The 88316-nt window shown below is 58.2% G+C and carries 71 protein-coding genes and 2 tRNA genes; 38 read left to right on the top strand and 35 right to left on the bottom strand.

Annotated elements, in window-relative coordinates:
• Together FGF66_RS12785 and FGF66_RS03640 are read left to right on the top strand one after the other, a co-directional pair.
• The coding region (locus FGF66_RS12785) for a hypothetical protein (protein ID WP_211341968.1) at positions 1–193 on the top strand (193 nt) is incomplete at its 5' end.
• A complete protein-coding gene (locus FGF66_RS03640; protein WP_139456337.1) occupies positions 178–2283 on the top strand; it encodes a GAF domain-containing protein in 2106 nt (701 codons plus the stop codon). The genes FGF66_RS12785 and FGF66_RS03640, both read left to right, overlap by 16 nt.
• 102 nt (positions 2284–2385) lie before the next feature.
• Here the strand turns inward: FGF66_RS03640 and groL are convergent, their stop codons facing one another.
• Complete coding sequence (groL, locus tag FGF66_RS03635) at positions 2386–4029, bottom strand: chaperonin GroEL (RefSeq protein WP_139456336.1); 1644 nt, start codon at positions 4027–4029, stop codon at positions 2386–2388.
• Positions 4030–4077: 48 nt separating this feature from the next.
• Complete coding sequence (groES, locus tag FGF66_RS03630; RefSeq protein WP_069810345.1) at positions 4078–4365, bottom strand: co-chaperone GroES; 288 nt, start codon at positions 4363–4365, stop codon at positions 4078–4080.
• 197 nt (positions 4366–4562) lie between these two features.
• Here groES and FGF66_RS03625 point away from each other — a divergent pair, with 197 nt between their 5' ends.
• Positions 4563–4871, top strand: a complete 309-nt coding sequence (locus FGF66_RS03625) for a hypothetical protein (RefSeq protein WP_139456335.1) — start codon at positions 4563–4565, stop codon at positions 4869–4871.
• Positions 4872–5271: 400 nt separating this feature from the next.
• Positions 5272–11730 carry a non-ribosomal peptide synthetase gene (locus FGF66_RS03620; RefSeq protein ID WP_139456334.1) on the top strand — a complete coding sequence of 2153 codons (6459 nt, stop codon included), beginning with the start codon at positions 5272–5274 and terminating at the stop codon, positions 11728–11730.
• A 127-nt stretch (positions 11731–11857) separates the two neighbouring features.
• On the opposite strand, the gene uvrA is transcribed toward FGF66_RS03620, so the two are convergent.
• Both uvrA and FGF66_RS03610 read right to left on the bottom strand, forming a co-directional pair.
• Positions 11858–14734 carry an excinuclease ABC subunit UvrA gene (gene uvrA, locus FGF66_RS03615; RefSeq protein ID WP_246046549.1) on the bottom strand — a complete coding sequence of 959 codons (2877 nt, stop codon included), beginning with the start codon at positions 14732–14734 and terminating at the stop codon, positions 11858–11860.
• Between the two features lie 164 nt (positions 14735–14898).
• Positions 14899–15309 (bottom strand): Rrf2 family transcriptional regulator, encoded by a 411-nt coding sequence (locus FGF66_RS03610; RefSeq protein WP_139456333.1) that lies wholly within the window; start codon positions 15307–15309, stop codon positions 14899–14901.
• 154 nt (positions 15310–15463) lie between these two features.
• Here FGF66_RS03610 and FGF66_RS03605 point away from each other — a divergent pair, with 154 nt between their 5' ends.
• The gene (locus tag FGF66_RS03605; RefSeq protein ID WP_139456332.1) at positions 15464–16333 is read left to right on the top strand and encodes an alpha/beta fold hydrolase; all 870 of its coding nucleotides are present in this window, start codon (positions 15464–15466) and stop codon (positions 16331–16333) included.
• Between the two features lie 27 nt (positions 16334–16360).
• Here the strand turns inward: FGF66_RS03605 and FGF66_RS03600 are convergent, their stop codons facing one another.
• A complete protein-coding gene (locus tag FGF66_RS03600; protein WP_246046547.1) occupies positions 16361–19114 on the bottom strand; it encodes a putative LPS assembly protein LptD in 2754 nt (917 codons plus the stop codon).
• 9 nt (positions 19115–19123) lie between these two features.
• Here FGF66_RS03600 and FGF66_RS12575 point away from each other — a divergent pair, with 9 nt between their 5' ends.
• The 4 genes from FGF66_RS12575 (at position 19124) to FGF66_RS03585 (ending at position 21134) form a co-directional block, all read left to right on the top strand.
• The gene (locus FGF66_RS12575; RefSeq protein WP_170181194.1) at positions 19124–19426 is read left to right on the top strand and encodes a hypothetical protein; all 303 of its coding nucleotides are present in this window, start codon (positions 19124–19126) and stop codon (positions 19424–19426) included.
• Entirely contained in the window at positions 19423–20625 is a 1203-nt protein-coding gene (trpB, locus tag FGF66_RS03595) for a tryptophan synthase subunit beta (protein WP_139456331.1), read from the top strand. Before FGF66_RS12575 ends, trpB begins: the two co-directional genes overlap by 4 nt.
• Positions 20626–20824: 199 nt before the next feature.
• A tRNA-Gly gene (locus FGF66_RS03590) sits at positions 20825–20897 on the top strand.
• Positions 20898–21061: 164 nt separating this feature from the next.
• Positions 21062–21134 (top strand) — tRNA-Gly (locus FGF66_RS03585).
• A gap of 221 nt (positions 21135–21355) precedes the next feature.
• Here the strand turns inward: FGF66_RS03585 and FGF66_RS03580 are convergent.
• From FGF66_RS03580 to FGF66_RS03565, 4 genes are read right to left on the bottom strand one after another with little or no spacing between them, the layout of a single operon-like run.
• A complete protein-coding gene (locus tag FGF66_RS03580) occupies positions 21356–22135 on the bottom strand; it encodes an energy transducer TonB (protein ID WP_246046545.1) in 780 nt (259 codons plus the stop codon).
• A 60-nt stretch (positions 22136–22195) separates the two neighbouring features.
• Complete coding sequence (locus tag FGF66_RS03575) at positions 22196–22726, bottom strand: ExbD/TolR family protein (RefSeq protein ID WP_139456329.1); 531 nt, start codon at positions 22724–22726, stop codon at positions 22196–22198.
• Position 22727: 1 nt separating this feature from the next.
• Positions 22728–23261: an ExbD/TolR family protein gene (locus tag FGF66_RS03570; RefSeq protein ID WP_139456328.1), complete on the bottom strand. Its 534-nt coding sequence runs from the start codon at positions 23259–23261 to the stop codon at positions 22728–22730.
• 3 nt (positions 23262–23264) lie between these two features.
• Entirely contained in the window at positions 23265–24014 is a 750-nt protein-coding gene (locus tag FGF66_RS03565; protein ID WP_139456327.1) for a MotA/TolQ/ExbB proton channel family protein, read from the bottom strand.
• Between the two features lie 400 nt (positions 24015–24414).
• Between FGF66_RS03565 and dnaG the strand changes: the two genes are divergently transcribed.
• Positions 24415–26307, top strand: a complete 1893-nt coding sequence (gene dnaG, locus FGF66_RS03560) for a DNA primase (RefSeq protein ID WP_139456346.1) — start codon at positions 24415–24417, stop codon at positions 26305–26307.
• Positions 26308–26503: 196 nt separating this feature from the next.
• On the opposite strand, the gene FGF66_RS12570 is transcribed toward dnaG, so the two are convergent.
• Positions 26504–26647 (bottom strand): hypothetical protein, encoded by a 144-nt coding sequence (locus FGF66_RS12570; protein ID WP_170181193.1) that lies wholly within the window; start codon positions 26645–26647, stop codon positions 26504–26506.
• A 200-nt stretch (positions 26648–26847) separates the two neighbouring features.
• Here FGF66_RS12570 and FGF66_RS03555 point away from each other — a divergent pair, with 200 nt between their 5' ends.
• Entirely contained in the window at positions 26848–27384 is a 537-nt protein-coding gene (locus tag FGF66_RS03555; RefSeq protein ID WP_139456326.1) for a four helix bundle protein, read from the top strand.
• A gap of 127 nt (positions 27385–27511) precedes the next feature.
• Here the strand turns inward: FGF66_RS03555 and glyA are convergent, their stop codons facing one another.
• Together glyA and FGF66_RS03545 are read right to left on the bottom strand one after the other, a co-directional pair.
• A complete protein-coding gene (gene glyA / locus FGF66_RS03550) occupies positions 27512–28834 on the bottom strand; it encodes a serine hydroxymethyltransferase (RefSeq protein WP_139456325.1) in 1323 nt (440 codons plus the stop codon).
• A 24-nt stretch (positions 28835–28858) separates the two neighbouring features.
• Positions 28859–30139: a bifunctional 3,4-dihydroxy-2-butanone-4-phosphate synthase/GTP cyclohydrolase II gene (locus FGF66_RS03545; protein WP_170181192.1), complete on the bottom strand. Its 1281-nt coding sequence runs from the start codon at positions 30137–30139 to the stop codon at positions 28859–28861.
• 223 nt (positions 30140–30362) lie between these two features.
• Here FGF66_RS03545 and carB point away from each other — a divergent pair, with 223 nt between their 5' ends.
• The 3 genes from carB to FGF66_RS03530 all read left to right on the top strand — a co-directional run bounded on the left by carB (position 30363) and on the right by FGF66_RS03530 (position 33530).
• On the top strand, positions 30363–32219 hold the full coding sequence (gene carB, locus FGF66_RS03540; RefSeq protein WP_139456323.1) for a carbamoyl-phosphate synthase large subunit: 1857 nt from the start codon (positions 30363–30365) through the stop codon (positions 32217–32219).
• Between the two features lie 232 nt (positions 32220–32451).
• Complete coding sequence (locus FGF66_RS03535) at positions 32452–32943, top strand: ferritin family protein (protein ID WP_170181191.1); 492 nt, start codon at positions 32452–32454, stop codon at positions 32941–32943.
• A 92-nt stretch (positions 32944–33035) separates the two neighbouring features.
• Positions 33036–33530: a ferritin gene (locus FGF66_RS03530; RefSeq protein WP_139456322.1), complete on the top strand. Its 495-nt coding sequence runs from the start codon at positions 33036–33038 to the stop codon at positions 33528–33530.
• A gap of 106 nt (positions 33531–33636) precedes the next feature.
• On the opposite strand, the gene FGF66_RS03525 is transcribed toward FGF66_RS03530, so the two are convergent.
• Positions 33637–34515 (bottom strand): metallophosphoesterase family protein, encoded by an 879-nt coding sequence (locus FGF66_RS03525; protein ID WP_139456321.1) that lies wholly within the window; start codon positions 34513–34515, stop codon positions 33637–33639.
• A gap of 196 nt (positions 34516–34711) precedes the next feature.
• Here FGF66_RS03525 and glgP point away from each other — a divergent pair, with 196 nt between their 5' ends.
• The 3 genes from glgP to ispF all read left to right on the top strand — a co-directional run bounded on the left by glgP (position 34712) and on the right by ispF (position 38342).
• Positions 34712–36835, top strand: a complete 2124-nt coding sequence (gene glgP, locus FGF66_RS03520) for an alpha-glucan family phosphorylase (protein ID WP_139456320.1) — start codon at positions 34712–34714, stop codon at positions 36833–36835.
• Positions 36836–36852: 17 nt separating this feature from the next.
• Entirely contained in the window at positions 36853–37794 is a 942-nt protein-coding gene (locus FGF66_RS03515) for a dihydroorotate dehydrogenase (RefSeq protein WP_170181190.1), read from the top strand.
• Between the two features lie 74 nt (positions 37795–37868).
• Positions 37869–38342, top strand: a complete 474-nt coding sequence (gene ispF / locus FGF66_RS03510) for a 2-C-methyl-D-erythritol 2,4-cyclodiphosphate synthase (RefSeq protein ID WP_139456319.1) — start codon at positions 37869–37871, stop codon at positions 38340–38342.
• Between the two features lie 170 nt (positions 38343–38512).
• On the opposite strand, the gene FGF66_RS03505 is transcribed toward ispF, so the two are convergent.
• The gene (locus FGF66_RS03505; protein ID WP_139456318.1) at positions 38513–39784 is read right to left on the bottom strand and encodes an ABC transporter permease; all 1272 of its coding nucleotides are present in this window, start codon (positions 39782–39784) and stop codon (positions 38513–38515) included.
• Between the two features lie 168 nt (positions 39785–39952).
• Here FGF66_RS03505 and FGF66_RS03500 point away from each other — a divergent pair, with 168 nt between their 5' ends.
• From FGF66_RS03500 to FGF66_RS03490, 3 genes are all read left to right on the top strand, one after another.
• Complete coding sequence (locus tag FGF66_RS03500; protein WP_139456317.1) at positions 39953–41158, top strand: 6-phosphofructokinase; 1206 nt, start codon at positions 39953–39955, stop codon at positions 41156–41158.
• 170 nt (positions 41159–41328) lie between these two features.
• Positions 41329–42240, top strand: coding sequence for a branched-chain amino acid transaminase (locus FGF66_RS03495; RefSeq protein ID WP_139456316.1), 912 nt, complete (start codon positions 41329–41331; stop codon positions 42238–42240).
• A 10-nt stretch (positions 42241–42250) separates the two neighbouring features.
• The gene (locus FGF66_RS03490) at positions 42251–43420 is read left to right on the top strand and encodes a DNA polymerase III subunit (protein ID WP_139456315.1); all 1170 of its coding nucleotides are present in this window, start codon (positions 42251–42253) and stop codon (positions 43418–43420) included.
• A 122-nt stretch (positions 43421–43542) separates the two neighbouring features.
• Here FGF66_RS03490 and cutA read toward each other — a convergent pair whose 3' ends face one another.
• The gene (cutA, locus tag FGF66_RS03485) at positions 43543–43869 is read right to left on the bottom strand and encodes a divalent-cation tolerance protein CutA (RefSeq protein WP_139456314.1); all 327 of its coding nucleotides are present in this window, start codon (positions 43867–43869) and stop codon (positions 43543–43545) included.
• Between the two features lie 122 nt (positions 43870–43991).
• Complete coding sequence (locus FGF66_RS03480) at positions 43992–45086, bottom strand: M24 family metallopeptidase (RefSeq protein ID WP_139456313.1); 1095 nt, start codon at positions 45084–45086, stop codon at positions 43992–43994.
• Positions 45087–45327: 241 nt separating this feature from the next.
• On the opposite strand from FGF66_RS03480, the gene trpD reads away from it, so the two are divergent.
• The 5 genes from trpD (at position 45328) to FGF66_RS03455 (ending at position 49384) form a co-directional block, all read left to right on the top strand.
• Positions 45328–46383, top strand: coding sequence for an anthranilate phosphoribosyltransferase (gene trpD, locus FGF66_RS03475; protein ID WP_139456312.1), 1056 nt, complete (start codon positions 45328–45330; stop codon positions 46381–46383).
• 75 nt (positions 46384–46458) lie between these two features.
• Positions 46459–47451 carry a chlorophyll synthase ChlG gene (gene chlG / locus FGF66_RS03470; RefSeq protein WP_139456311.1) on the top strand — a complete coding sequence of 331 codons (993 nt, stop codon included), beginning with the start codon at positions 46459–46461 and terminating at the stop codon, positions 47449–47451.
• Positions 47452–47598: 147 nt separating this feature from the next.
• Positions 47599–47817, top strand: coding sequence for a 50S ribosomal protein L28 (rpmB, locus tag FGF66_RS03465; protein WP_139456310.1), 219 nt, complete (start codon positions 47599–47601; stop codon positions 47815–47817).
• A gap of 72 nt (positions 47818–47889) precedes the next feature.
• A complete protein-coding gene (gene rnhA / locus FGF66_RS03460) occupies positions 47890–48330 on the top strand; it encodes a ribonuclease HI (RefSeq protein WP_139456309.1) in 441 nt (146 codons plus the stop codon).
• A 13-nt stretch (positions 48331–48343) separates the two neighbouring features.
• Positions 48344–49384 (top strand): hypothetical protein, encoded by a 1041-nt coding sequence (locus tag FGF66_RS03455; RefSeq protein WP_170181189.1) that lies wholly within the window; start codon positions 48344–48346, stop codon positions 49382–49384.
• Between the two features lie 5 nt (positions 49385–49389).
• On the opposite strand, the gene tilS is transcribed toward FGF66_RS03455, so the two are convergent.
• Positions 49390–50385 carry a tRNA lysidine(34) synthetase TilS gene (gene tilS, locus FGF66_RS03450; protein ID WP_139456307.1) on the bottom strand — a complete coding sequence of 332 codons (996 nt, stop codon included), beginning with the start codon at positions 50383–50385 and terminating at the stop codon, positions 49390–49392.
• Between the two features lie 194 nt (positions 50386–50579).
• Here tilS and FGF66_RS03445 point away from each other — a divergent pair, with 194 nt between their 5' ends.
• The 6 genes from FGF66_RS03445 (at position 50580) to FGF66_RS03420 (ending at position 56252) form a co-directional block, all read left to right on the top strand.
• On the top strand, positions 50580–51230 hold the full coding sequence (locus FGF66_RS03445) for a phosphatidylserine decarboxylase (protein ID WP_139456306.1): 651 nt from the start codon (positions 50580–50582) through the stop codon (positions 51228–51230).
• A gap of 148 nt (positions 51231–51378) precedes the next feature.
• Positions 51379–51573, top strand: coding sequence for a Sec-independent protein translocase subunit TatA/TatB (locus FGF66_RS03440; RefSeq protein WP_139456305.1), 195 nt, complete (start codon positions 51379–51381; stop codon positions 51571–51573).
• 421 nt (positions 51574–51994) lie between these two features.
• Positions 51995–53701, top strand: a complete 1707-nt coding sequence (recN, locus tag FGF66_RS03435) for a DNA repair protein RecN (RefSeq protein ID WP_139456304.1) — start codon at positions 51995–51997, stop codon at positions 53699–53701.
• A 517-nt stretch (positions 53702–54218) separates the two neighbouring features.
• A complete protein-coding gene (locus FGF66_RS03430; RefSeq protein ID WP_139456303.1) occupies positions 54219–54926 on the top strand; it encodes a hypothetical protein in 708 nt (235 codons plus the stop codon).
• Positions 54927–54973: 47 nt separating this feature from the next.
• The gene (locus FGF66_RS03425; protein WP_139456302.1) at positions 54974–55549 is read left to right on the top strand and encodes an AbiU2 domain-containing protein; all 576 of its coding nucleotides are present in this window, start codon (positions 54974–54976) and stop codon (positions 55547–55549) included.
• 136 nt (positions 55550–55685) lie between these two features.
• Positions 55686–56252, top strand: a complete 567-nt coding sequence (locus FGF66_RS03420; RefSeq protein WP_139456301.1) for a hypothetical protein — start codon at positions 55686–55688, stop codon at positions 56250–56252.
• 120 nt (positions 56253–56372) lie between these two features.
• Here FGF66_RS03420 and FGF66_RS03415 read toward each other — a convergent pair whose 3' ends face one another.
• From FGF66_RS03415 to FGF66_RS03400, 3 genes are all read right to left on the bottom strand, one after another.
• Positions 56373–56636 carry a nucleotidyltransferase family protein gene (locus FGF66_RS03415; protein ID WP_139456300.1) on the bottom strand — a complete coding sequence of 88 codons (264 nt, stop codon included), beginning with the start codon at positions 56634–56636 and terminating at the stop codon, positions 56373–56375.
• A 230-nt stretch (positions 56637–56866) separates the two neighbouring features.
• Complete coding sequence (locus tag FGF66_RS03410; RefSeq protein WP_170181188.1) at positions 56867–57613, bottom strand: hypothetical protein; 747 nt, start codon at positions 57611–57613, stop codon at positions 56867–56869.
• A 245-nt stretch (positions 57614–57858) separates the two neighbouring features.
• Complete coding sequence (locus FGF66_RS03400; protein ID WP_246046542.1) at positions 57859–62388, bottom strand: AAA domain-containing protein; 4530 nt, start codon at positions 62386–62388, stop codon at positions 57859–57861.
• A gap of 284 nt (positions 62389–62672) precedes the next feature.
• Here FGF66_RS03400 and dapA point away from each other — a divergent pair, with 284 nt between their 5' ends.
• Positions 62673–63563 carry a 4-hydroxy-tetrahydrodipicolinate synthase gene (gene dapA / locus FGF66_RS03395; protein ID WP_139456299.1) on the top strand — a complete coding sequence of 297 codons (891 nt, stop codon included), beginning with the start codon at positions 62673–62675 and terminating at the stop codon, positions 63561–63563.
• A gap of 148 nt (positions 63564–63711) precedes the next feature.
• On the opposite strand, the gene gcvPA is transcribed toward dapA, so the two are convergent.
• The 3 genes from gcvPA to rlmB form a co-directional block, all read right to left on the bottom strand.
• Complete coding sequence (gcvPA, locus tag FGF66_RS03390; protein WP_139456298.1) at positions 63712–65046, bottom strand: aminomethyl-transferring glycine dehydrogenase subunit GcvPA; 1335 nt, start codon at positions 65044–65046, stop codon at positions 63712–63714.
• Between the two features lie 29 nt (positions 65047–65075).
• A complete protein-coding gene (gene gcvH, locus FGF66_RS03385) occupies positions 65076–65459 on the bottom strand; it encodes a glycine cleavage system protein GcvH (RefSeq protein ID WP_139456297.1) in 384 nt (127 codons plus the stop codon).
• 116 nt (positions 65460–65575) lie between these two features.
• Entirely contained in the window at positions 65576–66349 is a 774-nt protein-coding gene (rlmB, locus tag FGF66_RS03380) for a 23S rRNA (guanosine(2251)-2'-O)-methyltransferase RlmB (RefSeq protein WP_139456296.1), read from the bottom strand.
• A gap of 257 nt (positions 66350–66606) precedes the next feature.
• Between rlmB and nifJ the strand changes: the two genes are divergently transcribed.
• Positions 66607–70161: a pyruvate:ferredoxin (flavodoxin) oxidoreductase gene (gene nifJ, locus FGF66_RS03375; RefSeq protein WP_139456295.1), complete on the top strand. Its 3555-nt coding sequence runs from the start codon at positions 66607–66609 to the stop codon at positions 70159–70161.
• A 34-nt stretch (positions 70162–70195) separates the two neighbouring features.
• On the opposite strand, the gene FGF66_RS03370 is transcribed toward nifJ, so the two are convergent.
• The 9 genes from FGF66_RS03370 to FGF66_RS03330 form a co-directional block, all read right to left on the bottom strand.
• The gene (locus FGF66_RS03370) at positions 70196–71938 is read right to left on the bottom strand and encodes a tetratricopeptide repeat protein (protein WP_139456294.1); all 1743 of its coding nucleotides are present in this window, start codon (positions 71936–71938) and stop codon (positions 70196–70198) included.
• Positions 71931–72971, bottom strand: coding sequence for a Holliday junction branch migration DNA helicase RuvB (ruvB, locus tag FGF66_RS03365; RefSeq protein ID WP_139456293.1), 1041 nt, complete (start codon positions 72969–72971; stop codon positions 71931–71933). Before ruvB ends, FGF66_RS03370 begins: the two co-directional genes overlap by 8 nt.
• A gap of 19 nt (positions 72972–72990) precedes the next feature.
• Positions 72991–73956: an ABC transporter permease gene (locus tag FGF66_RS03360; protein WP_139456292.1), complete on the bottom strand. Its 966-nt coding sequence runs from the start codon at positions 73954–73956 to the stop codon at positions 72991–72993.
• A gap of 4 nt (positions 73957–73960) precedes the next feature.
• Positions 73961–75730 (bottom strand): peptide-binding protein, encoded by a 1770-nt coding sequence (locus FGF66_RS03355; RefSeq protein WP_246046540.1) that lies wholly within the window; start codon positions 75728–75730, stop codon positions 73961–73963.
• Positions 75717–76745, bottom strand: coding sequence for an HPr(Ser) kinase/phosphatase (hprK, locus tag FGF66_RS03350; protein WP_139456291.1), 1029 nt, complete (start codon positions 76743–76745; stop codon positions 75717–75719). The genes FGF66_RS03355 and hprK overlap by 14 nt, the downstream gene beginning before the upstream one ends.
• A gap of 77 nt (positions 76746–76822) precedes the next feature.
• Complete coding sequence (locus FGF66_RS03345) at positions 76823–77149, bottom strand: HPF/RaiA family ribosome-associated protein (protein ID WP_139456341.1); 327 nt, start codon at positions 77147–77149, stop codon at positions 76823–76825.
• A gap of 95 nt (positions 77150–77244) precedes the next feature.
• The gene (locus FGF66_RS03340; RefSeq protein ID WP_139456290.1) at positions 77245–78255 is read right to left on the bottom strand and encodes a tyrosine-type recombinase/integrase; all 1011 of its coding nucleotides are present in this window, start codon (positions 78253–78255) and stop codon (positions 77245–77247) included.
• Positions 78252–79088, bottom strand: coding sequence for a DUF4905 domain-containing protein (locus tag FGF66_RS03335; protein ID WP_139456289.1), 837 nt, complete (start codon positions 79086–79088; stop codon positions 78252–78254). Before FGF66_RS03335 ends, FGF66_RS03340 begins: the two co-directional genes overlap by 4 nt.
• Positions 79085–79819 carry a class I SAM-dependent methyltransferase gene (locus FGF66_RS03330; protein WP_139456288.1) on the bottom strand — a complete coding sequence of 245 codons (735 nt, stop codon included), beginning with the start codon at positions 79817–79819 and terminating at the stop codon, positions 79085–79087. Before FGF66_RS03330 ends, FGF66_RS03335 begins: the two co-directional genes overlap by 4 nt.
• A 107-nt stretch (positions 79820–79926) precedes the next feature.
• On the opposite strand from FGF66_RS03330, the gene queF reads away from it, so the two are divergent.
• Positions 79927–80280: a preQ(1) synthase gene (gene queF / locus FGF66_RS03325; RefSeq protein ID WP_139456287.1), complete on the top strand. Its 354-nt coding sequence runs from the start codon at positions 79927–79929 to the stop codon at positions 80278–80280.
• Between the two features lie 76 nt (positions 80281–80356).
• Here the strand turns inward: queF and FGF66_RS03320 are convergent, their stop codons facing one another.
• Entirely contained in the window at positions 80357–80977 is a 621-nt protein-coding gene (locus FGF66_RS03320; protein WP_139456286.1) for a photosystem P840 reaction-center cytochrome c-551, read from the bottom strand.
• A gap of 209 nt (positions 80978–81186) precedes the next feature.
• Between FGF66_RS03320 and FGF66_RS03315 the strand changes: the two genes are divergently transcribed.
• The 4 genes from FGF66_RS03315 (at position 81187) to FGF66_RS03300 (ending at position 86117) form a co-directional block, all read left to right on the top strand.
• On the top strand, positions 81187–83952 hold the full coding sequence (locus FGF66_RS03315) for a phosphoenolpyruvate carboxylase (protein ID WP_139456285.1): 2766 nt from the start codon (positions 81187–81189) through the stop codon (positions 83950–83952).
• Between the two features lie 275 nt (positions 83953–84227).
• On the top strand, positions 84228–85097 hold the full coding sequence (locus FGF66_RS03310; protein WP_139456284.1) for a UbiA family prenyltransferase: 870 nt from the start codon (positions 84228–84230) through the stop codon (positions 85095–85097).
• A gap of 123 nt (positions 85098–85220) precedes the next feature.
• Entirely contained in the window at positions 85221–85445 is a 225-nt protein-coding gene (locus FGF66_RS03305) for a phosphoenolpyruvate carboxylase (protein WP_139456283.1), read from the top strand.
• 63 nt (positions 85446–85508) lie between these two features.
• Positions 85509–86117 carry a M15 family metallopeptidase gene (locus tag FGF66_RS03300; protein WP_139456282.1) on the top strand — a complete coding sequence of 203 codons (609 nt, stop codon included), beginning with the start codon at positions 85509–85511 and terminating at the stop codon, positions 86115–86117.
• 162 nt (positions 86118–86279) lie between these two features.
• Here FGF66_RS03300 and FGF66_RS03295 read toward each other — a convergent pair whose 3' ends face one another.
• Together FGF66_RS03295 and FGF66_RS03290 are read right to left on the bottom strand one after the other, a co-directional pair.
• The gene (locus FGF66_RS03295) at positions 86280–86936 is read right to left on the bottom strand and encodes a retron system putative HNH endonuclease (RefSeq protein WP_139456281.1); all 657 of its coding nucleotides are present in this window, start codon (positions 86934–86936) and stop codon (positions 86280–86282) included.
• Positions 86933–88180: an AAA family ATPase gene (locus FGF66_RS03290; protein ID WP_139456280.1), complete on the bottom strand. Its 1248-nt coding sequence runs from the start codon at positions 88178–88180 to the stop codon at positions 86933–86935. The genes FGF66_RS03295 and FGF66_RS03290 overlap by 4 nt, the downstream gene beginning before the upstream one ends.
• Positions 88181–88316 lie beyond the last annotated feature (136 nt).

The following is an 88316-nucleotide window of genomic DNA, read 5'->3' as shown; positions in this document are numbered from 1 at the left end:
GTTTGCAGGGCAATATCGCCTTGTTTCGATGTCGCTGGTCAGAAGAATATTTCAAATCGCTCTTTTTAGAGATGCCCTAAAGAAAATCCAGCTTCTCGCTATACGTTGTCAAAAAAATCGAGTATCATTGCATAGTTGCATTATTTATCCACCCCATTGTCAAAAGCGCCGCTTGCCATGCCTGACGACCTGATCGACAACATCGACAAACGGCGCTCGCCATCGCCCGAGAAGGATGGCGAGCGCCCGGACGAGACACCGCAAAACGATGCCTTTTTCATGACGGTGTTCGTGAGCCATCCGGCGGTGATGCTGCTGGTCGATGCCGAAACCGGCGGCGTCACCGATGCCAATCCGGCGGCGGCGGAGTTTTACGGCTGGCCGGTCGAGCAGCTCCGCGCAATGAATATGCGACAGATCGATGCGACATCATGGGCGCGGCGTGAGTCGTGGCTGAAAGAACTTGCGGCGCGGAAGCAGGGCCGCTTCGTAACCATGCACCGCAAAACCGACGGCTCGCTCCGGCACATGGAATTGACCTTCACCGCAATGCAACGGCAAGGCAAAAGCGTGCTTTTCTGCATCGCGCAAGACAACAGCGAGCGCCAGCACTTCGAGGCGCTGACGGCGTTCAGGCTCCGGCTGCTCGAACTGGCCGACACCGCTTCGACCGAAGAGCTGCTCACCTTCACGCTCGACGAGGCCGAACGCCTGACCGGCAGCACCCTCGGATTTTTCAACTTCGTGCCGAACGACCAGACGCTCTTGCGGCACGCCTGTTCAAACAACGCCAAAACCGATAACTGCGGCCGCGCCCCTCATCCAGCGGTGATCGACTTCGGCGTATCGGCGGATGTCATCCGCGAAAAGAGGGCCGTCATTCACAACGATCACGCCACGCTCAGGCACTGCAACTGCAAATACTCGCCGCATCACGAAGCGACACGCGAGCTGATCGTGCCGATCATCCGCAACGGCAAGGTGGCGGCAACGCTCGAAATCGGCAACAAACCGGTCAATTACGACGAGGACGACGTCCGGCTGGTGAGTATGCTGACCGGCGTGGCGTGGGACATCATCGCGAAAAAATATGCCGAGGAGTCGGAGCGAAAAACACAGGAGGCGCTTCAGCACACCCAGAAAATGGAGCTGATCGGGCGCCTCGCGGGCGGCATCGCGCACGACATCAACAATGTGCTCACCGCCATTCTCGGCCATGCAGAAATCGTCATCGACGACATGGGCAGCGACGACCCGAATATCGAGAGCCTGCTGAACATCCGCGACTCGACCATGCGGGCGGCCAATCTGATCCAGCATCTGCTGGCCTTCGCGCGAAAACAGACCATCCTTCCTGAGGTGATGAGTCTGGATGCGGCGCTTGGCGGCGAAATGCCGATGCTGCAAGAGCTGGTTGGCGAACAGGGGCATTTCAGGTGGCGTCCGGGCGCTCGGGAGGCTAAGATTTTTTTCGATCCCTCCCAGCTCGACCAGATCATGACGAACCTCTGCGCCAACTCTCGCGACGCAATGACCGGCGCGGGATCGGTAACCGTGGAAACCGCGACCGTCCGGGTAGAATCCTCCGAATGCTTCTCGGGTCACCCCTGCCAAACGCCGGGCCACTTCGCCGCGATTTCGGTGATCGACACGGGCTGCGGCATAGACAAGAGCGTTCGCCCGCACATCTTCGAACCCTTTTTCACCACCAAAGCAGTCGGCAAAGGCACCGGCCTGGGGCTTTCGACCGTCTATGGAATCGTCAAGCAGAACAAGGGATTTCTCGATTGCCAGAGTGTGCCGGGCAAGGGCACACGCTTTACGGTCTATCTACCACTGCTCGATACCGCTACTATCGACTCAGGCGTGAAACCCGCAAACTGCGAAACCGGCCATGAAAGCCGGAAAATGATACTCTTGGTCGATGACAATCCGGCTATCGTTCAGGTCATCAAGTCCCTGCTCGAAAAGAGCGGCTACGCGGTGCTTTCGGCTACGACACCGAACGAAGCCATCGGAATCGCGGCGGAGTCGGGCTGCGCGATCGACCTGCTGCTGACCGATGTAGTCATGCCGGAAATCAACGGAAAGGAGCTTTCGGAAAAGCTGCTCGCCTTCTGCCCCGATCTGAAAACGCTCTTCATGTCAGGCTACACCATCGACATGACCACGCTGGATGGAACGACTGATCACGAGACTCACTTCATCCGCAAGCCGTTCAGAATCAGCGAACTGACCCAAACCATCAGCGCCATTCTCGCCTGCGCCGAATTGGTCAGATAGGTCAGGTAAAGACCAGCTTTGCCGTTTCGGTAACAGGAATCCCCCAACGCAAAAAGCCCCGGAAATCCGGGGCTTTTGTGCTGAATTGGCGTACTCTCGATATTAGTACATGCCACCCATGCCGCCCATGCCGCCCGGAGGCATTGCAGGCATGTCGGCTTTGTCTTCCTTGATGTCGGTGATGGCAGCTTCCGTGGTGAGCAGGATGCTGGCGACCGAAGCGGCGTTCTCGAGCGCGCTGCGGGTCACTTTGGTCGGATCGACCACGCCGGCTTCCACCAGGTTCTCATACTGTTCGGTACGTGCGTTGAAGCCGAAATCGCCTTCAGCGTTCTTCACCTTTTCGAGCACGACGGCGCCATCAGTGGTGCCGGTGTTGGCCACGATCTGGCGGAGCGGCTCTTCGAGCGCGCGACGGATGATCTCGATGCCGGTCTTCTGGTCTTCGTTGTCGGCCACGGCATTGGCGAGACCCTTGATGGCGCGGATCAGGGCGACGCCGCCACCGACCACGATGCCTTCCTGAACGGCTGCGCGGGTTGCGTGCAGCGCATCCTCGACGCGGGCTTTCTTCTCTTTCATCTCGACTTCGGTCGATGCGCCGATGTTGAGCACGGCAACGCCGCCGGAGAGTTTGGCGAGGCGCTCCTGGAGCTTCTCGGTGTCATACTCGGAGGTCGATTTGTCGATCTGGCCCTTGATCTCGGCGATGCGGGCTTTGATCTCTTCCTGCTTTCCGCGGCCTTCGACGATGGTGGTGTTGTCCTTGTCGATGGTGATGCGGGACGCCTGACCAAGGTAGGCCATCGTGGCGTTCTCGAGCTTGTAGCCCTTCTCTTCGGAGATAACGGTGCCACCGGTGAGGATGGAGATGTCTTCGAGCATGGCCTTGCGGCGATCACCGAAGCCGGGAGCCTTGACGGCGGCGACTTTCAGCGTACCGCGCAGCTTGTTGACCACGAGGGTGGCCAGCGCTTCGCCTTCGATGTCCTCGGCGATAATGAGCAGCGGACGGCCCGACTGGGCGGCTTTTTCGAGAATCGGGAGCAGCTCTTTCATGTTGCTGATCTTCTTGTCGTAGATCAGGATGAGCGCCTCGTCGAGCTCGGCTTCCATGGTCTCGGGGTTGGTCACGAAGTAGGGAGAGAGGTAGCCGCGGTCGAACTGCATACCTTCGACAACCTTCAGCTCGGTCTCCATGCCCTTTGCCTCTTCGACGGTGATAACGCCGTCCTTGCCGACCTTGTCCATCGCTTCGGCGATCAGCTCACCGATTTCAGGATCGTTGTTGGCGGAGATGGTGCCGACCTGGGCGATCTCTTTCTTGCCGGAGATGGAGCGGCTGATGTTGCGCAGCTCGGCGACAACCTCTTTGACGGCGCGGTCGATGCCACGCTTCAGGTCGATCGGGCGAGCGCCTGCGGTGACGTTCTTCAGGCCTTCGCGGTAGATGGCCTGGGCGAGCACGGTTGCCGTGGTGGTGCCGTCACCGGCGACATCGCTGGTCTTGGAAGCCACTTCGCGAACCATCTGAGCGCCCATGTTCTCGACGGGATCGACAAGTTCGATCTCCTTGGCGACGGTCACGCCGTCCTTGGTGGAGGTCGGAGCGCCGAATTTTTTGTCGATGAGCACGTTGCGACCGGCTGGGCCGAGCGTGACTTTCACGGCGTTGGCGAGTTTATCGACGCCAACCTTGAGTTTGGCACGTGCCTCGACGTCAAAGAGAATATCTTTTGCAGTCATTGTAACGTTTTCCTCCTTAAGGATTTTTAAAAACAGATTGTGAATGGATCAGCCAAGAATCGCGAAGATGTCGGACTCACGCATGATGAGGTAGTCCTCACCCTCGACATGAACTTCGGTACCAGAGTATTTGCCGTACAGCACTTTGTCACCGGCTTTCACCTGCATCTGGACAAGCTGGCCGTTGTCGGCAACTTTGCCTTCGCCGACGGCGACAACTTCGCCATACTGCGGTTTTTCCTTGCCGGTATCGGGAATGTAGAGGCCGCCCTTGGTTTTCTCTTCGGCAGGCGCGGGCTTAACAATAACTCGATCAGCTAATGGTTTCAAGTTCATTGTCTTCTTTCTCGTTTGGGTTGGTTAATGAATCGTCTCTTGTAAGTCAGAAACTGCCTGAACGCGGGGTTCAGTTGCCGTTAGCACTCAACAAAGGAGAGTGCTAACACGGGGATAATTATAAAAAAAAGATTTCCGGGCAGCAAATATTTTTTTATTGTTGAGCGCCCCCAAACCCTGAAACCAGAGCTTGGACTATGAGTTCAACTGATTGTAACAAAAGAAGCCCCGAGGTGCTCACCGCTATTGGCAAGGTTACCCTCGAAAAACTGGAGAGCCTCGCCTCGAAAGTCAGGGACGACGTCGCCACGGAGGCCGACAGGCTCAACCACGAGATTCTGCGCGAGATCGTAGCCCTCGCCATGAACCGCGTGTCGGTGAAACAGAACGAGTCCGCCGTTGAAAAAGGCGACGCCGCCTGGACCGAGCGCACCGAATCGCACTACCCCCACATCCGCCTCCACGGCGGCGCACTCGAGGACGATCCGCTGAAGATGAATATTTGAGGAAGTTCCTCTTGCTTCAGGCTTTTCTCCTATAGAAAAAAAACAGCGATGCGAAGCGCTGAACTTTTCCAACCTTGCACATACCCCCGCAAGCCTGCCAGCGAGCGCTTATCTGGAAGCCACGCATTCCTTCGGCTACCGATAACGAAAGAGCTGCTGTTAATTTTCAGAATTGATCATCAAATGTTACGTTTCGTATATGTGTTAAAAAAATGGCAGAATAATGCAAACAGGATACAAGCGGCTCGAAACAATCGCCTGATGCTTCCGGTCGATTGATCGATACCGCTGAATCGGCCCATTTTTCCTGCCGCCACAGCAAGCACTTCGTCAGTAACCTCGCTTCGTTGCCCGCTGACCGATTTGTCGGGGAAAGGGTTAACCGTTGATACCGGGCACCATGAAACAGAGAATAACGGACATTGAAAACAGGTATGGCCTGGAAACGCCTCTTCGCTATTATGACATTTTCCAGTGTCTGCATGAGTTGTTCCGGAAACAGGTGGCTCTCTTGCCAGACAATCCGGCGGTTATCGACGACTCTGGTAAGCTGACCTATGGAGAACTGAATGAAGCGGCCAATCGCCTTGCCGAAGCTGTAGTACAGAACGGAATAGCTCCCGGATCGTTCATCGGGTTGTGCGCAGGCCGCTCTTGCCAAACTGTTGCCGGATTGCTTGGCATCCTGAAGGCAGGATGCGCCTGGGTGCCACTCGACCCCGCCTACCCTTCGGAACGGCTCGGATATATCATCGACGATGCCTCATTGCCGCTGATTCTGACGCAACAGCGCTTCAGGAAAGCCTTGTCGTTCCGCCCCTCGTCGTCATTGCTGTTTATGGACGACGTCGCGCCGGAATCGTCTGCCGCAGAACCGGTTTGTCAGGCGGCAACCACTTCCGGACAAACTGCGTACGTCATCTACACTTCCGGCACGACAGGCAACCCGAAAGGAGTTTGCTGTCATCACATGGGGGTCATCAATCTGCTCGACGACATTCAGCAACGCAGGACTCTTGGCCCGAAAGACCGGTGTAGCTGGTGGACAACCCCGAATTTTGACGTCTCCGTTTACGAAATATTCTCCGCCCTGCTTGAAGGCGCAACGCTCCTGATTGTCCCGGAGCCTGTTCGCGCAGACAGCTCCGCGTTCATGCAGTGGCTCCATGCCAATCAGATAACCAGCGCCTACGTTCCACCCATGATGGTAGCCGAACTGACCGCATGGGTCGAGCGTCATTCCGGCGAAAGCCGGATTCGACGACTGCTCACGGGGGTTGAACCCATCCCTTCAAAAGTTTTGCTGCGATTGCAGCGCTCTCTTCCCGAACTGACCATCATCAATGGTTACGGCCCGACCGAAACCACCATCTGCGCAACGCTGCACACCATCGATGCCGGCACGGCTGGCCACGAAACCGTGCCCATCGGCAAGGCAGTGCAGAACATGCATATCGCGCTGCTCGATGAAAACGGCAATCCCGCAGCCAGCGGACAGCCGGGAGAAATCTACATTGGCGGCGTCGGCGTTTCGCGAGGCTATCTGAACCGTCCGGAGTTCAACGAACAGCTTTTCGTGCCCGATCCGGACTTCAGGGAAAATGACTGTCGCATGTATCGCACCGGCGATCTGGCCGTGCTGCTTCCCGACGGCGAGCTGGCATTCGCGGGCAGAAAAGATTCGCAGTTCAAGTACATGGGTTACAGAGTCGAGGCCGGTGAAATCGAAGCTATCCTGAAACGTCATGAGGCGGTCAGCGATGCCGTGGTCATGCTACGCGAAGATGAGCCTGGCTCGAAAAAAATTGTGGCCTATTGCGTCGTCGAACCCCCGGGCAAGGTCACCCCGCAGCAACTTCGAGCGTTCGCAGAAAATTCGCTTCCGGCTTATATGATTCCGGGCGCGTTTGTGTTCTTGTCAAAAATCCCGATGACTCCCAATGGCAAAACAGACAGAAAGGCGTTGCCGCCTCCGGCAAGGGCGGATTATCTGCAAGAAGGATCGACAGGCTTTTCCGCTCCCGAAACCCTTCTGGAAGTGGAGCTCGCCGCTGTTTTTTCGGAAATTCTCGGCATAAGCGCAACCGGCGTCGATGACAATTTTTTCGCTTTTGGCGGTCATTCGCTCATGGCCACCAGGCTCTGCGCGCTCATACGAAACCGCTGGAGCGTCGATATTCCGCTTGCCTTCGTGTTTGAACATCCAACAGTAAGGCAACTCGCCAGTGAAATCACCCGAACGGAGAAACTGGTCGATGATACCTACGCCATCACGCCATCAGAGCCGCATCGCAGAGTGTTTCCAGCCTCCGTGATTCAGAAAGGCATCTGGCTCTTTTTGCAGTATCAGGAGGAGGGAACACTGTTCAACATTCCCGTCATCGTTCGCTTTTCGGGGCCGCTGCGAACCGAGCAGCTCAGGAAGACGTTTGCGTTTCTCTTCGATCGGCACGAGGCTCTGCGAACCGTCTTCGAGCTTCAGGACGAAGCGCTCGTCCAGCGAGTCCTGCCATCCATGACCCCCGATATGACGGTGCAGGATCTTTCGGATTACCCTCGGAAAAGTAAAGCCGCCGAACTTGAAAAAATCCGGAAAGCAGAGGGTCGGCACCGGTTCAGATTCGAGACGGGGCCGTTGGTGAAACTGCGCCTGGTCATTGTGGACAAGCATGAGTTCCAACTGTTTCTGACATTTCATCATCTGATCATCGATGGTTGGGGAGCCTCTGTTTTTTTCAGAGAGTTCGCCGCCGCGTATGAAGTCATTTGCGCTGGAAAAACTCCGGTTCTGCCCGACAAAAAAATCTCATACGGTGATTTTTCCCTCTGGCAGCACGACCGGTTAAACAGCGTAGCGCTCCATCAGCAGACGCAGTACTGGATTGAACGGTTACACGGAGCGTCATTCATGCAGAATATTCCGTACGACTATTCAAAACCGTCGGTTCACTCGTTTTCCGGGGCAAGGAGAGCCTTTTCCATTCCGCCCGACATCGCCAGCGCCATCAGCGACTACTGCCTGCAAAGCAGTTGCACACTGTTCATGTACCTCATGGCATCGTTTCAGATTCTGCTCCGGCGATACACGGGCAGAAACGATATCATCACCGGAACGACCATCGCCAACCGCAACCATCCGGATACCGCGGCTATCGTGGGTCTGATGGCAAACAGTCTGGCGATCAGAACCGGTTTCACTGGCGATCCGCATTTTTCAGACGTGCTCCTGCAAGTCAGAAAAGCCTCCCTCGAAGCATTCGACCATCAGGACGCGCCGTTCGAGATTGTCGTTGAAAACGCCATTCAGCATCGTGAACGTGGGCATCATCCGGTTTTTCAGAATCTTTTCATCCTGCAAAACCCCACTGAGCCGGTTTTTCGTGCCGGCGATCTTTCGTTCACGTACGAAGAGGTGGGCAACGAAACGGCCAAGATCGATCTGCTCCTGAATGCAGAGCTGAAAAATGGCTCGATCGAATGCTGGATCGAGTACAACACCGATCTGTTTCATGGCGATACCATCGAGCGGATCGCGAACGATTATCTCTGGATCGCGAGCCATGCCTTGCAGGATGCCGATACTCCGGTTTCGAGCTGGAACCTGCCTTCGGCGCCGGAAACATCGCGGTATGCCGGAGAAGAAAAACCGCTCGAAGTCACCTGCTGCCACCAACTTGTCGAGCGTCAGGCTGCACGAACGCCAGATCGTATCGCCGTCTGCTGTGAGGCGCACTCGCTGACCTTCCGGGAACTCGACGATGAGGCCAGCCATCTGGCTCGTCTGCTCCGGCAGCGCGGAGTCGGCCCCAATGTTCCCGTTGGCCTCTGCCTTCAGCGAAACGCCCGCATGGTGGTCGGAATGCTCGGCATTCTGAAAGCCGGTGGCTGCTACGTTCCTCTCGACAGTCACTACCCGGAAGAGCGCATTCAGTATATGGCGCGCGACTCCGGAATACGGCTCGCGGTCACCGATTCGCTCTCCGCGCAGGCGCTGGCATTCGACCATTCCATCGATCTGCTCTTGCTCGACCGGATCGATGCGGCCGAGCCAGGCCGCTCCCGTGGCAATCCGGATTCACTGGCCGGAGCCGATGACACCGCCTACATCATGTACACCTCGGGAACCTCGGGAACGCCGAAAGGCATCGTAGTTCAGCACCGGGGAGTTGTGAATCTGGCCGTTTCGGCAGCGGATGCCTACGGAGTTACGGGTAGCGACACGGTGCTTCAGTTTTTTTCCGTGAGCTTTGACGGATCGGTCGAAGAGATATTCATGACCCTTGCCGCCGGAGCGACGCTGCTCATCAGGACATTCGATCCGGCAATTTCGGTACCCGATTTTCTTGCATTTATCGAAAGCCATGACATCTCCGTCATCGATCTTCCGACGGCGTTCTGGAAAGAGCTCGTTCACGGAGTTTCGGTAAACGCCGCGAGGATACCGGCGTCTCTCCGAACGGTCATTATCGGCGGAGAACAGGCATCGGTAACGGACTTCCGCAAATGGCAACAGGGTTGCGGCGGCAGGGTCAGACTTGTCAACACCTACGGGCCTACCGAATGCACGGTCGTATCGGCGTATGGCGACCCGGCAGAAATTACCTGCGCCTATGATGCGAACCGCGGACTTCCCATCGGAAAAGCTGTCGCCAATACGCGGCTCTACGTCGTGGACGAGCAGTTGCGCCGGGTTCCGTTCGGCATGCCCGGCGAACTGCTGATCGGAGGCGCAGGCGTCGCGAAAGGGTATCTCAACCTGCCGGAGTTGACCGCCGAGCGATTTATCGATGACTGTTTTCACGAGAGCCAGCCGAAAGGCCGGCTGTACCGGACGGGAGATATGGTCCGCAGCCTCTCCGACGGCAATCTCCAGTTTCTCGGCAGACGCGACAATCAGGTGAAAATCCGGGGATTCAGGATCGAACCTGGCGAGATCGAATCGATACTCGACCAGCACGAGCTGATCAAACAATCCGCGGTCATCGAACTGAAAAACGACCAGGGAAAAAGCTCGCTGGCGGCCTACTTCGTCCCGGAGAACAAAAGCCTCGCCACCGCCGCGCTGAGGGCGTACCTGGCGCAAAAGATGCCTGAGTACATGGTGCCATCTCACTTCATTCCGATCGAAAAGATCCCGCTGCTGCCCAATGGCAAGATCGACCGAAGCTCGCTCCCCTTGCCCGACTCGAGCGCCGTTATCGAAAGAACGAAACCCTGCGCCCCTCCGGGAAACGAACTCGAAAGCGCCCTTGTCGAAATCTGGGAAGAGGTTCTCGGTACCCATCCGATAGGCATCAGGGATGACTTTTTCGAGCTTGGCGGCCACTCTCTTCTGGCAGTGAGATTGTGCTCGCAAATTCAGAAAAAGGTCAACAAAAAAGTCACCCTGTCCGGGCTTTTTCAGAGCCTGACAATCGAAAAACTTGCCCGAAGGATCGCCGACGAGGAGTGGGTACCCGAATCATCGCCCACGGTTTGCATCCACTCCGTCGATTCCGGAGCATCGTATCCGCCCTTGTTTTTCATTCATATTCTCGGCACAGGATTGAAGTTCTGCCGACCTTTGGTCAGACGCCTCCACCCTGAACTGCCGGTTTATGGACTTTCGATTCACCTGCTCGAAGAGTATCCCGCCGAAGGTTTCAGGGCAGAAGAGGTGGCGAAGCTTTATGTCCGGGAGATCAGAAGGATTCAGCCGCGCGGGCCTTATCTGCTGGCGGGCATCTCTTTCGGAGGCATCGTCGCTTTTGAAATGGCCAGAGAGTTTCGACGCGCCGGAGACGATGTCCGTCTGATTGCGCTCTTCGACACCAATCTGCCCGCAGCCTTTCCCGTGGTGTCGGGAGCAGAGAAGATGCGCCGGCATCGTGAAAAATTCAGAAGCGAGGGAATCTCCTATCTGATCGGCAAGGCAGCCGAAATATTGCGATACCAGTGGCTTGGCATTATCGAAAAAGGCAACCAGTGGTACTCCCGGATGCTTCTGCGCGTGTACACCCGCCGGTATGGTTTCAGGCGCTTGCCGGTGTTTCTGAAGGAATTTACCGCAAACAATCAGAACGATGATGCCTTGACTCACTATCAGCCGCAACCTTGCGACGAAAAGGTCGTGCTGTTCAAAAGCCGGGAACGGCTGGGTAGCGACGGTTTTTCCCTCGATCCTCAGTTCGGATGGGGCGCGATTGCCTCCTGCGGTGTCGAGGTCATTGATTGTCCGGGCGATCATTTCGGAATGCTTGCCGATCCACATGTCGGAACATTGGCCATGAAGCTGATGCAATCGATTGAAAAGAGCCTGAAAACGGCGACGCCCATCGCCGAACCGGCAACTCGCGGAACCGTCATCCGGGCGGCTGAAAAAAAAGACAGCCAACTGTTGCGCACTGTTTCTTTGCGTTCGATCAGAGAGTCCCCCGACGCTTTTGTCGCCACGCTCGATCAGGTTCAGAACGAACCGCTGAGCTATTGGGAACAGTTACTCGATTTCATCGTCGATTCACCAGACGAGGCGATGTTTCTGGCATTTCTCGACCAGCGATGCATCGGCTTTACCGCCGCACGAATCAGCGCCAATGAACCGGAGCTGTCCGAACTCCGCTGGATGTGGGTCGAGAGCGAGTCCAGAGGAAAAGGAGCGGCTTCACGCCTTCTCGATACCATCATCGAATGGGCCGTTTCGCGAGGCTCACGGAAAATGGAACTCCAGGTCTCCGAAATCCAGACGGCCGCAATCGGGCTGTACGAATCGAAGGGGTTTATCGATACAGGAGAGAAAGCGTTTCTCCGGCCCGGTTCGGCGTTACGCGCCAGAAAGATGGTGTACGAAGCGAATCGCGGTGGGTTGGAGAGTGAATGCTGAAAATGAGGGAGCAAGGTAGTTGAGGAAGCTCTTCTTTCTTCGCAAGTTCAGCATTATAGGACTTACACGACCTATAAGACCTATAGGAGAAAAAACAGCGATGCGAAGCGCTGAACTGTTCCCGCTTTTACACATACCCCCGCAAATGCCTCCCCGTGAGCGAGGCTTCGCAGTCGCGAATCTGTTCCGGCGTTCCCACCGCCACGATGTCGCCGCCGCGCACACCCGCGCCGGGGCCGAGGTCGATGATCCAGTCGGCCTGCTTGATGATGTCGGGGTTGTGCTCGATGATGACCAGCGTGTTGCCGCGGGCCAAGAGCTCCTCGAAACAGCGCAACAGCTTGGAGATGTCGTCGAAGTGCAGGCCGGTGGTGGGTTCGTCGAAGATGAAGAGCGTGTTGCTGACGTCGGAGCGCGAGATGAAGTGCGCGAGCTTGAGCCGCTGAGCCTCGCCGCCGGAGAGGGTGCTGGAAGACTGGCCGAGGCGGATGTATTCGAGACCCACATCCTGCAACACCCGGAGCTTCTTCTGGATCGATTTTTCCGGCCCGAAAAAGGTGATCGCCTCCTCGACGGTCAGATCGAGCACCTCGGCGATCGACCGACCGTTGTACTGCACCTCCAGCGTCGAGGGCTTGTAGCGCTTGCCCTCGCACTCCTCGCAGACCGCCTCGATGTCGGCCAGAAACTGCATCTCGATTTTGACCGTCCCCTCGCCCGCGCAGGTTTCACAACGCCCACCGGGAATGTTGAACGAGAAGTAGCCGGGCTTCCAGCCGCGTGACCTGCTTTCGCGGGTCGCGGCGAAGAGTTGGCGGATGTCGTCGAAAATCTTGAGGTAGGTCGCCGGGTTGCTGCGGCTCGATTTGCCGATGGGCGACTGATCGACATGCTCGACCTTCTCGATCAGCTCCGTGCCCGAAATGGCGCGGTGCGTACCCACCTTTTCCCGCAACCCCTCTTTTTCGCGGATGATGCCGAGCTTGAGAATGTCGTTCACGAGCGTCGATTTGCCCGAACCGCTCACGCCGGTGATGCAGGTCATGACGCCAAGCGGGAACTTGACGTCGATGTTGCGCAGGTTGTTCTGCATCGCGCCGGTGATTTCGATGCAGCGTGAGAAGTCCGGCTTGCGCCGTTCGGCGGGCACGGCGATCTGCTTGCGGCCCGCGAGGTAGTCGGCGGTCAGCGAACCTTCGGCTCCGGCCATCGCCGAGGGCGGGCCGTGGAAGACGATCTCGCCGCCGAGTCGCCCGGCGCGCGGGCCGAGGTCGATCACCTCGTCGGCGGCCTCGATGATCTCGCGGTCGTGCTCGACCACCACCACCGTGTTGCCGAGGTCGCGCAGCCGCTTGAGCAGCGCCACGAGCCGCGCCGAGTCGCTCTGGTGCAGGCCGATGCTCGGCTCGTCGAGAATGTAGATTGCGCCCACCAGGGGCGAGCCGAGCGAGGTCGAGAGGTTGATGCGCTGGAATTCGCCGCCGGAGAGGGTGTGCGTCAGCCGGTCGAGCGTGAGGTAGTCGAGGCCGACATCCATCAGGTAGCCAAGCCGCTTGTTGATCTCCCGAAGTATGGCGTCGGCCACGGAGCGATCGAAGGGTGAAATTTCGAGCGCGGCGAAAAAGGCCTGCGCATCGGCGATGGTCATGCGGACAACTTCGCCGATGTTCCTGCCCGAGACCCGCACCTGCAAGGCGTCGGGATTGAGCCGCGCCCCCTCGCACTCCGGGCAGGTGGCGTAGCCCCGGTAGCGGCTCAGGAATACCCGGTAGTGCACCTTGTAGCCTGCATCCTTTTCGATCTCCTCGAAAAAGGGCCACAGCCCCTTGAAGCTCCGCTCAGGAATACCCTTCCAGAGCATCTCGCGGTGCACGCGGCCAAGCTTCTCGTAGGGCACATCCACCGGAATGCCCACATCGGGCGCGATTTTCAGCAACTGCCTGCGGTACCACGAATACTTTTCGGAGTTCCAGCAGGTAATCGCCCCCTCCTTGAGCGAGAGCGACTTGTCCGGCACCACCGCATCCTCGTCGATGCCCGCGATGCGCCCGAACCCCTGGCAGGCGGTGCAGGCTCCAATGGGCGAGTTGAAGGCGAAGAGCTGCGGCGACGGCTCCTGATAGGTAACGCCGTTCAGCTCCAGCCGGTCGCTGAAGCGGTACTCCTTGCCGCCCGCCACGCGGATGATGGCGTTGCCGCCCGACTCGGCGAAGCAGCTCTCGGCGGCCTGCGCGACGCGGCTGTAAATCTTCTCGTCCTTTTTGGCGACGAACCGGTCCACCAGCACGAGCAGCTCCGAAAGCTCCTGGCGCTTCATCGCCTCCACCCCGGTGCGCTCCATCTCGCCGGAAATATCGATGACGGTTTCACCCTTCAGCAGACGGAAAAAACCTTTCTTGAGCAGGTTCTTCAGCTCGTCGGCCACCGTGCGGTCGCGGTTGCGGAGATCGTGGTGGCTCGGAAAAGGAAAGCCGACGTAAAAGCGCGTACCATCGTCGAAGAATCGCGCCTGCAAGCTCACATCCTCCGGCGTGTGCTTGAGCACCAGCTCGCCGGTGTCGCGCGAATAGATCTTGCCGATGCGGGCGTAGAGCAAGCGCAGGTAGTCGTAAATCTCCGACACCGTGCCGACCGTCGAGCGAGGATTTTTGGGCAGTGCCTTCTGCTCGATGGCGATGGCCGGCGCGATCCCCTCGACCGTCTCGATCTCGGGCTTGGGCATCCGTTCGAGGAACTGCCGCACGTAAGCCGAGAGCGACTCGACGTAGCGCCGGTGCCCTTCGGCGTAGAGCGTGTCGAAGGCGAGGCTCGACTTGCCGGAGCCGCTCAGCCCGGTCAGCACGACGAAGCGGTTGCGCGGAATGCGGACGGTGACATGCTTGAGGTTGTGCGTCGAAACGCCGCCAAGCACGATGTCGGGAAGACGGCTCTCAGCTCCGTCATCCGGAGTGGATGTTGCGTTCGTTTCCGGAAGTTGCGCGTTGGGGGTCTCGGTGGATGACATGAAATGCGGTGATAACTTGCTTGCTAGTAAACGGATAACCGGAAATCAGGCGCATGGCGGAGCGCCGACGCTCTCACCGGCCATCCACGCGGCTGTCAGATAATAAACGAAACAATCTCCGTTTGGCGGAACAGGATGCCGAAAAATTGCGCAATCACGGAAGTTTACCGGTATTTGTCGAGCAGCATGGCGACGGTCGTTTCGGCCAGGAGATCGTGGATTCTTTTCTGGAGGTTGAACATGTAGCCTTTGTGGGTGCAGCTCGTCTCGATTTCGCACTGGCAATCCTCGCCGGAACAGCGCATCAGATGCGGCTCACCCTCGATGGCCACGCCGATATCGCCGACGGTGATCTCTCCGGGAGCCTTGGCGAGCGTATAGCCGCCCTTGACCCCCTGCACCGACCGGGTGATGCCCGCCTTGTTCAGGCTCTGCATCGCCTTGGCGAGGAACACCTGGGAAAAGCCGATCTCGACGGCTAGCTCCTTGACCGTCACCACCCGCTCGGGGCCTTTCATGGCCAGGTAGGTCACGGCGTGCAGGCCGTATTCAAATTTTCTGGATACTTGCAGCATAAGCGAAAAGAGGAGTAATGGGAAAACAGGATAAACCCGCACCTGTTTCAGGAAATTCCCCGATCCACCTTTATTCTTTCGGACTTCGGATTATATTTTATCAGCATTGCAATCATATCAATCGCCTTTGACCGGCACAGTTCCTACCCGACGCATGAAAACACCATCGCAAGACCGCTGGTTCATCTGGCAGCTCTCCGAAGAGATCGAAGCAAAAATACGCTACCGCGAATACGGCCCGGAGGAGGCCCGGAATACGCCGCTGCTCTTCATCCACGGCTACGGTGGCATGATCGAGCACTGGAGCGACAACATCCCTTCGTTCAGCGACCGCTACCGGATCTACGCCATGGATCTGATCGGCTTCGGCCAGTCCGGCAAGCCAAACGTGCGCTACAGCCTGGCGCTCTTCGCGGCGCAGATCAAGGCGTTCATGCATCTGAAAAAGCTGGAAAAAGTCATTCTGGTGGGTCACTCGATGGGCGCGGCCAGCAGCATCATCTACGCGCATCACAATCCGGAAAGCGTCCGGGCGCTCGTGCTGGCCAATCCCTCCGGCCTGTACGGCGACAGCATGGATGGTGTAGCCAAGATATTTTTCGGCCTGGTCGGTTCTCCGCTCATCGGCGAGATGCTCTTCGCGGCCTTCGCCAATCCCGTCGGCGTCAGCCAGAGCCTCGGCCCGACCTATTACAACCAGAAAAAGGTCGATTTCAACCTGATCAACCAGTTCTCCCGCCCGTTGCAGGATCGCGGAGCGATGTTTTCCTACCTCTCGCCGTCGAAACGCCCGCACGACTTCCTGCTCGACGGCATCAAGCCCTGCAACTACAAGGGCGACGCCTGGCTCTTGTGGGGCGCCGAAGACACCGCCCTGCCGCCGCACAAAATCATTCCGGAGTTTCAGGAGCTGCTTCCGCAGGCCGGCGCGTTCATCATTCCGAAAGCGGGGCACTGCATCCATCACGACGCTCACGAATCTTTCAACGCACGGCTCGCGCAGCTTCTTCTCCAGTTGGAGTGACAACGCCGCGCAAGACCGGACGAGCTCCTAATCCACCGGCTGAACGATATTTCCGCTTCCCGCCTTCAGCTTCAGATACTTGAGGTTTGCCGGTTTCATGGCGATCTGGAACAGATAACCCTTGTGCTCGCCCGACGGCACCCACTGCGCGCTGAACTGGAAATCGTGCAAATCCCTGTAGAGCATGAGCGCGGGATAGACGAACTCGTTGTTCCTGAAATCGTAGCTGGTGCTGAAGCCAACCTGCCAGTTCCGCGAAAGCGCGAGCCGCCCGGCTGAGTTCAACAGCGCGGTGGAGTAAGGATCGAGCGGGTCGCTCTTGTCGCTGATCAGATAGAGCGACATGCGCAGCGACCAGGGCAACGACGCGCTGAAATCGGTCAGTTCATCGCTGTGGAACCGCTCCTTGTAGAGCGCCTGCTCGACCGGCAATGACGTGTTTTTGACGAGCGGCGTATCGCTGTCGTTTTTATCGACGGAGGCGAACGGCGAGCGCAGGTGGCCACTCTTGCTCACGCTCATGTTGAGAAAGCCGTTGACGAAGCGGAGCAGGCCCTTGCCGTCGTCCATGGCAAGCTTGTCCACCCGGTCGCCGGTCAACGGATCGTACGTATAGAAGTCATAGGTCGCTCCGGCGCTGAACATCAGCGCGGGCGCAAAAGCGTTGCTCGACGCCATCAGCACCAGCGGCGCGATGGGCATTTCGTCGGCTGCGAAATTGTATCCGGACGACGCCGTCAGGGAGAGCAACTGCGCCGTTTTGTAACCCGCGCCCGCGCTGTCGCCACTCTCGCTCGACACCTCGTCGCTCCGGAACTTGCCGTGAAAAAGGTTCTGGAGGCTGAGGCCGACAAAGGTGCGCTCCTCGGGCACGGCGGAGTAGAGCGACTCGCCAAAGCGGTTGTACCGCACATTTTGCAGCGCCACCGGATCGTAATAGGAGTCGTAAATATCGTAACCGCTTCCCCTGTAATCGGGATTGTAGATAAATGAAACGGTCGGGATGAAGGTGTGGCGAATGGCGCTGAGGCCGGTAAGCTTGTCGAGAAAGCCGGTGTTCATCACCCCGTAGAGCCGGGTCTGGGCGTCGAGCGAAAAAACCGTCGTGGCGTAGCTGGCAGGCTCGGCGATGGTGTTCGTCAACTCTTCGCCAGCGCTGGTGTCGTAATATTTGCTGACCGTGCTGTTGACCCGATACTGGGTGAAAGTCACCGCCGGAGTCAGATGCAGGTATTTGAACAGCGTGCTCTGGATTTTGAAGGGAAGCTGAATGCTGGTGGCGTCGAGATCATCCTGCTCGCTTATCGTTTTGCCAAGCGCCTGCACGTTGATGCCCTGCGTAAACAACGCCCGGTATCCGGGAGAAAAATCGTGCAGATAACCAAACTCCAGTCCCGCATTGCCCGAGTAGAAATCGGTTTTGATCCCCCAGGCCTCGTTGAAAAGAGCGCTGCCCGACAGGGTCGGCTGCACAAACAGACGCGAACTCCAGCCAGGTGACTCCGATGGCGATGAAGAGAGCCTTGGCCGGAAGGGATAGATGCGGTTCTGGTAAAGCGATGCCGTAGCTTTTTGTGTCAGTTCGCCGGTCGAGAGATCGTCCACCTTCTGGTAGCCGGCGATCAGCACCCGGTTGTTCTCATCCCACGATTTTGAAAACGAAGCGTACGAGGTTGCCTGTTCGGCAACGAGCGTTTCGAGATCGATCGAGGTATTGTCGTAATAGCGATCGCCGCCCAGATACTGAAGATTGACGTCGAGCCGGGCGGTCGGGTCGAACTGCTGGTGGTGAATGATCCTTAAATCGCGGTTGATATAACGTCTGTGATCGGGGTCATCCGAATCGTTCAGCATGATTTTTTCATACTCTCCCGTGATCGAGCCGCTGTAAAGATCACCGTTTTGATAGCGGAACCGCTGGCCAAGCCGCCAGCTCCCGTTGAACGAAACATCGCCTTCAACCCGGAGATCGGCGTAGTCGCTGATCGCCCAGAAATAGCCGAGATTCGACAGGTAGGTGCCCATGTCGCCGCCACTGCCGAGCCTCGGAAACAGAAAGCCCGAGGCGCGCTTGTTGGAGATCGGCGCCGACATGTAGGGCAGATACATGACCGGCAGCACCGGAAGGCGCTTGTTGAAAATTTCCGGATGAATGTACATGATGAACGGCCGGGAAATCAGGCGGTCGTCCGGAATGATGCGCATGTGCTCGCCTTCAAACCAGTAGTGCGGCTCTTCGAGATCGCAGGTGGTATAGACGCCATCCTCGATATAGAGTTCTCCGGAGGGCATGCGCTTGACATTCCTGCCCGAATAGATGCCCTGTTCGTCCTTCGATGAAATATCCGACGCGGTGCCAATTCTGGTCTTGTAGTTGTACGCCATCGTTTCGGCGGTGAACGAGCCGGCACTGTCGGTATAAACGGGAAGCTCGGAGGGGCGGCCAAGCGAGTCACGCGAAGCCTTGGCGCGCGCGGTGGAGGTTCCCTGTTCGACTGTGATTGTCGGCCCTTCGATCCGGCTGTCCCGGTAATTGACTTTCGCCTTGCCGAAAAGATCGGCGGTACGCTTGTTGACGTTGTAGATCAGCGAATCCCTCGCCGTATAGACGACGGTAGAGTCAAGATCGTCAGGCTTCCGCGCCAGGCTGTCGGGCGTCGCGGCCTCTTTTTCGCTCTGCGGTTTCGACGCACTTTCGCCCGCCCGCAATGGCGCAAATCCCTCGAAAGATTGAACGAGGAGCAAAAGAGACAGGAGTTTGATTGACTTGGTGAGTTTCACGGGCGGATCATGCTGGGTTACCGGACGCTGAAAATTTATTCAACCAGAACGAATCATGAATATATGAAACCTTTCTCCTTAATCGATAGCTCTTCGGAACATCTCGCGCCGCGAAAGTCAGCACAAAATGGCAACGGAAAATGGATAATTGACCGAAAGGTTTCTATATTTTATGACAAATTTCCTGCGTCGGCGTCTGGCAAACTGCGGCCGACAACGGACAAACGATTCACAACAGCTACAGGAGATCGCTGGCTGTCAGCTCGCAAGAAAACGGCGGCGCTCTCCATAACTCTTTGCAACGCTTTATGACGCAGAAGGTTACCTACTCCGCGCCCGACGAATTCGGCCACTTCGGCATCTTCGGAGGCAAATTCATTCCCGAAACCCTGGTCAAGAACGCCGCCGATCTCGAAGAGGAGTACCTCAAGGCCAAAGATGACCCGGAGTTCCGCCAGACCCTCGACAACCTGCTTCGCCACTACGTTGGCCGCCCGACGCCGCTCTACCACGCCTTGCGGCTCAGCGAAAAGCAGGGCGGCGCCGAGATATGGCTCAAGCGCGAAGACCTCTGCCACACCGGGGCGCACAAAATCAACAACGCCCTCGGCCAGGTGCTGCTCGCCAAGCGGATGGGCAAAAAGCGCATCATCGCCGAAACCGGCGCGGGCCAGCACGGCGTGGCGACGGCGACGGTTTGCGCGCTCTTCGGGCTCGACTGCATCGTTTATATGGGCGAGGAGGACATCCGCCGCCAGGCGCCCAACGTGGCGCGCATGAAGCTGCTCGGCGCACAGGTACGACCGGTCTCTGCGGGCAGCAGAACGCTCAAGGACGCCACCAGCGAGGCGATCCGCGACTGGATGAACAATCCCGAAGAGACCTTCTACATCGTCGGTTCGGTCATCGGAATGCACCCGTACCCGATGATGGTGCGCGACTTCCAGGCGGTCATCGGACGCGAAGCACGCCAGCAGGTGCTCGAACAGGCCGGGCGCTTGCCCGACGTGGTCGTAGCCTGCGTCGGCGGCGGCAGCAACGCCATCGGCATGTTCTACGAATTTTTGCCGGACGCCAAAGAGGTCGAGCTGATCGGCGTGGAAGCAGCGGGTGAAGGACTTGACGCCCGGCACGCCGCCTCGCTGACCAAGGGCGAAATCGGTGTGCTGCACGGCTCGATGATGAAGCTCTTGCAGGACGAGCACGGCCAGGTGCAGGAGGCGCACTCGATTTCAGCGGGACTCGACTACCCCGGCGTCGGCCCGGAGCACTGCTATTTGCAGAAGCTGGGCCTGGTCAGCTACACCTCGACGACAGACCGGGAGGCGCTCGCGGCACTCGACGCTCTCGCCAAAACCGAAGGCATCATCTGCGCCCTCGAATCGGCCCACGCCGTGCACTATGCGATGAAGCGAGCCGCCGAAATGCCGAAAGAGTCGATCATCGTGGTCAACCTCTCAGGCCGCGGCGACAAGGACATGGGCACCATCATGGAGGAGCTGAAGCTGTAAGAAAACCTTGTAGGGGCGGCTCTTGTGGCCGCCCGGCAACAGGCAACCACAAAATCCGCCCCATACATATCGTGTTCGCCTTTCCGTCCACCAAGTCCACAACGTCCACTTCGTCCACCGTCACGCCCGGCACATTTTTTTTCTTTCCCCTCTTGCATGAAAACAGCTTTTTCCCTATAATAAGCCCACTTGACCAGACGCGGGAATAGCTCAGCTGGTAGAGCACAACCTTGCCAAGGTTGGGGTCGCGAGTTCGAGTCTCGTTTCCCGCTCCGACGATAAAAAGCCTCCAGATACGGAGGCTTTTTTGTTTTGTGGGCGAAGCGGGCAGACACACAGGTTCGCCCCTACAAAACCCTCCGAAAAGTCGTAAAAAATTCACCGACCTGTTGCACGAAAAAGGATTTTTCCCTATACTAAGCCCACTTGACCAGACGCGGGAATAGCTCAGCTGGTAGAGCACAACCTTGCCAAGGTTGGGGTCGCGAGTTCGAGTCTCGTTTCCCGCTCCGACGATAAAAAAAGCCTCCAGATACGGAGGCTTTTTTGTTTTACGGCGAACCAGGCAAAGGCCATTGTTACAGCATTGTCGTAACAATGGCCTTTGCCGCTCATGCTCTGCGTCATCCGATACTTTTTCAGCCGTTTCCTGAACGCTTTGCTCCGTTCAGAATGACAGTCAAATACAGAAATCGTTCTTCAATTCATCATTCATAACTCAGCATTCGCTTCACCCTTCGTGCAGCGTAAACCGCACCGGGATGGTCATCCAGACTCGCACCCTCCTGCCGTTCTGCACACCTGCGGTGTACTTCGTCTCCATCGCGATGCGTGTCGCCTCCCTGTCGAACACCGTCTGGTCGGCGGGGATGCGCTTGACGATCTCGGCTTTCATCGGACGGCCCTCCTCGCTGATGAGCACCCGCACGAAAACACGCCCTTCCAATCCGGCGATCCTCGCCATTTCCGGGTACATGAGCCTCGGCGTGCTGACCACCGTCGGCGGATTCTGGCAGTTCATGAACTCCACGACCGTGTCGCACGACGCCGAACCGCCGCCATCCTGTGAGGCCGAGCCTTGCGTGATCGCCTGCTTGATCTCCTTCTGCGTGGCGAAGGTCTGATCTGCCGGCGCTTCGGCCACCTTTTTGATCTTGCCCACCTTCGGCGCATCCACCGGCGCGGCTGCCGCGCTCACCTTCGGCGGCTCCGGAGCCATAGGCGGAGGCGGCGGCAACTGCGTCACGTTGGTGACCACTTCGTAGCACTCAACCGCCGTCTGCTTGCTTGACTCGCCGCCGAACATCGCCATGGCGCGGCTCCAGTTGGCGCTGACAAGCCAGAAGAGCAGCAGGAAGAGCACGGCCACGACCACGCCGTGAGTCAGGAACAGATGAGCCTCCCGCCGGAGGACGAGATTGCCGTAGCTGATCCGCCTCAGCCGGTCGGTATCGAGGAACTGCTCGCGGAAAGACCACCGCTGCGCCTTCCGGGCCGCCTCATCATGCACTGTTTGTAACTTTGACGACACCTTTCCGTACTCCTGTTTTCTGGTTCACGAACCGCGCCATCAGCGCATGGCCACGGCCTTCTGGGTTGCAGCTTCGTCCTCTGGAGTGAACTCGTCGAGGCTGAAGCGGTCGATCTTCATCAGGTTGAACTCGTCGATGATGTCAACCAGCGATTTGTATTTGGCCTTGTCGCTGATCCTGACGACGATCACCATCTTCCGGTTTCTGCCGGTCTCCTGCCGCAGCACCTGGCGAAGCTCGCTGCCGAGCGATGCGTGGGCGTCGGCGCTCTCGTAGAGCGGTACGCGGCGTGGCGCCGCCTCGCCGAGTGACCAATAGGCGAAGCCGTCGCCGGGCACCCGAAGCGTCATGACGTTCAGCTCCGCGACTGACACCTCGCCCGTCTCCGGCGGTATGTTGATCTCCATCGTGTTCGACTTGGCGAACGTCGTCGTCAGCATGAAAAAGGTGAGCAGCAGGAACGCCACATCGACCATCGGCGTCATGTCGAGCTTGAAACCGAGCCGTTTGCGCTGGCGCGCGCTTCGCTTCGAGCCGCGCCGTTCTCCGGGTGAATCGACCATGCCCATATCAGCGCACCTCCTTTTCGAGAACGGTCACGAGGTTGAAGTTGAGCAGGTTCATCTTCTTGAACACTTTAATAACGTAGTTTACCGACTCGTAATCGGCCTTGTTGTCCGCCCGGATCACCGGCCTGAGCCGCTGGTCGGCGAAGCGCGACATCATGATGTAGCGGGCAAGCTCCTCCTTTTCGATTTTGAAGCTCTCGTCGAGCCTGAAGCGCTTGAGCGAATCGGCCACCGCCGCTTTTGAGACACCCGCATTTTCGAGCTTCGGCCTGACCACCGTGTCGAACAGCCGCTCCCTGGTGCGCTGCGACGAAACGCCCATGTAGATCGAATTGTCATTGGCGACGGTCACGGTCAGCACGTCGGACTCCGGCAGCTTCATGTTGGAGTGCGAGGAGGGCAGGTCGATCGTCACCGCTTCCGGCGGACGGAACTTGGTGGTCAGCATGAAAAAGGTCAGCAGCAGAAACGCCACATCGACCATCGGCGTCATGTCGAGCCGGAACCCTACCCTTTTTGCCTTGATTTTGGACATGGTTCACAATTGGGATTTGCCGGAGCCGAGGGTCTGGATGATGTAGAACGCCGCCTCGTCGATCTGGTAGCTGAAGCGGTCAACCTTGTTGGTGAAGACGTTGTAGGTCACGATGCCCATGATGCCGCCGAGAATGCCGAGCGCCGTGTTGAAGAGCGCCTCGGAGATGCCGAGCGAGAGCTGCACCGCGTCGGGCGCGCCGCTGGTGGCCATCGCCGCGAAGGCGCGGATCATGCCGAGCGTGGTGCCAAGCAGGCCGACCATCGTGGAGATGGAGGCGATGGTCGAGATGGCGACGAGGTTCTTTTCGAGCAGCGGCATCTCCATGAGGGTCGCCTCCTCGACCGCCTTCTGCATCTCGCTGATGCGCTTTTCGCGGTCGGTCACGTTGTGCACGGCAAGCATCTTGTAGCGGTCGAGCACGGCGCGCATCACGGCGGCAAGCGAACTCTGATGGTCGTCGCAGCGGGAGATCGCCTGATCGATGGAACCCGAATCGACATCCTGCTTGAGGCTCTGCACGAACTCCGTGATCGAGCCTTTGCCGGAAGCCTTGTTCAGGGCGACGATTCGCTCGACGATGTAGGCGATCACCATCAGGATCAGCGCCATCAGCACCGAAACGACAGGCCCGCCTTTCCAGACGGCGTGGAACATGGATTCCGGTGGCGTCGTGCCCATCCAGACATAAAAACCGAGGGATACCGCGTAGGTCACCACAATCAGTATCGCCGTAAAAAATCCCTGTTTCATATGGTTGGTATTGAGATGTTGGAAGTAACGGAATCCACGACAAAGCCCTCTTTCAAGTCAGAATAAAGCGCATCCGGAAGGTCACTTGCAAGCCCGCCGGCGGGGCAGGCGTTTCGGGAAAGGATACTCATGAGGCGGTATGAAGAAACTGCAAGGCCGATAATTCTAAATCCAATCAGAAAAAGAGGCTGTTACTGTGATAATGTAGTAATAAAGCACTGACTCGCCAACCACTCAGGCAACGAACGCTGAGGGAAATCGCCTCGAAAAGCGATTTTTTTTCAGAAAAAGAGAGCCGGACGGGCTCTGATGAACGAGAATCGCCAGGCATTGCGTTTTCATTTTTTTCGGTTTATCATAGCATCGAACAGAAAAAGAAAAGGACAAGCACATGGCAGGCATGATACCGGAACGCATGATCGACGAAGTCCGCCAAAGCACGGACATTGTTGACGTTGTGTCGGATTATGTCCGGCTGCAACCGTCGGGCCACCGCTTCAAGGCGCTCTCGCCCTTCACGCAGGAGAAAACCCCGTCGTTCATCGTCTCGCCCGACAAACAGATTTACAAGTGCTTTTCGAGCGGCAAGGGGGGCAACGTCTTCACCTTCATCATGGAGATGGAGAAGGTGACCTTTCCCGAAGCGGTCGAGATGCTGGCCAAGCGCGCGGGGATCGACACCGGCAAGTACCGGACGGAGCGGGCGCAGCGTGAGGAGAAGCGGGAGAGCGGCCAGTTCGACACGCTCCGCTGGGCCGCGCGGCTGTTCCACAGCACCCTGCAAAGCGAAGCCGGAAGCCCGGCGCTCGCCTACCTCATCGGCAACCGGGGACTCGAACCCGCCACCATCCGCCGCTTCGGCCTCGGCTTCGCGCCCGAATCGTGGGAGAGCCTGCTCCACGCGGCGGAGCGCGACGGCGCGCCGATCGAGCACCTGATCGCGCTCGGCCTCTTGACGCGCCACCCGAAGCGCAACTCGATGTACGACACCTTCCGCAACCGCGTCATCTTCCCGATTCTGACCGTCGGCGGCCAGGTCGCGGGCTTCGGCGGACGGACGCTGTCGACCGACGCCGAAACGCCGAAGTACATCAACTCGCCGGAGAGCGCCTCCTTCGAGAAGTCGAAGCTGCTCTACGGAATGCACGCCGCGAAGGACGAAATCCGGCGGCGGGAGACGGCCATTCTCGTCGAGGGGTACATGGATGTGATCGCCATGCACCAGGCGGGCTTCCCGAACACGGTCGCCTCGTGCGGCACCGCGCTCACCCGCCACCAGGCGAAAATCCTGAAGCGCTACACCTCGCGCGTACTCTTCCTCTACGACGGCGACAACGCCGGCAAGAAATCGATGCTCGCGGGAATCGACATCCTGCTTGCCGAGGGGCTGACGCCGTGGGTGGTGATGCTGCCCGGCAACGAAGACCCCGACAGCTTCATCCACAATCGCGGCAAGGAGGCATTCGTTGAGGTGCTGGAGCACGAACGCGCCTCGTTCCAGGATTTCCAGCTCCGCTGCTACCGCGACGCGGGATGGATGGAGAGTCCCGACACGGCCTCGAAAGCGGTCTCCGTCATGACGCGGAGCATCTCGTTCATCGCCGATCCGGTGCAGAAAGAGCTGTATCTCGACGAACTGTCCAAAAAGCTCGACCTCAGCCGCGAGACGCTCCGGAAGGCGATGGCTGGCGGTGAGCGCAGCGGCTCGCGAGAACCACGAGAGCGCCGCCGCGATGAACCGGCCCCGAAGCCGCCCGCAAAGCGAGCGCCGCTCTCGGTGACGGAGCGCACCTTCCTCGAAGCACTGATCGAAAGCACCTTTTACGGCAACGAAGTGCTCGACTTCGCCGCCTCGCACGAATCGATGTTCCACCTCGAACACCCCGCCGCGCAAGCCATCTTCAGCTATCTGGTCAGGCGCTTCCGGGAGATGGGCGGACGGGACGGCCACATCGACATCACCTCGGAGATCAGCTCCATCGGCATGGAGGAGGCGAGCAACCTCGCCTTCGACATCCTCTTCCGCCTCCCGGTCAACGAAACCACGCGCCCAACCCTCGCCGAAATCGAACAACACGCCCGCCGCTGCCTCTCCCACTTCCTCGTGGCAGTGAAGACGCTCGTGCTTGAGCCATTGCAGAAAGAGAAGCAGGAACTCCTCGCCCGCCTCGCCGCCACCACGGAAAAACAGGAAGAGAAACAGCTCTTCGCGCAACTCCACGACCTCAACAACCGCTTGAAAACAATGGAGCAAGAGGTGGACGAGTCGATCCGGGGGATTCTGGGGGAGTGAGGTGGGAGAAATGGACGGGGATGGACAAGGATTGGTACCGTAACCTTTTCGCTACATTGAGCGGTTGCGATTTCACCCATCAACAAGGCAACGCCCGTCCACGCCATCCACCTTCCCTGAACTCACCCGTAAAAGGCGGCTTCGCCGAATGGCTTCGCCGCGTCCGCGCGGCGAAGCGCGGCGGCAAACGGTAACCTCATTGCAAACGGTTCGGGTAATTCCGGCTCTTTGCCGCGTGCCATTCATTCGCCAGCCAGCGCACCACTGGACGGAGCAGCAACGCCACGACGATGATCGCGGCCAGGATGGTAATGGCAATCAGAAGGAGGTTTGACAGCATTTTTCCCCTCTCTTTTGGTCTGTTGTTTATGCCCAATATAGCCACAACGCGGTGCTGGTTGCACGCCGGAATTTCAAGATGCGGACAAAATGGACGGTTTGGAAACAATCAGCAAAACATAAATTTACTATTCATTTTTTTGCTTATTTTTCACTACATTGAGCTGTTGCGTTACCCCAAAACCCCTTCGCAGCAAAATAGTGAGCACAGAACCACCGATCCCTGAGCATGGCGGGTACAAAGAGCTTGAAAGCTTTCAGGTCGCGCGACTGCTCTATGACTTAACCGTTCGATTCTGCAACCGCTACATCGATAAGCGCAACCGTTCCCATGACCGGATGGTTCAGGAGGCAATATCGACGGTGCAAAACATCGTGAAAGGAAGCCAGGTCTCAGCCACGTCAAAAACAACCGAACTCGAACTGAACCGCGTTGCCCGAGAAAGTCTGGAAGAACTTCGGCTTGATTACGAGGGATTTCTGCGTCAGAACAACATGAGCGTGTGGCCTTATGACGACCGGCGGCGCAAAACGCTGACAGACCGAAAATGCGCCACCGTCGATGAAGTCGCCCTCTGGGTTCTGCAAAAGCACAAACGTCAGTCAGCCGAGCGTTCATCGTTCGCCCCACCCCTGCCTGAAATCTTCGCCAATGCCGCCATTACGCTAACCATCGATGCGTGCAGCCTGCTCAACCGCCAGATCAACACTCTCGAAAAACGCTTCGGAACGAAATGAACTGAATAGACGACGTGGGCAAAAAAACAAACCATCCCTCTTTGTCCACCACGTCCACTTCCTTACACAAAAAAAGCCGGTCACCTTTGCGAGGTACCGGCCTTTGTAATGCTTTAGCGCTGACTGCTTATGACTGCAAACCGTAGCCGTTCAGAGGAAACTGCAAGCACAGCTCCTTGACCTCCTGCCTGACCTGTTTGCAGACGTCGGCGACATTGGCGTCGTTTGCTGCCGAGATGACGCGGTCGATCAGTTCGACGATCTTCTCGCTCTCGGCGACCAACATGCCGCGCGTGGTCATGGCCGGGGTGCCGACGCGGATGCCGCTGGTGACGAACGGCGATTTGTCGTCGAAGGGCACCATGTTCTTGTTGACCGTGATTCCCGCTTCGTGCAAGAGGTTCTCGGCGACCTTGCCGGTGACGTTCTTGTTGCGCAGGTCGAGCAGCATGAGGTGATTCTTCGTGCCGCCGCTGACGATGTGGTAGTCGGCAGCGAGGAATTTGGCGGCCATCGCGGCGGCGTTCTCCTTGATCTGCTGCGCGTAGGCCTTGAACTCCGGCTGGAGCGCTTCGCCGAAGGCGACCGCCTTGCCGGCGATGATGTGCATCAGCGGGCCGCCCTGGATGCCGGGCATCACCTCGGCGTCCATCACCTCGCTCATCATCTTGACGCGCGGGCCGTTCTTGGTGTTGATGGTCAGGCCGAGCGGATTCTCGAAATCCTTGCCCATCATAATCATGCCGCCGCGCGGGCCGCGCAGGGTTTTGTGCGTGGTGGTGGTCACGAAGTGGCAGTGCGGCATCGGATCGGCGGAGAGGCCCGCGGCGACCAGACCCGCCGGGTGCGCGATGTCGGCCATGAGCAGCGCGCCGACCTTGTCGGCAACCTCGCGGAACGCCTTGAAGTCGAAGCCCTGCGAGTATGCGCTCGCGCCGGTAATGATGAGTTTCGGCTTGACCTGCATGGCCAGCTCCTCGACCTTGTTCATGTCGATGATTCCGGTCTCTTTATCGACGCCGTAGGAGTGGGCGTCGAAAAACTGGCCGGAGAAGTTTACCTTGCTGCCGTGGGTCAGGTGGCCGCCGTGGGAGAGGTCGAGGCCCATGATGGCATCGCCCGGCTTGAGCACGGCGAAGAGCACCGCCATGTTGGCGCTGGAGCCGGAGTGGGGCTGCACGTTGACGTACTCGCAACCGAAAAGCTTTTTGGCGCGGTCCCGGGCGAGGTTCTCGGCCACATCGACGAACTCGCAGCCGCCGTAGTAGCGCTTGCCGGGGTAGCCCTCGGCGTACTTGTTGGTCATCACCGAGCCGCACGCTTCCATGACCGCGTTGCTGGTGAAGTTCTCCGAAGCGATCAGTTCAAGCGTCTCGGTCTGGCGTTTCGTTTCATTGGCAATCGCCTCGAAAACCTCGGGGTCGAGCCGTTTGAGAATATCGTTATCCATCGTTCTTTTTTCTCCCGGTGGAGGTTAATCTTTTTTTTGTTGTTTCAACTGTTCGTCGGCAAGACGCTCGAAGAGGATGCGTTCGTTGCCGGAGGCCATTTCGATCATGTGGCCAAGCTTGTCTCGCTTGGTTTCGAGATAGTGGCGGTTCACCTCGTTCGGCTCGATTTCGAGCGGCAGGCGCTCGACGATTTCGAGGCCGTAGCCTTCGAGACCGACAATCTTTTTCGGATTGTTGGTGAGCAGGCGCATCTTGCGGACGCCGAGGTCCTGTAAAATTTGCGCACCGATGCCGTAGTCGCGCAAGTCGGCCTTGAAGCCGAGCTTCTCGTTGGCCTCGACCGTGTCGAAACCCTCGTCCTGCAAATTGTACGCCTTGAGCTTATTGATGAGGCCGATGCCGCGTCCCTCCTGCATGAGATAGATGAGGACGCCGCGCCCCTCTTTTTCGATCATGCGCAGGGCGGTTTCGAGCTGGTGGCCGCAGTCGCAACGAAGCGAGCCGAAGGTGTCGCCCGTGGCGCACTGCGAGTGTACACGGACAAGCACCGGCTCGCCGTCGGCGACGTCGCCCTTGACGAAGGCCATGTGGTTCTGCTGATCGACGATGGTTTCGTAGGCGATGAGCTTGAACTCGCCGTGCGCGGTCGGAAGCTTCGACTCGACGGCGCGGTGCACGAGCTTGCTCTGCTGCATCCGGTAAGCGACGAGATCCTTGATGGTAATGAGCTTCATGCCGAGCTTCTCCTTGAGCTTCAGCAGCTCCGGAAGGCGAGCCATGCTGCCGTCGTCGTGCAGAATTTCGCAGAGCAGACCGGCGGGCTGGCATCCGGCCAGGCGACAGAGATCGACGGCGGCCTCGGTGTGACCAACCCTGCGGAGTACGCCGCCATCCATCGCGCGGAGCGGAAAGATGTGGCCGGGGCGCGAGAAGTCGTCCGCCGTGCAGCCGGGATCGGCGATCATCTTGAGGGTCATGGAGCGGTCGTAGGCCGAGATGCCCGTGGTGACTCCTTCGGCGATGGCGTCGATGGATACCGTGAAATTGGTTTCGTGCTGCGAGGTGTTGCGCTGAACCATCGGTTCGAGCTGCAACTCGCGAGCGCGCTGCATGGGGACGGCCACGCAGAGCAGGCCGCGCGCCTCCTTGGTGATGAAGTTCACCATCTCGGGAGTGGCGTGCTCGGCGGCAGCGATCAGATCGCCTTCGTCCTCGCGATCTTCGTCATCGACGACGATCACCATTTTGCCATTCCGGATGTCTTCGAGGGCCGATGCTATGGAGTCAAACTTTTTTTCGCTCATCACAATACTGAGGCTTGGGTTACTTACCGGTCAGAAATTACACGAAAAGAGAAGAATATAACAGGAATAGTACAAAAAACTTTTTGAACCGGCGTCAGAACGCCCGGCAGGGAACTTTGAGCTCGAAAGCCTTTTTATTATACTCCGGCGGTTGTAAAGTACGACCCTGAATTGTTACCTTCCGTGACGGTCTTCCAATCATGATTTTCCAATACGACGCTGCATGACCACACCACTCCCTGAACTCTCCGGCGAGGCTCAGGCTCTCGCCCTCAGGCTGCCCGCTCCGAAGATGAAAAAAGCCAAGGAGCATGGCTTTTCCGACTTCCAGATTGCCACCATATTCCAGACCAGCGAAACCGCGGTGCGCGAACTGCGCACCCACTGCGGCGTGGTTTCGGTCTTCAAGACCGTCGATACCTGCGCCGCCGAGTTCGACGCCAAGACTCCGTACCACTACTCGACCTACGACGAAGAGAACGAATCGGTGCGCTCCGACCGCAAAAAGGTGATCATCCTCGGCGGCGGCCCGAACCGCATTGGTCAGGGCATCGAGTTCGACTACTGCTGTGTGCAGGCGGTCTTCGCCCTCCGCGAGGCCGGGTACGAAACCATCATGGTCAACTGCAATCCGGAGACGGTTTCGACCGACTACGACATCGCCGACAAGCTCTACTTCGAGCCGCTCACCTTCGAGGACGTCATCCGCATCATCGAACACGAACAGCCGCTCGGCGTCATCGTCAGCTTCGGCGGCCAGACGCCGCTCAAGCTCTCGACCAAGCTCGACAAGGCGGGCGTGAACATCCTCGGCACCTCGTCGGACGGCATCGACCTGGCCGAAGACCGCAAGCGCTTCGGCGCCTTGCTCGAAAAGCTCGACATTCCGCATCCCGACTACGGCACGGCCACCAGCTTCGCCGAAGCGCAGGAGATCACCCGTCGCATCGGCTATCCGGTGCTGGTGCGCCCCAGCTACGTGCTTGGCGGACGCGCCATGAAGATCATCTACAGCGACGACTCGCTCAAGGAGTATGTCGATCAGGCGCTCTTCATCACCGAAAAGTATCCGCTGCTCATCGACCGCTTCCTCGAAACCGCCGTCGAGTTCGACATCGACGCCATCGCCGACCGCACCGACTGCGTCATCAGCGGCATCATGCAGCACGTCGAGGCCGCCGGCATCCACAGCGGCGACTCCACCTCGATTCTGCCTTACTACAATATCGATCCGGCGGCCATCGCCACCATGAAGGAGCACACGCGCAAGCTCGCCGAGAACATCGGAGTCATCGGCCTGATGAACGTGCAGTACGCCGTGCAGAACGGCAAGGTCTATGTCATCGAGGTCAACCCGCGCGCAAGCCGCACCGTGCCCTTCGTCGGCAAGGCCACGGCCATTCCTGTGGTCAAGATCGCCACGCGCGTCATGCTCGGCGAAAAACTCAGCGACCTGCGCCGTGAGTTCGACCTGAAGGATTGCGACGAGCTTGGCCTGAAGCACATGGCCATCAAGGAGCCGGTCTTCCCCTTCTCGAAGTTCGTCAAGTCCGGCGTCTATCTCGGCCCGGAGATGCGCTCCACCGGTGAGGCGATGAGCCTCGCCGAATCCTTCCCGGAGGCGTTCGCCAAGGCGTACCAGGCCGCCAACATGCACCTGCCGCTCTCCGGCACGGTCTTCATCAGCGTCAACGAGCAGGACAAGAACCAGCGCATCCTCAACATCGCCCGCGAGCTGTACCGCATGGACTTCGACCTCGTGGCGACCGCCGGCACCCACGCCTTCCTGACCGGGCACGGCATCGAGTGCAAGAAGGTCTTCAAGGTCGGCGAAGAGGGACGTCCGAACATTTTCGACATCATCAAGCTCGGCAAGATCGATTTCGTCATCAACACGCCGCGAGGCGAGCGGGCGCTGCACGACGAGGAGGCCATCGGCTCGGCGTCGGTGCAGAGCGGCGTGCCGTTCGTCACCACCATCGAAGCCGCCGAAGCCTCGGTTCGCGCGATGGACTGCATCCGCTGCCAAGAGTTCGGCGTCAAGAGCTTGCAGGAGTACGCAACCTACCGCGATCGATAACCGCCTCGCTCTTCTGTGAAGAAAAGGACTCGAAATGACATCAAGGACAGCAGGGACGAAGATGATTCTCTGATTCTCTTCGTCCCTGCTGTCCTTGCAGTCCCTGATCTCCTTCGCGCCATCGAGCGCCCCGCAATCCGAACTCCGGAGAAATCTCTTCAATGTCGCCGCCGTTCATTATCTTGCCCCTGTTTGAAATTCAAGTCACCCGTCACCGACACCGATAACTTTCATGCCGACTTCACCGACCATCGCCGCTCTGCTCGACGAATCGATACAGCTCGAACTCAATCTCGCCAGGCTGTACACCCTGTTCAACGACCGGTTCGAGGAGGACGAGGAGTTCTGGTGGCAGCTCTCGATGGAGGAGCGCAGCCACGCGGCTCTGCTTCAGCAGGAGAAGAAGCAGCCGCAGCCGTTGCAGTTCTTCCCGGAGAACCTTCTTGCCAAAGACCTCGACGCCCTGAAGGCGAACAATGCCCGCATTCTCGCCGAGAGCGAGCGTTTCGCCGCCTCGCCGTGCTCGCGTGAACAGGCGCTGAACCTCGCGCTGCACATCGAGATGTCCGCTGGTGAAGCGCATTTCCAGGAGTTCATGGAGAGCGAAACCGGCTCGCTGACCGCAGACCTCTTCAAGCAGCTCGCCAGCGAAGACCAGAACCACGCCAAGCGCATCCGCGAGTACATGACGGAGCAAGGCGTGAAGGAAGAAAAGCAAGCCTGAGCGACAGGAGACTGAAACGATCTGCCGCCCTCGACGGTTGAGATGCGCTGACAGACAATCGCGCAACCACTCATCTTCAAAAAAAGAGACCAATGCTCAGTGAAAAACTTCAGCAGGCGTTCAACGAACAGATCAACCACGAGATGGCTTCGGCCTACCTCTACCTGTCGATGGCCTCCTACGCCCATTCGATGAATCTTCCCGGCTTCGCGCACTGGCTCGAACTCCAGTACAAGGAGGAGCAGGGCCACGCCATGAAACTCTACAAATTCGTCAACGAACGCGGCGGCAAAGTGGAACTGCTTCCAATCGCCCAGCCGGCATCGGACTTCAAGTCACCGGCCCACCTGTTCGAGCAGGTGCTGAAACACGAGCGCAAAATCACCGCGCTCATCAACAAGCTTTACGAAGCCGCCGTCGAACAAAAGGATTACGCCGCCCAGGTGCATCTGCACTGGTTCATCGAAGAGCAGGTCGAGGAGGAGGCCGCAGCCAGCGAGATTCTCGAAACCATCAAGATGGCCGGAGAGAAGGGCCATGCGCTGATCATGATGGATCGCCAGCTCGCCCGGCGCGGCATGAACTGATCCGCCGCCTGATCCGCCGCCGGACATTCCATCTCCGCGACGAACACCCGAACCCTGGCATCAGTCAGGGTTCTTTTTTTTCCGGATTCAGCGACAAAAAGCCCGGCTACTTTTTGAGCGCGAGGTTGACGAAGCGGTGCGACCATCTGCCATCCGCGCCGATAGTCAGCTCGCCGTAGCGTTCGGGAGAGTAGCGAAAACTGCCGCCGTTGATGAACGGTATGCCGCCGACCTGATAGACCTGAAAACGGTGGAAGTGACCGTGCAGCACCAGTTTCGCGCCGAGACTCCTCATCGCCCCGAGAAATTCGTCGCGATTCTTGAACTCCATCGTCCAGTCGAACGCCTGATCGACCAGTGCGCCAGTGCCGTAAACCTTGTAGGCGTGGTGACAGAGGCCGATGACGAAGGTTCCGTCGAGCGCATGGCGCACCTCCGGCTCCTGGAGCGCCATGAGCGTTTCGCGCGAAACGCTGCCCCGGGCGCCGACAGGATTGTCCAGCCCCGACCACGGCGCGACCGTATTGACCGCCACGAAGGAGAGCGCAATCTCGCCAAAACGCAGCACCTTGACGAAAGGTACGCCCGCCCCGGCATCGCCGTCATCGGTGATGAGCGAGTGGAACAAGGCGTTGAACTGCCGCAGCCGCTCGTCAAGCCGGCGCTGGCGGCTCCGGTCGTCGGGATTCAGGGCGTTGTAAAAGCGCATCTCCTCTTCGAGATCGATCAGGTCGTGGTTACCGGGAATCACCGTGGTTTTCGTCCAGTCAAACAGCCCGTGACGCGACAGGGCATCCCGGATAATCGTCCAGAGCGCCGGTGAAGCCGTGTCGATCAGATCACCGGTCAACACAAGATGATCGTACTTCCGGCGGACAAACTCGGCGAGAATGACGTCGAACCGGGCCGTCAGGTAACGATCGTTTCTGCTTGCAAAGTGCAGATCGGAAAGGTGAGCGATAGTTACTTTCTTATCAAAGGACACCGTTGCACTGTTGATTTACGGATTGAAAGGCTTAAATTCAGCAAGGTAACGAATGAGTCTGGCCGGATCGGAGCCGCCGTGAATCCCGATACCCCGTTGTTCATTCCCGCATCCTTTTCACGGATGCTCTCTGTAAGATACTCCGTTTTCTTAACCTGCGCCACTTTGGGAACGTAGCAAAACCCGCAAATCCAACATGTCGAAAAATATCTCCGCTGTAAAAAAACTCTCCCGGAACCTCTGGTGGTCATGGGACACCGATGCCAAATCGCTCTTCAAGAACCTCTCGCCGCTGCTCTGGGAACGGGTCAATCACAACCCGGTCGAACTGCTCCGGCACATTTCCGCCGACGAACTCGAAGCGCTCTGCTCGTGCGAACTGGGCGTCACGATCGACCAGGTGAGCAAACGGTTCGAAGAGTACATGGCCGACAAAAACACCTGGGCCGCCGAACACGCACCGCAACTTGTTTCCAGCCCGGTCGCCTACTTCAGCGCCGAATTCGGCATTCACGAGAGCCTGCGCATCTATTCGGGCGGCCTCGGCATCCTCTCGGGCGACCACATCAAGTCGGCCAGCGACCTCGGCCTCAATTTCATCGGCATCTCCCTGTTCTACAAGGAGGGCTATTTCCGCCAGTACCTCAATCATGACGGCTGGCAGATCGAGGATTATCCGCTGCAATACCCCGAGAGCCTGCCCATCGAGAAGGTGACAACCGAGGACGGCAAGGATCTGATCATCGAAGTCACCATTGCCCAGAGCACCGTCTTCGCCCAGGCCTGGAGCCTGAAGGTCGGACGCGCCACGCTCTACCTGCTCGACACCAACATCCCGGCCAATGAAATGCACTACCGCGACATCTGCTCGCGAGTCTATGGCGGCGACCAGAACATGCGCATCAACCAGGAGATTCTGCTCGGCATCGGCGGCATCAAGCTGCTGAAGGCGCTGAAGCTCGAACCTGCCGTCTATCACATGAACGAGGGTCACTCCGCCTTCCTGACGCTCGAACTGCTTGCCGGCGAACTCGCCAGCGGGCGTTCTTTCGAAGAGGCGAAGGCCAAGGTCAAGGAGCAGTGCGTCTTTACCACGCACACGCCGGTTCCGGCGGGACACGACCGTTTTTCGAGAGACATGATGGCCTACACCTTCTCGAAATACCTGACGCTCTCCGGCATGGAGTTCGAGGAGGTCATGAGGCTCGGAGCCGAAAACCCGGCGGACACCTCGGGCCTGTTCACCATGACCGTGCTCGCCTTGCAGCTCTCACGCTGCGCCAACGGCGTCTCGAAATTGCACGGCGAGGTTTCGCGCGACATGTGGAAGCATCTGTACGGAACGGACGACTCGAAAGAGGTGCCGATCGGCCACATCACCAACGGCATCCACACCAAGAGCTGGAGCAGCGGCTTCACCGAGCGCTTCTGGAGGCAGCACGCCGGAAACATCGAGGAGCTTTTCGCATCGCGAGAGTCGGCCGAAGCGGTGCTGTCAAAAGTTTCCGACAGCGAGCTGTGGTGCCTGCGCTACCACCTGAAGCGCCATCTCATGGACTACATTTCGCGCTACCTGTCGAACCAGCTCTATCATCAGCACCAGTACACGACGCCGTTCAAACCGTGCGATTCGTCACGCTCTGCCAAAAGCGCGCTTTCGCCCGACGTGCTGACCATCGGTTTCGCCCGCCGCTTCGCCACCTACAAGCGCGCGCCGATGATTTTCCAGGATCTCGATCGCCTCAACGCCATCGTCAACAACCCGAACATGCCGGTGCAGATCGTCTTCGCGGGCAAGGCCCATCCGCACGACGACGCCGGAAAAGAGTACATCCGCCAGATCGTCGAGCACTCCCGCCGTCCGCAGTTCCTCGGCAAGGTGGTCTTTCTCGAAAACTACAACATCGGCGTGGCCAAGCGGCTTGTTTCGGGCGTCGATGTGTGGCTCAACAACCCGGTCAGGCCGATGGAGGCCAGCGGCACCTCGGGCCAGAAGACCGTACTGCACGGTGGTTTGAACCTGAGCATCATGGACGGCTGGTGGTGCGAAGCGTACAACGGCACCAACGGCTGGTCGATCGGCCACGGCGAGGAGTACGATAACTATGATGAACAGTACCGTATCGACGCGAACAAGCTGTACGAGGTGCTCGAACACCAGATCATCCCGACCTTCTACGAGCGCAACGAGCACAACCTGCCCGTCAGGTGGCTGAAAAACGTGCGCAACGCCATCGCGACCATCGCACCGGTTTACAGCACCGACCGCATGGTCAAGGAGTACACCATGCGCTACTACCTCAAGGAGCCGCGCGCCTGAGCCATCGAAACAGCATTATGACATCCTCGACAACAACGACCATCGAGTCCCCTGCCGCCGTCAGTCTCGGCAGGGGACTCGACCTCCACTCGCCGGTCATGCTCGCCTCCGGCACCGTTTCATACGGCGAGGAGCTTTCGCAACTTTGTGATCTTTCGAAGATCGGCGGGCTGGTCACCAAGGCCATCTCTCCCGAACCGCGCACCGGCAATCCGCCGCAGCGCATCGCCGAAACTTCGTGCGGCATGATCAATGCCATCGGTCTGGCCAACGTCGGCCTCGACAAATTTGTCTCGGACAAGGTTCCGTTTTTGCAGACGATTGGCACACGGGTGATCGTCAACATCGCCGGAAAGTCGATTGACGACTACTGCCAGGTGGTCGAACGGCTCGACGCGGTCGAAGGCATCGCGGCCTACGAGTTGAACCTTTCGTGCCCGAACGTCAAGGGCGAGTGCATGATCATGGGGGTCAGCCCCGACGCAACCCGCGAGATCGTCTCGACCTTGCGCAAGCTGACCGGGCGGCACCTGATGGTCAAGCTCACGCCGAACGTCACCTCGATCAGCGCGATCGCACTCGCCGCCGAACAGGCTGGCGCGGATTCGGTCTCGCTCATCAACACCGTGGTCGGTATGGCGGTCGATCACCGCACCCGCAAGCCGCTGCTGAAAAACGTCACGGGCGGTCTGTCCGGCCCGGCCATCAAGCCGATAGCGCTGGCGAAGGTGTGGGAGGTGTCGCGAGCCGTGAAAATCCCGGTGGTCGGCATGGGCGGCATCGCCTCGTTCGCCGATGCGATGGAGTTCCTGCTCGTCGGAGCGAGCGCCATCCAGATCGGCACGATGAACTTCGTCTATCCCGACATCGGCGAAAAGATCGCCATCGCGATCGACGAATTCTTCTCCGCGCCGGGTGCGCCAAAGTTCAGCGAGTATGTCGGAAGCCTTATTGTGTAGGGGCAGGCCTCGCGCCTGCCCTCAATCGGACTGATCCGACCGATCTTTTTTATCTTTCACCCAAACACCACACCATGCGCATAGGAATCGGCATAGACGTCCACCAGTTTGCAGAGGGCCGAAAGCTCATCATCGGCGGGGTTGATATTCCCTCCCCGGTCGGCCTCCACGGCCACAGCGACGCCGACGTGCTCTTGCACGCCATCAGCGACGCCCTGCTCGGCGCGGCGGCCCTCGGCGACATCGGCAAGCACTTCCCCGACACCAGCCCCGACTACAAAGACGCCGACAGCATGATTCTGCTCAAGCACGTCTGCAAGCTGCTGGCGCGCGAAGGGTACAAACCGGTCAACGTCGATGCCATGCTGCTGCTCGAAAAGCCGAAGATCGCCCCCTACATCGACGAAATGCGCCGCAACATCGCCCGCTGCCTCGGTCTGGAGCTGAACGCCGTGTCGGTCAAAGCCACCACCAACGAAAAACTCGGCTACGTAGGCCGCCAGGAAGGCGCCTGCGCCCACGCCGTGTGTCTGATCGAGAACACCTGAAAACCCGGAATTGCCTCCCCGCATTCAGGAGGGTTTCAACCCTCCTGACATTGAACATCTTACATTCTCTTCAGTTGCCCCGGTCTTCAGACCGGGGTTGACAAAGTGGACGCCTCCAATGCAAGAAAGAAGTTCCGTTGCATTTCCACCAAGTCCACAATCTCACATTTCTACCCCACCTCGCCGCGAAGCACCTGCACGGGCAGATAACTCGTAGCCTTTCTTGCCGGGCCTACTGACGAGATCACCGCAATCAGAATGCCGAAGCCGATCACGATCAGGTGCACGTCGGGAGTTTCAGCAACGAGCAGGCGGTCGGCGCTGACGACGCCCGCGCTGCTCGGCGCGAAGCGGATCCTGCTGATGATGTCGCAGATCAGGTGCCCGATCGGGCTGCCAACCAGCACGCCGAAGGTGCCGATGATCAGCCCTTCGAGCATGAAGATGCGCGTGATGCTCTTGCGCTGCACACCCATCGAGCGCAGGATGGCGATATCCTTCACCTTTTGCAGCACCACGGTCGTCATGACCGACGACACGCCAAGCCCCGCTACCACGAAGACGAAACTCACCAACACCAACGTGATGATGCCATTGCGATTGTAGAAATCGATCACGTTCTTGTTGCTTTCGCTCCAGCTCTTGGTGTCGTAGCCGGTCAGCTTCTCGATCCTCGCCGCAAGCGCGTCGGCCTGGCCAATATCGGCGATCCGCAGACCGATGCCGGTGACGGTATTCGAGGCAAGAGACTCCATTCGCTGCGCCAGCGCCAGATTGACATACGCCTCCCGGTCATCCTTGGTGTTGAAGCCGCTCCTGAAACGGCCCACCACCATGACCGGATACTCGTGTCCCTCCTTGTCAACCAGCACGATCGTGTCGCGATACTTGGCCTTGAGCTTGTCGGCCAGCATCGAGCCAAGAATGATGCCGTTCGGCGTCCACTCCAGCTCGGAGAGCGCCTCGGAATCGAGCAGGTTTTTTTTCAGCCCGGCGATCTCTCCTTCGAGCGACGGCACGACCCCCCTGGCGAAGCATGCATTGAAACGATTCTTGTTGCGGGCGAGCAACTTGCTGGTCACGTAGGGCGAAATATCGACAATCTGCTTTATCGGACTGATCGTCGCAATCACTTGGTTATAGTTCTTGATGACCACCTTGCGATCGGTGGTTACGTTCTTGCGGACAAAAGCGATCCGCCCCGGCATGATGCCGAGGAGGTTGTCGGGCACCTCCTGCACGATGCGATCCGCGCCGATGGTGATGTGCGGTGCGACATCGATGAGCTTCAGGAACACGCTCAACGATGAACCCCGCGCCACCCCGATGGTGGTAATCATCATCGCCGAACCGACAGCCACGCCAAGCACCGTCAGAAAGGTCTGGCGCTTTCGCTCCCGCAAGTGCACCCAGGCAAAGCGAAGATGGTCAAGGAAGGTCATATTCCGATGGATTCAGGGAATTTCAACGCACCGTATTTCATCATGCCGCAATGAAATATCAGCCAAATACTCTATCTTGATCATCATAAAACGCGCCATGGTTTCACTGGTGTATTTAATGAAATTAAGCCATCAAAACCTAACCTGAGCAAGCGAGGAGAGAACAGCGTGAAAAAAATCGGAATTCTTACCAGCGGCGGCGACTGCGGCGGACTGAACGCCGTCATCAAGGGCGCCGCGCTCATGGCCCTGAACAAAGGGCTTGAACTCTATGTGATCCCCAACGGCTACGCCGGACTGTACAACCTCTTGAACCAGGAGCGGCTGGTGCGGTTCGACGAGGCCCGCCTCGACCAGTTCGAGGCAAGCTTCGCCGGTTCGGAAGCGGGCCATTCGCGGGTGAAAATCAAGGCGATCAGCAACCCCGACAAGTACAACCGCATCAAGATCGGCATGAAAAAGTTCGATCTCGACGCGCTCATCATCAGCGGCGGCGACGATTCGGGCAGCGTGATGATCGACCTGAACCAGAACGGTGTGCAGTGCATCCACTGCCCGAAAACGATGGACCTCGACTTGCAGACCTACTCGGTCGGCGGCGACTCGACCATCAACCGCATCGCGCAGTTCGTCGAAGATCTGAAAACGACGGGCCGCACCCACAACCGTGTGCTGGTCACCGAGGTGTTCGGGCGCTACGCCGGTCACACGGCCTTCCGCAGCGGCGTGGCCGCCGAAGCGGACTGCATCCTGATTCCGGAAATTCCGGTTGACTGGGATGTCGTTTACGAACACGTCGTCGAGCGCTTCACGCGCCGCATCCGCCAGAGCGACGTGCACAGCGGAACCTACACCATCGTGGTGGCCGAGGGAATGAAGAACGCCGACGGCACGGAAATCGTCGATGAGTCGGCGGGCATCGATGCCTTCGGTCACAAAAAGCTGGCTGGCGCGGGCAAGTACGTCTGCCAGGAGATCAAGAAGCGCTTCAAGTCCGACCCCCGGATGCCGCTCTTCATGAAGGAGACCGGCATGTTCGTCGAAGGCATCTACGAAATTCCGGAAGTTCGCGAAATCCATCCGGGCCACCTCGTGCGCGCCGGACACTCCTCGGCCTACGACATCAACTTCGGCTTCGAGGCCGGCGCCGCCGCCGTGCTGCTCCTGCTCGATGGCAAGACCGGCGTGACCATCTCCAAGGTCAAGGGGCGCAAGGTCGAGTACATCGAAGCATCAAAGGCGATCGAACAGCGCTACGTCGATCTCGACCAGGTCGCCATGTACGAATCGCTCGGCACCTGTTTCGGCAGACCGGCGGTGCCCTACGAGCCGATCCTGCGAGAGGTTGACGGAGTTTACGAAAGGATTTACTGAAGAATAGTGGACTTGATGGAGCTGGTGGGCGGAAGAAAAATCCTTTGTCCACCAGCTCCACACGGTATGACTCCGCTCAAATTCCCCCCTCCCTGCTTTCAAAAAATTCAAAACGGACTATCTTAGAAGAAAAATTCTTTACCGTTTTTTTCACTCAATTCTATCTGTTCATGCACAACTCGCTTAAAATATGGATGAACGGCGAACTGGTTGACTGGAGTGACGCCAAAATCCACGTCATGTCCCACGTCGCCCACTATGGTTCGTCAACCTTCGAGGGCATCAGGTGTTACGATACCGCCAAAGGCTCGGCGCTGCTCTTCCTCGACGAACATGTCCGCCGCCTCTGGGAGTCGTCGAAAATCTACCGCATAGAGATTCCCTATTCGGAAACCGAGATCAAGGACGCCATTATCACCACCATCAAGGCGAACAACCATAAAGCCTGCTACGTCCGTCCGCTGGTTTTCCGCGGCCAGGGCGCGCTTGGCGTCAATCCGCACCGGGCCTCCATCGAGGTCGCCATCGCCACCTGGGAGTGGGGTTCCTACCTCGGCGAGGACGTGCTCGAAAACGGCGTGGATGTCAAGGTCTCCTCATGGCAACGGCTCGCGCCGAACACCCTGCCTTCATGGGCCAAGGCAGGCGGCAACTACATGAACTCCCAGCTCATCAAAATGGAGGCCATCTCGGACGGCTACGCCGAAGGGCTGGCGCTCGACCATAACGGCTACGTTGCCGAGGGAAGTGGCGAGAACATCTTTGTCGTCCGGCACAACATCATCTACACGCCGCTGGCAGCGCAGTCGATTCTGCCGGGATTCACCCGCCATGCGGTGATGCACATCGCAAAGGAACTCGGCTACGAAGTTCGCGAAACGCTCATTCCGCGCGAAGCGCTCTACATCGCCGATGAAATCTTTTTGACCGGCACGGCTGCTGAGATCACCCCGGTCAGAAGCGTGGACAAGTACCCGATCGGCAACGAACGCCGCGGCCCGGTCACCGAAGCCTTGCAGCACGAGTACCTCAAAATCGTCCACAGCGGAGAGGATCCGTACAACTGGCTGACGTTCATTTGAACGGAAAGGCATGAGCTGGGATACAATCGTCGGCCACGAACACCAGATACGGGTGCTCCAAACAGCGCTCGCGTCGAATCGCTTGGCTCATGCCTATCTGTTTGCCGGGTCTGAAGGTTCGGGCAAGGAGACCGTGGCGTTTGAACTCGCCAAAATCCTCAACTGCCGGAGTTCCCGTGACTTGCCGGGCGAAGGCTCGTGCGGCGAGTGCGAAAGCTGCCGCCAGGCCGATCGGCTCATGCACCCCAACATCGAGTACCTCTTCCCCGTCGAAGCGGCGCTGCTCGAAACCATCGATCCGTCGAAAAAGGAGAACAAAAAGCTCGCCGAGGCGCGGGAGCGCTACGAAGCTCTGCTCGACGAAAAGCGGCGGAACCCGTTCTTCACGCCCGCCATGGAGCGCTCGATGGGCATCCTGACCGAGCAGGTGGTGATGTTGCAGCAAAAGGCCTCGCTCGCCCCGCGCGACGGCGGCAAGAAGGTATTCATCATCTCGCAGGCGGAGCGCTTGCACCCGACGGCGGCAAACAAACTACTCAAGCTGCTCGAAGAGCCGCCGGCGCACGTGGTGTTCGTGCTGGTGAGTTCGCGCCCGGAATCGGTGCTGCCCACCATCCGCTCACGCTGCCAGCTTCTGAACTTCGCCCGCCCGAAACCGGCGGAGATCGAAGCGTGGATAGCGAAACGCGCCCCGCAGCTCGACGAATCGGAGCGGCGCTTCATCGTGAGCCTCTCACGCGGCAACCTCTCCAGCGCACTCGAACTGATCGAAGCCGAAACCGGCGACGGAGCCGCACCGGCGGTGGTCGGCATCCGCAACAAAGCCATCGACTACCTCCGCAACATCCTCGTGCCTGCGAAGTTCCACGAAGCGATCGGCGCGTGCGAAGAGCTGGCGAAAAGCTCGTCGCGCACCGAACAGCTCATCTTTCTCGATGCCCTGCTGCTCTTCTTCCAAGACGTCACCCGCCGCGCCATCGACCCCGCCTTCCCGGAACTCAACAACCCGGACATCGCGGAGAGCACCAACCGCTTCGTCAAAGCCTTCCCCAACCGCGACCTCTATCGAGCCTCGACGGTGATCGAAGAAGCGATGCGCGCGATCAACCGCAACGCCAGCGTGCTTTTGGTGATGGCCGGTTTGACAGCAGAGTTGCGGGGGATATTGCAGGGGAAATAACAAAGGACGAAAAGGACTTCAGGGACTGAAAGGGAAAGGACAAAGCCCAGGAAGCATCGTCTTCAACTCTTCCTCTCATAAGACGTATAGGTCCTATAGGACTTATAAGACCTATACCCCGCTCACCCCGCCCCCGTCGTTGCATCGAGCCAGGCCAGATACTCCGACGATCCACCGGTGATTGGCAATTGAATAATCTCCGGGACATCGTAGGGGTGATATTCGCGGATGTAGCTTTCGAGGGCGGCGTATCGCTTCGTCGTGGTTTTGATGAAGAGCGAGACCTCATCGTCGTTCTGTATCTGGCCGTCCCAGAAAAAGAAGCTGCGAATGTCGGAGAGCTGCACGCAGGCGGCGAGGAGGTTTTCGAGTATGCCACGGGCCAGCTTTTCAGCCTCGTCGCGCTCTGGCGCGGTGGTGATGACCATGCAGTAGCCGCTTGATTCCATGTTCAATGCCGTTTTGATGTTCTCTTCCCCGTAATCAATGCGAGATGCGAGGGCAGACACGCAGGTCCGCCCCTACGGATGACTGACAAACCGCAGCCAATCCCCCATTATCAATTATCCATTCACAACTCGATCAGCTCCTTCGTGAACCGCTGCAAGGGTTCCGCGCCGTCGGGGCCGAGGGCTACCATGTCTTCGATGCGGACGCCGAAGCGGCCCGGCAAATAGATGCCTGGCTCGATGGTGAAGAGCGTGCCTTCGCGGAGGGTGCCGGTGGAGGCGGTGCCAACGCGCGGCGCTTCGTGCACTTCGACGCCGACGCCGTGACCGAGGCCGTGGCCGAAGGCTTCGCCGTAGCCCGCGGCGGCGATGAAGTTACGCACTTCGGCGTCGAGGTCGCGGGCGGCCATGCCAGCCTTCGCCGCGTCGATGCCGAGCTGCTGCGCCTCCCGGACGATGCGGTAGACCTCGCGCTGCTCGTCGGATATTTTGCCGAAGGCGACCGTGCGGGTCTGGTCGGAGGCGTAGCCATCGACGATGCACCCCATGTCGATCACGATGAGCGAGCCGGGCTGGAAGGCGGCGGCGGTCGGCTTGGCGTGCGGCATCGCGCCGCGCGGGCCTCCGGCCACGATGGGGTCGAAGGAGTCCTTCTCCGCCCCGAGCTTGCGGTGGCGGTAGGTGATTTCGGCGGCGATGTCGATTTCGGTGACGCCGGGGCCGATCATGCCGATCACCGCTTCGAGCACCGTTTCGCTGAGGGCGACGGCGCGGCGCATCCGGTCGAGCTCCTCGATGTGATTGATCTCGCGGAACTCGTCGAAAAAGGCGGAGACCGGCGCGAATTCGAGATGGCCGAGCTTCTCCGAAAGCTGCTGCTGCTCGTGCCAGGTAACGTGCTCAACCTGCAACGCCATCTTGTCGCCAAGCCTGAACGTACCCGACGCAAGCTCTACGGGAAGCGGGTCTTTGAGTATCACCGTGGCAATGCCGCTGGTCTCTTGCCGAACCTGCTCCTGATATCGGAAATCGGTAAACAGCACGGAGGTTGCATCTCCGGCAAAAAGCAGTTTGGCATTCGAGCCGCTGAAGCCGGTCAGCCAGCGGATGGTCGCCAGATCGGTCACGAGCAGCGAGTCCAGCCCGGCAGCGGCCATTTTCCTGAAAATTCTGGTGCGCAGTGTGCTACGGTAGGTATGCAGAAGATCTTGCGACATGAATCGTAATACAGAGTGAAAAAATCGCGTCAGCCGCCCCCAACGCTCATCGGCTTTTTGCAAAAGGGCTGACAGTTAGTATAATGTACAGTAATAATTTCTTCAGGGCGCCTTTTAAAAAGTGTCATGATCCCGACTTATGGAGAGGGATTTCGAGCACTGACCAGTTTCGTCCAGACCCATCAGGACGGGATAATGAGTTTTTCAAGCGCCTTTCATTTCGACCCCGCTTTGCATCACTATGCGTCAACAGGAGATTCTTCAGAAGCTGCTGGAGGGCCACGACCTTTCCCGGCAGGAGATGGAAACGTGCATGAATTCGATCATGGAGAACCTGTTCTCCGAAGCCGGTACCGGAGCGATCCTGGCGCTGTTGCAGAAAAAGGGGATCTCCCCCGCCGAGGCGATCGGGGCGTGTGAATGCATCGTGTCGAGGGCCACGCCGGTCACGCTCGACCCGCAAGCGGTCGATACCTGCGGCACGGGCGGCGATCACACGGGCACCTTCAATATTTCGACCGCCGCGGCCTTCATCGCCTGCGGCGCGGGTGTGCCGATCGCCAAGCACGGCAACCGCTCGATCACGAGCAAATGCGGCAGCGCCGACGTGCTCGAAGCGCTCGGCTACCAGGTCGATCTTCCGCCCTGCGCCACCGAGGAGCTGTTCCGCCAGACCGGTTTCGCCTTCCTCTTCGCCCCGCTCTACCATCCGTCGATGAAGGCCGTGGCAGGAATCCGCAAAGAACTCGGAATCCGCACGATCTTCAACATGCTGGGGCCGGTCATCAATCCGGCGCGGGTGCGGAGGCAGCTCATCGGCGTGTTCGATCCTTCGGTGATGGAGATTTACGCCGAGGTGCTCGCGCTCGCCGGATGCGACCACGCCATGCTCGTGCACGGATGCGCGGGCAACGGCATGGGCATGGACGAACCGAGCGTCTGCGGGCCGACTTCGATGATCGAGCTGATCGACGGCGAGGTGATTCGCCACACCGTCGAGCCGGAGGAGTTCGGCCTCGGCAGGTGGGAGATCGGCGACCTCGCCGGTGGAGACAGCCTGGCCAACGCGCAAATCATCCGGGAGATTCTCGATGGCTCGGCGTCGCAGGCCAAAATCGACGCCGCGCTCTTCGCCTCGGCCATCACCTGCTACGTTTCAGGCATGGCCTCCTGCATCGACGAGGGAATGAGCATGTCCAAAGGGAGCCTCGAAACCTGCCAGGCGCTGGAAAAGATGAACCTGATCATCGAAATGAACCGGCAACTGGCGACAAAATGCGATTCGGCATCAAACTAAATGCCCTTACAATTTGCCGGAAAACATGTATTATATTTGCTGTCTGTTTCCAGCCGAAGCAAGAATCTGTAAATCATGAACGGAAGCGATACGCTCAATCCTGAACTGCAACTGAACATCGACGAGAAACTGCATCAGTCGGGGATCAGCCAGTCCAGACAGAAAATCATCCAGCAGGCCCTCGAAAATGTCAACCGGCCCGGATTCCGTATCGAGCCATCCGCGATTCTTCCGCTCATGAAACCGGTCACCTGGTTTCCGCCGATGTGGGCCTTCGCCTGCGGCGTGGTCTCCACTGGTGAAAGCGTCTCGCACAACTTCTCGATTCTGCTCCGGGGCGTCATTCTGGCCGGACCGCTCATGTGCGCCATGTCGCAGACCATGAACGACTATTTCGACCGTGAGGTTGACGCCATCAACGAGCCGGAGCGCCCGATTCCGTCCGGCAAAATCTCCAAACAGGCAAGCTGGCTCATCACCTTCGGGCTGATTCTCACCGGCTTTCTGGTCGCCCTGTCGATTCATCCCTACGTGATGGCCATCGCCTTCGTGGGCGTCCTGATGTCGCACGCCTACTCCGGGCCGCCGATCCGGGCGAAGCGCAACGGCTGGTACGGCAACCTGATCGTAGGCCTCGCCTACGAGGGCGTCGCCTGGCTGACCGGCAGCTTCGCGATCACGCAGGGCGTACCTTCGACCGAGTCGATCGCGCTGGCCATAATTTTTTCGCTTGGCGCGCACGGTATCATGACGCTCAACGACTTCAAGTCGGTCGTGGGCGACAAAATCCGCAAGGTCGCCTCGATTCCGGTGCAGCTCGGCGAGAAGAACGCAGCCATCCTCGCCTCGGTGGTGATGGACGCCGCGCAAGTCGCGGCCATCGCGATTCTGGTCGCCAAAGGCTCCACGATCCCGACGGCCATCGCCGTGACGCTGCTGGTCATGCAGCTCCCGATGCAAAAAATCCTGATCGACCACCCCGCCGAAAAAGCGGTGTGGTACAACGCCTTCGGAACGCTGCTCTACGTGCTCTCCATGATGGTCTGCGCCGTGGGCATAAGGCCGTAGCAGGCCTGATCTCTTTTCCCTATAGGACGTATAGGCCTTATAAGTCCTATACGTCCTATTCTTTACCCCGGCGCACGAAAACCATTTCGTTTTTACGAACTATTGAGTATCTTCCGGTTCAATTTTTTAACGCCAATCGATCCAACCATGTCCAAAGTTTGCGTACTGACCGGAAAAAGGCCGATATACGGCAACAACGTTTCCCATGCCAATAACCACACCCGCACCCGTTTCGAGCCGAATCTGCATACCAAGAGAATCTGGATCGAGGAAGAGAAGCGCTGGGTCAAGGTTCGCCTGACCGCCAAGGCGATGAAAATCATGTCCAAGACCGGCACCGCCGAACTGGCCAAGCTTCTGAAATAAGCATCGCCAAAAGCGAAGTTTCCCAATTCCCATTTGACAAGGCTCATCCACCGGTTGAGCCTTTTTTTATCCATGGAAAAAACCATCACCATCTACACCGACGGCGCATGCAGCGGCAATCCGGGCAAAGGCGGCTGGGGCGCGTTGCTCATGTACGGCGGCACCCGGAAGGAGATTTCGGGATACGCCCCCGCCACGACCAACAACCGCATGGAGATGATGGCCGCCATCAAGGCGCTTGAAGCCCTGAAAGAACCTTGCCACGTCGATCTGTACAGTGATTCAGCGTATCTGGTCAACGCCATGAACGAAGGGTGGCTGAAGCGCTGGCAGAAAAACGGCTGGAAAACCGCCGCGAAGAAACCGGTGGAGAACATCAACCTCTGGCAGGAAATCGTGAAGTTGACTACATTACACCGCGTCTCCTTTCACAAAGTCAAAGGGCACAGCGACAACCCGCACAATAACCGGTGCGACGAGCTGGCCCGGCTTGCCATCAAGGATAACTCCTAACTTTTTCTACCTTATGAGCGGCAACGAGTCCATGCCCGCGACGCCTGGGTTGCAGGCCCCAAAAAAGAAAGGCCCGAAAGTCATCGCCACCCTTTTTGTCATGGGGCTCGTCGTCGTGCTCACAGGCTACCTCTGGATCAACTGGAAAAAACCGCGCCTCGCGCCCGAACCGCTCTCGCCGGAGCTGACGACGATCATCCAGAACATGCCGGGCACCTCCGACGCCATGATCTACGTCGGCATGAAGGATATTCGCGAAAGCAAATTCTGGAAGGAGGCCGTGCCCGATTCGATCAAGAGCAGCCCGATTCTCAGCCTCGGCAAACGAACCGACAGCCTGATGAAAGTTGCGGGTATCGATCTCAACAACGATCTCGACACGCTGCTCGTGAGTTTCCAGCGCTCGGGCCGGAAGCAGCAGAACTTCATCGGCCTTGCGTGCGGCCCCGTCGCCCGAAAGGCGCAAGCGCGGCTTCTCGATGCCGCGAGCATCCAGAAAGCGGAGATTGCCGGACGCCCGGCGTACATGCTCGACAGCACACTCTGGGTCAGCCCGATGGGCGGCAGCCGACTCGCCATCGCCAGCAGCAGCGACAACCTCGAAAAGTTCTTCAGGCCATCTGGCCATCTTTTCGAGCGCGATTCGACCACGGCCTCGCTGATCAGAAAAACACCCTACAAATCGCACGTCTGGTTCGCCCTCGCCTCGCCACAGTGGACGGCGGGCGCGCTGCAAAGCCTCACCTCGAAGAACAGCGATATGAAGTCGGTCGGCAATCTGAACCGTTTGCAACAGATTTCGATGTCGGTGAAGTTCGACGACAACGGACTCAAGGGACAGTCCGAATGGGTTTACAAGGATCGCCAGGCGGCATTCTTCGCCTCCACCTTCCTGTGGGGCGCTATCGAACTGTCGAGCATCTCCGGTTCGAGAACCTCGGAGTCGGCCAAGGAGCTGCTCAGGCACCTCAAGGTGAACCAGAACCTCGAATCGGTCATCGTCACGGCTGACCTGCCGGAGACCATCTTCAGAAAAAGCGGCAAAAAAGAGTGAGCGCGTTACCGGTGATCTGACGGATCACCGGTTTGCCGGAAACGAAGAAATCCGTCCTGCCGAACCGCCTCAACGCCCGCGCCAACCGGAACGCTCCGACCCGACTGATTGTCGAGCAGCCCCGCGATCCGGGCGAGCGCCTGGCTGTCAACCGGAAGCCCCTGCAACTTCAGCGCCCGTTTGAGAATCTCTTTCCGCTCGAAAATCGAGAGCTGCCGCATCGCGCCGACGTGCAGCTTGCCACCCGCGAGGTCAAGACCCGGCTGTGCTTCGAGCAGGCGCGAAATGTGCAGATCGATGAACGCTTCGAGCTCGCCCGCCTGCGCCGAAAGACGTTGCATCGATGGCGAAAATTTGCTCCCGAATCGCTCTTCGATCACCGGAATCACGCGGTTTCGGATGAAATTACGGTCATACTCGATGCCTTCGTTGGTGTGATCGTCTCTCCAGGCGATCTGTTTTTCTTCGAGATAGGCCACGATCTCCCAACGGGTGAAGGGCAGAAGCGGCCTGATGATCGCACCGTGCCGCGCCCGTATTCCCCGCAAGCCCGAAACCCCCGTGCCGCGAAAAAGATTGAAGAGCACGGTTTCGGCATTATCGCCACTGTGGTGCCCCGTCGCGATCCGGGTGAAACCAGCCTCGCGGCAAAGCTCGTCGAAAAAGTCGTAGCGCAGCGAGCGCGCACTCTCCTCGACGGACTTTTTCCACGCCAACGAAACGCTGGCCGTATCGAAGCGCCGCACGTGGCATTCGATGCCGAGCGCCCGGCACACATCGCGGACGAACGCCTCGTCGCCGTCGCTCTCCTTGCCACGGAGCGTGAAATTGCAGTGCGCCACGCCGAGGCGGCAGCGCAGCACTGGCGACGCCGCCGCGAAAAGATGCAAGAGCGCCATCGAATCCGGCCCGCCGGAGACCGCCAGCAACACTGCGTCGCCGCTTTCGGCAAGCCTCTGCCGCCGGATATTTTCAAGAAATTTTTTCTCGATCCTGTTCATTGAGTCGCCTGTCCGCTTGCTCATTTTTGCGATGGAAAATGCTGGCCGATACCACGTTTTCAGAGATCGACGAGAAACATACTATCGCCGATCTCCCGTTTTTGCAATCCCGCCGACGGCCGCCCGATCGAACGGGATGATGGTAAATAAGACAAATTTGGCTATCATTAGCCTCAAATCTGGATCATCAGCTCATGCGCATCGCACCATACGGAACCGGCAGCGTCGTCAAAACCGCCATTTTCTGCATCATCGTCATCATCGCGGGCATCTTTCTGCCGCAACCCGGAGGCTCTATTCTTGTCGCCGCCGCGCTTCTGTTTCTCCTCTTCACGCTCTATTTCTATCGCGATCCTGAACGCGCCGCGCCTGCCGAACCTGGCCTCGTCATCGCGCCCGCCGACGGCAAGATCGTGCTGAAGCAAACGGTGGATCACCCCGTCACCGGACCGAATTCGACCCTCGTCAGCATCTTCATGTCGCCCTTCAACGTCCACGTGAACCGGATTCCTGTCGATGGCACGGTGCACGACTGTCAATACCACGAGGGCAAGTTCCTCATGGCCTTCGACCACCGCAGCATGTCGGACAACGAGCGCATGGAGATCACGCTCGACACCGCCGCCGGGCCGGTCTGGTTCTCGCAGGTATCGGGATTCGTGGCCCGCAGGATCGTCTGCGAACTCAAAGCCGGGCAGGAGGTGACGCGCGGCAGCCGCTTCGGCATGATCAAGCTCGGATCGCGGGTCGATATCGCCCTTCCGGCCTCGGTGCGCGTCACGGTTTCGGTGGGAATGCAAACCACTGCGGGCGAAACGGTTCTCGGGGGAATGGAGAGTTTTTGATCGAAAACTTTTTGGTTTGAGTGCCTTCTTTGTTAAGTTTTGCTTGCGGTAACGCGCAAACTACCGGTGTCATGAAACCATAACCGCAATCGCGGAGCAAGCTTTTCAGGACGCCACATCAATTTGTACACTTTCCGGAGATACATCCATGTTCGGTTTAGGCGGCCAGGAACTCATTCTCATTTTGCTCATCGTCCTTCTCCTTTTCGGCGCGCAGAAGCTGCCCGAACTGGCCAAAGGACTTGGCAAAGGCATCAAGGAGTTCAAAAAAGCTCAGAGTGAAATAGAGGAAGAGTTCAACAAAACGGTGGACGAGCCATCGAAAAGCGAGAAAAAGGCCTGAATCAGAAAACGCGCTTCAGCCATTTTTTTCATAGACACACTACCTGCCCGGCAGCGATTCCCCTTCTATCCGGTAACCTTTTCAGGATAGTCGGCCACGCGAGGATCATCGCAAACAACAGACCATTCACGGTTTTCCAGACTCGCCACCGGGTCTGGAACTGACCTGTCGATCAACCGTATCTGACCCCGGAATGCGATGCCTCTGCCATTTTTGTTTCATGAACTCACCGGCGAGAACATCACTTGGAACGGCAGCGAAAACTCTGGCCATCCGCATCCGCCGAGCCGTTCACTGATCGCGATTCGGCGACACGCGCAGGGTGACCGGAAGCGGTAACAGCAAGCAGCGCTTTTCAAACACGCTTTTTTAGCGTTATCTTTGGAGCTGTCAGCCCGCCGAACCCATAACGCTCCATCTCATGCTCAAAAGCCTCTACGTCAGGGATTTCGCGCTCATCGACGAACTTTCGGTCAGCTTCGCGCCCGGCCTGACCATCATCACCGGCGAGACCGGCGCGGGCAAATCGATTCTGATGGGAGCGCTGAACATGGTGCTCGGCGAGCGGGCGAGCGCGGAGGTGGTTCGGGCCGGGGCGCGCAAGGCGGTGATCGAGGCGGTCTTCGGCGGCGAGCACTACGAGAGCATTGGCGAGATGCTCGACGAGGAACAGATCGAGCGTACGCCGGAGCTGATTCTGCGGCGCGACATTTCAGCGACGGGCCAGTCACGCTGCTTCATCAACGACACGCCCTGCACGGTCGCCCTGCTGAAGAAAGTCGGACAGCAGCTCGTCGATCTGCACGGCCAGCACGACCACCAACTCCTTCTGCACGCCGAAACCCACGCCGGAATGCTCGACGGCTTCGGCCTGCTTCACGCCGAAACCGCGCAATACCGCAACACGCTCGACGAGTACCGCGCACTCCGCCGCGAGCTGCAAAGCCTCAACGAACGCGCCGAAGCGCTCCGCCAGAAGCGCGACTTCATCGATTATCAGTACCGGGAACTCGACGCGGCGGCGCTGGTCGAAGGCGAGGAGCGCTCGATTGACGAGGAGATCAACCTGCTCGAAAACGCCGAAACGCTCTTCAACCTCGGCACGGAGCTTGGCCAGAATCTCTACGAATCGGAGAGTTCGGCCTACACGGCGCTTTCGGCGGCGGTGCACCTGCTCGAAAAGCTCAACGCGATCGACAAGAGTTTCGAGCCGTGGCTCGAAGAGCTGCGCGGCGCGACGGCCACGGTGGAGGAGCTGAACCGCTTTGCCGGAAGCTACGCCGACGGCATCGAGTTCAACAGTGACCGCCTCGATGTGCTGCGCGAGCGGCAGATGCTCTTGCAGCGCCTCGCCAAGAAGCACGGAAAAAGCATCGACGAACTGATCGCCCTGCGCGACCGGCTCGCCGAGGAGCTGTCACTCGAAGAGAATGTGGCGGGCGAACTTGCGGCCATCGAAGCCGACATTCGTAACGCCCGCGCGGCGCTCTCGGCCTCGGCGAACAGCCTGTCGGAGCATCGGCGCGAAGCCGCCGGGCGGCTGGAGCAGGAGATCATGCAGGGCCTTTCGACGCTCGGCATTCCGCACAGCGCCTTCGAGGTGCGCTTCACCCGCGAAGCCGCGCCGGACGGCGACATCGAGATCGACGGCACGCGCTACCGGGCCTTCGACAACGGCTGCGACCGCGTCGAGTTCATGATCTCGACCAACCTCGGCGAGTCACCGAAACCCTTGGCGAAGGTGGCCTCCGGCGGCGAAATCTCGCGCGTCATGCTCGCCATGAAGAGCGCTCTCGCCCGCTCGGCGGAGCTGCCGATTCTCGTGTTCGACGAAATCGACACCGGCATCAGCGGCAAGGTGGCGCAGTCGGTCGGCTTCAGCCTCAAGCGCCTCTCGCGGATGCACCAGATCATGGCCATCACCCATCTCCCCCAGATCGCCGCGATGGGCGACCTGCACCTGGCGGTCGTCAAGCGCATCGAAGGCGAGCGAACCTTCACCGGCGTCACCCCGCTCGACGCCGCCCGGCGCGTGGAGGAGGTCGCCCGCCTCTTCAGCGGCGAAACCATCTCCGAATCATCACGCAAACTCGCCGAGGAGCTGATCGAAGCAGGAAGGTCGGCTTAAGCGTGGGAGCAACCTGGGAGCGCCATGCACCAGCTTGGCAATGGAGCCGAAGGCTCCACACAATCAAGGCATCGAAACATTTTCGCGATGCAGGCTTAACATCGAAAACCTCCATAAACATCAAGTCGAAAATTTTGTACTTGTGATACTCTCGTAATCTGTGTAAATATAAAACGTAAGCCTCGCCGTTGAGCTTACTCAGTACCCCTTTCGAGACGGCTTTCCAAATGAGTAGAACTGATCTGATGTTACACAAGCGACGGCATTACTGACAGGTGCTTTGATTCTACGATTACTGATGAACTTGCGTGATGGGTTCTTTGAGTGAAGCTTGAACCTTGCCGGTTTAGACTGATCTGTATAAACCGGCAGGATTAAATGATTGTTAATGTGGTTAAGTTATATATAAATAATCAATTGGCTGGTCTGTGAGTATGGTTATGAGGTTGTCTTATACAGAAAGAAGCTTTCTGCCTTTTCTGGATTAGGCAGATCAGTCTAAACATTGTTGGGCGTCTTGGCAGAAGGAGGTAGCTTGAGCAATTTTTTTTCGAGGATATTCCGCAAAAAGGTGGCGAAAACCCCGCTAGAAGAATTTATTGCCACCATAACACCAGAGCAGTTCCAGAGTAGTTACCGGTCAGTCAAAGACCCAACCCTTCGGGTCCCTGCTGCATTGTCTACTTGGGTTTTGTACCTTGCGCATCGTTTTTCCTCAGGATTGCGAGAGATGCTGACTTCTGTTGAAAAGACGTTCGAAACCAGTAGCTCTTATCCCTACGACTGTGTTGCCTTCGAGGCTGCTGCTTTCTGCCATTACTGGGTGGTGCGTGAATTCCTCAATGCCGACGAAGACGAGGATGGCGAACCGGAAGGCAATGACTATTTCGAGTGTTTGAAGAACTCGGCGAACATCACTAGCTCGCTTCTCTCAAGCAAAACGGGTTTTGCCATGCCAGATGATCTACTCATGAAGCGCAGTATCGCTTACTCATACGAGGAGAAATGTAAAGCGGTCAGGCCGGAGGAAAAGTTTGCCAACCTTCTCATCTCTTCCATGCAGAGTGGATCGCCGACAAAACGTTCCCCTGTCGGAATTCAAAGCAGTCTGCCGCTTCAGCTATGCATTGCGTCGTACATACCCATTTTCGAGTCAACCCTGCTTGCTGAATTCAAGAAGGCGGCGAGAGTTATGTTTCTCGCCGATCAGGAAGGTGCCTTGTGACAACGACGCCCAACCCTGCGCCCCTAAGCTCCACGTTAGGCATCACCATGACTAGTTCAAAACTGCTCGAAGATTTCAAGTACCTTAGAGGTCACTGCATAGATTTGGTGCATGCGTATTTTACGTACACCAGACTTTTCAATGACAAAAATCGAGATTTGCTAACAAAGGTTGCCCCGACATTTTTTAGCGATATTGCAGACATAATGCTGCGAGATTGGCTACTGCAAGTGTGTAAATTAATGGACCCACCGAGCACAACAAGGAAGGGTGTAACGATAGAAAATATAACAATAAAGCTAATAAATGAGCAGCTCACCGATAATAAGTTGTTATCTCTGGAAATCGAAGACCTTGCTAACAAACTTCTCATCTATGGCGAGAAAATAAAGCCAGCAAGAGATAAGCGCCTCGCTCACTTCGATAGAGATCATCAAGTTAATGGCCTTGTACTTGGCGCAACAACCGAAAGCGAGCTTGACCAATTTCTGGTGAACCTGCAGAAGTATTGCGATGAAGTAGGTATCGCCATCGGGCTTGGCCCCCTCGATTTTGGTCGTGGTGGTTGCAAAGGTGACGTATTAGATTTTTTGAAATATCTTCGAAAAATGCAAAATGCCTAACCAGGCGTTCAACGCGGACAGTTTGCAACGGGGCATTTGCTTCGCAAATTTTACGCCCCGCTGCAAACAACTCCGTCGGGGAGCCGACTCCGTTCTGCCGGTTAACTTGGCGTTAGGATTATAAAAAGGAGGATTCATGGCTGAGGAAAATACTCCACTAAGAATCTTAGATTATGGCATTTCTGATAAAGAAACATTCTTGATAGGAAGAATCATCTCACAATGGGGGGCTATTGAGCATGAGATATTCATGCAATGCTTGCTAACCTATGATGATAAAGAAAAGATAGCTTTGCCTAAGGCAATGAATAATCTAAGTTTTACTGACATTTTGGATTTATGGAAAGAACGGGTTGCAAATAAAGAAAAACTGAAAGAAAGGCAAGAAATACTTTTACAGCAATATGAAAATATTAAATCATTGAAAGATTATAGAAATGCCCTGATTCATGGAATGTGGAATTGGAATATAGACGAACCGGAAGTTATTAAAACAATACGTATAAGAAAAAAAGAAATTATAACCGTTAAGTTTAAAACCGAAGACTTAGAAGACTTTTTCAAGCAAGTGGCTAGAATACTGTTTCATGTAAAATATCCTGGTGGTATTGGAGAGTTAATGGAGGAACGTATGGCTAGGGGAATGTACATTAGTCGTACTGGATATGAAATGCTATTCGGTGAAAAAAAGCCCGATGAGTAAAATAAATAGCAATAAAATTTTAACATTCAATTCCACCCAAGCCAATTTAGTCGCTATCGCGCCTAAATTGGCCGGGTGAACTGGCCGTTAGAAATAGGAAGCGAAACAAGCTATCAATATTCACGGCAATATCTCCAAACAGGAGTTTTCTATTGCTTTTCGGAATGTTTCTGTTATATCATTCCAATCCAAAACATCAACTCTGAACGGCAATTCGGATTCCTGAAATGTTTCCTTGAATTCGGCGAGCAGTTTCCAGTCAAGCGCTGAATCGGCCTTGATGGCGAGGTCGAGGTCTGACCAGGGTTTTGCCGTACCGTGAATTCGGAAGCCGAAAACGATGATTTCAGCATTCGGTACGAAACGGTTCAGAATGTTTCGCATCACTTCGAGTTCGTCCGATTTAAATACAGCTCATTGCCTGATGCCGTAAGCATACAACGGATGAATGCGTCATAATAACCCGATCCGAAGCCCTTTGCGTGATTGACATGCCCTGAAATGCAGAATTCTCTTCATCGCGGATCAGCAAATGATTGGACGGCTCTGGAAAAAATCATAAAAAAAGGCGGCACAAGCACCGCCTTTTTGCTTTTCGCAATGATGCAAATCTTTTACTCTTTGGATTCCCCCATCGAGGCGGCTTTCTCCATCTCTTCGGCTACATTGAACTCCTGAACAGTGTAGCCAGCCGGAATCTCGAATTTTGACGCCGGAACGGCAACATTTTCCTCGATGCTTGCCGCTTTCGTGGAAATGCTGCCCATTTCGCTTTTCAGCACGATATTCTTGTACATCACGCCATAAACACGCGCATTGGGCTGCTCCTTGTTCATGGCAACCGAGTACTTCTGGCCGGTTACACCAGCAATCGTTTCCGTACCCTCTTCGCGGTAATCCATGTTTTTCTTCAGCTCATTGACATCCAGGGATTTAGCCATCGTCTGCGCCATCTCCTGAAACGCCCGGAGGTCGCTTTTGGTCGCCACCTTGCTGGTTTCATCCTTGCCGTTAACAGTCTTCTTTATTTCATAAGAAATGCCGGTTTGACCGTCCGTGACCTGCATGGTATGCTCATACGTCTTGATTCCCATGACGCTCGATTCCGTAACCCTTTCCACAGCCTCTTTTCTGCCATAATCGTCAAAATAGAGCGTTTCGGTGGTCGTTCCCATGCCCATGAGGTTCTGCGGCTCATAATGCACGATGCCCGATTTGATCTCGTAACGCTTCGGGAGCGATTCCCCTGAAAGTGAAGAGACCGCGTCAGATACCGGGTTATCCGATTTTGAACAACCGGTCATCACGGACATCACGGAGAGAAGAGCGACGCCTGCTGTACGGCTTACAAACTTTTTCATGCAAGTAACTTATTGTTAGATAATAATAAAGCAACGCACGACGCTTCTGGGCGACAGATGCGTGCGCCAAAATGTAGCGAAAAATAACCCAAAAAATGTATTGACATTCAGGAAAAAACTTCATGGCGCGTTTCGGAAACACCCCGATGAAGCGTAACAGATAAGCAATTTTCCGCAAACAGGAAGCGCTTTCGAGCACTGCCCGGTGCATTGATCAGGCAGCGCATCGAGTTTGGGGGCGCGTTTCAGCGCGGCGTTTCTTCATACACCGAGACGATCAGCGAGCGCTTTTCGACGAGCCTGGGCGCTCTGGTGATCGAGCTAAGCGGTTCGATGCCCATCGATGACAGGCGTTCGGTGAGTTCGCCGAGGACTTCATCCTTGTGCAACCGCCACGTGGAGGCGAAGCAGCGCCAGAAACTCCAGCCCGCGCGTTCCAGCACCCGCTGGCGGGCGAGGTCGTGCGGCCAGCGGTCGGGGCCGTGGAATTCGTCACCGTCGCACTCGATGGCAAGACGCAGGTCGCCCGAGCCTTCGACCACCATGTCGATGCGGTATGCGCCCGTCCTGACTTGCGGCATGACCCGATAGCCACGCTCGACCAGCGCTGAGTACATCTCTCGCTCGAAGCCCGATTCGCAACGGTCGATGAGCACTTCGGCCTCCTCCTTGTCGGCGATGAGCGGCTTGTCGAAGTGCTGAAGAAGGGATCGCCGCAAGTCAAGGTCGGAGAGGTGCGACGCCGTGACGGAGCGCACCAGGTACATGCGGTCGCGAGCGCGGCTGGCCGCCACGTTGAAGCGCTGCTCGAACATGTTGCCCGCCAGCGCCTTGCAGTTGCCGGGATCGACCACCATCGAGAGGAAGATGATGTCGCGCTCGCTGCCCTGAAACGTTCGCGCATCGCCGCACTCGAACCTGCGCCGAAACAGTTCGGCGGTGTTGCACCGGTTGCGCACCAGCGTATCGATATATTTGGCCTGCTCCATGCCAAGCAGCGACACCACGCCGATGGTGCGGCCCGCGAAGCGCTCGTCCACGAGCAGCGCCGCGACTTCGTCGGCGATGAAGCTCGCCTCTTCGCGGTTGCAGTCGCTCCGCTCCCGCACGCCATTTTCGACATGCACATCCACCAGCGGCGGCTCGATCCGTTCGCTCCCTTTCGGAATCCGCAGTGGCTGGATCGCCCCCTTGTAAAACATCCGGTTGGAGTAGGCGATGATCGGCGGCACGCACCGGAAGTGCTCGCGCAGCATCACCTGCCGCGCCGCGAAGACCCGTGCCGCCAGATCGTAGAGCGAGCTGCCCGGCGTCATCGCCTCGCGGAAGGGCTGCTCCGCGAGGAAGCGGTCACGCAGCTCCTGCACTCGCTGGGCGGAGACGAACCCGGCGTCGGGCGAAACCTGCTTGTCGTCGCCGACCACCAGAATCGTTTTGCCGCGCAAGATCGCGGGCAGCGCCCAGATGTCCGACTGGCTCGCCTCGTCCACGATCACGAGATCGAAGGCTCCAATGTCGGCGGGCATCGATTCGGAGACCTTGGCGTGGCTCATGATCCAGCACGGAATCGCGGCGGCGGCGCTGGTCATGTGGTGCCGCGCGTCCCGGCGGTGGCGCGTTGCGTTGGGGCCTGTGCCGCGCCCGATGCGCCGGATCGCGGTGGCATAGCCTTGCAGCGCCTGAAGCACGCGCGGCGAGGCATTGAGTTTGGTCTCCATCCACGCCGCCAGAGCGACCATCTCCCCGTAGAGCTTCGCAAGCCCCTCTTCCAGATCGCGGCGGCGGGCTGACAGCTTCACCAGTTCATCGCGCGACTCGATCTGTTCGAGGTAACGCTTCACTCGCGCCCACGTCCAGGCCGTGCGCCAGTTGACCAGAAGCGCCGCGTCCTCGCCGGTTTGCGCCACCGGCACGGAGCGGATGCGGGCCGCGAACTTCGGCGCTCCCGCCTGGGCGAAGCGGTTCGCGGCTTCGCTGACGAATGCAAGCTCCACCTTCAGAGCCGCGATGCGCCGCAACTCACCGAGAAGCGTTGCGTACCCGGCGGCGATCCGTTCCGCCGCAAGCGCTTCGTTTCCGAGTTCCCCATCGACCAGCGCTCTGAGTTTTTCCGATACGGGGCCGGAAGTTCCTGCCAGTTTAGACTTCAAGATGGACAACTGCGTCGCCGCCTTTGCCAGATCGGCGCGGCTCAAATGAACCATCAGGTGCTCCCTGACCTTGGCGACCTCCTCGGATGTTCCGTGCAGCAGCGCGACCGGTGCTTGGGCGAAAACCGCCTCGGCCCCGCGCAAGAGCGTGACGTCATGCCGCGTGGCGAGCTGGTGCGCTTGGCGAGCTGCCGAGGCGACTGTCTCGATGCGGCGCAGCTCGCCGACGCCGCCCTCCAGCACCGGGGCGGAGAGTGCCGGCGCGAACTGGTTCCATCGCGTCAGGAACGAGACAACGCGCAAATGAAGCTCCATGAAGCTTTTGACGTGTCGCCACTCTTCGCCGCTCGACGGCGGCAAGCCTGCCACTTTCACTTTCGCCACCGCCTCCCTCGCCTCGCGGTTACCGAAAGCGATGAGTCCGAAGGGCTTCCCGGTATCCGCGCCTCGCTGTACCGCCTCGCTCACTTTCGGCGAGCCAAGCGCTTCCGGCGGAATCTCGACCGGCCGTTGCAGAAAAGTGGCTCGAGCTTCCGTCAGTGCCGTAATTTCGTCGAACAGCGCTTCGAGCGCCTGACGTTCGGCCTGAAATGACTGTTGCCTGCACCGCTGCCTCAACGTGTGCGCCCAGCTCTCGCCCAGCTCGTCGATCGCATTCAGGATCGAACAGACCGCCTCGATAGCGCCCAAAAGCTGCCGCGCCTCGTCGAGCACTTCGGGCGTCGCTGCTTTCAGGGCAGGCAACGCGCCTTCGTCCACCAGCCGCTCGATTTCACGCATCCGCACCAGAACGGTGTGCAACTGCGCGACATCGGCTGGTTGCGGCAGGTCGTCCGACGACGGCACACTGGCATCGACATAGGCCAGGTCGCTGCCGAGCTTGCGCCGCGCCTCGCGAAGCCGTCCGGCCTCCTCATCCGAAAGCGGCGGCGCATATTCGGGCGAGAGCGTGATTTCGTCGTCGAACCAGCCGTGTTCGGCCTCGCCGCTGATGACCAGTTCGGCGAGCTGCTGGGCGCGCATCGGATGGCCATCGACAGACACTTCGGCAAGTTGCGTTTCCGCGATTTCGTCGATACGGCTGTCGATGCTCGCAAGTTCGGAGTGCGCCCGGTCGATGCGGCTTGTGCAACGTTCGATCTCCCCGCGCGTGAATTCCGGATTGAGCTGCGAGACACGCGCCTGAATCGCATTGATCGCGTTCTCGAATTGCCGCAGGCTCTCGCGGTCGCCGGTGAGCATCGCCACGGTCAAGGGTTGAACCTCTTCGGGAATCTTGCTTTGCAGAACCGCAAGCGCAGGCTCGCCTCTGGAGGTCACGAGTACGCGCCTGCCGGTGGCGAGGTAGTGGCAGATGATGTTGGCGATCGTGTGCGTCTTGCCGGTGCCGGGCGGCCCCTGCACCGCGACGCCCTCGGCCTGTTCGAGCTGCTGGACGATGGTGACCTGCTCCTGATTGTACGGCAACGGAAAGAACAGCTCCCGAATCTCGCCCTTGCCGCGATCCGGGGCGCTGCCGGACAGCCCCCGAAAGTGGATGCTCTCAAACGGCGGAGGCTCATCCGAAGGCAGGGTGACGAATGCGGCTGGCCCATTCGGAATGTCGCACCCCTCCGCAAGGCGCGTCTTGAGGCTTTGCAGGTCATCGAGCAAGTAGTTGTTCGACCGGGGCCGCGTGAACAGCGCCCAGGAGTCGGTCACGACAAGATGCTCGCCCGGCGGAGGCACGGCTCCATCTCCGTCCGCCAAAGGCCGGTACGCGCCGGAGCTGTCCATGTTGGTGGCGACGAGCTTCAACAGGTCGGCATAGGAGCCGGGATCGAACGGCGTGACGGGGCGCTCCTGATTCAGCTCGATCTGCTGACGCACCGCCCGCTCCACCTCGACGGCGACTCGCCCCATGCAGCTTGCGAATGCATCGCCCTCGTAGCAGGTATCGGTGGCTCGCGGGCGCAAACAGAGCGCCATCGTCGCCTCGTCGATGCCGACCTCCATCTGCTGCGTCAACAGCGGATACTCGAAATCGACTCGGGAAACCTTGTTCTGCGACTCCTGCCACCGCAACTGCCAGGTCGCTACGCCAATGCCCCAGACAAGCTCGGTGGGCCGGGCGGTCTCTTCGGCTTCGAGCTGGTGTTTGATGGCGAACAGCGCTCCGTAAAGGTCGATAGTCTGGCGGCGCGGTTTTTCGCCCTCCGCCCACGCTTGCCAGAGCGCTGCATAGCGGGCGAGCGCCTCTTCGAGCAACTCGCGCTGTTGCCGCTCCAGCGCCTCGACCTCCTCTGCCGTTATGCCTTCCGCGGCGGGCAGGAGATGCGCTTTGAACGCCGCTTCGTCGATGGATGGTTTTGCTCCACAGGGATCATCGCTGAAGCGGATGAGCGTTTTGCACTCCTCGTCGGACGCGGGAGGCTTGTGCGCTTCAAGTCGATGGACACGCAGCCAGAAGTGGTCGCCCTCGACATCGAGGTCAAATTCGACGCCCGGAAGTCCGACGAGATCGGTACGATGCCGGAGAAACTCCCTGGTATTTGACAGCCTGAAAGCGCGGGGATCGATCTCCCTGGCCTGCTCCTCGATATAGTCAAGCAGCCGTGTCAGCAGATCGCGCGAATTCACATCCATTATCTTTTCTTTTTCGTCGTTGATGCCTGTCACTTAATTAACCTGAAAATAATGAAACAACAGCAACCTGTCCGGTTTGGTCAGAACAGATTGTTCCTCGCGCCTGTTTGCCTGGCTGACAGGTTTTTGGAAGCTCTACTTCGCCGTTCGATTTACAGTTTTTTTTATAAATCCATCTCATTGGCTACATTCAATTCATCACGAAGGCTGAATCGAGTGCGCTCCCGACCCGGCGTCCCCGGAACGCTCCTGGCCTTCAATCACTTTAGAATCAAGCAGTTCTCATGTCCAATCGCCTTATTTCAGGTTCAGCCGTAGCCCTTGTCACGCCGTTCCACGAGGATGGATCGGTCGATTACGAAGCCCTTCGGCGACTGGTGCGGTTTCATCGCGAAGCCGGAACCGACATCGTGCTTCCCTGCGGCACCACCGGCGAGTCGCCCACGCTCACGAACGAGGAGGAGGCGGAGATCATCCGCGTCGTCTGCGAGGAGGCTGGCGAGTCGATGATGGTGGCCGCCGGCGCGGGCAACAATGACACCCGGCACGCGGTCGAGCTGGCGCGCAACGCCGAAAAGGCCGGGGCGCGGGCCATTCTCTCCGTCGCGCCCTATTACAACAAGCCTTCGCAGGAGGGGTACTACCAGCACTTCCGCCGCGTGGCCGAATCGGTCTCGATTCCGGTGATCATCTACAACGTGCCGGGACGCACGGGCAGCAACGTGAGCGCCCAGACGATTTTGCGACTGGCGCGGGACATCGGGAACGTGCTTGCCGTCAAGGAGGCGTCGGACAACTTCGAGCAGATCATGACGCTCATCGACGAGCGCCCGGAGAACTTCTCGGTGATGACCGGCGAGGACGGGCTGATGCTCCCCTTCATGGCGCTCGGCGGCGATGGCGTGATTTCGGTGGCGGCCAACCAGGCGCCGAAGGTGGTCAAGGGACTGATCGACGCCATGAAGGCGGGCAACCTCGAAGAGGCCCGCGCGATTAACCGCAAATACCGCAAGCTCTTCCGGCTGAACTTCATCGAGAGCAACCCCGTGCCGGTCAAGTACGCGCTCTCGCTGATGGGCATGGTCGAGGAGGTCTACCGCCTGCCGCTGGTGCCAATGGCCGAAGCCAACAAGGCGATTTTGCGCGACGAGCTGCAAAAGCTCGGGCTGATTTGAGCAAGTGACCCGCGGGACTTGAGAAGAAAAACCGGTGAAGCATCCTCTTCACCTCTTCCTCCCGATCGTCCCACAAGTCCCAAACGTCCCACTCTCCAGAACAAAAAAAGCCGCTTCTTTGAGCGGCTTTTTTTATACGCGAGGCTTTTCAGCCGAGCGAAGCGAGTTCGCTGACGAAGCTGTCGAGTTCGTCCTTCGTGCGCTTTTCGGTGACGGCAATGAGCAAGCCATCTTCGCCCCAAGCCGAGAGATCGACGCCTGCGAATACATTTTTCTCAAGCATACGCTCGATGATCGTCGAGGCCGGAACGGGCGTTTCGACCACGAATTCGCGGAAGAACGGCGCGCTGAACTTCAGCGAATAGCCTGCAAGCTCCGTGATGCGGTCGGCCAGGTAGTGCGCCTTCTGCATCGAGCGGTTGGCGACCTCCCGAATTCCCTCCTTGCCGAGCAGCGACAGGTGCACCACCGCCTGCAACGCGCAGAGCGCCTGGTTGGAGCAGATGTTCGAGGTGGCCTTCTCGCGGCGGATGTGCTGCTCGCGGGTCTGGAGCGTCAGGATGAAACCGTCGTTACCATCCTTGTCTTTGGTCATGCCGACCAGACGACCCGGAATTTTGCGCACGTATTTCTGGCTGACGGTCAGAATGCCGAGGTACGGCCCGCCGAAGCTCTGGGCGTTGCCGACAGACTGGCCTTCGCCGACGGCGATGTCCGCGCCGTAGTTGCCCGGCGCTTCGAGCACACCGAGGGAGACCGGATCGGCGGAGACGATGAAGAGCGCTCCGTGCTTGCGGGCGATCTCGCCGATCGCTTGGACCTCTTCGAGACAGCCGTAGAAGTTCGGCTGCTGCACGATCACTGCGGCGGTTTCGGACGAAACCAGCGCTTCGAGCGAGGCAACGCTGCCGATGCCGTTCTCGATGCCATTCTGCACGATGGGCCGGTCACCAGCAGCTTCGAGGTAAGTTTCGAGCACCTGGCTGGTGTAGGGATGCAGCTTGCCCGCCACCACGATGCCGTTGCGCCCGGTGACGTTCAGGGCGATCAGCGCCGCTTCGGCCAGCGCGCTCGCGCCGTCGTACATCGAGGCGTTGGCCACGTCCATGCCGTACAGACGGCACATGGCGCTCTGGTATTCGTAAATCGCCTGCAAGGTGCCCTGCGACACCTCGGCCTGGTAGGGCGTGTAGGCGGTGTAAAATTCACTTCTGGATGCGATGGCCTTGACGGCGGCGGGAATGAAATGGTCGTAAGCGCCCGCGCCGAGGAAGCTCACATGATCGCAGGTTGCGGCGTTGCTCGACGCCATCTTTTCGAGCAGACTTTTCACCTCCGGCTCGCCCATCGCGGCAAAGAGGTCGAGCGCCTTTTTGAGGCGAATCTCTTCTGGAATGTCAGCGATCAGCGCCTCGAAATTCTCGACGCCGATTTCGCGCAGCATCTCGGCCCGCTCGGCATCGGTATTGACAATGAAAGGCATGGTTGCGTATTGAAATTCAGTTGAAAATCTTACTCGCCGATCAGGGCGCTGTAGTCCGCCGGAGAGAGCAACGACTCGACATCGGCAGCGTTGTCGAGCTTCATCTTGACTATCCACCCTTCGCCGTAAGGATCGGAGTTCACAACCGCCGCATCGTCGAGCGCACCGTTGACCTCGACAATCTCGCCCGCCACCGGAGCGAACAGGTCGGCCACGGTCTTGACCGCCTCGACGGTACCGAACGCGCCGTGCGCCGCGACCTTCGTGCCGACAGCTTTGGTTTCGACGAACACGATGTCGCCAAGTTCGGACTGCGCGAAATCGGTGATGCCGACCACAGCGGTCACGCCGTCATCGAGAAGCTGGAGCCATTCGTGGTCTTTGGTATAGCGGAGATTGTCCGGGATGTTCATGGCGGAACGCGATTTAAGTTGCTTTGAGGTAGTGAACAAATGATGTTCAAGGTAACATTTTTTCAGGAGAAGAAAAGATCGGCCGGATTGAACGGATCAGACCGATCTGGCTCCCCTCACCCCAGCCGCTGGCGCATGGCTTCGTAGAGCATGACGCCGGCGGCCACGCTGACGTTGAGCGACTCGACGCAGCCGGCCATCGGGATGCGCACGATCTGGTCGCAGCGCTTGCGGGTCTCCGAGCCGAGGCCGCTGCCCTCCGCGCCCATGACGAGCACCGTCGGGCGCGTCCAGTCGAAGTCGGTGTGGTTGTGCTCGGCCTCCATGTCGGCGGCAACGACGCTGAATCCACGCTCGCGCAACAGGTCGAGCGTCTTGACCACGCTTTTGACCTTGCAGACGCGCATGTGCGACAGTGCGCCCGCCGATGCCTTGTGCACGGTCGCGCTGATCGGCGCTCCCTTGCCATCGATCATGATGACCGCGTCGGCAGCCACCGCCTCGGCGGTGCGGATGATCGCCCCGACGTTGTGCGGATCTTCGAGACCCTGCAAGACGACGAGCAGCGGCGAACTGTTGCGCGGCGCGGCGAGCACCTCGTCGAGCGTGTAAAAGGTCACGCTGGTCAGAAGCGCGCAGACGCCCTGGTTTTTGGCCGTACCGGCGATGAGCGTGAGCTTCTCCATGCGCGCCTTGCCGCAGGGAATCTTCAGGCGGCGGGCCGTGATGATGATCTCCTTGAGCTTGGGATGAGTCGTGTTGAACTGGAGGTAAATCTTCTCGACGCTCTCAGGCTTTGACTGCAACAGCTCGATGACGGCATTGCGGCCATAGACGACCTGTTCCTGAGGTTCCGGAGCCGGGATTTCGGCGTGGTCTGTTCTGTCCAAAAATAGGGAGGGTTTGAATTTCCTGAGTTGCGCCCGAAAGCATCTCACAAGCCCCCGTCAGTCGTGCAAAAACGCGCATCGAAGAAGAAGGGCTATAATAGTACTCGTGATTGAATCGTTATATTAGTTTTTTTTCCTATCTTTGAAAGCACTCTCGAACTTTTCCTTACCTGCGAACGTAACTTTTCCTGTTCCTTCGTAGTTATACCCATCGAGGATCGCGCAGTCCCATCAATCATAATCCAGTTATTGATCGTATGACCCGGACATTCAAGACAATGGAGGGGAATGAAGCTCTTGCTCATGTCGCCTATCGCACCAATGAAGTCATTTCGATATACCCGATTACCCCGGCCTCTCCGATGGGAGAGTACTCCGATGCCTGGGCGGCTGTCGATGTGAAAAACATCTGGGGAACCGTACCGCTCGTCGATGAGATGCAGAGCGAGGCCGGCGCTGCCGCTGCCGTTCACGGCGCCCTGCAGACCGGCGCGCTGACGACCACCTTTACCGCTGCTCAGGGTCTGCTCCTGATGATCCCGAACATGTACAAGATCGCTGGCGAATTGACGCCCTGCGTGATCCATGTGTCGGCCCGTTCGCTGGCCGCCCAGGCGCTGTCGATCTTCTGCGACCACGGTGACGTGATGGCGGTCAGGGGCACCGGCTTCGCGCTGCTCGCGTCCTGCTCGGTGCAGGAGGTGATGGACATGGGACTGATTTCGCAGGCCGCCACGCTTGAATCGAGGGTGCCTTTCCTGCACTTCTTCGACGGTTTCCGCACGTCGCACGAAATCTCCAAGATCGAGGTACTCTCGGACGCCGAAATCCGCTCGATGATTAACGACGACCTGGTGATCGCTCACCGGATGCGCCGCATGTCGCCGGACGAGCCGATCATCCGCGGCACCTCGCAGAACCCGGACGTCTATTTCCAGGCGCGCGAGAGCGTCAACAGCTTCTACAACGCCTGCCCGTCGATCACCCAGAAGGCGATGGACCAGTTCGCCGAGATGACCGGCCGCAGCTACAAGCTTTACCAGTATTATGGTGCTCCGGATGCCGACCGCATCGTCATCATGATGGGCTCTGGCGCCGAAACCGCTCTCGAAACCGTCGAGTACCTGAACAACCAGGGCGAAAAGGTCGGTCTGGTCAAGGTGCGTCTCTACAGACCGTTCGACGTGGCGACCTTCATCGCGTCGCTGCCGTCGAGCGTCAAGTCGATCTCGGTGCTCGACCGCGTCAAGGAACCGGGCAGCGCTGGCGAACCGCTCTACCTTGACGTCATCAACGCCGTCGCAGAGTCGTACCAGGACGGCAAATGTGTCTCGATGCCCAAAGTTGTCGGCGGACGCTACGGCCTGTCGTCGAAGGAGTTCACCCCGGCGATGGTCAAGGGTGTGTTCGACAACATGAAGGCAGAGACGCCGAAGAACCACTTCACCATTGGTATCGACGACGACGTAACCCGCACCAGCCTAGCCTACGACGAAACGTTCTCGATCGAGCCGGACTCGGTCTTCCGCGCGCTCTTCTACGGCCTCGGTTCTGACGGCACGGTCGGCGCGAACAAGAACTCGATCAAGATCATCGGCGAGAACACCGACAACTACGCGCAGGGCTTCTTCGTTTATGACTCCAAGAAAGCTGGTTCGATAACCACCTCGCACCTGAGGTTCGGGCCTGAGCAGATCCGCTCGACCTACCTCATCACCGAGGCCCAGTTCGTCGGCTGCCACCACTGGGTATTCCTCGAAATGATCGACGTGGCCAAAAACCTCAAGCAGGGCGGCACACTGCTCATCAACTCGGTCTATTCGCCGGAAGTGGTGTGGAGCAAGCTGCCGCGCCTCGTGCAGCAGCGCCTGATCGACAAGCAGGCGAAGCTCTACACCATCGACGCCTACAAGGTCGCCCACGAAAGCGGCATGGGCCAGCGCATCAACACCATCATGCAGGCCTGCTTCTTCGCCATTTCGGGCGTGCTGCCGCGTGAAGAGGCGATCGAGAAGATCAAGGAGGCGATCCGCGAGACCTACGGCAAGAAGGGCGACGAAATCGTTCAGCAAAACATCAAGGCGGTTGACAACACGCTGGCCAACCTGCACGAAGTGATGATCGGCGCGGTAGCCGACAGCACGAAAGAGCTGCGCGCTCCCATCGTCGGCGACGCGCCGGAGTTCGTCTGCAACGTGCTGGCAAAGATCATTGCCGGCGAGGGCGACTGCCTGCCGGTGAGCGAACTGCCTGCCGATGGCACCTACCCGGTCGGCACCGCGAAGTTCGAGAAGCGCAACCTGGCGATGGAGATTCCGGCTTGGGTGCCCGAGCTTTGCATCGAGTGCGGCAAGTGCTCGATGGTCTGCCCACACGCAGCCATTCGCATCAAGGTCTATGAGCCGGAGCACCTCGAAAACGCGCCGGAGACCTTCAAGAGCCTCGAAGCCAAGGCCGCCAACTGGAAAGGGATGCGCTACACCGTTCAGGTGGCTCCCGAAGATTGCACCGGCTGCCAGCTCTGCGTCAACGTCTGCCCGGCCAAGGACAAACAGGTCGAGGGACGCAAGGCGCTGAACATGCACGAGCAGGCTCCGCTGCGCGAGAGCGAAGCCGCCTGCTGGAGCTGGTTCATCGACATTCCGGAGTTCGACCGCAACAAGATCAATCCGAAGCTCATCAAGGAGCAGCAGCTCCAGCAGCCGCTCTTCGAGTTCTCGGGCGCCTGCTCCGGCTGCGGCGAAACACCGTACGTCAAGCTGATGACCCAGCTCTTCGGCGACCGGCTCGTCATCGGCAACGCCACCGGCTGCTCGTCGATCTACGGCGGCAACCTGCCGACCACGCCCTATGCGTCGAACCCGCAGGGTCTCGGGCCAACGTGGTCGAACTCGCTCTTCGAGGACACCGCCGAATTTGCGCTCGGCTTCAGGATTTCCATCAACAAGCAGCAGCAGTATGCGCTCGAGCTGGTCAAGAGGCTTGCCGGTGAAATCGGCGAGACGCTCGCTACCGGCATTCTCGAAGCCTCGCAGAACAGCGAGCCGGAGATTTTCGAGCAGCGCGAGCGCGTGGCCGTGCTGAAAGAAAAACTCCTGCAGATGAAGTCGCCTGAAGCGAAAAACCTGCTCGCCGTGGCCGACATGCTGGTCAAGAAGAGCGTCTGGGCAGTTGGCGGCGACGGCTGGGCCTACGACATCGGTTACGGCGGTCTCGACCACGTCACCGCGTCGGACAAGAACGTCAACCTGCTCGTGCTCGACACGGAGGTTTACTCCAACACTGGCGGTCAGGCCTCGAAAGCCACGCCGAAAGCGGCTGTCGCCAAGTTCGCCGCAGCGGGCCGCACGGCAACGAAGAAGGATCTCGGCCTGATCTCGATGTCCTACGGCAACGCCTACGTGGCCAGCGTCGCCATGGGCGCGCGTGACGAGCAGACGTTGAGGGCTTTCCTCGAAGCCGAGGCGTACGATGGCCCGTCGATCATCATCGCCTACTCGCACTGCATCGCGCACGGCTTCGACCTCGCGGCGGGTCTGGAGCACCAGAAAGCGGCGGTCGATTCCGGCCACTGGCTGCTCTACCGCTACAATCCGGAGAGGCGCAAGGAGGGCTTGAATCCGCTGATGCTCGACTCGAAGAAGCCGAAAATCCCGGTCGAGCAGTTCCTGAACATGGAGAACCGCTTCAGAATGCTGAAGAAAACTCATCCGGCGCTCGCCAAACAGTACTTCGAAGCGATCCAGAAAGAGGTGGACGCCCGCTGGGCCCACTACGAACATCTGGCCAATCGTTCGGTTGAAGGTGAATGATAAGAGGCTCGAAGAGCATCAACAAAAAAAGCGGTCACTGGCCGCTTTTTTTGTTCTTCTCTTTTTTCTTCACAAATTTCGCCTTCTCCAGCATCTCCCGCGCTTTGGCTTCATAACCGAGTTTCCGGTACGCCTCGGCGAGGTGGCGATAGACCTCAGCCTCATCCACCCCGGTGGCGATCGCCTTTTCGAGAAGCTGCCGGGCAAGCTCGTGGTTGCCGAGCTTGTAGTGCACCCAGCCGAGCGTGTCGAGATAGACGCCGTTGTCCGGTTCGAGCATCACGGCGTTGGTGGCCAGACGGAGCGCCTGACGGAGCCGGATACCCTCTTCAGCGAGCAGATAGGCGAGATTGTTCATGGCGAGGGTGTTGTGCGGATCGAGCGCGATCACCCGCTCATAAGCCGCGCGGCAGCGCTTTTTCATGCCGAGAAGATCATACGCCATCGCCAGATTGGTGTTGACCTGGATCAGGAAATTCTGGTCACGAGGCTGTGGGCTGGCCGTAACGACCCTTTCGAGCACGGCGACCGCCCGCCTCGGCGCATTGGAAAAGAGCAGCAGATGCCCCTCAATGGCGCTCCACCGCAGCCACTGCCGGGGAAGCCGCCGCCGGGCTTGCGCCAGAAGCTCGAACGCCTTGCGCTTCCCGCCAAGTTCAAACTGGGCAGTGATCAGATATTCCCACGCTGTCGCATTGCCGGAATCGAGCTGAACGGCCTTGCCGAGCAAGGCAACGCCCTCCGCCTGGCGTCCGTGCATCGTACCGTACATCCCTTTCAGCATGAACAGTTCGCTGTCGCGAGAACGCCTTGCAATAAGCTCGTCGAGCAAAACACGGGCCGGACCGACATAGAGCGAATCCTTGCCGGAGCGCGAAATATAGAGCTTCGCAAAATCGTGCAGCGTCTCCGGCGGCAACGATGACGTGTCGAGAAACGCCGTCAACTCACGCTGAAATTCGTCATTGCGCCCGGCTCTGATGTAGTGGTCGAACAGAGCGATACGGTAAGCGATATTGCCACGGTCGGCCGCCGCCAACTCCCGGAGCGTCTCAACGGCCAGCGCCTCCTGCCCGGTTTTTGCATAGAGTTCGGCAAGCGTGATGCTGAGTCTCGGGTCGCTTCCGCGAAGCCCTTGCAGCTTTGTCACCGTATTGATAGCCTCTGTGTAGCGCTTGAGACCTATCTCCAGCGTCAGGGTTTGCGTCAGGGCGGCTTCGTTGTACGGATCGATCCGTGCAGCTTTCTCGAACACTTCGAGCGCCTGCTCCAGCCGGTTTGCCGCAAGGTATTCAAGCCCTTGCAGATACATGATCTCTGTGCGGTCAGGCTCGAGAAGCGAGGCCTTGCCGAACAGCTCCGCCGCCCGGTCGTACTCTTTCATGTCATGGGCGACACCTGCAAGATACCTGAGATAGTGCCTGTTTGAAGGATCGAGCCTGACGGCCGCTTCGCCATATACCTTCGCCGAATCGAGCACCGCCAAGCGGAAGTAAGCTTTGGAGATCGAATACTTTACGGCGGCATCTGCGGGACGCTTGACCATAACCTTCCGGAAAGTATCGATGGCTCCCCAGTAGTCCCCCTTCATGTCGAGAATGAGTCCCTGCACATAGTCAGGCAGGAGGTCTTGCGCGGTATCGGCGGCGGAATCAGGCGCAGTACTGTCCCGGCTAACCGACGCCTTTGCCGGGAGCGCCGACAGCGCCGCGCCTGCGAGGAACGCCAGCAGCCAGAGACGCCGCCGGAACGCGCCGATGCGACAGGGCCTATCCATCGCGACCTTCGGCGGCGTCGAAGAGCGGCCCTTGGCCGGAGATGCCCGGATGGGAAAAGCGTTGCATAGCGAGCCGGGTAGCGACGCGACCCCGTGGCGTCCGGGCGAGGTAGCCAACCTGGATGAGATAGGGTTCATAGACCTCCTCAATGGTATCCTGCTCCTCGCCCACCGAAACGGCGAGCGAAGCCACGCCGACAGGGCCGCCGTTGAACTTGCGCACGATCGCTTCGAGGATTTTCTTGTCCATGTCGTCCAGGCCTCCTTCGTCGATTTCGAGCGATTCGAGCGTGTGGCGCGCCACGGCGAGCGAAATCGAGACGTCCCCCGCCACCTGCGCGAAATCGCGCGCGCGGCGCAAGAGGCGGTTGGCGATGCGCGGGGTGCCGCGCGAGCGGCGGGCGATCTCCATCGCCGCGTCCTCTTCGACGCCGATGTTCAGGATGCCCGCCGCGCGGACGATGATGCCCTGGAGAATCTCGGGGGTGTAGTAGTCAAGGCGGTTGTTGATGCCAAATCGCGCCCGGAGTGGCGAGGTCAACAGACCTGCCCGCGTGGTCGCGCCAACCAGCGTGAAGGGTTCGAGCTTGAGCTGCACCGCCCGCGACGCCGGGCCGCTGTCAAGCAGGATGTCGATGCGGTAGTCCTCCATCGCCGAGTAGAGGTACTCCTCGACCGCCGGGGCGAGTCGGTGGATTTCGTCGATAAAGAGGATGTCCCCCTTTTTCATGCTGGTCAAGAGACCGGCGAGGTTGCCCGCCTTGTCGATGAGCGGGCCGGAGGTGATCTTGATGCCGCCGCCCATCTCGGCGGCGATGATGTGGGCAAGCGTGGTCTTGCCGAGGCCGGGCGGGCCGGAGAGCAACACGTGGTCGAGCGCTTCGCCGCGTTTGCGCGCCGCGGTGATGAACACCTTCAGGTTGTCGGTCAGCTTTTTCTGACCGGCGAAATCGCCCATCTTTTGCGGCCGTATCTGCTCCTCGAAGCGGACTTCCGTCGCGTCGGGTGCGGTATTCAACGCTTCAATCCTCACTCAGGCTCACCATTTTGATTCACAGTTTGATCCTCGGATCGACCACGGCGTAGAGCACGTCGGCCAGCAAATTACCGAAGACGATCATCGTGCCGGAGACGAAGGTGTTGGCGATAATCAGCGGATAGTCGCGGGCGAAGATCGCCTCGACCGTCACGCGCCCCATGCCGGGGAAAGCGAAGATCACCTCGATGAAAAGCGCGCCGCTGAAAATGAACGGCAGCGAACTGCCCATCAGCGTGACCACCGGCAGGAGCGCGTTGCGTAGCGCGTGTTTGAGAATCACCACCCGTTCGCTGAGACCCTTGGCCCGCGCCGTGCGAACGTAGTCCTGCCGGATCACCTCCAGCATACTGCCCCGCACGTAGCGGGCGATTCCGGCGGAACCGTTGATGCTGAGCACCGTCACCGGCAGGGCGAGATGCCAGATTCTGTCCATGACAAAGCCGAACGCGCCGTAGCTCTCCGCACCGATTTCGTTGAGGCCGGAGACGGGGAAAAGCGGCCACTTCAGGGCGAAGAGGATAATCATCATCAGGGCGAGCCAGAACTCCGGCATCGAGTAGAAGAAGAGCGCCGTGACGGTCAGGAAGCGGTCGAGAAAGCTGTTCTGTTTGACCGCCGAGATGACGCCGATGATGATGCCGAAGGCGAAGTTGGCCACGAGCGTCAGGACGGCGATGGTCATCGTCACCGGCAGCGCCTCGGCAATCACCTCGATCACCGGCTGCTGGGCGCGGCTGAAGCTGCGTCCGAAATCGCCGTGCAGCACGTTGCCGAGCCACTTGACGTACTGCACCGGCAGCGGATCGTTCAACCCGTACTGCTGGCGAATCTGCTCGGCGACGTTGGGGCTGATGCCCGGCTGGATGAAGAACGCCGCCGGATCGCCCGGCGCGAGCCGGATAATGAAGAAGGTCAGGGTCAGCACCCCGAAGATGAGCGGCACGGCGATCAGGAGCCGTTTGAGAATGTATCTGAGCATGTCGTTACGGCGCGATTGACGGTTTCAGCGTCCAATCGTCGATGTTGTAGTAGGTTCCGGAGATATTGAGCTTCGCCCCCTGGATGCGCTTGCTGAATCCCTGCGTCTCGCGAATCCAGTACAGGAAGGTGATCGGCTGCTCCTCGTGCAGAATCTTCTGGTACTCGATCCAGTAGGGGCGGGCCTCCTCGGTGCGCATTTTGCTCTTGGCAAGCTCGCAGAGCTGGTCGATCCTCGGATTGATGAAGCCTGGGAAGTTGAAGCGGCTCTTTTTCAGGTCGGAACCCCAGACGTCGAGCGGATCGATTTCGAGACCAATCGCCCATCCCGCCATCCACGCGCCGAGCTTGCGCTCCTGCAAATTCTGGAAAAAGACGTTCGACTCCTGAATTTCGATCTTGCAGTCGATGCCGATCTGGCGCAGGTTCTGCTGGATGATGACGCAGGCGTAGTTCCTGCGGGCGTTTCCGGCGTTCGTGTAGAGCGAGAAGCTGAAACGCTTGCCGCTCTTCTGCCGGATGCCGTCGGGGCCGGGGAGCCATCCCGCCTGTTCGAGCAGCCTGACCGCCTGCGCCTGATCGAAACCGTACGGCTTGATCGAATCGTCGTAGGCCCACTTCAGCGAGGGCGAAATATCGGTTTTGGCGATAACGCCGTAGTCGCCGAGATAGCCGTCGATGATCGACTGCCTGTCGATGGCGAAAGTCAGCGCGCGGCGCACGGCGGGATCGCCGAAGAGCGGATGCGGGCGCGCCTTGCCAGTACTGTTGTAGTACTCGCCGTCGATGTTCTGCCAGCCGACATAATCGTAAACCCGCAGACCGATGGTCTTGATATCGACATTCGGATTGGCCTTCTGCACAGCGGCGAAATCCTCCGGCTTGACGTTTTCGACCACATCGACGTCGCCCGTCTGGAGCTGCGCGAGCCGGACGGTGTAGTCTGGAATGATGCGGTAGATGATGCGCTTGATGTTGCCCGGCTTGGGCAGGTTGCAGGAGGCGCTCGACGAGAGCGTCAGCGACTGCTGCTTGTTCCACGCCGCCAGGCGGTACGGCCCCGCGCCAACAGGCTGCTGGTTGAGCTTCGACTCGCGGAACTCCTGCGGCTTGACGTTTTTCCAGAGATGCTCCGGCAGCGGCGTCAGCGAAGTGTGGAAAAGGGCGAGATGCTCCGGCACCGGTTTGTAGAAATGGAAAATCAGCGTGGTGTCGTCGGGCGTCTCGATCGCCCTGTCGAAATCGACCGCACCCTTGTCCGCACCAACCAGTTCGGAGAGGAACTGCTGGCGAGGGCTGGCGATCACCAGATTGCCGTAGAGCCGGTAGACGAACTTGAAGTCGCGCGACGTCACCGGCTGGCCGTCGGCCCACTTCGCGTCGGCGCGGAGAGTGTAGGTAATGGAGCGATGGTCGGGCGACATCGTCCAGGTTCGAGCCAGCGCCCCCTTCGGCGACTTCTCGTCCGGGCCGGAGGAGGGGCGCAAGCGCTTTTCGAGCGCGAGGTAGTTCAACAGGCCGGTCTTGGTATCGAACTCGCCTTGGAGCAGGCCGGGATAGATCAGCCCGGTGATCTCGCTCGACGTGAGCGACGCCCCGATGACGGGGTTGAGGTAATCGGCGTCGCCGAGCATTCCGATGACCAGCGTACTGTCCCTGGCTGCGCCCGAAAGCGCGCCCGCCTTACCGCCGGACTTCGAGCAGGCCGTCAAGAGCGTTGAGGTCGCAAGCAGCGAAATCGACAAGAGGCGGTAGAGGCGTTTATTCGTTTTCATCATCATACTCTTCGGAAATGATTGTCGGAACGGGCGCTTCGGCGCGATCCTTGTTGATAACGTTGCGTATCCTCTCGGTCAGCGCTTCGGCAGGCACGTATCCGGCGTAACGCTTGAGGAGAAAGTTGAGCGCAACCACCTCGATGATGACCGTGATGTTCTTGCCGGGAAAGATCGGAAGCTGCGCCAGCGGCAAATCGACGCCGAGAAGTTTAACCGTTTTCTGGTCGAGTCCGAGCCGTTCGTATTCGACCTCCCGGCTCCATTCGAGCAGCTCGACAACCACCTGCACCTCCCTGGAATCGCGAATCGCCCGGATGCCGAAGTTGGCTCGCACATCGACGACGCCAAGACCGCGAATTTCCATGAAGTGGTCGATGATATTGTTGCGCGACGCAACCAGCGTCTTGGTCTCTCCCTTGCGCTTGACAACCACGACGTCGTCAGCCACCAGGCCGTGACCCCGTTCGACCAGATCGAGCGCGATTTCCGACTTGCCGAGACCGCTTTTGCCGGTCAGGAGCACGCCGACGCCATAGACATCGATCATCGAGCCGTGGTACTGCTGGTAGAGCGAGAACTCTTCATCGAGAAAATCGGTGATGTGATAGATGGTCTTGGTCGATGAGCACCGCGTGATGAACACCGGAATCCCGGCGCTGGTGGCCATGTCGATCAGTTCCTGATCGAGCTTGTTGTTGCTGGTCAGAATGATGCACGGCATCCTGAACTTGACGAACTCGGCGAAAGCCGACCGGCGCTGCTCCGGCGACAAATGGTTCAGGTAGCGCGTTTCGGTGTTGCCGAGAATCTGTACCCGCTTGTAGGTAAACAGTTTGGTGAAGCCCGTTATGGCCAGGCCGGGACGATGGAGATCGCGTTCATGGATGCGCCGTTTCTGGCCATCGACCTCGTTGAGAGGCCGGAACTTGATATCGAATCGCTTCTGAATGTTTTCAAAAAAATAGGCGACCGTGATCGATCGCTTCTTCAGGCCCTTCTGGTCAAAATTCATGCTCGGCGGATCATGGTGTTCTGGAAGCCCCATACCGTAACAGGGTCAGCTTGCTGACCCTGTTACAACGACATATTTCAGATGTTCTTTTGCTTTTCCTTGAATTTCTTGAGCTGCCGTTCCAGGACATCGATACAGTTGTCTATCGCCTGTTCATAGGTAGGCGCCGACTCTCTGGCCACGAAATCGTGCTGGGGCACATGAACGGTGATTTCGGCCAGCTTGTTCTGGTCATGATCATTTTTCTGATGATCGAGAATGACATGGCAATGGAACGCACCTGCATAAAACTTCAAAAGTCCCGAAGCCGCATCACGCGCGTAGTCTTCTATGCTTCCGTGATTGTTGGAATGACGAAGAGTAACCTTGACGGTAACCGCATCACCGGTAACTGAGTTTGTCATACCTGCCTCCCTTGAAAGAGTTGAAATACTTTGAAAGAACAGGGCCGACATTGTTCATGCCTTTCTTTGAGGCATATGCCGGTAATTGCTGAAAATCAGGCCCTCGGATGAGCTTTGGCGTACGCTTCCTTCAGCCTGTTGAACGTCACATGGGTGTAAAGCTCCGTGGTCGTCAGACTGCTGTGGCCAAGCATTTCGCTGACGCTTTTCAGGTCCGCGCCGCCGTTGAGCATGTGCGTTGCAAAGGTGTGCCGGAGCATGTGGGGGTTTTTCTTTTCCGATTCGGTAACCGGTGAGAGATACCGCTTTGTCATTCTCTGCACAAGCATGGGATAAATCTGTCTGCCTTTTGCCGTTACGAAGACTTTTGAAGCCTCGCCAGCCCCCTCTCTTGATATTCTAAAGAAGTTTCGCCGGACTTCAAAATAATTTCTGAGCGCCACGGCGGCAGGTTCTCCGAGTGGCACGATCCGCTGTTTGCGCCCCTTTCCGGTAACTTTCAGATAGCCGTGCGCGAGATCGACATCGGCGGTTTCCAGACCTGTCAGCTCCGAAAGGCGCAGGCCGCAGCCGTAGAGCACTTCGAGAACCGCCCGGTCTCTTGCCAGTTCGAACTTCTGTTCCCCGGCCTTCCGCCCCTCCTCCTTGCCGATAGACTGTTGAGCAGACGGAGCGAGCTGATCGAAAAGCCGCGATGCCTCGTCTTCGCTCAGGAATTCGGGCATCTTCCGATCGAGCCTTGGCGTCAGAACCAGCGAAAGCGGAGAGCGCTCGATCTTTCCGGTATCGAGCAAGTATCGGTAAAAGCTTTTGATCGAGGCGAGCTTGCGGGCAATCGAGCGAGGCTTGACTCCACCATCAAGCTGGTGGCCCATGAAATGCCGCACATCGGGCGCCTCGACCAGCTCCGGATCGACGGCGGCAAGATCGTCGAGACGACCTTCATCCTTCAGGAATTCAAAAAACTGTATCAGGTCGGTCGTATAGGCCGTCACCGTTCTGGGCGAGACGTTGCGGGCGGACTGGAGATACGCGAGAAACGCATCGAGCCACCGGCAACTGGCGACCTCTTTTTTCGGGAATCGAGCAGGGGTGCTTCTCTTCATGAGATAACCAGACTGACGAGGCGTTCTCTCTCTTTGATGTAATACAACCGGTGGTCTTTGATGAGAAAACTGTTGAAAACCGGCATCGGTTCCCCGGAAGCCATTACCTCTTCATGAACAAGCCGATCACCTCCGGTGACGCTCAGCGCGGAGACCCAGCTGGGAAGCCCCTCCGCGCCGCTCTCCATCCGGTGGCGCACCGTGACGCTCGTCGCGCCGCTTTCGATGCGCTCGACGTGACCAGGCCCATCGAAAACGACGTCGGGCAGAAGGATGCCCTGGCGCTCCTCTTCGCTTTGCGCCGCGTCGCGGAGCCGGTTGGGACGCTCGTGCGCCGTGCCGAAGTGTTCGAGTTCACGACCGGTCAAGGGATCGATCAGGAAATAGTCCCGCTCGGGAAACCCCGCGAAGACGAGTGAACGGTAGGCGAGAAATGCGTCGCCGAGATTAGCCGTGAACACGAGATCGGGACGACTCCAGGCGACGCGCCCTGCCGGAAGATCGAGCGCCCAAATGCCTTGGTGCTCCGGACTTCCCTGCTGATAAGTGTGGCAGAAAAGCAAACCGCCGTGAACCGTTTCAAGCCCGATCATCCAGCCATCGCCAACCGGAGCCGCGTTTTCGCCCCCGGCGGTCAGCACGAAATCGTCGCACAGCACACGGCCCGTGGAGGATTCGAGGCAGAAGAACGCCGCCTTGCGCTCCCGCGGAAAACGCTTGATGCCCATCACCGTTTCGTCGCCGAACATCAGTTGCCAGATGAGCGCGCCGTTGCCGCCGCTCCACGACCACTGCGTTCCGGCTTCTGGCTGCCCTGAAACTTCAGTGTTCATACCTTCGCCCGTTGCATTTTGTAAATCGTCACGGCCACCGTCTGGTCGCCATCGGCGTCGAACATGCGCGTCTCGGCGACTTCGAATCCATTCTCATGCACCAGTTCGAGAAACTGATCGGCAAGCCGACGACGAGGATCGGCGATAAAAGCCGCTCCGCCGGGAGCGAGCAGCGCGTCGATGGCCGTAACGATGGGCAGCAAATTGACCCGCTCGTAGAGGACGTCGGCGGCAATCACGGCATCGAACTTCTCGTTCCCCTTGACCATGCGCCAGTCGAGGCGGCAGGTATCGAGCGCGACGCGGTTTAGCATCGCGTTGTAGGCGACGAACCGCAGCGCCTCGGTCGAGTAATCGGTACAGAGTACGCGAGCGCCGCTCCTGGCGGCGGCGATGCTCGCCATGCCGACACCGGCCCCGAGTTCGAGCACCGACTTTCCGGCAAGCTCACCGGTCTCGACGATTTGGCGAGAGAGCGTCACTGCGGCGGGCCATATCTCCGCCCAGTAAGGCATCTGCTCGTCCTTCACGAACTCTGCGGGATCGATGCGATCGAGAAGAGCGTAACTGTCGAGTACGCTCAAAAAGGTGAAATCGCTCTGGCCGAAACGGTGGGCAACCTCGCGCAGGTCGTACTCGGAATCAAGTTCCGTGCGCAGTCGGATCAGTTCTTCTTCAATGGCCGCGTCCGAACTCCCGGACACCGGCGCCATGTATCTTTCAAAAGGCATGAATGAAACTCCTGATGGTAAATATCGTCACGAATTTAATGAATATCGCTTCCGTTTTCTATTTTGCAGCGCTATCGAGAACCACTTCAAACCATACGGTAAAATCTATGAAAAAAGAGATCATCGAAGTTTTCGACAACACCTATCCCGGAAGGGACTACACCATCGAGATCGTCAACCCCGAATTCACCTCGGTCTGCCCGAAAACCGGCCTGCCCGACTTCGGCACGATCACCGTGAATTACGTGCCCGACAAAAGTTGCATCGAGCTGAAGTCGCTCAAATACTACTTCCTCGAATTCCGCAATGCCGGAATCTTCTACGAAAACATCACCAACCGGATTCTCGACGACCTGGTCGAAGCCTGCCAGCCAAAGAAGATGACCGTCAGAACCGACTGGAACGCCAGGGGCGGCATCACCGAAACCGTAACGGTCAGCTACAGCAAGAGCGAAGAGTAACCCCCTCCAATGCAGAACGCCCCGGAAATCCGGGGCGCTGCTGAGATGAAACCTCTGTTCTGAACTCCATACGGAATCAGAACTTCTCGTTGAGCCAGACGCTGATGGGATCGACCTCGGCATCGGAAATGCCCGCTCCGGGGAAGCCCTGCATACGCTTGACGATCAGCTTGACCTGACCAGTCTTCTTGTACTTGGTGCGGAACAGATCGGCGACGGAGTCGAGGGTATGGCACTTGTTGCACCGTGCGTCAACAAGCTCCTTGGCGGCATTGAAATCGAAACCTTCGGGAGCCGGAGCGATGTCGCTCGTGGCAGCCGGCTTGTTGAGGAATTCGCTGAGTTGCTCGACGCTGCGGATGGACTTTCCGTCCAGCGTAGTGGTACGTCCTCCCTCCCAGTAAAGCCTGAGGCTGAAGAACATCACCATGACGATCACGAAAATGCTCAGCGGGAAGCTCAGGAACCACTTGTCGCTGATGGCTCCGGACATCTTGCCAAGACCCATGATAATGAGAGAAGCGCAGAAAATGAGGAGGAACCATCCCATGAATGACTTCAGCGGAACCAGAGCAGGAATAGAATTCGGCGCCGGAGCGTAGCCAGTCAGAAATGATACGGAGAAAAACAAAGCTCCCATTAAGACAGCCCCGCCTACTGCAAGAGCAATAAGCTTACCGTTTGACTTGTTGTCCATGACAGGTAATGGATTAGGTGTTAGCCGCTTTTAAGAATTTATTGAGAAAGATAAGCATTATTGGCAAAGGGGACAAACATTTAAGCCTAAAAAGCGTCAAACATTATCGCCAAATCCAGACACGTTGGATTTGGCATTTTGCTTGCCGCCTCGCGAAGCGTAAGTTTCATGGAAGTACCAGCCATTGCCCAACCAGAAGTCCCGATACCATGATCACCACAACGACCAGCGTCGTCGATTTCGACAAAGCCTCGCTCGATTTCCGCTACCTGCTCGACTGCTTCGTCGAGGTGCTGAAAAGTCTCGGCCAGGAGGCGCTCGCCCAACACATCGGCGGCGAGAGCAACGCGCCGATCCGTGAGTTCAGCCAGGCCGAACGCGCCATCCAGGCCTGGTCGATCGTTTTCCAGCTCCTCAACATGGCCGAGGAGAACTCCGCCGCCCAATACCGCCGCCGCCTCGAATCCACCGAGGGAGTCGAGTCGCTCAGCGGCTTGTGGGGCGAGGCGTTGCGCCACCTGAAAAGCCTCGGCGTCACCGAAGCCGATATCGCCGCCGAGCTTCCCGAAATCGAGGTCGAGCCGACCCTCACGGCGCATCCGACCGAAGCCAAGCGCCGCACCGTGCTCGAACAGCACCGCGAGCTGTACCTGTTGCTCGTCAAGCGCGAGAACCGCATGTGGACGCCCGCCGAGCGCGACAAAATCCGCGCCGACATCAAGGTGGTGCTCGAACGGCTCTGGCGCACCGGCGAAATCCTGTTCGAAAAACCCGAGGTAAGCACCGAGCGCCAGAACGTGCTGCACTACCTGCACACCATCTTTCCCGACATTCTGCCCATTCTCGACAGCCGCCTCGAAAAGGCGTGGAACGTGGCCGGATTCGACCCGGCAATCACCGCCGATCCGCGCAACCTGCCGCGCCTCAGCTTCGGAAGCTGGGTCGGCGGCGACCGCGACGGGCATCCGCTCGTCACCGCCGAAACCACGCGGGAGACGCTCCGGGAGATGCGCCGCCACGCCATCGTGCTCGTTCGCAGCCAGCTCGAATGGCTCGCCTCCATGCTCAGCCTCTCGGGCCGCTTCCAGTCCCCCTCCGGAGCGATGGAGGAGCGCATGGAGACGCTGCGCCACAAACTCGGCGATGAAGGGTTGACGGCCTTCGAGCGGAACCTCCATGAACCGTGGCGGCAGTTCGTCAATCTCATGATCGAGGCTCTTCCCGATGAGAGGGCGACGCCGCTCGACGGAACAACGGAATCCGGGCGCTACTGTTACCGCCGCCACGCCGAGCTGCTCGCCGACCTGGAGCTGATGATGGCCTCGCTCACGGCCATCGACGCTCGGAACATCGCGCTTGGCGACGTCGCGCCGGTCTATCGCATCGTGCAGACCTTCGGCTTTCACCTCGGACGGCTCGACATCCGCCAGAACAGCCGCTTCCACGACCTCGCCATCGCACAGCTCATGACGGCGGCAGGCCTCGACGGCAAGGGCTTTCCCGAATGGAGCGAACAGGAGCGTCTCACGTTCCTCGACCGCGAGCTGCTCTCGCCGCGCCCCTTCACCCACCCCGACATGCACGCCGGCCCGGAGGCCGAAACCGTGCTCGCCTGCTACCGGGTGCTCTTCGACCACTACCGTCAATTCGGCCCCGACGGCATCGGTTCGCTGATCGTCAGCATGACGCGCAACCTCTCCGACCTGCTCGTCGTCTATCTGTTCGCCCGCGAGGTCGGCCTCATGACGCCGCACGGCGACGGCGACGCCTGCCCGATTCCGGTGGTGCCGCTCTTCGAGACCATCGACGACCTCGAACGCAGCCACGACATTCTCGACCGCTTCCTCTCGCACCCGGTCACGCGCCGCAGCATCGCTTTGCAGCAGGAGCTGCACGGACGAAAGAAGCCGGTGCAGCAGGTGATGGTCGGCTACAGCGACAGCAACAAGGACGGCGGCATCATCGCAAGCCTCTGGAGCCTCTACCGCTCCGAAGAGCGTCTCATCGAGGCGGGCCGGAAGCATGGCGTCGATGTGCTCTTCTTCCACGGACGCGGCGGCAGCATCAGCCGCGGGGCGGGGCCGACCCACCGCTTCATCCGGGCGCAGCCGCACGGCTCGCTCGACGCCGGACTCCGCGTCACCGAACAGGGCGAAACCATTTCGCAGAAATACGCCAACCGCATCAGCGCGGCGTATAATCTCGAACTCTTCCTGGCCGGAGTCGCCGAAGCGCGGCTCGACCACCGCAAGGAGGGCTACCGCCCGCACCCGCTCGAAAAGGCGATGGACACGCTCGCCCGCAGCAGCAACAAAGCCTACCGGCAGCTCATCGAAGCCGACGGGCTGATCGACTTCTTCCGCCAGGCTACGCCGATCGACATCATCGAATCGAGCCGCATCGGCTCGCGCCCCGCCCGCCGCACCGGACGGCAGAGCCTCGAAGACCTCCGCGCCATCCCGTGGGTCTTCAGTTGGAACCAGGCCCGCTTCGGCATCTCCGGATGGTACGGCGCAGGCACGGCGCTCGAAGAGCTTCGCGCCACCGATCCCGAAACCTTCGAGGTGATGCGCAAAAGCGACTTCTCCTGGGCGCCGTTCCACTATATTATAAACAACATCGCCACCAGCATTTTGTCGGTCGATCCGTGGATCATGGAGCAATACGCCGCGCTGGTGGAAGATCGAGCCATCCGCGAAAACCTGCTCGGTATGATCCAGGCCGAATACCTCCGCACGATGCGCCTGCTCGACCTGATCTACGGCGGCCCGCTCAGGGAGAAGCACTTCAACGTTTACCGCTTCATCGAAACCCGCCAGGAGGGCCTCGGCAAACTGCACCGCTTGCAAATCGACCTGCTCAAAAGCTGGCGAGCCGCCAAAGCTTCGGGAGACGAAGAACTGGCCGATTCGCTGCTCCCGGAACTGCTGCTCACGGTCAATGCAATTTCCGGTGGATTGAGGACAACGGGGTAAGCGCACCATGGGCGGATAAGATCGATCAACGCACGAAGCCTCGTCACCAGTCGGGGCTTCGCTCTTTCTCTTCTGGTATTGTCAAACGGATCACCTTGAGTCAGCAAGAACCATGATAGTCAGCGAAAAATTGTCGCTGCTGCTGCGCACATTCCTGAATCCACGGCGAGAAACTTTAACCGCAACTCTCGTGGTTAGTGCAAGACGGAAGAAATGAGCATCTCCATAAGTGCAACCGATGGATACCGTCACTGAATCCAAGCTGAAAACACTCCATGCTGCGCTATTTTTTCAGAAACAAACTACACCTTTCGCTTCTTTCAGCGCTTGCCGCCGCGAGCTGGTCGGTCTATTTCGAAATTCCGGTCAACGGCTGGGCCATTCTGACCGTTTTTCTGCTGACATTTTCAATTTACCAGTACAACCGCCTTACCGATGATATCGAAGATGCCATCAACGACCCCGACAGTCTTGAACGCGCCACCAAAAGTGATATTTTCATCACCTATGTGATTTTCTATCTGATCTCCATCCTTTCTCTGGTGATCGCCTCGCGTTTCGGCGCATCAGCATTTCTGGCCGCAGCGTTCATCATCGTCATCGGTTACCTCTACAATCACAAAACAATCCCTCTCCATCTCGCCAAACGCCTGAAGGGCGCGCGACGGCTGAAAGACATCTACATCGTAAAAAATCTCACCCCTCCGCTCGACTGGGCAACCGCGCTCATCTTTCTTCCCCTCTTCTTCGAAGGCCGTCCGCTTTCGCTCAAAGCCTGGATCTGCTGGGGCTATGTTTTTATCTGCGCATTTTTTATCGAAGTGATGTGGGACATGCGGGATAGGCACGGAGACCTCGTGAGCGGAATCAAAACGATCGGAAACACCTTGACCTTTCCGCAAACCAAACGACTGCTCATCGCCATAAGCCTCATCTCCGGAGCGATTCTCTTCGGGTTCACCTTCACAAAAATCCTTCCGGCATCAAGCTACTTTCTTCTGTTGAACAATGTCGCCGTCATGGTCATCGCCACGATGTACTCGGAGCACAAGGAGCCTTTCATGCGCAAGATCAGTGACTTGACCATCGTTCTGGCCACCGTTCTCTTTCTCTCTTTCGGATTGATTGCCTTCTATTCGAGATAACCCGTTCGGGCTGCACTTGATGTAATAGTTGCGCAACGAGTTGACAACTATGAGCCACGACAAATAACATTCTTATATTTGAATGAATGGTAAACCCGTTTGTGTAACCCATCACAGAGAAGGATGTCCCGAAACACAACTCCGTTCAGGGAGAAGCACTTCAACGTTTACCGTTTCATCGAAACCCGCCAGGAGGGCCTCGGCAAACTACACCGCTTGCAAATCGACCTGCTCAAAAGCTGGCGAGCCGCCAAAGCTTCGGGAGACGAAGAGCTGGCCGATTCGCTGCTCCCCGAACTGCTGCTCACGGTCAATGCAATTTCCGGTGGATTGAGAATGACGGGGTAAAAAAAGAATTTCCGGACAATGACTCTTTTGTAACCTTTTCTATCAACCAAACAGGAGACCTCCATGCGCATCGAAGAGATGATTTCCGCGATCCAGAAGGAACTCGGTATCAGCGTTGACGGCAAAGCCGGCCCCCAAACCTGGGGCGCGATCTATCAACGTATCGTCCCGCAAAAAGAGGCGGATACCGAACCGCCGGTCACCGTCACCGCAGTGGACAGCCGCAGCGAAAAAGCCATCGCCACGCTCCTGCCCGAGGTGCAGCCTCTGGCGCGCGCCCTTGTCCATAAAGCCGCCAGCGTCGGCATCACGATCAAAATCATCAGCGGGCTCAGAACTTACGCCGAGCAGAATGCGCTCTACGCCAAGGGACGCAACGAGCCGGGGGATATTGTCACCAAAGCCAAGGGCGGATACTCCAATCACAACTTCGGCATCGCCTTCGACATTGGCGTATTCGAAGGCAACAAATATCTGCCGGACTCCCCCAAATACAAGGCCGTCGGCGCGTTGGGAGTGGACTTGGGACTCGAATGGGGAGGAAACTGGAAAACCATCGTTGACCAGCCGCACTATCAGCTCCGGCCCGACTGGGCGAAAGAGATGCCCGAAAAGCAGATGCTCGCCGAACTGCGTACAAAGCACGATAGCGAAGGCGGCGTTTACGTATAGCTGAACTGAGAGTCAAGCTGCGCCCGGCCAAGCTACCGAGCTGGCCGGGCAGTTTGACGGAAGGGTGGTTGAACAATTGAATTGAAAACTCGTACAGGGTTGAGAAAATTGATTCACGGTTGAATATTGCCGTTTTTGATGAACGTTTTCACAACAATTATTTTATCTGCACCTTTTTTTAAGGTAGTATAGCGCAACACCACAGTACTCTTTCAGAAAACCGTTCTGATCTTTCGATCCCCATTCTGCAATCAGCTCCTCAACCTGTTTTCGACTTGCCGAACCTTGGAATTCAGACAATCGTCTGGTTACAGCACTCCAGACCGCTTTTCTATTATCGACCAACCTGCTAAAATTAAGATTGAGAACATTATTCAGTTGATCGTCAAACCCAGCATCGTCGGAAACAATCTTTCCTGTATTCAGGTAACGAATCCGCAATCTATCGTGATGGGTTGGCTCTGCCGAATTGAAAAGAAGGTCGTCATCCCCTTTTCTTGTATCGCAATGCTGTAGCTCTGATTTGCTCCCTTTATTACCCAAACAGCAACCGAGCAGATTGGCATAATCGAGTTGTTTCTTTGGGTACCCTGTACGGCATTGCCAATGCTCGACCTTCATGCTCTTTTCTTCAGACCTGATCCGGCTCATACAGTAGGCACAGAGATAACCCTGTTCCTTAACGAGTCCGACCCGAATATCCTGCTTGACCGTGGTAAACGTCAGGCCATTGCAGTCCGGCCCATTATAAAGCGCATCGGGATGAGAACGATAGGTCGATAACGACACAGGTTCGCTTGATTTATTGATCGGAATCATTCCTGCATTTCGTTATCGAGTTCAAGCATCGCAATGGTCGATTCAGCTTCTACAAGAGCCGGGATCGAGCCCTTGAGATCGATTTTCATTTGCTCGATCAGTTTTCTTGCTGCCTCAAAATCATCCTGATCGATTTTTTCAGCAATGACATCGAGCCGACGAGACACATCACTGTTGATCCCCGGATCGTCCATCAACTCCCTGAGAATCTGGGAAGAGTCCAACCCGTACGATTGGGAAGGTTGCGCATAGTGTATTTCGCCATCTTCACGATAGAGCAAACGGATCGATTCAGGCGAAACTTCGCTCAGTATCTGCGGCGAATGGGTCGTTACAACAAATTGTACATTGGGAAACACTTCCGTCAGCTTTGTAATGACTCTGCGCTGCCATGACGGGTGAAGATGAAGATCGATCTCATCGATGAAGATAACCCCTTCGCCATCGAGCGGATTTTTCCTGAGTGGGTTAGCAATAGCCAGGCGACGGGCAATATCACCGATCAGGGCGATAAAACATTTTTCACCTGCTGAAAGATCATCTATTTTCAGTTCCTCACCATCTTTAATCACAACCATCCGAAGCGGCTGACGCTTTATTCTGAAATTGCGATACTCTGGAAGAAATTTTTCCAGAGCCTGACGCACCGCCTGTAACTGTCTATCCGGGTAGCTGGACTCTCCTTTATTCCTGTAATTCTCGTTTTCTATATCTTCACGCTCACGAAACCACTCGAAGAATAGTGAAAAGTCTGCTCCGCCTATCAAAGACTCGTCATAGATCGATACAGGATCGAAGTCATGCTTTGTTCTGATACGAAGCGGTATTCTGATAACCGCGCGTTCAACCGGATAATATGCAATAACCGGCAAAGCTTTTTCGTGATCGAGCTTTTCACGGAGAGAATAGACAATATCTCTGAGATCGCTCAGATCACTTTTTTTACCCTCTATCACTCCTTTACGGCTTTTCGCCAGAGACCATTTTCCTGTGGATGTTGCAATTAAAGCTTCGGCATACTTTGCACCATGCATTATGTCACGTTCATCTATTGAACGACCATTACCCGAGTCGCGTTTTGTTCGGGCAGTCAACCACGAGAGCAACAATGCCAGCGCATCGACAACCGTTGTTTTTCCGATCCCGTTGACTCCGGCGATGACCGTGAGTTTCGGCTCCAATGGCAGTATCATCTTCTTGATGCCTCTGAAATTCTGCAACTCCAGCTTCTGAGTAGTCAACATGGCTTAACAAGTCTTTTCAGCTTTACAAACACTTTTATTAAAATAACAGTAAAAATATTTATTCCACTCGTAATCCCGGCAATCCTTCGACGATTTCGACGATTCTCAGCCTTACGGTGATGATGCTGAGGAGAAG

Origin of the sequence: Chlorobaculum thiosulfatiphilum (genome assembly GCF_006265165.1) — a bacterium.
In the GTDB taxonomy this organism is placed as follows: domain Bacteria; phylum Bacteroidota; class Chlorobiia; order Chlorobiales; family Chlorobiaceae; genus Chlorobaculum; species Chlorobaculum thiosulfatiphilum.
The sequence above is the reverse complement of the archived record's forward strand: the minus strand, read 5'-3'. Positions and strand labels throughout refer to the sequence as shown.

Excerpts from the sequence above, each read along its gene's own strand:
- FGF66_RS03495 (WP_139456316.1), top strand. The coding sequence starts at position 41,329 with ATGCACAACTCGCTTAAAATATGGATGAACGGCGAACTGGTTGACTGG.
- FGF66_RS03320 (WP_139456286.1), bottom strand. The coding sequence starts at position 80,977 with ATGGACAACAAGTCAAACGGTAAGCTTATTGCTCTTGCAGTAGGCGGG.
- FGF66_RS03640 (WP_139456337.1), top strand. The coding sequence starts at position 178 with ATGCCTGACGACCTGATCGACAACATCGACAAACGGCGCTCGCCATCG.
- recN (WP_139456304.1), top strand. The coding sequence starts at position 51,995 with ATGCTCAAAAGCCTCTACGTCAGGGATTTCGCGCTCATCGACGAACTT.
- gcvH (WP_139456297.1), bottom strand. The coding sequence starts at position 65,459 with ATGAACATCCCGGACAATCTCCGCTATACCAAAGACCACGAATGGCTC.
- ispF (WP_139456319.1), top strand. The coding sequence starts at position 37,869 with ATGCGCATAGGAATCGGCATAGACGTCCACCAGTTTGCAGAGGGCCGA.
- FGF66_RS03440 (WP_139456305.1), top strand. The coding sequence starts at position 51,379 with ATGTTCGGTTTAGGCGGCCAGGAACTCATTCTCATTTTGCTCATCGTC.
- FGF66_RS03620 (WP_139456334.1), top strand. The coding sequence starts at position 5,272 with ATGAAACAGAGAATAACGGACATTGAAAACAGGTATGGCCTGGAAACG.
- chlG (WP_139456311.1), top strand. The coding sequence starts at position 46,459 with ATGAACGGAAGCGATACGCTCAATCCTGAACTGCAACTGAACATCGAC.
- groES (WP_069810345.1), bottom strand. The coding sequence starts at position 4,365 with ATGAACTTGAAACCATTAGCTGATCGAGTTATTGTTAAGCCCGCGCCT.
- FGF66_RS03425 (WP_139456302.1), top strand. The coding sequence starts at position 54,974 with ATGACTAGTTCAAAACTGCTCGAAGATTTCAAGTACCTTAGAGGTCAC.
- dapA (WP_139456299.1), top strand. The coding sequence starts at position 62,673 with ATGTCCAATCGCCTTATTTCAGGTTCAGCCGTAGCCCTTGTCACGCCG.
- FGF66_RS03410 (WP_170181188.1), bottom strand. The coding sequence starts at position 57,613 with ATGAAAAAGTTTGTAAGCCGTACAGCAGGCGTCGCTCTTCTCTCCGTG.
- FGF66_RS03480 (WP_139456313.1), bottom strand. The coding sequence starts at position 45,086 with ATGTCGCAAGATCTTCTGCATACCTACCGTAGCACACTGCGCACCAGA.
- groL (WP_139456336.1), bottom strand. The coding sequence starts at position 4,029 with ATGACTGCAAAAGATATTCTCTTTGACGTCGAGGCACGTGCCAAACTC.
- trpB (WP_139456331.1), top strand. The coding sequence starts at position 19,423 with ATGACGCAGAAGGTTACCTACTCCGCGCCCGACGAATTCGGCCACTTC.
- FGF66_RS03415 (WP_139456300.1), bottom strand. The coding sequence starts at position 56,636 with ATGCGAAACATTCTGAACCGTTTCGTACCGAATGCTGAAATCATCGTT.
- rpmB (WP_139456310.1), top strand. The coding sequence starts at position 47,599 with ATGTCCAAAGTTTGCGTACTGACCGGAAAAAGGCCGATATACGGCAAC.
- FGF66_RS03295 (WP_139456281.1), bottom strand. The coding sequence starts at position 86,936 with ATGATTCCGATCAATAAATCAAGCGAACCTGTGTCGTTATCGACCTAT.
- FGF66_RS03545 (WP_170181192.1), bottom strand. The coding sequence starts at position 30,139 with ATGAGCGAAAAAAAGTTTGACTCCATAGCATCGGCCCTCGAAGACATC.
- dnaG (WP_139456346.1), top strand. The coding sequence starts at position 24,415 with ATGATACCGGAACGCATGATCGACGAAGTCCGCCAAAGCACGGACATT.
- FGF66_RS03360 (WP_139456292.1), bottom strand. The coding sequence starts at position 73,956 with ATGCTCAGATACATTCTCAAACGGCTCCTGATCGCCGTGCCGCTCATC.
- queF (WP_139456287.1), top strand. The coding sequence starts at position 79,927 with ATGAAAAAAGAGATCATCGAAGTTTTCGACAACACCTATCCCGGAAGG.
- FGF66_RS03305 (WP_139456283.1), top strand. The coding sequence starts at position 85,221 with ATGTCCCGAAACACAACTCCGTTCAGGGAGAAGCACTTCAACGTTTAC.
- FGF66_RS12575 (WP_170181194.1), top strand. The coding sequence starts at position 19,124 with ATGCTGGGTTACCGGACGCTGAAAATTTATTCAACCAGAACGAATCAT.
- uvrA (WP_246046549.1), bottom strand. The coding sequence starts at position 14,734 with ATGTCATCCACCGAGACCCCCAACGCGCAACTTCCGGAAACGAACGCA.
- FGF66_RS03335 (WP_139456289.1), bottom strand. The coding sequence starts at position 79,088 with ATGAACACTGAAGTTTCAGGGCAGCCAGAAGCCGGAACGCAGTGGTCG.
- carB (WP_139456323.1), top strand. The coding sequence starts at position 30,363 with ATGACCACACCACTCCCTGAACTCTCCGGCGAGGCTCAGGCTCTCGCC.
- rnhA (WP_139456309.1), top strand. The coding sequence starts at position 47,890 with ATGGAAAAAACCATCACCATCTACACCGACGGCGCATGCAGCGGCAAT.
- FGF66_RS03355 (WP_246046540.1), bottom strand. The coding sequence starts at position 75,730 with ATGAAAACGAATAAACGCCTCTACCGCCTCTTGTCGATTTCGCTGCTT.
- FGF66_RS12570 (WP_170181193.1), bottom strand. The coding sequence starts at position 26,647 with ATGCTGTCAAACCTCCTTCTGATTGCCATTACCATCCTGGCCGCGATC.
- FGF66_RS03505 (WP_139456318.1), bottom strand. The coding sequence starts at position 39,784 with ATGACCTTCCTTGACCATCTTCGCTTTGCCTGGGTGCACTTGCGGGAG.
- glgP (WP_139456320.1), top strand. The coding sequence starts at position 34,712 with ATGTCGAAAAATATCTCCGCTGTAAAAAAACTCTCCCGGAACCTCTGG.
- FGF66_RS03290 (WP_139456280.1), bottom strand. The coding sequence starts at position 88,180 with ATGTTGACTACTCAGAAGCTGGAGTTGCAGAATTTCAGAGGCATCAAG.
- nifJ (WP_139456295.1), top strand. The coding sequence starts at position 66,607 with ATGACCCGGACATTCAAGACAATGGAGGGGAATGAAGCTCTTGCTCAT.
- FGF66_RS03370 (WP_139456294.1), bottom strand. The coding sequence starts at position 71,938 with ATGGATAGGCCCTGTCGCATCGGCGCGTTCCGGCGGCGTCTCTGGCTG.
- cutA (WP_139456314.1), bottom strand. The coding sequence starts at position 43,869 with ATGGAATCAAGCGGCTACTGCATGGTCATCACCACCGCGCCAGAGCGC.
- FGF66_RS03330 (WP_139456288.1), bottom strand. The coding sequence starts at position 79,819 with ATGCCTTTTGAAAGATACATGGCGCCGGTGTCCGGGAGTTCGGACGCG.
- FGF66_RS03340 (WP_139456290.1), bottom strand. The coding sequence starts at position 78,255 with ATGAAGAGAAGCACCCCTGCTCGATTCCCGAAAAAAGAGGTCGCCAGT.
- FGF66_RS03625 (WP_139456335.1), top strand. The coding sequence starts at position 4,563 with ATGAGTTCAACTGATTGTAACAAAAGAAGCCCCGAGGTGCTCACCGCT.
- FGF66_RS03570 (WP_139456328.1), bottom strand. The coding sequence starts at position 23,261 with ATGTCCAAAATCAAGGCAAAAAGGGTAGGGTTCCGGCTCGACATGACG.
- FGF66_RS03420 (WP_139456301.1), top strand. The coding sequence starts at position 55,686 with ATGGCTGAGGAAAATACTCCACTAAGAATCTTAGATTATGGCATTTCT.
- FGF66_RS03565 (WP_139456327.1), bottom strand. The coding sequence starts at position 24,014 with ATGAAACAGGGATTTTTTACGGCGATACTGATTGTGGTGACCTACGCG.
- FGF66_RS03300 (WP_139456282.1), top strand. The coding sequence starts at position 85,509 with ATGCGCATCGAAGAGATGATTTCCGCGATCCAGAAGGAACTCGGTATC.
- FGF66_RS03530 (WP_139456322.1), top strand. The coding sequence starts at position 33,036 with ATGCTCAGTGAAAAACTTCAGCAGGCGTTCAACGAACAGATCAACCAC.
- FGF66_RS03515 (WP_170181190.1), top strand. The coding sequence starts at position 36,853 with ATGACATCCTCGACAACAACGACCATCGAGTCCCCTGCCGCCGTCAGT.
- FGF66_RS03345 (WP_139456341.1), bottom strand. The coding sequence starts at position 77,149 with ATGACAAACTCAGTTACCGGTGATGCGGTTACCGTCAAGGTTACTCTT.
- FGF66_RS03400 (WP_246046542.1), bottom strand. The coding sequence starts at position 62,388 with ATGGATGTGAATTCGCGCGATCTGCTGACACGGCTGCTTGACTATATC.
- glyA (WP_139456325.1), bottom strand. The coding sequence starts at position 28,834 with ATGGATAACGATATTCTCAAACGGCTCGACCCCGAGGTTTTCGAGGCG.
- FGF66_RS03610 (WP_139456333.1), bottom strand. The coding sequence starts at position 15,309 with ATGCTGCAAGTATCCAGAAAATTTGAATACGGCCTGCACGCCGTGACC.
- FGF66_RS03490 (WP_139456315.1), top strand. The coding sequence starts at position 42,251 with ATGAGCTGGGATACAATCGTCGGCCACGAACACCAGATACGGGTGCTC.
- FGF66_RS03535 (WP_170181191.1), top strand. The coding sequence starts at position 32,452 with ATGCCGACTTCACCGACCATCGCCGCTCTGCTCGACGAATCGATACAG.
- FGF66_RS03455 (WP_170181189.1), top strand. The coding sequence starts at position 48,344 with ATGAGCGGCAACGAGTCCATGCCCGCGACGCCTGGGTTGCAGGCCCCA.
- FGF66_RS03445 (WP_139456306.1), top strand. The coding sequence starts at position 50,580 with ATGCGCATCGCACCATACGGAACCGGCAGCGTCGTCAAAACCGCCATT.
- FGF66_RS03315 (WP_139456285.1), top strand. The coding sequence starts at position 81,187 with ATGATCACCACAACGACCAGCGTCGTCGATTTCGACAAAGCCTCGCTC.
- gcvPA (WP_139456298.1), bottom strand. The coding sequence starts at position 65,046 with ATGCCTTTCATTGTCAATACCGATGCCGAGCGGGCCGAGATGCTGCGC.
- FGF66_RS03605 (WP_139456332.1), top strand. The coding sequence starts at position 15,464 with ATGAAAACACCATCGCAAGACCGCTGGTTCATCTGGCAGCTCTCCGAA.
- trpD (WP_139456312.1), top strand. The coding sequence starts at position 45,328 with ATGCGTCAACAGGAGATTCTTCAGAAGCTGCTGGAGGGCCACGACCTT.
- FGF66_RS03310 (WP_139456284.1), top strand. The coding sequence starts at position 84,228 with ATGCTGCGCTATTTTTTCAGAAACAAACTACACCTTTCGCTTCTTTCA.
- FGF66_RS03575 (WP_139456329.1), bottom strand. The coding sequence starts at position 22,726 with ATGGGCATGGTCGATTCACCCGGAGAACGGCGCGGCTCGAAGCGAAGC.
- hprK (WP_139456291.1), bottom strand. The coding sequence starts at position 76,745 with ATGAATTTTGACCAGAAGGGCCTGAAGAAGCGATCGATCACGGTCGCC.
- tilS (WP_139456307.1), bottom strand. The coding sequence starts at position 50,385 with ATGAACAGGATCGAGAAAAAATTTCTTGAAAATATCCGGCGGCAGAGG.